Origin of the sequence: Prevotella sp. P5-108 (assembly GCF_002251385.1) — a bacterium.
In the GTDB taxonomy this organism is placed as follows: domain Bacteria; phylum Bacteroidota; class Bacteroidia; order Bacteroidales; family Bacteroidaceae; genus Prevotella.
On the sequence record NZ_NPJJ01000003.1, the window covers coordinates 1 to 115,343 of the forward strand.

Genomic DNA, 115,343 nt, shown 5'->3' on the forward strand with positions numbered 1-115,343 from the left:
CGGGGAGGGGCTCGGTTTTATCCCTATCCCCTTATCACTTCACTCCCATCTCCTTGAGCAGGCGGTCGGCGTGGCCCCAACGATCCATCATGTAGAGGACGAAGCGGATGTCGACGCCGATGCAACGAGCGAGGCGCTTGTCGAACCAGATGTCGCTGGAGAGCGAGTCCCAGTTGCCGTCGAAGGCAAGACCGATGAGGCGGCCCTTACCATCAAACATGGGAGAGCCCGAGTTGCCGCCAGTAATGTCGTTGTTGGTGAGGAAGCACAGCTGCATCTTGCCCGTGGTCTTGTCGGTATAGCTGCCAAAGTCTTTGGCGCCGAGCAGTTGCTTCATCACAGGCTCTACCTGGTAATCGATGGTGCCGCGGTCGCCAGCCTCCATCTTCTTGACGATGCTCTCTGCCTCGGTGTAGTAGCCCGAGGGCTTGCCGCCGAGCATGTAACCACCCACCTGGCCATAGCTGAGACGCATGGTGAAGTTGGCGTCGGAGTAGTGGGGCAGTTCCTGTTCCATGCGCACCTTGGCGTCGCAGAGATACTGCTCCTGCAGGTCGATGGAGTCGGCATTCTGGAGGTACGACTTCAATATCTCGGTGCGGATGTCCATGAGCTGCTTGCCATACTGGTATCCGGGGTCTTTGAGGAGCTGCTTGCTGTTGAGCATAATCTTCTTGCCGCTCTTCATGAGGATGGTATTGTCCCACAGCCAGTCCACATACTTGCGCGTGTCGCCTCCGAAGCGGTCGGCGATAGTCTGGTAGAAGGCGGGCAGCTTGTCGGCAGCCACATACTTGCGGTAGTTGTCTATCAGCGTAGCCATCACGTCGCGGTCGAGCGCTTCATCCCACTCGGCGCTGTTGTCCTTGAATACATAGTACTGCTTCTTCTTGGCAGCGGTGGGGTTGACGGCGGTGGGGTTGCTGGCTATGCGCATGGCGCGGCTGTTGAGCTCGGTGGTGCGGCGGAAGGTCTCGCCCCAGACGGTGAGCATGCGTGCAGCGTCGAAACGCTGGGCGTAGAACTTGGCGAGCTTGTCCATGTCGAGCTTGCCTTTGAGGTATCCCGTCCACTTCTGGTAGTCGACAATGCGGTCTTCAAAGTCGGCTTTCTGGCGGATAATGCCCACAGAGTCGATGCACTTGTTCATGCCGAGAGAGTTCTTCCAGTAGTTGGAGCTCTGCGCGTACTTGGAGTCATACTTGATGCGCACGGCTTCGTCGGCGCGCATGTGGCGAATCATCACCTCCTGCTTCACACCACGTATCTGTGCGCGGGGAGCATTGTCGGCGTCGCGCATCTCACGTATACCGTATGAGGAGAGGTAGCGCTCGGTAGAGCCGGGGTATCCCACGGTCATGGCGAAGTCTCCCTCCTTGTAGCCGTCGAGCGAGACGGGTGCCCAGTGCTTGGGACGGTATGGCACGTTGTCCTTGGAGTAGTCAGCAGGACCGTTGGTCTTCGGGTCGGCATAGATTCGGAACACTGAAAAGTCGCACGTCTGTCGTGGCCACATCCAGTTGTCGGTCTCACCGCCAAATTTACCCATCGATTTGGGGATAGTAAAGACGAGACGCAGGTCTCTGAACTCCTGGTAGGTAGTGGCATAATACTTGTTGCCCTCATAGAAAGGCTTGATCTCAAGCTCCAGGTTGGCATCCTTGGCGTGTACCTCCTTGAGCATCTCGTTCTCGACCTCGTCGAGCAACTTGGCCTGCTCCTTGGCGGTCATGGTGCGTATGCCCCGCTTCTCGAGCAGCGGGGTGATGTCGCGCTGGTCGACCATGAAGCGCACAAACATGCCCTTGTTGGGCAGCTCGTCGGCATAGGTCTTGGCGAAAAATCCGTTGAGCATGTAGTCGTGCTCCACGGTAGAGTGGCTGCGTATGGCCTCAAATCCACAGTGGTGGTTGGTGAACACCAGTCCGTCGGGCGAAACCACTACTCCAGAGCAGTAGCCCGAGAAGTTTACCACTGAGTTCTTGATGGCGTCGTCGCTCTGATACAGGCTGCTGTAGGGCAGAGCAAATCCGTAGCCCTTCATCTGCTCGTACACCGCGTTGGGCAGGTTGTAGAGCGTCCACATTCCCTCGTCGGCCTTGGCCGAGATGGTAGCCGCAAAGGCGGCTAAGATGACAAATAACTTTCTCATATTATCGTTTGTTAAAGTATTTACCGATTACGGGGAGCCCGCTGAGCGGGAAGTCTCTCTTCACGAGATAGGCCACAAAGACCAGGATGAGCAGGGTGTTGACAGCCAGCGACGCACCCATAGGCAGCAGCCTGTTGGCAGCAGTCATTCCGGCGGTGAGCACGGCGGTAAGAGCCACATAGACCATCATCTCCTTGACGGGATAGTCGATGGGATATTTCTTCTGACCCACAAAGTAGGACAGGAGCATCGCCGTGCCGTAGCCTGCCACTCCACCCCACGCACACGCCATGTAGCTGTAGCGCGGCACGAAGACCACGTTGACCACGACCAGCACCAGACAGCCCGCGCCCGAGAACCAGGCGCCATAGATGGTCTTGTCGATGAGCTTGTACCAGAAAGAGAGGTTGAAGTAGATGCCCATCATTATCTCGGCAGCCATCACGATAGGTACAACGCGCAGCCCCGGCCAGTAACTGCGGTCGCGGATGACGTAACGCAGAATGTCCATATATCCAATCACAGCCAAAAACGCCAACAGGGTGAAGATGACGAAGTACTTCATGGCTTTGGCGTAGGTGTCGCGGCTGTCGCGATCTTTGGCTTTGCCGAAAACAAACGGCTCGTAGGCATAGCGGAACGCCTGGGTAATCATGGCCATAATCATGGCTATCTTGGTGGCTGCACCATAGATGCCCAGCTGCGCCTTCTCGTCGGCGCCGGTATAGAGGTAGGGGAAAATAATCTTGTCGAGCGTCTGGTTGAGTATGCCGGCTATGCCCAGGATGAGCAGCGGCCATGCGTAGCGCATCATCTTGCCCCAAAGTGCGCGGTCAAAGCGGTAGCGGAAGCCCGTAAGCTCATGCCAGAAGCACACCACTACCACGGCGGTGCACACCAGGTTGATGTAGAAGACCATGCCCACATTGAGCGTGAACTTGTCGTCGTACAGCCCGAAGGGGTTGAGCCTCAGAGCTGGCAGCACGATGAGGTAGGTGAGGTTGAGGATAATGTTGAGGATGATGTTGACCAGCTGCAGGCAGGCAAACTTGATGGCGCGCTTCTGGTAGCGCAGGTAGGCGAACGGGATGCACTTGAAGGCGTCGATGGCGACACACACAAACATCACCGCCACCCAGTCGGGGTGGTCAGGGTATTTCATGAATCCCGCTATCTGGGGCAGCAGCGCAAAGACGGCGATGACAAACAGCAGCGACGATACTCCCACCGATACCAGCACGGTGGAATAGACCCGCATGGGGTCGTCCTCGGTCTTGTTGATAAACCGGAAGAAGGTGGTCTCCATGCCGTAGGTGAGTATCACCATCAGCAGCGCCGTGTAGGCATAGATGTTGGTCACCACGCCATACTCGCCACCGCCCGCGGCAAAGGCTGCCGTCTGGATGGGTACCAGGAGATAATTGATGAAACGTCCGGCGATGCTGCTGATACCATAGATGGCGGTATCTTTGACCAGATTCCTTAAATTAGCCATTTCTATAGAGTTTTAGAAGAATAAATAAGCGATGCCGATGGCGGCGATGACTCCGGCGAGGTCGGCCAGCAGTCCGCATGGCACGGCATGACGCATATTGCGGATGCCCACGCTGCCGAAATAGACGGCGAGGATGTAGAAGGTGGTGTCGGTCGAGCCCTGGAAGATGCAGCTCAGTCTGCCCACAAACGAGTCGGCGCCGTAGGTGGTCATGGCGTCGACCATCATACCTCGGGCTCCCGAGCCGGAAAGCGGCTTCATCAGCGCAGTAGGCAGCGCGCCCACAAAGTCGCTGTTGCCGCCCAGGGCCTTTACCAGAGTTGCCACGCCGTTGATGAGCATGTCCATGGCGCCCGACGCGCGAAACAGGCCGATGGCCACGAGTATCGCCACGAGATAGGGTATGATGCGCACGGCGGTGGTAAAACCTTCCTTGGCACCCTCGACAAACGCATCGTAGACATTGATGCGGTGCTTCATACCTGCCAGCACAAACGCCACAATGATAGTCATCAGCAGGATATTGGCCACCGATGTGCTCACAATGTTCATCTGGTCCTTGTCCAACTGGCCGAAGCCCCAGATGATGGCACCCACCACCAGAGCCATGCCGCCCAGGGTGAGGAGCATGGTGCGGTTGAGCAGGTTGATGCGCTGGTATATCGAGGTAATGATGATGCCCGCCACGGTCGAGAAGAAGGTGGCAAGCAGGATGGGGATAAACACATCAGTGGGCTGGGCGGCTCCCAACTGCGCCCTATACACCATGATGGATATGGGGATGAGCGTGAGGCCCGACGTGTTGAGCACCAGGAACATAATCATGGGGTTGGTGGCAGTCTCCTTGTTGGGGTTGAGCGTCTGCAGCTGTTCCATCGCCTTCAGCCCGAGCGGCGTGGCGGCATTGTCGAGTCCCAACATATTGGCGGCGATGTTCATGAATATCGCGCCGGTCACAGGGTGCCCCTTGGGAATGTCGGGGAAAAGTCGGGTGAACACCGGGGACAGCGCCCTGGCCAGCACGTTGACCACCCCGCCGCGCTCGCCTATCTTCATGATGCCCAACCAGAGCGAGAGCACGCCCGTGAGGCCCAGTGAGATTTCAAAGGCGGTCTTGGACGAGGCGAAGGTTGAGTCTATGAGCGCCGGAAATACCGTGACATCGCCCAGGAAGACGAGCTTGGCCAGGGCGATGACAAAGGCGATGATGATGAAGCCTATCCAGATATAGTTGAGTACCATTGCGCTTGCGTTATTTGACAGTGGTGCGGCGCTCACGGATGAGCTTGATCTGGCGTTGCAGGTCCTGATAGTGGAGCTTGTCGATGCCCTTGGCGCCAGCCTCCTGGCTGTCTACAAACTGGGCGATGTCGTCGAGGTGCTGGACGAGGTAGAGCACCGCATCAGAGTCCTTGTTGCTGTCGCCACTGCGCGAGGCAAAGAGCAGCTGCATCAGCGACGACTGTGCAGGCTTGTTGTCCTTGGGGTTGAGCAGCGAGTTGACGCGGTTCAGGTAGCTGCGCTCCAGACTGCGTCTGATTTTGTCGCTCATGCCGTTGTCGCCAGCCAGAGGCTTCCACACCGCGCCCTTCAGCGCCGAGAGGTAGGCGTCGAGCTTCAGTGCCGATGGCGAGAGGTAAGAGTCGTTGTATATCTTGACGATGATGTCGGCAGAGAGGGCGCGCGAGAGCACGATGTTCTGCTGGTTGGCGATGTCGGCCGACGGGTCGATGCCAGTCTTCTCGGTGAGAGTGGCGGGGTACAGCCACAGCGGAGCCTCGAAGATGTTGCGCCCCACCCAGTCTATCGCCTCGAGCGGCATGGCTGCCGGAGCTATCTCTACGGGCTTGGTGCCGGGCATATTGTTGAGGTATCGGCCGCCCAGGTGCTTGATGACATGGCCTGTGTATCGGCGCAGCTGGTCGCGCACGCTCTTGTAGACCTCTGTCAGGTCACTATACTGGTCGTTGTCCTGATGAGTCCACTGGGGCAGACCCGCGATGACGCGCTTCAGGTTCTTCACGCCATACTCGTTGGCCTTCATGTTGTCGTCGCCCAAGTCTTCGGTCTGCGAGCGGGGGTCTTCGTCGCGGCCCTCACCCGAGAACCAGCAGCGGGGATGACCAGCCAGGAAGCGCGAGGTCTCGGTCATCATCGCCTCTTTCTCTTCATATTCGTCCTTGAACTCAGGGCGGTAGGAGTAGCCCCACTTGATGGCCCACTTGTCATAGTCGTTGATGCGGGGGAAGAGTCCCTTGGGTCCAATCTTGTCTTCGGGCTGAGCCACGTAGTTGAAGCGGGCATAGTCCATGATGGATGCGGTGTGGCCGTGGGCCTCTACCCACGCCTTGTCGCGCAGTTTCTCTACGGGAGTGGCGTGGCTGGCGCCCATGTTGTGGCGCAGACCCAGGGTGTGGCCCACCTCGTGGGAGGAGACGAAGCGTATGAGCTCGCCCATGAGCTTGTCGTCGAAGGTCATGGTCTGTGCGCGCTTGTCGAGCGGTCCGCACTGCACCATATACCACTTGGTGAGCAGGCTCATCACGTTGTGATACCAGCAGATGTGGCTCTCGATGATTTCTCCGCTGCGCGGGTCGCTCACGTGGGGGCCGTAGGCATTTTCTATCTCAGCCGGGAGATAGCGTATCACGCAGTAGCGGGCGTCGTCGACGCTCATGTTGGAGTCGTTGGGCCACGGCTTGGCCTGGATGGCGTTCTTGAAACCGGCGGCTTCGAACGCCACGTTCCAGTCTTCAACTCCCTTGATGAGATAGGGCACCCACTTCTTGGGCGTAGCCGGGTCTATGTAGTATATGATGGGCTTCACGGGTTCTACCAGCCGTCCCTGACGATAGGCTTTCACATCGCGCGGCACCAGACGGTAACGGGCGATGAACGACTCACGCTGGGTCTTGTGCTGGGTGTCAGAGAAACGGGTGAAATTGTTGACAAAGTAACCCACGCGCTTGTCCCAGAGACGCTTGCGCATAGGCTGGCTGGGCAGCAGCACCATCGAGGTGTTCATGCCCAGGGTCACCGAGCCCGTCAGACTGGCTGGCGCGTTGCGGTTGGCTGTGGCACCATAGGTGCGCACGGTGGCCACCTCGATGTTGATGGGAAACACCTTCATGGTGTCGATATACGAGCGGCTGCTTATCATTCCGCCGAGCTTGACCATGCCCAGCGATGATCTTACGCTGGTGGTGAGCTTGTTGTCGTTCTTGAAGAAATTGGTAATCTCTATCATGCTTCGGCCCTTGGGGCTCTTGCCGATTATCTTGAACGACGCCACGATGGGGTCGATGGTCGATGCCTGGAGAGTCTTGGATATACGGTCGGTCGAGTCGGCCAGCTGGGTGAGCACGTAGGCACGCATGTACATCGTCTTGTAGTCGTGCTTCTCAAAATAGACGGTGGCCTCGTTGACCTCTTCGCCGGCATACTTGCCGAAGTTCTGGGGCACAGCCGTATAGCGCGTCACGCACATGAAGTAGCGGCCCAGGAGCGTGTCGGGTATCTCGAAGTACCACTTGTCCTGGATATGGCGCACGGTGAATAGACCTTCCTTCACGGTGCCACCCTTCTTGATGATGTCGGCATACTCGTCCTTCTTCTTTTTGGCTACGGTGTCGTTGTCATGCTTGGTGGTGTCGGCCTTGATTACGGGTTTGCCCTTGAGGGTGTCGTCGTCCACGGCAGATACTTGTTGATACTTCGCAGCGTTGAGCCCCGTGATGCGCGAGGCATAGATGCCGCCGGCTATCATCATCACGATAGCGCAGATAAACAGCTTGTTACCCATATAGATACTTATTTATTGGTTCGTTGTCACTGCAAATTTAGTAATAATAATCCATACCCGGCTTGGGCAGACCGAAAAAAGCATGACAATCATGAAGAAAAAAGTCAAAATCGCTGTTTCCGCCCGTAGTTCAGCCGTCATTGGAGCGGCGATGCGGCCCTCGGGCCGACTGCGCAGACACGCAAAAGCCCCGAAGACGGCTTCAGGTATAGCAGCGGGCATGGCCGTGGGGCTATATCCTGACGCCACCTTCGGGGCTATGGTTGCTCCCGTGGTGGGGATGATGGGTTGGCGGGTGTTAGAACTCGTCGTTGGCGTAGAGGAAGGGGTGGTAGCACTGCTCCCACTCTATGATTTCCTCGTCGCGGAAGAAACGCTTGAGCTCGATGGCTGCGGTCTCGGCAGAGTCGGATGCGTGGACGATATTCTCCTGGAAACTCATGCAGTAGGAACCGCGGATGGTGCCGGGGGCGGCGTTGCGGCCGTTGGTGGGGCCTGCCAGTGCGCGCACGGCGGCGATGGCGTCGACACCCTTGAGGCACATGGCCACCACGGGGGCTGTCATCATGGCGTCCTTGACGCGCTGGAAGAAGGGCTTCTCGCTGAGATGGCTGTAGTGCTCGGAGAGCAGCTCGTCGGTGAGCATCATCATCTTCATGCCGCATATCTGCAGGCCTTTCTTCTCAAAAATACTGATAATCTCGCCTGCCAGACCGCGCTGCATGGTGCAGGGCTTGAGCAGGACCAATGTCTTTTCTATTGCCATAATCGTTAATGGTTGTAGGGTTAGTAATATATGTTTTGTTCTGATTGTCTGCAAATTTAGGAATAATTTCTGAGATATCCCAAGGATGTGGCTACAAATTGGATGCCCACGTATACAAATCCTTGATGACCATCTTGCGGAAGAGCCAATGGCTCATGCCGCCGGGGATGCGCATGATGGTGTTGTCGGCCAGGTCGAGCACATAGAGAGGGCGTATGCGCCAGCTCTCGTTGTAGCGGTTCTGCCAGTCGTACATGCAGTATTCCCACCATTCGCGGTCGCCGCGCCACCATTCGCCCGTGGTGTAGTCGTTCTTCAGTCCGTAGCGGGTCACGTCGAAAGCATTGGCATAGCCACACTGGCGGTATATGCGATAGGGGGCGAGGCCCAGGTCGAGCACGCTGCCCAGGCTCACGCGGCACATGATGATGCAGCCGCCCGAATAGTGGGTGGCGGTGCTGCGCACGGGGGCGAAGTAGATGCCGTTGCCGGCAAAGTTGCCGGCGCCCACGTTCCAGATGCCCGACATGCGGTTGCCGTGCCAGCAGCGGCCGGGCGCCATCACAATGTTGAGCGCGGCGGTCTCGTCGGTGCCGTGGTAGAGGGTAAGCGCGGGGACGAAGGTATCGAAGACGGTCCAGAACAGACTCTCGATGACGGTGAGCGACATGTGCCATATCGGGTACTTGATGATGCGCCACGGCAGCCACAGCGCCCAGTCTATAGCATCGTCGGTGCCCTCCTTGTCGCTGCTCGGCACAAAGACCTCGAGCACATAGTTGAACATCTCGAAGGTGCAGTGGGCGAAGAGGTTGAAGTAGATGGCGTTGACCAGTCTTATCGGCGTGAGCAGTATGTACAGCGGTATCTTGGCCAGCAACAGATAGCCTTCCAACTCATCGTTGCGACGGTCGTTGCCCGAGTTCTCCTTATAGAGCGCGCGCCAGGGCTTGGAGAGCCAGCGCTGGAGCCAGTTGGTGATGAGGAAGGGGATGCTCGTAATGCGGTATATCCACTGCATGATGAAGTAGTAGAAGGCAAACCCGTAGAAGAGGACCTTGGATATGATGTAGAGGACGAAGAGGATGAGCGCCAACTTGAAGGCCCATCCTATCAGGGTGAACAGCGAGAACGAGCTGCGCCGCTTCTTGGGCTTGGAGGTAGCCACGGGCTCGTCTTTGACATACGACAGATAGCGGCTGGCGGCATAGGCGGTGTCGCCCTCGAAGATGACCTTGGACCAGTCGTCTCCCCATTCGACCACGAGCAGCTCGGTGCCACGCGGTGCCACCCCGCGCTTGTAGGCGTTGGGTGATGGCTGCATACGCATGTTCAGGTCGCTGGTGGTGACATAGATTGCGCGCGGAGAGCCCATCGCCGCCAGGGCGGAGAGCCATAGCAGGCAGAGGGTGAGCCATAACGTCTTCTTGTGCATCATAAACGATGTAGCTATTAGGTGATTATCTCTTGTCAAGTAAGTATAGACATGCAAAAATACGATTATTTTGCCAAACGCCTTGTGCATAACCGCGTTTTTTTGCATCGCGCTGCGGCTTTTTCTGACTTTTGGGATAACAAAGACGATAGAAAGCGCCATCCCCGTCATTGCCGCCATCGGGGAGATGGTGGCGGGAAGGGTGGAAAATAGTGAAAAAAAGTGGGAGCAAATGGCTATAGTTACATCCTTTTGCAGTAATTTTGCACATTATTATATAATATAGCGCGCTTCCATGAACGTAAAAATCAACGACAGTTGGGCTGAGCGGCTCGGCAATGAGTTTGCCCAGCCTTATTTCTCCCAGCTCACCGACTTCGTAAGGCACGAGTATGCCACCACGACCTGCTATCCTCCCGGCAGACTTATCTTCAACGCCTTCAATCTCTGTCCTTTCGACAGCGTCAAGGTGGTTATCATCGGGCAGGACCCCTATCACGAGGCGGGTCAGGCTATGGGGCTCAGCTTCTCGGTGCCCGACGGAGTGGCCATGCCGCCGTCGCTGCAGAACATCTTCAAGGAGATACAGGGTGACCTCGGCATCGGAGTGCCCCAGAGCGGTAACCTGACGCGTTGGGCTGAGCAGGGAGTGCTGCTGCTCAACGCCACGCTCACCGTGAGGGCCCACCAGGCTGGCAGCCACCAGCGCCATGGGTGGGAGAGGTTTACCGACGCTGCCATCAGCAGGCTCAGCGAGGGTCGCGACCATCTGGTCTTCATCCTCTGGGGTGGCTATGCGCGCTCCAAGGCGTCGCTCATCGACCGCAGCCGTCATCTGGTGCTCGAGTCGGTGCATCCCTCACCCCTCTCCGCCAACCGGGGTGGATGGTTTGGCAACCACCACTTCTCGCGCTGCAATGAATATCTCGCCGGGCACGGCATGGGCCCCATCAACTGGTAAGAACATGAATGAACTGCATATTTTACAGATAGGAAACGTATTTGTTTCGCCCGATATTTTCACGGTAAAGTTCTGCTGCGACCTTGACGTGTGCAAGGGCGCATGCTGCATCGAAGGCGACGCCGGCGCACCGGTAACCCTCGATGAAATCGGCGATTTGGAGACTTCTCTCGATGTGGTATGGAATGACCTCTCGGCTTCGGCGCAGGCTGTCTTGGACCGCCAGGGTGTGGCTTATGCCGACCGCGACGGCGACCTGGTCACAAGCATTGTCGGAGGTAAGGACTGTGTGTTTACATGCTATGAGGGCGACACCTGTCTCTGTGCCCTTGAGCGCGCGCATCGTCAGGGCCGCTGCCCCTTTGTCAAGCCCATCTCCTGTGCGCTCTATCCCATTCGCGAAAAGACATTTCCCGATGGTTCGGTGGGGCTCAACTATCATCGTTGGCGCATCTGCCAGTGTGCTGTAGAGAAAGGCCGCGAACTCGACTTGCCTCTCTACCGCTTTCTCGAGGGTCCGCTTGTGCGCCGCTTCGGCAAGGAGTGGTATCAGGAGCTGTGCCAGGTGGCCGACGAGCTTCGGGCTTTAGGCATGATTTGATGCCTCGGCAACGGTAGGTAACGAGGGCGTGACGGCTGTGCCTCCGCTTGCCGTCATGATGCTGGCTCCCGACATCATGTTGCCTCGGGGCTTGCTGCCGACAGACTACGACCTTCTGTATTCGGTCGGCGACATGCCCACGTGCTCCTTGAAGTATTTCCCCATAAAGCTCTGGCTGGGGAAGTTCATGTCCATCGCTATCTGCTTGATGCTCTTGCGCGAGTTCTTGATTTGCACGCGCAGCTCCATAACCACATAGTTGTCTATCCACTCGTTGGGGGTGCGCTGGCTTACCTGCTTGATGCACTCCGACAGATATTTTGGGGTGATACACAGCTGTCGGCCGTACCAACTCACACGGCGTTCGGTGCGAAAGTTCTTCTCGATAAGTGCGATGAAATCGGTAAAAATCGTCTCTGCACGGTTCTTTTTCCTGTTGTCCCTGTTCATGATCTGGTAGATGGTATTGCCCAGGTCATATATCATCGTGGCGATGGTCATGCGGGCCACGTCGCGGCGGAAATGATGCCCCACGCAGTCTATCTTACTCTTGAGCATCTTGTAGTAATCGCAGAAAGTGTCGGCCTCCTTCATGCTCAGCGTCGAGACTGGGTTGCTGCGCGCAAATAGGAAGAGCGATGATATCTCGTGTACATCTTTGGCGATGTCGCTGAAGAAATTGGGCGAGATGATAAATCCTATGCCGCTGAAATCTTCGCTGAACGAACAGTTGTCGACCACCATGCCGTTGGTGATGATGATGACGTCGTTGCGCTCCACGGTGTGTTCTATGGTGTCAAGCCGGTAGGTGGCTCTGCCGTTCAGACAGAGCGCAGCCATCATGCACTGCATGCGGCGCGTACGGTCGGGGAAGGGGATTTTGGCCAGATCGTCAAACAACACGATGTCGTTGTCTATGTGGCTTCCTTTATATTGGCTAAGCGTTGAGGCTATGGTTACCTCGTAGATTTCCTTGTTCTTGTATTTTATCATTGCTTTAGTATGGATATGCATTGTAAGTTGTTGTCGTCATGAGGCTTACGCCGTCGACGCGCTGCACTTGGCTGGCGTCAAACGCACTGTCTCCGCTGACAATCACCCGTCGGTGGTAGGTAGGCTCGAAGGCTGTGGTAATCTGCTCGTCGGTCTCGCCGTTGCAGGTATACTTGCGCCCGCCGATGATAATGGTCTCACCCTTCTTCGCCCCGCGCAGCGTGAGCCTCACAAAGCCGTAGAAGCCAGTGACAAACTCGTAGGCGATACCCTCCGGCGTCCGCTCCGAATATCGCGGCGCAGTGACTCTCGTCACGCGATTTACCTGGACAGGCAGCAGCGTAGCCAAGGGCCACACCCCCATCTCCGTCGATACCCTCCGAAGTGCCGAGTCAGCCGTCCGTCCTTCTATCTCCACCCTCCGTGGTGCTGAAGCAGCCTTCGCTTCTTCTATCTCTACCCTCCGTGGTTCCGATGCAGCCTTCGTTCCTTCTATCTCTAACCTCCCTGGCGCCGAGACTGGTGTCCAGCATGCGGTCGATACCGTCTGCGTGTAGCCGCGGTCAATTCCGTCGCCCGAACCTTCATCTACAGGCCGGCAGAGCCATCCTCCGTCGGCCTTGTGACCAAAGGGGCGACCGTCGCGCCCCACTCCATAATAACAGACGGCTATCTGGTGGTCGTGGGGACCAACCGGGTGATAGAGGATGGCCACCGTGTTGGAGTCGGAACGCAGGTAGCCGCTGACGTCGATATCGATGGTGACGGGGTGATGACAGTTGTCGGTCGGGAGGGGCGGGGTGACATTAGACTCATTGACATACACTCTGTATCTGCCACGGGCGGTGACGCTGAGCGTGGCGCTGATGGGGCGGCGCTGCGTGAGATAGGTGTGGCGGAACCAGATGTCAGAGAGCGAGTCGGCTGTGGTGCAGCTTATCTCTCCAGGGCCAAGGCTGGCGGTCTGGGCGCTGGCGCTCGTCATGCCGATGACGAGCAAGCCCATCAGCACCATAATCATCTCTTGTATTGCAGTTTTGGCCATCAGGTGCAAAATTAGTACTTTTTATTGGCGTTACCAAGTGAAAATGAGGAAAAATCAACGATACCACTATCTTCGTGGCGGATATAGCCATCGTCGTGACCAGCAAAAAAGAAGGCACACCTCTTGTCATAAGAGGCGTGCCTTTTTTAGGTAATTGACATTTTGTTTAAGCGTCGATATTGGCGTAGGTAGCGTTCTCTTCGATGAAGATACGGCGTGGTTCTACGTCATCGCCCATAAGCATAGAGAAAATTTCGTCGGCGTCGGCGGCATTCTCTATAGTCACTTGTTTGAGCAATCGACTTTCAGGATTCATAGTGGTTTCCCACAGCTGCTCGGGGTTCATCTCACCAAGACCCTTGTAACGCTGGGTGTGAAGGGCTTTGTCGGAATCGTTTCCGCCAGCATATTTCTCGATAAACTGTAGGCGTTGTTGTTCGGTATAACAGTATTCGCTCTTGTCCTTGTACGAGCAACGGTACAGGGGAGGCGTGGCGATATACAGGTGGCCGTCTTCGATGACCTTGGGCATGAAGCGGTAGAAGAGCGTCATGATGAGGGTGTCGATGTGAGAACCATCGACATCGGCATCGGTCATGATGATAATCTTGTCGTAGCGCAGCTTGTCGATGTTGGCCTCGCGGTCGTCCTCGCCTTCGACGCCGAAACGCACGCCGATACTCTGGATGATGTTCATTACCGACTCAGCCTCAAAGACACGGTGCCACTGCACTTTCTCTACGTTGAGGATTTTACCTCTCAGCGGCAGGATGGCCTGGCGGAAACGGTCGCGGCCCTGCTTGGCAGAACCACCGGCGGAGTCACCCTCGACGAGGAAAATCTCACACTCCTTGGGGTCCTTGTTGGAGCAGTCGGCCAACTTGCCGGGCAGACCGCCGCCGCTCATCACGTTCTTGCGCTGCACGCTTTCGCGGGCCTTGCGGGCGGCGATACGTGCGGTGGCAGCCAGTACCACCTTCTCGCAGATGCGCTTGGCCTCGACGGGATGCTCTTCGAGATAATCGTTGAGCGCTTCGCCCACAGCCTGCTGCACGGCACCAGCCACCTCAGAGTTGCCCAGCTTGGTCTTGGTCTGACCCTCAAACTGTGGCTCGGCTACCTTGATGGAAATCACTGCGGTAAGTCCCTCGCGGAAGTCTTCGCCGGCAATCTCTATCTTGGCCTTTTCAATCTGCTTGGAGATGGTGGGCTCGTTGTCGGCATAAGCCTTGAGCACACGGGTGAGAGCCGTACGGAAACCGGTGAGGTGGGTACCGCCCTCTATGGTGTTGATATTGTTGACATAAGAGTGGATGTTCTCCGAATAGTCGGTGTTGTACATGATAGCCACCTCGATAGGGATGCCCTGCTTCTCGGTCTTGAGATAGATGACGTCGTCGAAGAGGTGGGCGCGGTGACGGTCTACGTAGCGCACAAACTCCTTCAGACCGTCCTTGGCATGGAAGACCTCCTGACGGGTCTTGCCCTCGGCGTCGGGGCGCGCATCGGTGAGGGTGATGCGGATGCCGGCGTTGAGGAATGCCAGCTCGCGCATACGGCGAGCCACGATGTCCCACTGGAATGTGGTGGTGGTGAAGATGCTGCCATCGGGCCAGAACTGCTGGCGTGTACCGCGCTTGTCGGTCTCGCCCACTACCTTGACGGGGTAGAGAGGCTTGCCCTTCTCATATTCCTGCTGGTAGATTTTGCCGTTGCGGAACACCTGCGACATCATGTGGCTTGACAGGGCGTTGACACAGCTTACACCCACACCGTGGAGACCACCGCTGACCTTATACGAACCCTTGTCAAACTTACCACCGGCATGGAGCACGGTCATAACCACCTCCAGAGCCGATTTGTGCAGTTTCTCATGCATATCCACGGGGATACCGCGGCCGTTGTCTTCCACCGTTACCGAGTTGTCCTCGTTGATGGTCACTTCTATATCTGTGCAGTAGCCTGCCATCGCCTCGTCGATAGAGTTGTCTACCGTCTCGTTAATCAGGTGATGCAGACCCTTTTCGCTAATATCGCCGATGTACATGGCAGGGCGCTTGCGCACTGCCTCCAAGCCTTCGAGTACCTGAATGTTACTCGCCGAATAGTTGCTTTCTATGTTATGATTATCTTCCATTTCAGTATGGTACAAGTTTGATTGCAAAGATAGTAAAATTCATTGACATAGCGAAACATTTGCCCCGTTATTTTGACCTCTGTTTCCATCAGAAACTCCCTTTGCCCCGACGTTATAAAAGTTTAACTGTTTGCGCACCCAGTCTGCCTCCACAGAGGCTGTCGTATGCGGTGTGTGGGGCTTTGTGGTACACGCTTTCGCCTTGTTGAGGGGCAGTCGCATAGGCTCGCGTTCGCCGGCTGTAACAGTGCTGGTGTGGTGCACCAGCGTGGCGACACCCGTGTGCTCCGTCCCGACCATTGTGCGTATGACCGAAACCATTGTGCGTATGACCGAAATCATCACCCTTGCCGTCATAGTCATCTCTGTGGCGGTAAAGTTCTTCTCAAGGTTTGCATCGGTTATTTCAGGGTTTGCCGTGAGTATTTCCAACTTTGCAATAGTCATTTCCGGCTTTGCTCTCAACTTATTGGTCTGCTCCGTCATCATTGTCGCTGCGGGGAGTGCGACTGCTGGTTTACTATCTGTGTCCTGAACTGATGATGACGGTCTGCGCGATTGCAAATCAGTGCGTTGTAGGCGATTTGGCTTTGCTCTGTCACCGGCGACAGCGTGCCGCTCTCTGCCCTCGAGGCATATAACCAAAGAGACCACTACTTGTGGTAGTGGTCTCTTTGGGGTAGGATATATTGTTTTGTGAATTATCCCAGCTTGCTGATGTGGAGAGCGAGGCTTGACTTCAGGTTCGCAGCCTTGTTCTTGTGGATGATGTTGGTCTTTGTGAGCTTGTCCAACATGGCCTGTACTACGGGGTACAGCTTAACAGCCTCTTCCTTGTCTGTCATTGCGCGCAACTTACGTACGGCGTTGCGCATAGTCTTTGCATAATATTTGTTGTGCAAAGTCTTTGTCTTTGTCTGACGAATTCTCTTCAGTGATGATTTGTGATTTGCCATCTTATTATACTTTCTTTTTTATTATTTGTAGTCCCTAGGAGAGTCGAACTCCTCTTTAGAGAATGAAAATCTCTCGTCCTAACCGATAGACGAAGGGACCATCTGTCTATTAGCGGATGCAAAGGTAGATACTTTTAACGAAATGTGCAAATTTTCTTCAAAGAATTTTCTATAAAAGGCTGTTTTTTATTACTTTTGTAGTCTATGATGGTCAAAACAAACGCAATAGTACTCAAAACCAATCCCTATGCTGACCGCAAGATAGTGGTGGAGATGTTCACGGCAGACTACGGCTACCAGTCGTTTGCGGTGACGGTTCCGGCGACCAAGCGCGGCAAGTTGAAGCGGCAGTATTTTATCCCGCTTTCGAGGTTGGAGATAGCCTATGACATGCGACCCAACCGCCGGTTGCAACTCCTGACGGATGTAAGGTTCAGCACGATGGCCACCTACATGTACGAAGATGCGGTCAAGCTGCCCGTAGCGCTCTTTGTGGTCGAACTGCTCACCACCGTAGCCCGCCACGAGCACGAAAACCGGCAACTCTTTGAGTTTGTTGACGCTTCGATAGATGTGTTGGAGCTCGATGGCGAGCATACTGCCAACTTCCACCTCGTGTTTATGACCATGCTCACGCGCCTGGTGGGCATTGCGCCCGACGAGGAAACCTATGCCGCCGGCAGCTGGCTCGACCTGCGCGAGGGATGCTTCACTCTGCTTCGCCCTGCCCATCAGGATGTGGCTCAGCCCGAGGTGGCGCGGCGTATAGCTCTCTTCCTTCGCGGTGGTTTTGAAGGTGTTGCGATGCCGATGAACCGCGACGAGCGCAACTGCTGTCTCGACGCTCTGATGGACTATTACCGTCTGCATCTGCCCTCTTTTCCCGAGCTCAAGTCTGTGGCCATTCTGCGCCAACTGTTCCAATAGAAACATCCCGACACGCTATGGCCAGTTGTCCATAACGTGTCGGGATGCTATATATATAATAAGGTGTAACGGCTGCCTATGCCAGCAGTCGCTTTACAATCTGCGAGACTGCTCCGCCGTCGGCCTTGCCTGCCAACTGCTTGGTGGCGATGCCCATGACGCGCCCCATATCCTTCATCGATGAGGCTCCGGTCTCGGCTATGATGCCCTTGACGATCTCTTCTATCTCTGTGGCGCTGAGCTGCTTGGGCAGATAGCTCTCGATGACGGCGGCCTGGGCCAACTCTTCTTCAGCCAGGTCGGCGCGACCGTTGGCTGTGTAGGTGGCTGCTGTCTCGCGGCCCTGCTTGGCCAGCTTCTGCAGTATCTTGAGCGCGGCGGCATCGTCGAGTGTGTCGTTGGCTCCCGGGGCGGTCTTGGCCTCGAGAAATACTTTCTTGATGTTGCGGAGGGTCATGAGGCGCACCTTGTCGCGGGCCTTCATGGCTTCCTTGATATCGTTGCTTACTTGTTCAAACAAATCCATAATGTTTAGTTTCAATGGTTATACGAATGAAATGATGGAGTTGGCAGTGCCGTCGTTGCCGCCGTCATCGGCAGGTTTGCTCTCGGTGTGTCCCGATGCCTGACGGGTTATCTCGTCTATCATGTTCTTGGAGCGCTTGTAAGTGGGCGTGTTCTCGATGGCGAGTATCACGTCCTCGTTGTCAAGGTATTCGGGCGAAAAGAGGAAAATGTGTGGACGGCGCTTGTACTCCATGGTCTTCTCGCCGCTGCCGTAGTACACGCCCATGCGTGCCTTCTTCTGGGCATCGGCTTCGGCTTTCTTGGCCATATTGTCTGCCTCTTCCTGGGTGTACTTCTTGGTCTGGTGTTCCTGCATGCCGTCGATATTCTTGATGCCGAAACCGGTGGCGAGGATGGTCACCTTGACCTTCTCACCCAGATTGGGGTCGAGGAATATGCCCCACTTGGACTGATAGTCACAGTTGAAGTGCGACATGAACTCATTGACTTCGTTCATCTCCTCCATACGCAGTCCCTCGTTATTGGCTTTGTCTGCGGCGAAGGTGATACTGAGCAGAATCTTCTTGGAATTGTAGATGTCGTTGTTGTTGAGTAGCGGCGAGTGAAGCGCGCTCTCGATGGCTTTGCGCAGTCGGCCCTCGCCCTCGCCGTAACCGGTACTCATGATGGCCACGCCGCCGTCTTCGAGCACGGTGCGCACGTCGTTGAAGTCGAGGTTGACGATGCCTCGGCTGGTAATGATTTCGGCGATGCTCTTGGCAGCCACGCTCAGCGTGTCATCGGCCTTTCCGAAGGCGTTGAGCACCGACAGGTCTGCATATACCTCGCGCAGACGCTCATTGTTGATGACCAGCAGTGCGTCTACGTTCTTTGCCAGTTCCTCTACACCGTCGAGGGCTTTGTTGATTTTCTTTTCGCCTTCCCATAAAAAGGGTATGGTGACAATGCCCACAGTGAGGATGCCCATGTCCTTGCTCGCCTTTGCTATGACGGGCGCTGCTCCGGTGCCGGTACCTCCGCCCATTCCGGCGGTGATGAATGTCATCTTGGTGCCGTCGTCGAGCATGGCCTTGATGTCGTCCAGGGTTTCTTCTGCGGCTTTACGCGCCTTCTCGGGCACGTTGCCCGCGCCGAGTCCTTCCTTGCCCAGCTGGATGTGTACGGGTACGGGCGAAGCGTTGAGCGCCTGTGCGTCGGTGTTGCACAGCACGAAACTCACGTCGTGTATGCCCTCTCTGTACATGTGGTTTACGGCATTGCCGCCACCACCGCCCACGCCGATGACCTTGATGATGTTGACCTTCTCGGGAACTTCAAAGATAGGCAGGGTGCCGTTGGTTGTATTGTTGTCTTTATCCATGATAGTCATGCTTGATTGTGGTGTGAATTACGATTGCTTATTCTTCCTCTGTGATAATCTGTGAGAAGAAGTTCTTGAGCTTAGCCTTGTTGCGGTGCCAGAAACTGTTCTCGCGCTCCTTCTTGCGTTCCTCTTCAGCCTCTCTCTGCCGCTTCAGTTCTTCCTCCTCTTCCTTCTTGCGCTTAGCCTCTTCGGCAGCGGCCTTCTCTTCGGGCGTCTGTATGATGCCCTTGCCTGGCTGGTGGGGTTCCTTGGGCTTCTCTGTAGTGGTGTAACCCTCGTCTTCAGGGGCGAAGAGCGAGTCGTTGATGTCCTTGCCAGCGCAGTTTTCGTTGCCGCGCTCGAGCAGTCCCAGTACTGTGTTCATGCGGCCGTCGTGAGCGGTGATTTCGGGCTGGTTGGCATTGATTACACCGTTGACAAACTTGGCAATTCTGATTTTCTCGATGGGGGTGAAGGTATGGAAAGCCTCGACGATGTTGCGCATGTTGGAACCGCCGCCGGTGAGGATGATGCCGCCCAGCATCTTGTCGGAAAACTCGTTGGGCATCTGGTACCACACGTTGCGGATGATTTCCTCCATGCGCGACTCTACAATCTCTATGAAGCGGCGGCTCTCTATCTTGCGTCCGTCGCCCACGGCGAGTTCGAGCGTGTTGTCGATGTCAGCGTTGTTGGTATAAGCGCAACCATACTCGAGCTTCATCTCTTCGGCCCTTTCCTCGTCTATCTGGAGCGAGGCGATGTCCTTGGTGATGTTGTTGCTGCCCAGTGGTATGACGGCGATATGGCGCAGGATGTTCTTGTAGTATACCGACACGGTGGTGGTCTCGGCGCCCAGGTCTACGAGCATACATCCGCTGCGCTTCTCCGACTCGGTGAGCACGCTGTCGGCGAGCACCAGCGGTGCGAGATACATCTCGACGATGTTGATGCCGGCGCTCTTGAAGCACTCGTTGCAGGCGTAGTAGAACTTCTTGCGCCACAATATGTTAAGGAAATTGCCTTCCAGATGCTTGCACTGTATGCCTGCGGGGTCAAGCTGGAGCTGGTTGTCAACCTTGTATTCCTGAGTGATGGCATCGATAATCTCCTGTTCGGGATAATCCATGCTGCGGTTGGCGTCCATGAGTTCGTCTATCATGTCCTGGCGCACGATGGCTCCCTCTTCCAGGTCTTTGACAATCACATTCTTTACGCTGCGTATCGACTGTCCTCCTCCGCATACATACACGCCTGCTATCTTGGACTTGAGCGAGTGTTCAAGTTTGTTGACGATGTTGGTCAGACACTGTACCGTGCGGTCGTGGTTATAGACTACTCCCTTGCGGATGCATGCCGAAGAGTCTTCTTGCGCTACGGCGAGGATGCTGATGCTGCCATCAAGGTTCTTCTTTCCGGCCACGCCTGTAATCTTGGACGAGCCCAGTTCGATAGCGATTATAAATTCCTTTGCCATACGTTATATTGTTTTATTCTTGTTTACTTTTCTTGCAGATAATCTGGTTGTCAAATTCGAGATTGATGTACGAGTAGCGGTTCCATCCTGCCTGGGAGAGTCCGTACTTGTAGAATTTCTTGAGACGGTCCATCTTGTGACGGGTGAAGTCAGCTATCTGCTTCTGTCGTTCTCGTGGTGTCTTGGCCTCGGGCAGCTGACCTATATATATAATATGGTTGCCCACTCTGGGCACGAGCTCGATGCCGAGGTCGCTGAGGACGTTGATTTGTACTATCTGGTTCTTCCAGAAGTCGCTCGCCATGAGCGTCTGGACAAGATAGGCGATGTAGTTTCGGGCATACCACTGGTTGATGTTGCCCGTGGCGATGATGAGGTCGCTGGTGTAGTGGGAGTTGGGCATGATGCTGCACTTGTCGTCGATGTAGTAGTCGGTGCCGTTGTTGGCCTTGACTCTCACGATAGGCATCAACTGGCTGTAGGCTATGTTGACCTGTCCGTCCTGAGTGATGTAGCACTCGGCGGTCTTGACAAACGGGCTCGCCATGAGGCTTTCCTCTATCTGTCGTGTCCTAATCTGGGTGATGGGCTTTCCCAGCGGAAACAGGCCCTGCTTCTTCAGTCGGGCCTTGATTTCGTCGCTGCCTATGAAGCCGTCGGTCTTGGAGTCGGTAATCTGTATGTTGACCTTGGTACACCTGCGTCCCTTGTCGTCAAACTTGTTGAACGCGGTGAAGGCCATGCACAGATACACGCCCAAGGCGATATCTACCATGATGAGGAGTCCTCTCTTCCAGTTGAATCGTAGTCTTGCCACTCTTTACTTGTTGTCTATGATGTGAGCTATCTCGTCGGTATAGTTGTCCAGGTCGCCGGCGCCCAGGATGATGAGCACGTCGAAGTCGCGGCTCTTGACATAGTCTATCACGTCGTCCTTGCGGATGATGGCCTTCTCCACGCCAGGCTTGAGGTTGTCGTAGATGAGCTGGCTGGTGACGCCGGGAATGGGCTGCTCGCGGGCGGGGTAAATCTCGGTGAGTATTACCTCGTCGAGCTGGCTCAGCGCGTCGGCGAAGTCGCGGTAGAAGTCGCGGGTTCGGGTATAGAGATGGGGCTGGAAGATGGCCGTAATCTTGCGGTCTTTGTACAGCTCGCGCATACTCTTGGCGCTCTGGAATATCTCTTTGGGGTGGTGGGCATAGTCGGAGAGCACCACGTGGCGGCTGTTCTTCAGCCTGAAGTCAAAGCGGCGGTCCACACCTCCGTAGGTAGCCATGCCGTGACGCAGTTCATCGGGGGTACATCCGTTGAGCTGGGCCATAGCCATGGCAGCCACGCCGTTCTCGATATTGATGGGGATGGGCTGGCCCAGCACGATGCCGTCGACGCGCTCTATGGGCGATACGAAGTCGAAGCTGATTTCGCCATTGTCTATCTTGATGTTCTCGGCATGGAAGTCGCCTTCGTTGAGGCTGTAGGTATAGACCTTCACGCCCTCCTGCACGTCGGCCTTCATCTCCAGACCAGTGTGGATGACGAGCGCTCCTCCGGGCTGGATGAGCGTGGTGTAGTGGCGGAAGCTCTCGAGATAGGCTTCCTTGGTGCCGTAGATGTCCAAATGGTCGGGGTCGGTGGCTGTGATGACGCTCATCCAGGGGCGCAGCCAGTGGAAACTGCGGTCAAACTCGTCAGCCTCAATCACGATGTAGTCGCTCTCGCTGAGGATGTAGTTGGTGCCATAGTTCTTGGAGATTCCTCCGAGGAAGGCGTTGCAGTCTACGTGGCTCTCGTGCATGATGTGGGCACACATGGTGGATGTGGTGGTCTTGCCGTGGGTTCCGGCAAAGCACAGGCCCTTGTGGGTGCGGGTGAGGGTACCGAGCACCTGGGCGCGCTTCTCGATGGTGAAGCCGCCCTCACGGAAAAAGACCATCTCCTTGTGCTCGGCAGGGATGGCGGGAGTATAGATGACCAGACAGGTGGCTGTGTCGCGACATGGTTGGGGTATTAGGTCCACGTTCTCTTCATAGTGGATGTCCATACCTTCACGTTCCAGCTGACGGGTCAGCTCTGAGGGGGTGCGGTCGTAACCTGCAACGGTCACGCCCTTGTGCAGGAAGTAGCGGGCGATGGCACTCATGCCTATGCCGCCGGCTCCTACGAAATATACAGACTTGATATCTTTCAGTTCCATAGTTATTGTCTTGTTGCTAATTTGATTACCTCGTCGGCAATGGTGTCGGCAGAGTTTTCTACGCCCAATGTGAGGATGTTGTCGTGGAGCGAGGTGAGCTTGTCCTGGTCCTTGACGGTCTCGATGGCCCGCTGGAGCAGTATCTCGGGAGCCTCGGCGTCCTTGACGAATATGGCGGCGTTGTGGTTTACCAGCGCCATGGCGTTGTGGGTCTGGTGGTCTTCGGCCACGTTGGGGCTGGGCACCAGGATGACAGGCTTGCCAATCAGGCAGAACTCGCTGATGGAGCTGGCGCCGGCTCGGCTTATCACGAGGTCGGCTGCCTTGTAGGCGGCGCCCATGTCGCTGATGAAGTCGGTCACGTGGAGCATCGGCATCGGCTCTTCACCTTTCAGGCGTTGGGCGATGGCGTCGCTGTAGTACTTTCCGGTTTGCCAGATGAACTGCACGCCCGACTCTCTGACCATGTCCAGATGCTGGAGCACGCTCTCGTTGATGGTGCGGGCACCGAGGCTTCCGCCCACGAGCAGTATGGTCTTCTTGGCGGGGTCGAGGCCGAAACGCTCGATAGCCTCTTCGCGGCTGAGCGTGGTCTCGATGAGGTTCTGGCGCACGGGGTTGCCCGTGAGTATGATTTTGTCGGCGGGGAAGAAGCGGTCCATGTGTTCATAGGCCACACATATCTTCTCGGCCTTCTTGGCCAGCAGACGGTTGGTCACTCCGGCATACGAGTTCTGCTCCTGGATGAGGCAGGGTATATGCTTGGCGGCACACATGTTGAGCGTGGGACCGCTGGCATAACCTCCTACGCCCACGGCTGCCATGGGGCGGAAATCGCGGATAATCTTCTTTGCCATGCGCTGGCTCTTCCATATCTTGAAGAGTACGGCAATGTTGCGCAGAGGGTGCTTGCGGTCGAATCCGCAGATAGGCAGGCCCTTTATCTCATAGCCTGCGGCAGGCACGCGCTGCATCTCCATGCGTCCCAGTGCACCCACAAAGAGTATCTTGGCATCGGGGCGCTTGGCCTTGATGCTGTTGGCTATTGAGATGGCGGGAAATATGTGTCCGCCGGTACCTCCTCCACTGATGATGATTCTCAGTTCGTCTTCCATTTTCGTTTCCGTTACTTTATTCAGGCAAAAATAGCTAAAATATTTTGATTTATGCGTGATTTATCCAAATATTTTTGGTTTCATCCATGATTTCTTTGTCTCCCGTGATGAATCCCAGTGTGAGGGTGCCCATCTCGGGGGGTAGCGTGGGGCTCAGACGGCGGCAGGCTGGGCGTTGGCAGCCGGCGTGCGCTTCTTCGCCGAACGGCTGATGCTCAGTATCACTCCGATGTAGACGCAGTTGATGACCGTCGAGGTTCCGCCCTTGCTGATGAGGGGTAGCGGCTGACCCGTGACGGGCGCCAGACCCACAGCCACACACATGTTGAACAGTGCCTGGGTCACCAGCATCAGCGCCAGGCCCATCGCGAGGAATGCGGGGAAGTTGTTCTCGCACTGGTTGGCTATCTTGGCGGTTCTGAAGAGCAGGATGATGTAGAGGAATGCCACACCTCCGGCTCCTATGATGCCCATCTCCTCGATGATGATGGCGTAGATGAAGTCTGAGAACGCCTGCGACAGGAAGTCGCGCTGCTCGGAGTTGCCCGGACCTTTGCCTATCACGTTCGACGAGGCTATGGCGATATTGGCATACGACACCTGCGCGTCCTTGTCCAGGTCTACCGAGTCTGGGGGTATATCCTTGGAGTTCATAAACTTGTCTATACGCGTCTTCCAGGTGTCGGCGCGCTTCAGGAACCACGGGCGCTTCTCAAACAGGCCGTCCTTGTCGTCGCCCACCACCGTCACGTTGTGTGCCGCCAGCAGTTTCTTCTCTTCATTGACGTCCTTGCCGAACGCCATGATGAAGAATATACCCGCCACGCCCAGCAGGGTGACCACTCCCAGCAGCTTGCCCAGCTGGGAGTAGGGCGTGCGGCCTATGAACATCATCATGACGATGACCAGGAACAGCAGTGCTGCCGTCGAGAGGTTCTCGCCACAGATGAGGGCCAATATTGCTATCGAGAGGCCCATCACCCACTTGAAGGCGTTCTTGTCAGCGCCGTTGTCGGTCTGCAATACACTGTATATCTGTGCCGTGGCAAGCACCATGGTGCCCTTGGCAATCTCAGATGGCTGGAAACTCAGTCCGAAGATATTGAGCCAGCGGCTGCCGCCATTGATGTTCTGACCAGCAGCCAGCACGGCGCCGAGCGTGATAATCGACACTATGAGCAGAAACGGCAACGCCACCTTGAAATAGCGGCACTGGATGTTGAGGGTGATAATCATGCAGAATATGCCCAGTATCAGCAGGAATATGTGCTTGAACATAGGGCTCAGATAGCTGCCGCCCTTGTACGCCAACTGCGACGAGGCAGAAAATACCTCGACGATACTGATGATACAGAGGAAGAAGAATACCATCCATATCACCTTGTCGCCTTTGAACAGTTTGCTTAAGGTGTTGTTTATCATCTATCTTGTTGTTATGACTGTCTTACTAACTGCTTGAACTGCTCGCCGCGGTCTTCCATGTTCTTGAACAGGTCGAAGCTGGCGCAGCAGGGACTCAGCAATACGGTGTCGCCCTCAGCGGCAAGTTCGTTGCAGGCAGCCACACAGTCTTTCATGCTGTGGGTGTCGCGTACGGGCAGCCCCAGTGAGTCGAACGCCTGGTGCAGCTTGGTGTTGTCGGCGCCGAGATAGACCAGAGCCTTACACTTCTCCTTCACCAGGTCGGTGAGGGTAGAGTAGTCGTTGCCCTTGTCCTTTCCGCCCACGATGAGTATGGTGGGGGTGGTCATGCTTTCCAGCGCATACCAGCAGGCATCGACGTTGGTGGCCTTGGAGTCGTTGATATACTGCACGCCATGCAGACGGCAGACTTTCTCCAGACGATGCTCCACGCCGGGGAAGTCGCTGAGACCCTGGCGTATCACCTCGGGAGCGACGCCAGCCAGATGGGTGGCAAGTCCGGCTGCCAGAGAGTTGTACATATTGTGTTTGCCAGCCAGACTCAGCTCCTCCTGCTTCATCTCCAGCCGTGTTGGCGCCGTGAGCACATACTCTCCGTCGGCGATATAGCCCTTGAGGGCGTCGCTCTTTTCCAGTCCGAAGGGGTAGAGCGTGGCTCCCACGGCAGTCTTGGTCAGTTCGTGCTGGATTACGGGGTCGTCGTTCCAGTAGATGAAGGCGTCGGCCTTGACCTGGTTCTGCGTGATGCGCATCTTGGCGTCGGCGTAGTTCTCAAACTTGAACTCGTAGCGGTCCAGATGGTCGGGGGTGATGTTGAGCAGTACGGCGATGTCGGCGTGGAAGTCATACATGTTGTCGAGTTGGAAGCTGCTCAGCTCTATCACGTACCAGGCGTGCGGAGTCTCTGCCACCTGCAGGGCCAGGGAGTGGCCTATGTTGCCAGCCAGCCCCACGTCGTAGCCCGCCTTTTCCATGATGTGGTAGATGAGCGATGTGGTGGTGGTCTTGCCGTTGCTTCCGGTGATGCAGATCATGCGGGCGTCGGTATACCTGCCTGCAAACTCTATCTCGCTTATCACGGGAATGTTGCGAGCCATCACCTTCTGTATCATCGGTGCTTCCTTGGGTATGCCGGGGCTCTTTATCACCTCGTCGGCATTGAGTATCTTGTCTTCGCTATGGTGTCCTTCTTCCCATTCTATCCCGTGGCTGTCGAGCATGGCCTTGTAGTGGTCCTTGATGGCCGACATGTCAGACACAAAGACATCGAAGCCCTCTTTCTGAGCCAGGATAGCGGCGCCCACACCACTCTCGGCGGCGCCTAAGACAACAATTCTTTTCATTCTCTTGTTCCTATCTTATTTTTAATGTGATAATGGTAAGCGCGGCCAGTATGATGGTGACAATCCAGAAGCGCAGGGTAATCTTGGATTCATGCACCACGGTGTGCGGGCCCTTGATGACATAGCGGCAGTCGGCGTCGAGCTGGCTGTCCTGTGTGCGGAAGTTGTCGTGGATAGGTGTGCGGCGGAAGATGCGCTGCTTCACGCCATGGCGTTTGCCCATCTTGTAGTACCACACCTGCAGGATGACGCTGAGACTTTCCACAAAGAAGATGCCGCAAAGGATGGGCAGCAGCAGTTCCTTGTGGATGATGATGGCACACACGGCGATGATGCCGCCGATGGTGAGCGAGCCGGTATCACCCATGAAGACCTGGGCGGGATAGGCGTTGTACCAGAGGAAACCGATGAGGGCTCCCACAAAGGCGCACATGAACACCACCAGTTCCTGCGAGTCGGGAATATACATGATGTTCAGGTACGAGGCAAACTCTATATGCGAACTCACATAGGCGAGTATGCCCAACGCCACGCCAATGATGGCCGAGTTGCCGGCACACATGCCGTCCATGCCGTCGTTGAGGTTGGCACCGTTGCTCACTGCCGTCACCACGAGGATGGTCATGATGACAAAGAGTATCCATCCTGCCGCCGTCTTGTACTTGCCGCAGAACGACATGAGGTACGAGTAGTCCAGGTTGTGGCCCTTGACAAACGGGATGGTCGTCTTGAGCGACTTCTTGGCTTTGGTGCGGTGTTTCACCACCATCTCCTGCCCCTGGCGCTGTATCGAGAGGTTCTCATACATCTTCACGTCGGGCGAAGACCATAGCACCAGACCCACAATGAGGCCTATGCCTATCTGGCCCACTATCTTGTATTTGCCCTTGAGGCCCTCCTTGTTGTGGTGGAATATCTTGATAAAGTCGTCCATACCTCCCAGGAAACCCAGCCATACGGTGGTGATAATCATCAGGATGAGGTAGATGTTGCGCAGACGCCCCAGCAGCAATACCGGTATGAGGATAGAGACGATGATGATGATGCCGCCCATCGAGGGCACGCCTATCTTCTTTACGCCAAACGGGTCTATCGAGGCGTCGCGCTGTGTCTCGGTTATCTGCTTGCTCTTGAGATATTTGATGAACTTCTCGCCAAACCAGGCCGAGATTACCAGCGACAGGATGAGCGCCAGCAGCGACCTGAATGAGATGTAGCCCCATATGTGCGACCCGCTGATGCCAAACTGTTCCAAGAATCTGAATAAATAGTACAACATGGCTCTTCTCCTTTTATTGGTTGTTGAAGATGTCGCGCAGCACCTCCTTGTCATCGAAGTGGTGCTTTACGCCCTTGATTTCCTGATAGTTCTCATGACCCTTGCCGGCAACGAGTATCACGTCGCCCTTCTCGGCCATCATGCAGGCGGTGCGTATGGCTTCCTTGCGGTCGGTGATGGCCAGCACGTTCTTGCGCTGCTGTGCGTTGAGGCCCGCCAGCATGTCGTTGATGATGTCCTGTGGGTCTTCAAATCTGGGATTGTCGCTCGTGATGATGACCTTGTCACTCTGGCGCACGGCTTCCTGTGCCATGAGCGGGCGCTTGCCCTTGTCGCGGTTGCCGCCTGCACCACACACGGTGATGACGTGGCCCTTCTTGTTGAGCACTTCGTGGATGGCGTTGAGCACATTGGCGAGGGCGTCGGGGGTGTGGGCATAGTCCACGATGGCGGTATATCCCTCGGGCGAGCGCACCGGGTCCAGACGACCGCTCACGCTGTGCAGCGTGCTCATCGTCACCAGTATGTCTTTGGCGTCCTTGCCCAGCATGCGGGCGGCGCCATAGACGGCGAGCAGGTTGCTCACGTTGAACTTGCCGATAAACTGCACGCCCACTTCCTGTCCGTCTATCTCCAGATACATGCCCTCGAAGTGGCACTCCAGTATGCGGGCTCTGAAGTCTGCCATCTGTCGTATCGAGTAGGTCTTCACCTGGGCCTTGCAGTTTTGCACCATTACCATGCCGTTCTTGTCGTCGGCGTTGGTGATGGCAAATGCCGACTTGGGCAGGCCATCAAAGAAGGCCTTCTTGGCGTTGCGGTAGTTTTCAAAGGTCTTGTGGTAGTCCAGATGGTCGCGGGTGAGGTTGGTGAATATGCCTCCGGCAAACTTGAGTCCGCCGATGCGCTTCTGGGCGATGGCGTGCGACGAGCATTCCATGAACGCATATTCGCAGCCAGCCTCTACCATGCGCGCCAGCAGTGCGTTGAGCTCTATGGGGTCGGGTGTGGTGTGGTCGGCGGCTATTGCCTCGTCCTCGATATAGTTGCAGACGGTAGAGAGCAGACCACAGCGGTGCCCCATCTTACGGAACATATTATATAATAAGGTGGCGATGGTCGTTTTGCCATTGGTGCCGGTCACGCCCACCAGTTTGAGTTTCTTGGACGGCTCTCCGTAGAAGACGGTGGCCACGCGCCCCACGGCGTCTTCGGTCGAGTCTACCTGTATATAGGTCACACCCTCGCAGAGTTGGTCTGGCATTTCTTCGCAGAGTACGGCCACGGCGCCCTGGTCTATGGCTTTGCCGATAAACTTGTGGCCGTCTACCTGAGTGCCACGCATGGCCACAAAGAGGTGGCCTTTGGCTATGCGGCGTGAGTCGATGTTCACTCCGGTAATCTCAACCTCGCTGTCGCCTGCGACTTGCAGAGGCTTGATGTTCTTGAGAAGTTCGTGTAGCTTCATAATATGTATATGTGTATTACGTTTATTCCAATATCAGATGACATCGCTGTCCCTTCACGGCTCTCAGCCCTGGCTGCAGACTCTGCCTGCACACCTTGCCGCGGCCTGTGAGGGTCACCTTGATGCCTCGGCTCTCCATGAGATAGACGGCGTCGCGGGCGCCCATGCCCTTGACATCGGGCACCTTGTTGGCGGGAGTCATCGCCATGCGGTTCAGCGTCACCGAGTGGCGGTTGCGCGGGCCTGTGCCCCCCACGGGCTTCTGGCTGTCATTCCACGGCTGGCCTTGAGTCCTCACTCCCAACGAGTGCAGCACGTTGCCCGCCGAGTTGATGTTGCCTGCCTTCACGTCGGGCACCATGATGCTGTGCTCGTCTTTGGCGTCGCGTACATCCATCTTCAGGTTCTGCGCCATAATGCCCTCCGCAATCTCGCGGAATGCTATTGCGCTGAAACCGCTGGATGCCGGCAGACCCTTTTTCTGTATACATACGATACAACTGTACCGTGGCGCGTCGGCGGGGAAGTATCCCACAAAACTCAGCAGGTATTTCATCGTGCCGTTTCTGTAGCTTCCGCCCTGTGCCACCTGTGCCGTACCGGTCTTTCCGGCTATCTTGAAGGCTTTGGAGCCTGCTTTCTTTGCTGTACCTTTTGACACCACGTGCTCCAGCATGGCCTGCACCTTGCCTAAGGTGCGCTGGCTGCATATCTTCTCATGGCCGGGCACCGCCATTGCAGGGAATGTCATGAGCATCTCGCCGTTCTTGCTGATGCCGGTGACAAAGCGCGGATACATCATGCGGCCGCCGTTGGCTATGGCGTTGTAGAACGCCAGGGTGGATATCGGCGGTATCTGGGTCTCATATCCTATGCTCATCCATGCCAGCGATGTCTTGCTCCAATTGAGCCACTGGCCGCGCGCGTTCTTCTTGGGCATGCGTACTCGGGCAGGAGCGTAACCGTTGAGGGGCAGTTTGAAGTCGGTGGTGATACCTGTGCGGTAGACGCCTTCGACAAACTTCTCAGGGTTTTTGCCGTAGTAGTCTTCCACGATACGGCTGACGCCGATATTCGAGCTCACCTCCAGCGAGCGTGCCATGGTGATGGTGCCATATCCGTTGTGGCGCCAGTTGTGGTCGCGCATGGGTCGTCCGTGCATGTCGTAGATACCGTTGCCGGTCTCCACCACGCGGCTGGTGTCGCACATGCCGTCCTCGAGTACGGTCATCAGCGACACGGTTTTGAACACCGAGCCCGGCTCCATAAGGTCGCTGATGGCGTGGTTCTTCATCTCGTAGAGCTTGCCGTCGGCGCCGCGCTCCATGTTGACGATGGCTTTGATGTCGCCCGTCTTGACTTCCATGACGATAGCCACACCCACCAGTCCGTTTACATCTTTGTCGTTGAGCTGCCCTATGACGGCACGCTCAGCCAGGTCCTGCATGTTCACATCGATGGTGGTCACGATGTCGGCACCATCGGTGGGCGGCGTGTCGGTGATGTCCAGATACTTGTTGAGCACCTTGCGGCGGTGTATGATGCCGTTCTTGCCACGCAGCAGACTGTCGTAGAACTGTTCCAGTCCGTTCTTGGCTTCGTCCTTGCCGGCGTAGAGGGTGCCCAGGGTGCGCTCGGCGAGCGACCCGTAGGGGTGCTGGCGCGAGTCAAAATTCTCGCAGTAGAAACCGCCGGTGTAGCCGCGCAGACGGAACATAGGCAGCTGCTTAGCCTCGCAGTAGGTATTGTAGTCCACGCGCCCGTCATAGATAGACCAGCGGCGGCTCTGCTTTTCCTTGCCCTTCTGCAGATAGCGGCGGTATTCGGCTTTGCTGCGGTTGGGGAACATACGGCTCAGCCCCTCGCTGATGGAGTCGACCTTAGTATCCCAGAGCGAGTCGTTGCCGGCTTCGTGGATGGCCTTGAAGTCGATGAACAGTCTGTATTCGGGCAGCGAACTTGCCATAATCTCGCCATTGCAGCTCAGTATGTTGCCGCGGATGGCCTTTACCGCCACGCTGTCTTTCTTCACGCGGCTTGCCACTTCCATCCAGTATGCGCGCTTGGCGCTCATGATGTAGCCGGCCTTGGCGACGACAATCACCGCCAGCAGGGTCATCATGGTGGCCAGGAAGTAGTATCTCGGCATTACCTTTTTGTTGTCAAACTTGCTCATTTCTCTGGAACATTGATTAAGTAGGGTGGCTGGTTGGACATGTGCAGCGTGCTGTCTTTACATGCCTTGAGCTGTTCGAGCACGCGGCTTTCGCGGCTCATCTCGATAAATCTGTTGTTGGTAGTCTGCGCCTTGTAGCGGGCATCCTTCAGTTCGGTCTGCAACTTGTCGATTTCTATCAGATTGCGCTGACAGCTGTATCTGTTGGAGATATAGATGACGATAAACAGCACGATGAGCAGCAGCAGCCATATCTGGCGGCGTATGGTCGAGGTGTTGAGGATGTCGCCACCCACAATCTTGCTGAAGGTGAGTGCACCCGATAGCGGGGTGTCTTCGTCGGCCACCTGTTTCTTGATGGCTTCGGTCAGCGTAGGCTGGCGCTCGGCCAGTTCCTCTGCGCTGGTGGGCTTGTCTGCCGTGGGCTGCTTTATGTCTTTGTCTTCGTCTGTCATTTCTTTTCTGCTATTCTTAGTTTGGCGCTTCGGCTGCGTGGGTTGCGTTGCTGTTCTTCGTCGGTGGGCACGATGACCTTGTTGTTTACCAGTCTGTAGGGTGTCTCGATGCGTCCGTAGAAGTCCTGTATCATCTTGCCCTCGGCATTGCCCGTCTTCATCACGTTCTTTACGATGCGGTCTTCCAGCGAGTGGTAGGTGATGACCGAGAGTCTGCCGCCGGGAGCCAGCAGTTGGGTGGCAGCGGCGAGCATTTCCTTGAGGGCTTCCATCTCATGGTTCACCTCGATGCGCAGAGCCTGGAAGAGTCGCGCCATGTCCTTCTTCTCGCGCTCGCGTTTGAAGAAAGGCTCCACCACATGCAGGAAGTCCTGCGTGGTGGCTATGGCGTGCTGCTGGCGTGCCTTGACCAGCGCCGAGGCAATGCGGCGCGAGTTCTTGAGTTCGCCGTAGAGGTAGAAGATGTCAGCCAGCGCCTCTTCGTCGTACTCTGCCACGATGTCGGCGGCGGTCTTGTCGGCGCGCTTGTTCATGCGCATGTCCAAAGGGGCGTCGAAGCGGAAGGAGAAGCCGCGGCTCTCGTCGTCGAAGTGGTGCGACGACACGCCGAGATCGGCCAGCAGACCGTCGATGTGGTCTATCTCGTAGTAGCGCATCCAGTTCTTCAGGTATCTGAAGTTGCTGCGTACGAAGGTGAAGCGGTCGTCGTCTACGATGTTGTGTTCGGCATCGGCGTCCTGGTCGAAGCTGAAGAGGCGTGAGCCCTGGGGCAGCCGGCGCAGTATCTCGCGCGAATGGCCGCCACCGCCGAAGGTCACGTCGATGTACACGCCGTCGGGGTGCAGGTTGAGACCGTTTATGCTTTCGTCGAGCAATACGGGTACGTGGTATGTGTCGATTGTTGTCATTGTCGCTGGGTGTTAGCCGTTAGTGTCGGTGTCGCCGGGAGTGGTCATGAGGTCCTCCAACTGTTGCGCAAAGGCGTCGGCGTCCATGAAGGCGCCGTTGGCAGTGTCGGCGTTCCATATCTCGATGGTGTCGTCCATGCCTATAAACCTCACTGCGCTCTCTATATTGGCCATCTTCATATACCGGCGTGGTATCAGGAAGCGGCCGTTGCCGTCGAGCGTGAGCTGCTCTACATCAGAGACAAACTGGCGGAAGAGCTGCTGGTGTTGGGCGTTCCATCGATTGAGGCGCGAGCGCAGCAGGTTGAGCTGCTCGTCCCAGACCGACTGGGGATAGAGCACCAGACAGGGCTGGAAGATGTCTTTGCGCAGCACCAGACCCTCTTCGGCTGCTGTCTGCAGCAGCTTCCTGAAAGCCGAGGGCAGGAACACGCGTCCCTTGGCGTCGGTCTTGGCTTCTATGTTTCCTACAAATCGCATGCGTACCTCTTTTATATATAAATTCGAATTACGTGGTCAAAGATACAACTATTTCCCCACACTGCACCACTTTTCTCCACTTTTTTTTCATTTTTCTTCAAAAACTTGACATGGCGGTTTGCAGGCGCCGTCCTTACCGATGGCGCGGGCGGGGTTAACGGGTGCCGGTTTTTGGGCCACTTTGTCCGTATTTTCCTGCCTTTTCGCGACTATTTGTCAATCATTTTTAGATTTATCACACATTTTATGTCTTTTTTTAGCGTAATTGGAAAAGAAGTATTATTTTTGCACTACCTTAGAAGTTATGAAATAAAACCTCATGGTGGCAAAGACCATAGATATAGACAAGATTCTGGCAGGCAAGATGGGGAAGAGAGCCCGTCTGGTGCCCCGCTTTCTCGTGGCATGGCTCAAGCGGCTGGTACACGAAGACCAGGTCAACCAGTTCCTCGATGACCACAGTCATCTTGAGGGAGTGGAGTGGCTCGAGGCTTGTGTCAAGTACCTCGATATGACCCTCGAGATAGAGGGAATGGAGAACCTGCCCGACAAGAACGACGGCCGGCTCTACACCTTTGTGTCCAACCATCCCCTCGGTGGTCAGGACGGCGTGGCGTTGGGCGCCATCATCGGTCGTCACTACGATGGCAACTTCCGCTATCTCGTCAACGACCTCTTGCTCAATCTGCCAGGACTCAAGCCACTGTGTATAGGTATCAACAAGACCGGCCGACAGAGCCGTAACTTTCCCGCTATGGTCGAGGCAGGCTTCAAGAGCGACAAGCACATGCTCATGTTCCCCGCCGGACTCAACAGCCGCAAGCGCGCCGATGGCTCCATCCACGATTTGCCGTGGAAGAAGACATTTATCACCAAGAGCGTGGAGTGCCACCGCGATGTGGTGCCCATCTTCTTCGGCGGCCGCAATTCCGAGCGGTTCTACCGCATCGCCAAGTTCAGCGACAAGTATCTGCCCTTCAATCTTGCCATGCTCTTCCTCGTCGACGAGATGTATCGCAACGTGGGTAAGAAGTTCAGGGTGGTCATCGGCAAACCCATACCATGGCAGACGTTCGACAAGAGCAAAACTCCGATGGAATGGGCGAATTTTGTAGAAGAAAAGGTTTACGAGCTATAGATAAAGAAGTAATTATGGAACAGGAAATTATCCAACCCGTCAGTAGGGAACTGCTCAAGAGAGAGCTTACGCCCGAACGCCGTATGCGTATGACCAACAAGAGCCATAACGAGATTTATGTCGTTACGGCACAGGAAGCGCCCAACGTGATGCTTGAGATAGGGCGTCTGCGCGAAGAGGCTTTCCGAACCGCCGGAGGGGGTACGGGCAAGTCGGCAGATATCGACGAGTTTGATACCATGGAGAATGGCTGCAGGCAGTTGATAGTATGGAATCCTGAAGAGGAAGAAATCATCGGTGGCTATCGCTATCTGATAGGTACCGATTGGAAGATAGACGACAAGGGACAGCCTGTGCTTGCCACGAGTCACATGTTCCACTTCTCTGAGAAGTTTATGACCCAGTACGCACCCTACACCGTAGAGCTGGGGCGTTCGTTTGTGTCGCTCGGCTACCAGAATGTGCGCAAAAACACCAAGAGCATCTTCGCCCTCGACAACCTCTGGGACGGCCTTGGCGCCCTCACCGTGCTCTATCCCAACCTCAAGTATTTCTTCGGTAAGGTTACGATGTATCCCAGCTATATCCGTCGCGGCAGAGATATGATTCTCTACTTCTTGCGCAAGCATTTTGATGACAAGGAGCACCTCATTGTACCGATGAAACCGCTGGTTATTGAGACTCCCGATGACGAACTGGCCAAGATATTCTGCCATGACGACTTCAAGGAAGACTACCGCGTGCTCAACCGTGAGATACGCAACCTGGGGTACAACATCCCGCCGCTCGTCAATGCCTATATGAACCTCAGTCCCACGATGAAACTCTTCGGAACCGCCATCAACTATGGCTTCGGCGATGTCGAGGAGACGGGCATCCTGATTGCCATCGACGAGATACTCGAGGAGAAGCGCATACGCCACATCGACAGTTTTATCGCCGAGCACCCCGAGGCGCTGCAGCTCACCAGCGGAGCCAACAAGGTGATATACAAGGACGGCTGCAAGTAGGTGCCGCCCCGCATCCTGCCGCCACCCGCCGCCATGCCGATGCTGCTACCAGTGGGCGAGGCAGAGAGCAACCCCATAATGATTGCCGTAATGGACGCTAAGCCCATTACGGCAATTGCCGTTTTGATGCGTATGGGGATGGCTGCGACGCCCGCCGCCACCATCTTCCTGTCCGCCCCCAGACTCACCTCGCCATAGTCCACCGCTGCGCAGCCAAAGGTTGCCGATTCCATCCTCATATCCACCACCAATCCATTGAAAATCATAATTATTACGCAGTTAATTGTTTTTAACTAAAATAATTGTGACCCATTCTGCAATAGTCCTTATCTTTGCCAAAAATAATGTGTGGGCCTGCCTGCCAGACGCAGTGTGCCATAGACTGTTGGCCACGGCTTGCGCCCGTCCCGCCACAAGCGCCCCGCAGATGGCACGGCAGCAGACGACCGACCGATACATCACCGTAATAATACAGATAACTTTAATCATGACCATTATGAAACCGACAAGATTAGCGCTTATGTTGCTCGTAGCAATGGCAACAACCATGTTTGTGGCTTGTAGTAATGATGAAGAGAGAGGCGAAATAGAGCCTATCCGAGTAGAACTTAATCAGGTGACGCAGACCGATTTCGCGGCGTGCAGCAATGGGTTTGCCAACGACTTGCTGGCTGTGCTCGCCGCCCAACCGTCTGCAGCCAAAGGCAATGTGGTGGTGTCGCCCATCAGCATGCAGTATCTGCTGAGCATGATGGCCAACACGGCAAGCGTCGAGGCCCAGGCAGAGGTGTTCGACGCTCTCGGACTCAACAACTACACCCTGGCTGAGACCAACCAGCACAGCAAGGAACTGCTGACGCGCCTGCAGCAGGACGACAAGTATGTCAAGTTGGCGCTTGCCAACAGTATATGGGCCGACGATGACCTGTACATCTTGCCCGAAGTCGTGGCAAACATCGAGGACAACTACAATGCGGATTTCGTAGTCCACGACTTTGGCAACAAGGCCGACGAGGCCAAGCAGCTTATCGACAAGTGGGCAAGCGAGAAGACCCACGGCCTAATCAATAGCCTCAGCCTGAAGCCAAGCTCATCGACAGCCATTGTCCTGGCCAATGCCACCTATTTCAATGGCAAATGGTCGCAGCCTTTTAATGGCAGAAACACTTATCAGGGCGTCTTCCACAACGAGAACGGCACCACATCAAAGGTGGATATGATGCAGGCGTCGGTAGATGCCAAGGTATATGTAGACGGCGATGTCTCGGTAGCCGAACTCACCTATGGTCGCGGCTATTACAGCATGATGATAGTGATGCCCAAGGACATTGGACAGCAGATAACCGACAAGACCGACTGGTGGGGCTTGCACAACAAACTGGTAAGTGCCACGATAGACATACGTCTGCCCAAGTTCAAGGTGCAGAATGAGTTCCAGGATATCGTGAAGGTCTGCCAACAACTGGGCATCAACAAGCTGTTTGAGGTGCAAAGCAATGGAGTGTGCTATGTCAACATGGGGCAGAGCGCGATGATAGATGTCGATGAAAACGGCACCAAGGCTGCGGCAGTAAGCTACGCTGAAGGTTCGTACACGTCGGATAAGCCCACCGAGCCCATCAAGTTCGATCATCCCTTTGTCTATGCCATCCGTGAGAATACCACGGGAACCATCCTCTTTATCGGCAAGGTGGGGCAGCTGTAAGACATCGCGGGCGCAGCCGCATCTCGTACGGATGTCGCTGTCGCGGCTGCTGCAGCGATGATGATTGGGCTGAAAGCCAGTGTCTTCACCCGCTTGCTGACCATGATTGGCGGCTCGTGCCTATTGATACGAGGGCTCGTGCCTTATGGTACGTGGCCGCGTGACGGAAGGCACGAGCCCACGTATCATAAGTTACGAACCCGCCAGGATATGCTCCAGACTCGCCAAGGGGGCTGCGGCGGTGCTGTCGATGGTCGCGGCGCCGCTATAGATAAACAGCAAGGGGGAACCGGTCATTGCCGGTTCCCCCTTGCTGTGCTGTGTGGCGCGTCAGATGATGGGCAGCGAGATGCCGTTAATCTTCTGGTAGATGTCCAAGGCATAGATGTCGGTCATGCCGCTGATATAGTCGATGACAGCCATGAGCCGTGTCTCCAGGTCATCGCTCTGTATGTCGTACTGGCTGCTGAAGCGCTTGATAAGTTGCTTGGAATGAAACTTCTCGGGGCTCACGGCAGCGCTCACGAGGTCGCGCATCAGTGTCTCCATAATCTTGTAACCCGACAACTCCACGTCGAGCACTATCTTGCTTTGATATATTCTCTCTTTAGATACCTGCGTGCATCGCTTGTAGGCGTTGCGGGGCCGCTCGGAGATGGCTTTGATGAGGCTGCCCTCAAATGTGCCAGCCAGTATCTGGCTCTCGTGGTCTACAAAGGCATGCACGCACTCGTTTTCGAGCAGTCCCACGACACACGCCCTCATATACACCACCTTCTCGTTGACATCGGTCACCCCGTCTTCCTCCACCCGCTGCAGGATGCTGGCGCGGGTGTCGCTGTCGAAGAAGCCCAAGAGCAGGTCTTCGGTCTCCTGATAGGTGAGCAGCTTGAGCTTGTGGGCGTCTTCGATGTCCATAATCTCATAGCAGATGTCGTCGGCCGCCTCCATGAGGTAAACCAGCGGGTGGCGGGCATAGCGCAGCGGCTCGCCGTCGGCAGAGAGGCGCGCGATACCCAGCTCGTCGGCAATCTTGCGGTAGGAGTCTTCCTCGGGGGCGAAAAAACCGAACTTGCCATGCCCTCCGGCTTCAGACGAGGCAAAGGGATATTTGACGATGCTCGCCAGGGTGGAGTAGGTCATGACAAACCCGCCCTCGCGCCTGCCGTGGAAGCGGTGGGTAAGGATGCGGAAGGCATTGGCGTTGCCCTCAAAGTGGGTGATGTCGTCCCAGAAGCGGTCGCTCACCCGGGTGCGCAGCTCCTGGCCCTCGCCCTCGGTGAAGAACGCCTGTATGGCTTTCTCGCCACTGTGGCCGAAGGGCGGGTTGCCCAGGTCGTGCGCCAGTCCGGCAGTCTGGACGATGGTGCCAATCTCCTCGAAGAGCGTGCCCCTCAGTTCGGGATGGCGCTCGGTGAGGATGCGTGCCACGTCGTCGCCGAGCGACTTGCCGAGCGACGAGACTTCGAGCGAGTGGGTCAGACGGTTGTGGACGAAGATGCTGCCGGGCAGGGGGAACACCTGCGTCTTGTTCTGCAGACGCCTGAAGGGCGCCGAGTAAATGAGACGGTCGCTGTCGCGCTTGAACTCCGAGCGGTCGTCATGCCGCTCGTGCCGCGTCTCCTGTCCGAGACGCTTGTTGGAGATAAGTTGTTGCCAATTCATAGCCACAAAAGTAGTGGAAAAAACCCTAATTATATTCTTTTATCATAAAAAAGTGAATAATGTGGTCAGAATTAGTTATTTTTGCATGAAAAATCAAATCAGCATGACTATGCTTAACGTCAAAGTAATCAACAAGGGGCACCAGCCCCTGCCCGCGTATGCCACCAGCCAGAGTGCTGGCATGGACCTGCGCGCCAACATCGACGAGTCGATAGTACTTCATCCCATGGAGCGCCGCCTGGTTCCCACCGGGCTCCATATAGCCCTGCCGCAAGGCTTCGAAGCCCAGATACGCCCTCGCAGCGGACTGGCACTGAAGCACGGCATCACCGTGCTCAATACCCCCGGTACCATCGATGCCGACTATCGTGGCGAACTGATGGTGCTGCTCATCAACTTCTCTGATACCGACTTTGTCATCAACGACGGCGAGCGCATCGCCCAGATGGTGGTGGCGCGCCATGAGCAGATAGAGTTCCAGCTCGTCGACGAGCTCGACGATACCGAGCGCGGTGCCGGCGGTTATGGTCATACGGGGGTGAAATAACCTGCAGACGATGATGAAAATCAACTATCGCTATATCCTGATAGCTGCGGTGCTGCTGGTGGCGCTGCTGTCGCTGCCCACCCAGGCCAAGCGCAAGAAGGTGGCCGTGGCGGCTGCTCCCATCCTCTCTGCCCAGGACCAGCGCCGCATGGACAGTCTCTTCCTCGAGTCGGTCTGCGAGCGCCTCAAGGGCAACGATTCCATCGCACGCTGTCTGCTCGAAGAGTGCCGTGACCTCAACCCCTACGCCGCAGAGCCCTACTTCTTTCTCGCCAAATACTATGCCGACGACGGCAATGACTCGCTGGTTCAGGCTTATCTCGAGAAGACCGTCAGTCTGCGCCCCGACAACCAGACTTACCTCGAGACACTCGCCCTGAGTTACTACCGCAACAACGAGCTGGACAAGGCTGCGGCGGTGTATGAGAGTCTGGCGCGCAAGAACCGCGGCCGCACCGACCTGCTGCAGATTCTGCTCGGTATCTATGACAAGCAGAAAGCCTATGACCGCATGATAGACTGCCTGGACCGCCTGGAGCAGATAGAGGGCAGCGGCGAAGACATCACGCTGAGCAAGGTGAGCATCTACGGACTCAAAGGCGAGCGCAAGAAAGCTCTGGCGTCGCTCAAGCAGCTCGTGGCAGAGCATCCCTATGACATCAACTATCAGGTGATGATGGGCAACTGGCTCATGCAGAACGGCGGAGAGAGCGAGGCACTCAAGATATTCACCGAAGCCCTCGCCAAGGAGCCTGGCAACGCCAATGTGCTCAGCTCGATGTATGACTATTACAAGTCGGTGGGTCAGAACGACCTTGCCGACAACTGCCTGAAGAGCATCCTGGACAACCCCAAGACCGAAGACAAGACCCGCCTCACCATGATGAAAGCCTTCATCCAGGACAATGAAGCGCGTGGCGACGACAGTACCCGCGTGATAGCTCTCTTTGACCAGCAGGAGAAGCTGGGTGTCTATGATGCTACCCTGGCAGAACTCCGGCTGGCATACCTCAACCTCAAGAAATTTCCCGAAGCCGAGGTGCGTAAGGCGCGTACCCGCCTGCTCAGCCTCGAGCCCGACAACGGCTCCGTGAGGTTTGAACTCATACAGTCGTATTGGAAAGAACAGAACTGGGAGGAGGTCATAAAACTCAGCAAAGAGGGCACCGAGTACAACCCCGATGAACTCGCGTTCTACTACTTCCTCGGCCTCTCTTGTTACCAGAATGAGCGCAACGACGAAGCACTCAGCGCGCTGCGCCGGGGTGTGGCGCTTGCCGACGACAAGAGCAACAAGGACATCGTCAGTGACTTCTACTCGATGATGGGCAATATCCTGCACGACCAGAACAAGGAGCAGGAAGCCTTTGAGGCCTTCGACAACTGTCTGAAGTGGAAGGACGACAACATAGAGTGTCTCAACAACTATGCCTACTATCTCAGCGAGAAGGACACGGCTCTCAACAAGGCTGCGCAGATGAGCCAGAAGACCATCAAGGCCGAACCCAAGAACCCCACTTTCCTCGATACCTACGCCTGGATACTCTACCGTCAGGACCGTTATGCCGAGGCGCGCATCTATATCGACCAGGCGCTTGCCAACGACAGCGACTCGGTCCAGAGTGGTGTGGTGCTCGAACACGCTGGTGATATCTACTTCCGCAATGGTCTCACCGATGAGGCTGTGGGCTACTGGCAGCGTGCGGTTAAGGCTGGCGGTGGCAGTGAGCTGCTCCCCAAGAAGATAAAGTACAGAAAGATAATTGAAGATGGTGACCGGAAGAAGCAAGATGGCGTCAAGCAGAAGCAGAACGGTGACCGGAAGAATCAGGATAATGACAAGAAGAAACAAGATGGAAACAAGAAGAACAATCCATAACGCCACGCTCTTTGCCGTGGCTCTCGTGCTGGCATCGTGTGGTGCCAAGAAGACAGTGATGACCGGCGGTTCGGCGCAGACTCAGGCTGCCATGAAGAAGAGCGACGCCGTGAGCCCCTCGTTGCATTTCGTGCAGCAGGTGAGCGACCAGCGGCTCTACCAGAAGAACATTGTGGGCGACATGAGCTTCAGCATCAAGGCGGGAAGCATCAACCAGACGCTGCCGGGCCAGTTGCGCATGCGCAAGGACGAGGTAATCCGTCTGCAGGTGATGATACCGCTCATCCAGACCGAGGTGGGCCGCGTGGAGTTTACCCCCGACTACGTGCTCGTCATCGACCGTCTGCACAAAGAGTATATCAAGGCCGAGTACAGCCAGTTGGGCTTCCTCAAGGACAACGGACTCGACTTCTACAGTCTGCAGTCGCTCTTCTGGAACGAACTCCTGTTGCCCGGAACGCAGAAGGTTGGCGAGGGAGACCTTGACAAGTTTACTGCCGAGATTGACGCCCTGGGCGACGAGGTTCCCGTGACGCTCAAGGCGGGCAAGCTCAACTTCAAGTGGAACGCCCGCCGCGCCGACCATCATATCCTCTCGGCGCTGGTGACCTATCTCGGCTCTGCCCACGGCACCTCGAGTCTCGCCTGGAACTACGGCGACTTCAAGGCAGTAGGCGCCAAGATGTTCCCAGCCTCCCAGTCGTTTACCTTCACCACCAATGCTGGCGGCAAGACCCAGCAGGCCACCGTCAGCCTGCGCATGAACAGCGTGCGCACCGACTCAGACTGGCAGGCGCTCACCACGCCGTCTGCCAAGTATAAGAAGGTGGAGGCCCATGATGTGTTTGACAAATTACTCAATATGCGATGAGACGTATTCTGATAGTATTGATGGCAATGGTACTGACCCTCCCTCTGGCCGCGCAGAAGAAGACGACGGCCACGAGGCAGAGCAAGCAGCGCACCACCGCCAAGACCACAACCAAGCGCAAGTCCCAGGCGACGACGACCAGGCGCAAGACCAAGGCCAAAGCCTCTGCATCCAAGAACGCCAAGCCCACCACCATCAAGGGCTTGCGCAATGAGCGCGCCGCCGTGCAGCGCCGCATCAGGCAGCAGGAGCAGGCGCTCAGAGTCAACAAGGCCAACGTGTCCAAGCGCCTCAAGGACCTCATGCTCATCAACAGCGAGATAGGGGAAAAGCAGAAGTCTATCGACGGCATCCAGAAGGACATCACAGCCCTCGACGACAACATCAGCATCCTCAAGTCGCAGCTCGCCACCCTCCAGAGCCAGCTCGATGACCGTCGCCAGCGATATATCAAGTCGATACGCTACATGGCAAGGCATCGCAGCGTGCAGGACAAGATGATGTTTGTCTTCTCGGCACAGAGTTTCGCGCAGATGTATCGTCGTATGCGCTTTGTCAAGGAATACGCCGCGTACCAGAAGGTGCAGGGCGATATGCTCAAGGTTAAGCAGCAGCAGGTCAACGAAAAGCATAAGCAGCTGGAGGACGCCCGCGGACACAAGCACCAGCTCCTCAGTCGCGATGTGCAAGCCCGCACCGAGCTTGAGGGCAAGCAGAGCGAGCAACAGAATATCGTGAAAGGACTGCAGCGCCAGCAGAAGACCATACAGTCTATCATAGACGAGCAGAAGAAGAAAAATCAGGTGCTCAACGCGCAGATTGACCGTCTTGTGGCTATCGAGGTGGCCAAGGCGAAAGCCCGCGCCGAGGCAGAGGCCAAGCGCAAGGCTGCCGCTGCCGCTGCCGCCAAGCGCAAAGCCGAAGAGCTGGCTCGCCGAAAGGCTGCCGCCGAGGCTGAAGCACGTGAAAACCAGCGCCGCATCGAAGAGGCACGCAAGCGCGAACAGCAGTTGCGTGCCGAGGCTGAAGCCCGACGCGGAAAGGGTGAGGCTGAAGAGCGCGCCCGACAAGCTATGCGCGAAGCCACAGCCAATCGCGAGGCTGCCGAACGCAAGGCGCGTGCCGACGAAGCCCGCAGCCGCAAGGAGATAGCTGCCGCCAAGCGCGAGGTGAGCAATGCCGAGTCGATGTCGTCGGTAGACCGCATGATGAGTGGTGGCTTTGAGGCCAACAAGGGTCGCCTGCCTATGCCCATCACCGGCAGCTACAAGGTGGTGAGCCACTTCGGTCAGTACGCCGTCGAAGGCCTCAAGGGCGTGACGCTCGACAACAAGGGCATCAACATCCTGGGCCGTCCCGGAGCCGTAGCCCGCAGCGTCTACGATGGCGAGGTGAGTGCCGTCTTCGGTTGGGAGGGCAGCATGTTTGTCATGGTGCGCCACGGAGCCTACATCTCTGTCTATTGCAACCTGAGTTCGGTGAGCGTGAGCAAAGGACAGAAAGTCTCTACGCGTCAGGCGCTCGGCAATGTGGGCCCCGACCATATCCTCCAGTTCCAGCTGCGTCGCGGAACGACCAAGCTCAACCCTGAAACATGGCTCGGCCGTTAGCGCCGCCATCTATATATCTATCGCAAAGAGCGCGCCCGTGTGAGAGGTTCACATGGGCGCGCTCTTTGCGTTTGTGGCTGTCGTCACGGTCGTGGCGGGACTTCGTGGCTTAACCTTCCCAACCCTCGAGCAGCGAGAGATAGGTGTCGATGGCGTGGGAGATTTCGCTTATGCGTATGTATTCATCGGCAGAGTGGGAGCGGGCGGAGTCGCCGGGGCCCAACTTGAACGAGGGCCATGTCATGAGCGCCTGGTCGCTCAGCGTGGGCGAGCCAAAGGGCGTCATTCCCAATGACAGACACCGTCTTACCAATGGATGCTGGGCATCGATATGCGACGAGCAGAGGTGGAAGGAGCGCGCCTTGACATCGCTCTTGACGTGGCGGCTCACGATGTCATACACCTCGCGGTTGGTATAATGCTCGTTGGTACGTATGTCGACCACCATACGGCACTCGTCGGGTATCACGTTGTGCTGGGTGCCCGCGTTTATCACCGTCACCTTCATCGTGGTGGGTCCTAAGAGACTGCTGTCACGCTCAAACCTGTAGTCGCGCATCCACAGCAGGTCGTCCATCGCCTTGTAGATGGCGTTCACGCCCTCGTTGCGCGCGGCGTGTCCGCTGCGGCCGTGGGCGGTGATGTCGAGCACCATCAGTCCCTTCTCGGCTATGGCGGGCTGCATGGCGGTGGGCTCGCCCACTATCGCTACATCTATCCTGGGCAGCAGAGGCAGCACGCGGCGTATGCCGTCGACGCCCGAGACCTCCTCCTCTGCCGAGGCGAGGTATATCAGATTGTATGGACGTGGTCTGTCTTTGAGCGCGCGATACACTTGCAGCAGCGCAGTGAGTCCTCCGCCGCAGTCGTTGCTGCCCAGACCGTAGAGCGTGTCACCCTCGAGCGTGGGGGAGTAGGGGTTGCGCGTCCAGCTCTCCACGGGCTTGACGGTGTCGATATGGGCGTTGAGCAGCAGGGTGGTGCGCCGCTCGTCATACTGCGGGTCAGTGGTCCAGAGGTTGTTGCCCTCGCGCGTATATTCAATTCCGCATCTCCGCAGTTCCGCCTCCATGACATCTGCCGCCCCGCCCTCGGCGCGGCTCACAGACGGAGTGGCTATCAGGCGCATGAGCAGCGCCACCGCGTCATCAGTATATTCTTTTGTGGTCATCGTAATTGTGCGTTTGTTGGTAGAAACGACCGAATTATGCAAGGATAATTCCGTCTCTATTCACGTTCTCGTAGAAAGGGGTGAACTGGTAGGTTTCCCATTCCTTCTTGGTGTAGAGGATGGGGTTGATTTCGGCGCCGAGGTTGCAGCCCAGCATGACGAAGGGATAACTCACGTTGTCGTAGTCGTTCTGGGTGAGCCTGTCCTTGTTCAACAGGATAAGGATGTCCCAGTCGGAGTCGCTGCGGGCATCGCCACGAGCCCGCGAGCCATACAGTATCGCTTCGCTGCCGTCGGGGACGGTGCTCCGGGCGATATCCTTGATTTTGTCGATTATCAATTCGTCTGCTTTCATAATCTTGGCGTGTTTCGTGGGTGTAGATGGTGCAACTCTGCATCATGAAACTTGCTTCAAATGCCGAGACACCGTCCATCCCGGGCAAAGTTAAGCAAAAAATCATTGATATTGGTGCTGTAACTCATGTTTTTTTGCTTTTCGGCACATATATCTGCGATGGGCTGTGGGTCGCGCTGCCTTCATCGTGGTGCCCGGGAGTGTGTGCGAGGGCTTCGGAAATGGGGTGGGGCGTGGCGCCAACTTGTCAGAGGGCCTCATTTAAGCACATTTCGTGGCTTGAAATGATGAAATCAAAGTCAGAAATGATAAAATCGCGGTTTGCAATCGTCATTTCGTGACTTGAAATGTTTTTGTTTGGCATCTGCATCAACTTAAACATAACGACGGCTCTTCCGTAGAAATCGAAAAAACTCATGTTTTTTCTTTGTATTGTCTTCGGTTTGCACTACTTTACGCCTAAAGGCGTGAAGGTAGGCTGCACCTCAAGATTAAAAATAAATGATTTTATTTTGTAATCTCTTCGGTTTGCACTACCTTTACGGCGAAGCCGTGAAGATAGGCGTCACCTCGGAAATAAAAATAAATAGATTTATTTTGTATTTCGCTCGGTTTGCACTACCTTTGGATAAGGTAGGCTGCACCTCAACAATCCAAAATGAAAAAAACTACGTTTTTTCTTTGTATTGTCTTCGGTTTGCACTCCTTTACGCCTAAGGCGTGAAGGTAGGCTGCACCTCAAGATTAAAAATAAATGAATTTATTTTGTAATCTCTTCGGTTTGCACTACCTTTGCATAAACTAAATATTATTGCTTATGCAAATCAATAGTCATCTTTCGGTGATCATTCACGACCTTGCCAAGAAGTACGGAGAGCGAACGGCACTTACTTTTCAGAGATTTGGAGAAAAGAAATGGCGCTCAGTATCTTGGCAGCATTTCTCTCTTCGTGTAAAGGAGGTAAGTAACGCGCTGCTTAATCTCGGCGTGAAACCTCAGGAAAATATAGGCGTTTTCTCACAGAACTGTGTGCAGTACCTCTATACCGACTTCGGTGCCTATGGCGTGCGCGCCGTTACCGTGCCTTTCTACGCCACCAATAGCGAGCAGCAGATACTCTATGTGCTCAACGATGCCAAGGTGCGCTTCCTCTTCGTAGGCGAGCAGGACCAGTATGACAAGGCGTTGCGCATCTTCCACCTCTGCCCCACGCTCGAGCGCATCATCGTCTATGATGACAGCGTGAATATCGATACCCACGACTCCAATGCCCTTTACTTCAGCGATTTCATCAAGTTGGGCAAGGGGCTGCCCCGCCAGTCTGAACTTGAGACGCGCTGGAAGGAAGCCAACTACACCGACCTCTGCAACATCCTCTACACCAGTGGTACCACCGGCGAGAGCAAGGGCGTGATGCTCACCTACGGGCAGTATCATGCGGCTCTTCACGCCAACTATGAGTTTGTTGATGTCTCTGAAAACGACCGCGTCATCGACTTCCTGCCCTTCACCCACATCTTCGAGAGAGGTTGGGCTTACCTCTGCCTGTCGGTTGGCGCCCAGTTGATTATCAACACCTATCCCCAGCAGATACAGCAGGCTATGCGCGAGACCCACCCCACGTGTATGTCATCGGTTCCGCGCTTCTGGGAGAAGGTCTACATCGCTGTCAAAGACCGTATGGACAATGCTGGCGCCCTGCAGCAGCGTCTTTTCCACCGTGCCCTCCATGTGGGTCACAAGTACAATGTAGACTGTCTGGCCCGCGGCCGTCGCCCGTCGCTTGCCCTCGCTGCCGAATACAAGATTTATGACCGTACCGTGCTTGCCCTCGTGCGCAAGCAGTTGGGTCTCGACCACCCCAATATCTTCCCCACTGCCGGCGCCGCTGTGTCGCCCCAAGTCGAAGAATTTGTCCATTCCATCGGTATCAACATGGTCGTGGGCTACGGTCTCACCGAAAGCCTTGCCACTGTCTCTTGCGACCACAAGGGCAAACCGTTCACCATCGGTTCGGTGGGTCGTCCGCTCTCTGGCATCGAGGTCAAGATTGGCGACAACGACGAGGTGCTGCTCAAGGGCCCGACCATCACGCCGGGTTATTACAAGCGCGACCAGGTCAACGCCGAAGCCTTCACTGCCGACGGTTTCTTCCGCACGGGTGACGCCGGCTACATCAACGACCAGGGCGAGCTCTTCCTCAAGGAGCGTATCAAGGACCTCTTCAAGACATCCAACGGCAAGTATATCGCGCCCCAGATGATAGAGTCCATGCTGCTCGTCGACAAGTATGTAGACCAGGTTGCCATCATCGCCGACCAGCGCAAGTTTGTCGCCGCCCTCATCGTGCCCGACTTCCGTCTGCTCGAAGCCTACGCCCGTGACAACCACATCGAGTTTGGCTCGCGCGAAGAGCTCTGTGCCGACAAGCGCATCCACGACATGATGACCGAGCGCATCGACACCCTCCAGCAGACGCTGGCCCACTATGAGAAAATCAAGCGGTTTACCCTCCTGCCCCATGGCTTCACCATGGAGAATGGAGAGCTGACCAGCACCCTCAAATTGAAACGAGCTGTCGTCTACAAGAACTACAAGGAGACGATAGACAAGATGTACGAAGAATAAATGATAACAAGTGATCAGTTGAAAGACGTTCTGGAGCGCACCGATGCGTTGGCGCGCTACCTGAACATCGACCAAAAGAAGGTGGAGTTTGAAGAAGAACAGCTCCGCACACAGGCGCCTGACTTCTGGGAAGACCCCAAGCGCGCACAGGAACAGATGAAGAAGGTCAAGGGCATTGAGCGTTGGCTCAAGGACTACAAGGCGGCACGCGAATATGCCGACGAGTTGCAGCTGGCCTTCGATTTCTATCACGACGATATGGTGACCGAGGACGAAGTCGACGCCGACTACGCCAAAGCCATCAAAGCCATCGAGGAACTTGAACTCAAGAACATGCTGAGACAGAAGGAAGACCCGATGGACTGCGTCATGAAAATCAATTCGGGCGCTGGCGGTACCGAGAGCCAGGACTGGGCGTCGATGCTTATGCGTATGTATATGCGTTGGGCAGAGTCACACGGCTACAAAGTGCGTGTGGCAGACCTGCAGGAAGGCGATGAAGCCGGTATCAAGAGCGTCACTATGGAGATAGAAGGCGGTGAGTATGCCTATGGCTACCTGAAGAGCGAGAACGGCGTGCATCGCCTCGTGCGCGTATCGCCTTTCAATGCCCAGGGCAAGCGTATGACCAGTTTTGCCAGCGTCTTCGTCTCGCCCCTCGTCGACGATACCATCGAGGTGGTGGTCGAGCCCGCCCGCCTCTCTTGGGATACCTTCCGCTCCAGTGGTGCCGGAGGTCAGAACGTGAACAAGGTAGAGTCGGGAGTGCGCCTCCGCTATCAGTATGAAGACCCCGACACCGGCGAGAAGGAAGAAATTCTCATCGAGAATACCGAGACGCGCGACCAGCCCAAGAACCGCGAGAACGCCCTGCGTCTGCTCAAGTCGCAGCTCTATGACCGCGCCATGAAGAAGCGTCTCGAGGCCAAGGCCAAGATTGAAGCCGGCAAGAAAAAGATAGAGTGGGGAAGCCAGATACGCAGCTATGTCTTCGATGACCGTCGCGTCAAGGACCACCGCACCAACTACCAGACTGGCGATGTCGACGGTGTGATGGACGGCAAAATCGACGACTTCATCAAGGCTTATCTCATGGAGTTCCCTGTCACCGACGATGAAGATTGAGCCCCTAAAAGGAACATCGATATATTAACCTAAAAACATAACAACTATGAGCGAAAAAAGTAAGATGCGCCGCGCCAAGAAGGCAGCCATGCAGGAGAAGGAAGGCAAGAACGTGATGAAGTGGTTGATAGTAACCATGGTAGTATTGACTCTTGCCGTGATAGGTTACGCTATGGTATTGATGCAATGAGCGGTGTAGAAATAGAACGTAAGTTTCTGGTCAGGAAAGGCGATGCGTACAAGCGTGTTGCCTTTTCTTGTACCCACATCCAGCAAGGCTATATCCCTGCCGAGGGTGCCACGGTGCGTGTCCGCGTACGCGACGACCATGCCTACCTCACCATCAAGAGCCGTTCGCAGGACGGCGGACTCAGCCGTTATGAGTTTGAGAAGGAGATAACCCTCGACGAGGCGAGCCACCTCCTGCGTCTGTGCCGGGGTGGAGTCATCGACAAGAACCGTTATCTCGTGCGCAGCGCCGATGGCCGCCACGTGTGGGAAGTGGACGAGTTTTTCGGCGACAATGCCGGGCTTGTTATGGCAGAGATAGAGTTGGCTTCGGTGGACGAACCCTTTGAAAAGCCCGATTTCATCGCTGTCGAGGTTACCGGCGACCGCCGTTTCTACAACTCTAATCTTCTGCGCGCCCCTTACGCCACCTGGCGTGACACGCTGCCAGAAGCATACCGATAGGTTGGCCGATGAGCACGCCCAGGCTGTCGGCAGCCAAGTCCAGCCACTCCCCGCTGCGCGTGCCGCCGGTGCAGTAGGCCTGGACCAGCTCTATCACCCCGCCCATCACGATGGGCAGCAGCAGGGCGTAGACCACCATCCCCCGGCGGTCGGAGGTGAGGCGCAGCCGGGCGCGGTCTGTCCATATCATGGCACACAGTCCGCCATACATCACCAGATGCGTCCACTTGTCTATCATGCTTACCTCAGACAGCGGCGTCTCGGGAATGGGGATGATACACAGTATCCATATCACGATGATACACAGTGTCGAGAAGGGATAGTCTCGACACAATTTCCATATACTTTTCATTTTTCTCTTCGATTTGCTGACAAAAGTAAATAAAATTCATTACTTTTGTATCAACCACGACGATTATTAGTACGTACGACATAAAAATAGTAGTTATTTGAGGGAAAATGATGGAAAAAAGAGGTAATTTCGGAACCGAACTGGGAATGATACTTGCCACCGCCGGCGGTGCCGTCGGACTGGGCAATGTGTGGCGATTTCCCTATATGACGGGCGAGAATGGCGGCGCAGCCTTCATTCTGGTCTATATCTGCTGTGTGCTTATGCTGGGCATCCCCTGTATGCTCTCCGAGTTTATCATCGGCCGTCACGGTGCGTCCAACACCTACCGCGCCTACTCCCTGCTCTCCGGCGGCAGCGCCTGGAAGTATGTGGGTCTCTTGGGTGTCGCCACCGGTTTTCTCATCATGGGCTACTATGCCGTGGTGTCTGGCTGGTGCCTGCAGTATGTCTATGCCTCGTTCTTCGGCGAGCTCACCGGCAATGCCGACTTCGTAAACCGCTATTTTGCCGAGTTCTCCTCCGACCCCTGGCGCCCCGTCATCTGGACGCTCGCCATCCTTGTCATCACCTGTCTGGTGATTGTCAACGGTGTGCGCAGCGGTATTGAGCGTACCTCCAAGATGCTCATGCCCACGCTCTTCATCCTGCTCCTTGTCATCGTCGTGGCATCGTGCCTCCTGCCCGGTGGCGAGCGCGGCATGGAGTTCCTCTTCAAGCCCGACTTCACCAAACTCGACAGCGACGCCTTCCTCGGCGCCCTCGGTCAGTCGTTCTACTCGCTCAGCATCGCCATGGGCTGCATCTGCACCTATGCCTCTTACTTCAAGCGTCAGACCAATCTGTTGAAGTCGGCCCTGCAGGTGTCACTGCTCGATACGCTGATAGCGGTGCTGGCTGGACTGATGATATTCCCTGCCGCCTTCTCCGTGGGAGTGAACCCCGGCAGCGGCCCCTCGCTCGTCTTTGTCACCCTGCCCAACGTGTTCAACCAGGCGTTTGCCGCCGTGCCCTTAGTGGGCATGCTCGTGTCGGTGTTCTTCTACGCCCTCCTGTCGCTGGCAGCCATCACGTCGCTCATGTCGCTCCACGAGGTGAGCACAGCCTTCCTCATCGAGGAACTGCATATCACGCGCCGCACGGCTGCCACCTTCGTCACCGCTGGCAGCCTGTTTATCGGCATCTTCTGTTCGCTCTCGTTCAGCGATATACCATGGCTGAGCTTCGGCGGGCGCACTCTCTTCGACTGGTTCGACTTTGTGACGGGTCAGATATTCCTCCCCGTGGGTGGCTTCCTCACCTGCCTGTTTATCGGGTGGGCAGTGCCGCGCAAGCTGGTGCGCGACGAGTTTACCAACTGGGGCACCGTGTCGTGCAGGGTCTTCGGCGTCTACCTGTTCTTTGTGCGCTATGTCTGTCCCACAGCCATCCTCGCCGTCTTCCTCCATCAGCTCGGCGTCTTCTGATGCCCAGGCTGCTGAAGATAAACCACCTTACACCTTATTATATTATATATAGCGATGAAGTTGTCCCGCCCCTATTACCTCTGCAAGAGCGACCGCGTGGTTGTCCTCTTCCTGTTGGCAGTCCTTGCCTTCGGGGTGATAGGCTATCATCTCTTGTGGCCCAGTGCCGACACCACTCCCATCGCCGCTGCCGACAGCACCCGCAGCAAGCGTAGCGCCGTGGGCACAGACTCTCGGCGTGCTTATACCTATGCCACACCCTCGCGCCAGGTGGTCTATGCCCCCTTCGACCCCAATACCGCCGACAGCACCCAGCTGCTCAGCCTTGGTCTGCAGCCCTATCAGGTGCGCAACATCTATCACTACCGTGCCAAGGGTGGAGTCTACCGCCGTCCGTCCGACTTCGCGCGCCTCTACGGTCTCACCGCCAAGCAGTATCGCGAGCTCGAGCCTTATATACGCATCTCGGCAGACTATCTGCCGGCATCGGAGGTCTATGCCGTCCATGACGAGCGGCCCAAAGCCTCTTCCGACAGCCTGCGCTATCCTGTCAAATTGCGCAACTCCGAGCGCATCGCCCTCAACCTTGCCGATACCACGCTCCTGCGCCGTGTGCCTGGCATCGGTGCCTACTACGCCCGCCGCATTGTCGCTTACCGCCAGCGTCTGGGTGGCTATGCCCATGCCCGTCAGTTGCTCGAGATTGACGACTTCCCCGAGGAGGCTCTTCCTTTCTTCACCGTCGATGCCGGCGACATCCAGCGCCTCGACATCAACCGTCTCTCGCTCTCCCAACTCAAGCGCCATCCTTACATCAACTATCTCCAGGCGCGCGCCATCTGCGACTATCGTCGGCTGAAGGGTCCCCTCGCCAGCCTCGACCAGCTGCGTCTGCTCTCTGCGTTCACCGCCGCCGACATCGAGCGTCTCCGTCCTTACGTGCGCTTCTAATCTCACGCTACCAGCCATCTTTTTTCTTCCCATCAGTAGTCTCTTTCCCACCAAAGCGACACCTAAATGTTAGGAAAGCGACACAAAAGTTACGCAAGGTTACACCCGCTTTGTGGCAAATATCTTATTTTTGCCTATGGATATCAAAGTGATAAACATAAGCAACTTGCATCCACTATGACCGTCTCTTCGCTTCGCCGCATTGCTACTCGTGTGCAGCCCGTGTCAGACATCTCGTCATTCTGTTGGCTCTCGACATTTGTGTCGCAGCCATGGTTGGTGTTATCGTTGCCCTTGGTGACCACTTGAATTTTGACAACATATTTTTGAATTGACTAATCTGCTAATAATATCTCTTTGAAATGTTTGATGATGTGCGGCCCCACAGTCAGGGCCGCACTTTCATTTTCCCCGTTGGCTTCGGTGGGGGGGAAGCCCCATCCCAGCCTTCCCCAAAGGGAAGGAGTCCTATCCCAACACGTTTGCCCGTGGTGGGTTGGTTAATTGTCCCTTTTGTGAAAGAGTAAAATATCAACTGCGAGTAACGCCTTCGGCTAATCGCAACTCTTACAGAGTAGCTATGATTAGTTTGGATGATACCCAGGGTAGCGTGCTTCGCCCGCAACCCTGGGCTGGGGAATCGCAACTCCTACAGAGTTGCCAAGGATAAGCCCCATCCCAACCTTCCCCAAGGGGAAGGAGCTCAGCGTCAACCATTTCAACCTTCTTCGAGGGGTTTGGGTTTAATAGGGGGGCATTCCATCCTTCACCAAGTGGAACAAGTTTAATACGGGCCACATCCCAGCCTTTCCTTAGGGAAAGGAGTTCTATCTTAATGCGTTAACCTGGGGTGCTTTGGCTTTCTCTCCCCTTGGGGAGAGTTAGAGAGGGGCTGCTGTCGTTCATTCCCTTTTGTTGAAAGCAGGAAGTACGCACCCTCGGCAACTCTGACAGAGTTGCGATTTCATAGCCCAGGGTTGAGGGGCGCAGCGCCTCTACCCTGGGTACATATATAATAAGGTATAGCAACTCTGTAGGTGTTGCGCTTAGCCTAAGGCGTTACCTGTAGTAGGTTTTTGTCCCCAGGATATTGGATATAATTTCATCTGCGAGTAATTAATAGGTTGCGGAGATGATACAAAAAGTTTTGCTCCTTTTCAGGGCTTCGCCCTATGCGTCTGCGTGTGGTGGCAGATATTCCCGAGAGCGGGCTCTCGGATATCCGCCACCACCCACCGCCGCGCCTGCCCGATGGCAGGCTGAAAAGGAACAAAATCAAAAAGCCGCCGTTGGCGGTAAAAAAAGCCCGGCTGTTCGCCGGAACAAAAAATGAATACATTATTTGCGCCATCTCATTCCATGGCGCGTATATAATTAGAGGCAGTGACATTTGCAATCCTCCCTCGCTTAGTTGAAATTCACTCTGCAGCGGAATCTAAGACTATGAAACAGATGTCACCAAAGTGCTCTTTGCCGACTTCTTCCCCTTTCAGGATTGCTGGCATTGAGATAATACCCTTTGATTCAAGAATGTCAAGCAAATCCCACATCACTTCGTGATAAAATATCACCTGACTCAACTGTTGTGAAGCAATATTGTGAGCCTTACCCCATGATATGCAATGCTTCTTGACAGCATGACTTAAATCTGTTGTTATATCCCGGCAAAGGAGATCGATTTTGTCATTGTTGTTCCGGTATATCACAGGAATAAGGATATTGCTATTTTCGTCGGTGAGACCCCAGCCTGCGACGGCATCAATGACTTCTTGTTTTTCGATACGCTTGCCGCTATTAGCCGCCACTTCACGTGCAAATGTCATAATCTTGGGCATACTCATCCAATAGCCCAGATTATCGGTCCAGTTCTGTTTTACAGGACCGTAGCCATTAGTCCCGATTTTATCATGGTTGCGGCTTTCAAACATAGCCCAATAGGCTCCCGACCATGTGCCATGATTTTCGCAGCTACGTGGCGATGACAGGAACTCGTCCTCCCAAATGTAATTATCCAGCAGATACGAAAATATAAGACTATAGGTCTGTTGGGAATATCTGGCCTCATCAAAAGCACCCACCAGCCGTCTGATTTTGGGCTCGATTTTCGGGAAAATGCTGTCGGCAAAATCTTTTGACTGTCGGCGGATTTGTTGTGTCTCACTTTTCCCGAAAATGTGCATTTTTGTAGTATAATGCTCGTTATTACACATCAACAAATCGCCAACTTCAAGCAATCTAAGTTGACTTCTGTTTTAAGGAATACCAAGTGAGTCCAATTTTGCGGCAGAACCAGACTGAACAAAGGCACAAAGAATATCCCAATTGTTATCTGTCAGATATTCGCTCGGATGAAAACTGTTGTAAGAGCAGAATGCTGAAAGGTCAAAAGACTTCAACGGTCGACCAATAATTGTATCTTGTGTATTAGCCATTATATGCATTGGCAAAAATGCCATGCACAAAACCAATAAGAAGTTTTTCATAATGTTTGCATTTTTATTTTAACAATTTTCTATCATTGTCGCCGTTTTCCAGTACGCTCATCTGATGAATGGCTATTTGGTTCAGCTTCACAAGCCGCTCGCTCTGAGTCATGCCTTGTTCGATGAAAACCGCATTAAGGTTTTCCATATTTGACAGACAGATAAGTTCGTTGATTGTGGCGTAGTCGCGTATGTTTCCTTTGAGGTCGGGATTTGCCTCGCGCCATTGTTTTGCCGTAACACCGAACATTGCCACATTCAGCACATCGCCCTCATTGGCGTAGATGATGCTTGCCTGTGCCGGAGTAACCTCGGCAGGGATAAGGTTCTGCTTTATGGCATCGGTATGTATGCGGTAGTTGATTTTCGATAACTCACGTTTCGCCGACCAACCTAATAACCGCTGTTCCTCCGTTTTGAGCCGCTGAAATTCCTCGATAAGATAAAGTTTGAACGTCACACTTATTGCCGAACCAAATTCAAAAGCTATATCCTTATGAGCATAGGTACCTCCATAGCGACCTTTCTTTACTATTATTCCGATTGCGTTTGTGCGCTCTATCCATTCAGAAGCACTCAACACAAAGGACGGCAAACCTGCACTCATTCTAAAGTGGTCAAATTCGACCACTTTGAAATCAGGATTATGAATCATCTCCCAAGTACCAAGAAATTCAATAGTGTAGCGGTTTCGCAACCAGTTCTTGATTATATCGGCAGAACGGTTGTCGCCCTCTTTGGCAGTTGCCATATCTGTGAGGGAGATATAATCCTGTTCCTCTAACGAAGAGAACTGTGATAGGTGTATTTTGAACGATAATTTTAGACATTGTTTCAGATATGGCGTATATGCCAATACGCAAAGTTATATATTTTCGCTGATATACATCGCATTCTCTTGATTTTTTCTTTATTTTTAATTCAAAACCGTTCTTTCGTATTGTATGTCCTATATATATAATGAGGGTGTGGAGATGATACAAAAAGTTTTGTTCCTTTTCAGGGCTTCGCCCTATGCGTCTGCGTGTGGTTGCGGATATTCCCGAGAGCGGGCTCTCGGATATCTGCCACCACCCACCGCCGCGCCTGCTCGATGGCAGGCTGAAAAGGAACAAAATCAAAAAGCCGCCGTTGGCGGTAAAAAAAGCCCGGCTGTTCGCCGGAACAAAAAATGAATACATTATTTGCGCCATCTCATTCCATGGCGCGTATATAAATGGAGGCAGCGACATTTGCAATTTAATGGATAAACAATAAATGGCTTGCTGTGGGTAACAATTCGCACTAATAGCATGCGCATTTCCTGCCGCGAGTAACGCCTTCGGCTAATCGCAACTCTTACAGAGTAGCTATGATTAGTTTGGTTGATACCCAGGGTAGCGTTCTTCGCCCGCAACCCTGGGCTGGGGAATCGCAACTCCTACAGAGTTGCCGCTGCTTGTGGCCATCCCAAACACGAGTCCTATCCCAACTTTCTCCGCGTTGAAGGAGCTCTATTCCAATGCGTTAATCGGTGGTGGTTCGGTTAATTATCCTTTTGTGATAGGGCAAAATATCAACTGCGAGTAACGCCTTCGGCTAATCGCAACTCTTACAGAGTAGCTATGATTAGTTTGGTTGATACCCAGGGTAGCGTTCTTCGCCCGCAACCCTGGGCTGGGGAATCGCAACTCCTACAGAGTTGCCAAGGATAAGCCCCATCCCAACCTTCCCCAAGGGGAAGGAGCTCAGCGTCAACCATTTCAACCTTCTTCAAGTGGATTGAGTTTAATAGGGGGGCATTCCAACCTTCACCAAGTGGAACAGGTTTAATACGGGCAACATCCCAGCCTTGCCTTAGGGAAAGGAGTTCTATCTTAATGCGTTAATCTGGGGTGCTTTGGCTTTCTCTCCCCTTGGGGAGAGTTAGAGAGGGGCTTTTGGGAGCAGTCGAGGGGCCTCCTCCCAGATATTGTTTTTTTACCGGCGTAAGCTGGACTTTTTTTTACGGCCGCAGGCCGCTTTTTGTTCCTTGGCGTCTTCTGATGTCATGCTGTGCATGACGGTGGTGATGGCGCTGGCGGCACGAAGGAAAATTGTTTTCCGGCTGACGGCTGCGTCTATCGCCACAAAGGCGGAGCCTTCAGAAGACGCCGAGGCTTTTTGTATTTATTTTTTATGGAGCAGTAAGTCTATATATATAATAAGGTGTAGTGGTAAACATGAAGTAATAAAGTGTCAGCATCATCTGCCTGGTCCTTATTCCTTGTGTAAATAGCCCCTCTCTCATCCCCAAAGTGCTAATTTTGGCTAAAAATATCGGTGAAAATGGTGGAAAATTGATTTTTTTTGAAAAAAATCGCATTTTTGACTACCCCATTTAAGATATTTTTCGTCTTATTGATGTATATCAAATCGACAACGACGTGCAAGACGAACATTTTTACGACTTGATGGTAGGCTATTTCAGTGACAACCTCAGTACTGAGGAGGTCGCTGAACTCCTGTTGTGGCGCGATGCCAACGAAGCCAACTCCCGCCTGTTCAGACAGCTTCACACTATGTGGATGTCCATTCCCAATATGGAGCAGCTGGCTAAATATGACAAAGTGCTTGCCTACAAAAAGTTTATGGAGTGCGTGCATGCTCATCAGTGTCAGCGTCGCCATCGCCGCGTGATGTATATGATGCGCTACGCTGCCATCCTTCTTGTCACCGTGGGTGTCTTCTCCTACCTCTTTTATATAAAGGGACAGGATATGGTAGAGTCTCGCTTCGCCGACATCAGCGTCGAAGCCCCCTTAGGTTCCACAACCCGTATGACCCTCCCCGATGGCACACAGGTTTGGCTCAATGCCGGCTCACGCATCACCTACTCTCAGGGTTTCGGTGTTCGCGAACGCAATGTGAAGCTCGTGGGTGAAGGCTACTTCGAAGTTGCCCATAACGAGAAACTCCCCTTCCATGTCAACTCCAGCGCTCTCAAGCTGCGCGTGCTCGGTACCAAGTTTGACTTCCGCGACTACCCCGACGACCCTAATGCTATGGTCACTCTCGTCGAAGGTCGCGTAGCCTTAGGCAGCCATGCCGACTCTGCCAACCGTGAATACCAGTTGCAACCCAACGAGTGTGCCGTCTTTGAGAAAGGCTCCAAGAACATGACCATCCAGTCTTCCGTCGCCCAAGCGTCACGCCAGTGGACCCAGGGAGTACTGATGTTTCATGACACCACCCTGCGCGAGATAGCCCTTACGCTCTCTCGCAGTTACCACCAGCGCATCGTGATTGCCGACAGGCAGCTCGCCACTCTCAACTTCTATGCTACCTTTAACCGCGACGAGCAGACGCTCACTCAGATTCTCGACGCCCTCTCTGCTACCGGGCGCATCAGATACAAACTGCAAGGAAAGACTTACATAATATACTAAGGGCACTCCCCGACTTTATAACTTACTTTTACAACTTTAACCTCAGACACCCAACAAAAACAAAACAGAAAAGAACCTTATCACGAGCCCCACGGTCATAAAGACTGTGCCTGGGCTCACCCTGATGGCGGCCAGGGAACAAGCCCCACCAACGTAAACAATAACCTACGAATAAGAGTTAATAAATATAATTATCTAATTTAGTACAGTAATGAATATCAGAAAAAAAGGCCTCTTGGTAGGCGCGTTTCTGTTGTGCATGAACCTCAGTGCCCTCGCACAGAGCTTGCAGATGCAGCTCAAGGGAGTCACTGTAGAGAAGGCAATGACAGAATTGAGACAAAAGAGTGGATATTCGTTCGTGTTTGAGTCAGCTGACGTGAATACCGCCAAGGTAGTCAGTGTTAACGCGAAGGATGTCAAGCAGGCTGTGGAGCAGATCCTCCGTGGTCAGAGTGTTTCTTACGAGATTAAGGGTAAGAACATCGTCGTTTCAAAGAAGCAGGGTAAGACCGTGGCTACCGCCAAGGCCAACAATCCCAAGAAAAAGGTAACCGGTACTATCACCGACGAGAACGGTGAGCCCATCATCGGTGCCACCATCAAGGAGAAGGGCACTCAGAATGCTGTAATCTCTGATGTAGACGGTAACTTCGTTCTCAACACCACCGAAGGCGCAGAGCTCGAGATTACCTACATCGGCTATGCCGACCAGACTCTCAAGGTAACTGGCAAGGACAAGTACAGCGTGTCTATGTCTTCAGGTACCAAGGAGCTCAACGAAGTTGTGGTTACCGCCCTCGGTATCAAGCGTGCTGAGAAGGCTCTGAGCTACAACGTACAGCAGGTGAGCGGTGAAGATCTCCTCACCAACAAGGATGCCAACTTCATCAACTCCCTCAACGGTAAGGTTGCCGGTGTGAACATCAACGCCAGCTCTGCCGGTGCAGGTAGTGCCTCTAAGGTTGTGATGCGTGGTACACGTTCAATCGAGCAGTCAAGCAACGTGCTCTATGTGATTGACGGTATTCCAATGTTCAACCTCGGCTCCGACGGTGACTCTGGTTTCGGTTCTAACGGTACTACCGAGGCTATCGCCGACATCAACCCCGAGGATATCGAGTCTATGTCAGTGCTTACCGGTGCTGCCGCTGCCGCTCTTTACGGTAACCGCGCTTCTAACGGTGCCATCGTTATCACCACCAAGAAGGGTAAGGAAGGCAAGACCGAGGTCACTGTAAGCCAGACCACTGAGTTCTCTTCAGTTTTCCGTACTCCCGACTTCCAGAACGCTTACGGTACAGGCAGCACACTGCGCGACGCTGGTGGTGAGTCTTACAGCTGGGGTGCCAAGCTCAACGAGACCAACTATCGTGGCTATGACCCTGTAGACAACTACTTCAAGACAGGTGTCGTTACTACCGAGGCTTTCACCCTCTCTACCGGTACTGAGAAGAACCAGACCTATGTTTCTGCCAGTGCCCTCAACTCAGGTGGTGTAATCCCCAACAACGAGTACAACCGTTACAACTTCACCATCCGCAACACAGCCAAGATGCTCAACGACAAGCTGACTGTTGACGCCGGTGCAAGCTACATTATCCAGGATGACCGCAACATGACCAACCAGGGTGTATATGGTAACCCACTGGTAACCGCATACCTCTACCCCCGCGGCAACTCTATCGATGACCTCAAGATGTTTGAGCGTTGGGATACACAGCGTAACCTCTACGTTCAGAACTGGAACGACCTCGCAAGTGAGTTCGTAGGTCAGAACCCCTACTGGATCAACTACCGCAACGTACGTACCAACCGCAAGTATCGCTATATGCTCAACCTCGGCGCCAGCTATAAGCTCACCGACTATCTGAGCCTTGCTGCACGTATCCGCGTAGACAACGCCACCAATACCTTCGAGAAGAAGTACTATGCTTCTACCAACAAGACTCTCGCTGGTGAGAATGGTCAGTACGCTCTCGTGAAGACCGATGACAAGCAGACTTACGGCGATGTAATGATGACTTTTGACAAGCGTTTCTTCCAGGACCGACTCTCTGTCAATGCCAACCTCGGTGCAATCATCTCTGATGTTAAGCAGGGTGTTACTGGTATCGATGGTCCTATCAATGACAACCTCATTCCTAACGTATTCAACGAGTACCAGATTGACCCCAACCGCGAGAAGCGTCAGCCCGGTGGCTACCACGACCAGACCAAGTCTGTCTTCATGAGCGCTGAAATCGGATGGAACAGTCAGTACTACCTGACTCTTACCGGCCGTAACGACTGGCCCTCTATGCTCGCTGGTCCCAAGTCTAACAAGTCTTCATTCTTCTATCCCTCTATCGGTGCATCATGGATTGTATCACAGACATTCCAGTTGCCCAAGCAGATTGACTTCTTGAAGGTTCGCGGTTCATTCGCTTCTGTAGGTATTCCTTTCCCACGTTGGTACGCCAACCCTGTATATGAGTGGGATGAGGCCAACCGTCAGTGGAAGAGCCAGACCATTTATCCTATGTACAACCTGAAGCCTGAGACCACAGACTCTTGGGAGTTCGGTTTGCAGACCCGTCTGTTCAAGCACTTCAGCCTTGACCTGACACTCTACTGGACCAAGACTTACAACCAGACCTTCAACCCCGACATATCAGTATCTTCTGGTTATAGCACCATGTACATCCAGACCGGTAGCGTAAGCAATAACGGTATCGAGTTGGCTCTGGGCTATGACAACAGCTGGGGCAACTTCAAGTGGTCTTCTAACTACACATTCTCTGCCAACAAGAACAAGATCAACGAGCTCGTAAAGAACTACGTTCACCCTGAGACCGGCGCCATCATCAACAAGGACCGTCTGGACCTCAACGGTATGGGTTCTGCTCACTTCCTGCTCAAGGAAGGTGGTACGCTGGGTGACCTCTACTCTCTCACCGACGTAGTACGCGACAGCGAAGGCCGTGTATATGTTGACGAGAACGGTAAGGTGTACAAGGACACCAACGTAGGTGACATCAAGCTGGGTTCCGTATTCCCCAAGTGTAACATGGCTTGGCGCAACGACTTCAGCTACAAGGGCATCAACTTCGGTTTCATGTTTGCTGCACGCTTTGGCGGTATCGTTTACTCAGCTACACAGGCTGCCCTCGACGCTTACGGTGTGTCTAAGAACACTGCCGACGCCCGCGACCTGGGTTATGTACTCGTAAACGGTGAAGACCGCGTGAATCCTGAGACATGGTACACCACTATCGGTGCTGCCGACGGTATTCCCCAGTACTATACCTACAGCGCTACCAACATTCGTCTGCAGGAGGCAAGCCTTGGTTATACCTTCAAGAAGAACGTATTCTTCGGTATCGGTGACCTGAGCCTCTCTCTCGTTGGTCGCAACCTGCTGATGCTTTACTGCAAGGCACCTTTCGATCCTGAGACCACAGCTACCACCGGTAACTACTATCAGGGTATTGACAAATTCATGACACCAAGCACACGCAACCTTGGTTTCAACATCAAACTCAAATTCTAAGAGTAACTATGAGACAGATTAAAAATATCATAATGAGCGCGGTTGCTGCAGGTCTCTGCCTGAGCTTCTCCAGCTGTACTAACGACTACGAGAGCTTCAACCGCAACCCCAACGGCGTCACCAAAGACGAAACCCAGCGCGACGCCTATGCTATGCGTTCAGCCATGCTGAACCTCGAAGGCTGGGTAATTCCTACCGATGTCAACACCAACCAGTTCACCGAGTGTCTGATGGGTGGTTCTTACGGTGGTTACATTGCTGACTCCAACGCAGGTTTCGCTGGCAAGAACTTCGGTCAGTTCAGCCCTGAGAACGGATGGAGCCGTGTAATGTTCAAGGATGTCATCCCCAAGCTCTTCATCTACTGTGGCGAAGTAGCCCGTGCTACCGACGATCCTATCCCCAACGCCGTAGCTTCTATCATCAAGGTGTCAGGTATCCAGCGCGTTACCGACTGCTACGGTCCTATCCCTTACTCTCAGGTAGGTAAGGACGGTCAGATTACCGCTGCCTATGACTCTCAGGAGCAGGTGTACAACCTGATGTTTGAGCAGCTCAACGCGGCTATCGACGTGCTGACCCAGAACCGTACTGCCGACTTCAGCGACAAGGCTGACCGTGTGTATGGTGGTAATGTGACCAAGTGGATCAAGTATGCCAACTCTCTCAAGCTGCGTATGGCTATGCGTATCTCTAAGGTGGCTCCCGCCAAGGCTCAGCAGATGGCTGAGGAGGCTGTAAACCACGAGGTAGGTACCATGACCTCTAACGACGACAACGCCGAGTTGACTCTCGTTTCTACCAACCCCTTCGAGATTATCATGTACGAATACAATGGTGGTGACTCTCGCGTAAGCGCTGATATCACAACCTATATGAATGGTTACAACGATCCCCGTCGTGAGAAGATGTTCACCAAGACCACTTTCGGCGGTCTCGTTGACAACGGCTACTTTGGTATCCGTAGCGGTATCGCCATCCCTGGCGGTTCTATCGCTCACGCATACAGTAACTATATCGTAGCCACCGACAGCAAGCTCATGTGGATGAACGCTGCCGAAGTAGCTTTCCTCAAGGCTGAGGGTGCTCTGCGCAACTGGAACATGGGCGGTACTGCCAAGGAATTCTACGAGCAGGGTGTAAAGCTGTCATTTGCACAGTGGGGTGCCAATGGTGCCGACGCTTATCTGGCTGACAACACCAGCATGCCCGCTTCTTACAAGGACCCCGCTGGGCTCAACACCTACTCTGGTGCTACCTCACAGATTACCATCAAGTGGGAAGACGGTGACTTCGAGAAGAGCCTCGAGCGCATCATCACCCAGAAGTGGCTTGCCAACTTCCCCCTCGGTCAGGAGGCTTGGGCAGAGTATCGTCGTACCGGCTATCCTATGCTGATGCCCGTTGTTGTCAACAACAGTGCTGGCGTAGTAAACTCAGCCCGTGGTGCCCGTCGTCTGGCTTATCCTCAGGAGGAGCGTCTCAACAACGCCGAAAACTATGTTAACGCTGTAGGTCTCCTCGGTGGTGCCGACAATATGGCTACTGACCTGTGGTGGGCAAAGTAAAACATTCAAAGATAATATAGACAATTATGAAAAGTATCTTAAAATATATCAGATTATCAATGGCATGCATCGCCGCAACAGCCTTCGTGGCAAGCTGCGACACCGATGTAGAGTCTATTGACATCAACAATCCGGGTGTAGACAACCAGAACCCCGGCCTTTATCAGGACTATCTGTCCCACCTGAGAAACTACAAGAAGGGTTCTCATAAGGTGGCTATGGGATGGTTTGACAATAGCGACAAGGCTCCCAACTCTCAGGGCAAGCACATCCACTCTGTACCAGACAGCTTGGACTACATCGTGCTGACCAACCCCGACAACCTGGCTGCTTTCGAGCTCGCCGAGATGAACGAAATACGCGAGAAGAAGGGTACCAAGGTGGTATTCGAAATCAACTACGAGAACATCAAGGTACAGTATGACGAAGAGAAGAAGGACTTTGACGCTGCAAACGAAGACCCCACAAAGGTATTCCCCGCTTTCAACAGTTACCTCGTTGATACTGTAAGCGCCAAGCTCGCTCTCGTAGAGAAGTACAACTATGACGGTGTAATCATGGCCTTCAACGGTAAGATTACCACCTTCATGACTGAAGCCGAGAAGGCAGAGTTCATCGCTCAGCAGAACGTATTCATCGGTATCGCCAACGACTGGGCTGAGCGTCACGCCAACAAGGAGCTCCTCCTGATGGGTAAGCCTCAGAACATCCTCACCAAGGAGGTATTTGACAAGGCCAAGTATCTCATTCTGCCAGCACAGAGCGAGATTTCAGCCTCTGCCCTTACTTACCTGGCTCTGAAAGCCCTCGAAGAGGGTGTGCCTACTGACCGCTTTGTAGCCCTCGTCAACGCACCTTCACTCGACCCCACAGACACCAAGACCGGTTACTGGGGCAAGGAAGTTGCCATCAAGGGTGCCGCCAAGTGGGCTGCCGCCGAGTATCAGGGCTTCGTTCCTGCCGGTATCGCCATCCAGGGTATGAGCAATGATTACTATCACTCATCGTTCACTTATCCCAATGTGCGTTCAGCCATTTCTATCATTAATCCTAATGCTAAAAACTAAACAGCAATGAAGAAGATTTTCAAATATATTCCGATGATGCTGGCTGTGTTTGCTCTGGCTTCTTGTCAGGACAACGACGAAGAGAACTTCGGCAACAAGGCATCAATCAATTCTCAGGAAATGAGAGCGGAGACTATCATCAAGGGCGATGCCGGTGATGTGGTTAAGACACTCAGCATCACCATGCCCCGTCCCGCCGAGAAGACCATTAACGCTACCTTCAATGTAGCTCCCTCTTTGGTAAGCACTTATAACAAGTGCTATGGTGCCAATGCAGTAATCCTGCCCGAAGAGTGCTACAATGTAGTCAACAACAAGGTGACTGTAGACGCAGGTAGTGTAAAGAGTACCGATGCTACATTTGAGTTCACCAACCTGGGTAATCTTGACCGTGAGCTCATCTATGTACTCCCCGTAGAGGTTCAGACTGCTGACATCGACCTTGTAAGCTCTGCTTCCAAGTACTACTTCGTATTCCGTGCAGGTGCCCTCATCAACGTGGTTACCAACATGAGCCGCAACTACCTCACCGTGCAGTGGGCCGACAAGAGCCAGGTAGCCAATATGAGCCAGATTACTATGGAGGCTCTGCTCTATCCCCGCGAGTTCGGCAAACTCATCTCTACCGTAATGGGTATTGAGGGTCGCTTCCTGATGCGTATCGGTGATGCCGGTTTCCCCGACAACCAGATTCAGATTGCTACCGCTCGTGGCAACTTCCCCGATGCCGACTCTAACAAGGGTCTGCAGACCAATATGTGGCAGCACGTAGCCCTCACTGTAGACTGTGCTACTCGCGAGTACAAGATTTACATCAACGGCAGACTGCAGAGTGAAGGCACTATGAGCATGACCGCTATCGACATCCAGGGCAACGGTTCTGACCGTGACTTCCTTATCGGTAAGTCTTACGATGACAACCGCTGGTTTGAGGGTGATATGTCTGAGGTTCGCGTATGGAACGTAGTTCGTACTCAGGAAGAGATTGCTTCTCACATCTACAATGTTGACCCCCAGACTCCCGGCCTCGTAGGTTACTGGAAGATGGATGACAACACAAGCGCTTACAGAGTAGTAGACGCTACCGGTCATGGCAACGACGCCGTAGCCGCTGGCGCTCTCTCTTGGAGAAATGTATCTCTGCCCGAGAAATAATCCACATTCAATCAACAAGAACAATAAAGAAAATTATGAATATCAATAAAATAAAGACATTTGCATTGGCTATCCTCGCCGCTGGAGCTATGGCTTCATGTGAGGATGCTATCAATGTACAGCAGATTGGTGAGGAGCCCTTCGCTCCTTCTCAGAAGAGCCTCGTGTTCCTCTCTGACCAGTTTGGTATGACCAATGCTGACTCGCTGCTGTTCAACGAGCAGGGTACTACTGAGTTCTTTGTCAACCTGACTCAGGTTCAGACCAAGGATGCTGAGTTCACTGTAGTTTACGACGCTGCTGCGCTCAACAAGTATAACATGGCTAATGGTACCGACTACAAGGCAATGCCCGAGGCTCTCGTAACTATCGAGGGTACTGCTGTGGTAGCTGCCGGCCAGGCCAAGTCTTCTGCCGTTAAGGTAGGCTACAAGACCGACGCCGCTCTTGAGGACCTCGGTACTTACGCCATCCCATTGGCTGTTAAGGGCAACTCACTCGCCGAGGCTTCTGTAGAGAAGGGCGAGTTTATCTTCCTCGTAAAGGACATCACCCGTATGCCCAACTGTCATAAGGCGAACAAGAACCAGATTGTCGTAAGCTGTATGGAGGTTAACGACGCTAACCCCCTGCACAACCTCTGCTATACTCTGAAGGAGTCTGGTAAGCTGGTTATCGACCAGGTTATCCTCTTCTCTGGTAACATCAACTACAACGCTGAGACCGGTGAGGTGTACAACTACAACAACGAGAACGTGCAGCATCTGCTCGACAACCGTCAGAAGTATCTCGTACCTCTGCAGCAGAAGGGTATAAAGGTTATCCTGGGTATCCTGTGTAACCACGACCGTGCTTGCTGTACACGCCTTGGTGACGAGGCCGCCCGCAAGTTTGCCCGTGAGCTGAAGGCTAAACTCGAGGCTTATGAACTCGATGGTGTTTTCTTCGATGATGAGTACTGTAACCGTGGCGACTATCCTGGCTTCACTACTTACAACAACTTCTCTCGTCTCTGCTACGAGGTTCGCAAGGCTATGCCTAATGCTCTGATTCAGGCTTACGTTTATAGCGGAACTTCTTCTTGTGGCCCTGTTGATGGTATGCAGCCTGGTGAGTTTGTAACTCAGGCTATCCAAGATTACGGCCGCTATTATGACCTCGAAAGTGATTACCCCGGTCTGCCCAAGAGCGGTATGATTCAGGCTTCTTCTGAGTTTGCTCGTGGTAGCATCATCTCTGAGAGCCGTGCCCGTAAGATTGTAACAGATGGTTACGGTGGTACCATGATTTTCGCGCTCAACCCCAATAATGGTTATGTATATCGTTTCAACAACATCACCATTCCTTTCTATGGTGAGGAGACCGTTCAGACTGGCAGCTATGCTAAAGACTGGTAATGTATAAAACAAACTTATTATTACAACAATGAAAGCAAAATATATTTATACCATCATGATGGCAATGGCCCTTACCTTCGGTATGGCGTCTTGCGACGATGATGACAATAACGGCAATACTGAGCAACAGAAGCCTGCCACCAAGACCGAACTCAAGTGTGACATGGATACTGTGAAGGTCGGTATTGGTGAGACTGCCTCTTTCAACATCCTTGAAGGTGGTGGCGACTACAAGGTAATCTGTGAGAACGAGGACGTGGTTACAGCAACTCTCGAAGGAACAACTGTAACCCTCAACTCTCAGAAGATGGGTCTTACCGGTGTCATAATCTCCGACGCCGAGGGCAATTACAAGCGTGTTATCGTGAAATCTATGTACATGAATCTCAACTTCGACAAGGAAGAGCTCTTCATCGGCATGAAGCTCGGTCATACTGATGGCAAGGCTACTCTTAACGTACTTGAGGGTAACGGCTCTTACAAGATTGATGTTGCTGACGAGACAATCGCTCGAGTAATTGCCAAGACAGAGACTTCTATCACATTCCAGGGTATCAATGCTGGTGAGACAACTTGCGTAGTTACCGACCTTATGGGTCTGCAGAAGACTATCAAAGTGAAGGTTGAAACTACTACAATTCCTTTCACTGAAGATGAAAAGGCTGCTATTCTGGCTATTACCAAGAATGTAGTCAACTGGAATGGACAGGATGGTTACCAGTGGGGTGACTATACCGTGAAAGATCTCGGTGATGGCAAGATGCAGGCTAAGTGGGATTACTATAACTGGTACTATATGACTTGTACTTGGACTGGTGATGCCACTGTAGGCAAGAAGGGTACTGGTACCTTTGTTTACAATATGAACTATAAGAAGAGCTTCGATGTTGATGTTGAAATCATCAAGAACGACGGTTCTCGTGTCTGGGGTATCTGCTCTTGCGTCAAGGATGATTACCTCAATACAGGTTACTTCTGCATAGCGCTTTAAGTAGAATATTAAACAATATAAGATTGCATTTGGGTAACCAAATTTTCTATTAAGTTAGATTTATTTAGTTTTGAGTGGGTCAGGCTGTGAAGTCTGACCCATTCGCTGTTTATGCCCATGGGGAAAGAGAATCGCCATCCCAGCCTTCAAATGTCAGCTCCCGCTGGTAATCTGCAATTCCAGTTGTGTACTAACGCCTGCGGCTAATCGCAACTCTTACAGAGTAGCAAAGTTAGTGGGGGCGCTTACCCAGGGTAGCGTGCTTGGCCCGCAACCCTGGGCTGTGAAATCGCAACTCTGTCAGAGTTGCTGCTGCTTGAGGAAGCCCTCCGCGGCTCTTGGTAGGGGATTGTGGGGTATGATATGCGTCCGATGATGGTTTTGGTTAGTCCATAGTGGATGGTGCGCACCCTTGGCAACTCTGTCAGAGTTGCGTTTCCTCAGCCCAGGGTTGAGGTGCGCAGCGCCTCTACCCTGGGTACAAATAAAAAAAGGTAGCAACGCTGTAAGTGTTGCGCTTAGCCGCAGGCGTTACTCCGGCAGGACTTTGCCCGCAATACAATCCAGTTGTGTACTAACGCCTGCGGCTAATCGCAACTCTTACAGAGTAGCAAAGTTAGTGGGGGGAGCTTACCCAGGGTAGCGGTCTTCGCCCGCAACCCTGGGCTGTGAAATCGCAACTCTGTCAGAGTTGCTGCTGCTTGAGGCCTCCGCGGCTCTTGGTAGGGGGATTGTGGCAGATGGTATGCATCCGATGATGGATTTTGGTTAGTCCATAGTGGATGTTGCGCACCCTTGGCAACTCTGTCAGAGTTGCTGCTGCTTGGCAGTTGGAAAACCATAAGATTGAGAATAACGCCTGCGGCTAATCGCAACTCTTACAGAGTAGCAAGGTTAGTGGGGGAGCTTACCCAGGGTAGCGTGCTTGGCCCGCAACCCTGGGCTGTGAAATCGCAACTCTGTCAGAGTTGCTGCTGCTTGAGGAAGCCCTCCGCGGCTCTTGGTAGGGGATTGTGGGGTATGATATGCGTCCGATGATGGATTTTGGTTAGTCCATAGTGGATGGTGCGCACCCTTGGCAACTCTGTCAGAGTTGCTGCTGCTGGTAGTTGGAAAACCATAAGATTGAGAATAACGCCTACGGCTAATCGCAACTCTTACAGAGTAGCAAGGTTAGTGGGGGCGCTTACCCAGGGTAGCGGTCTTCGCCCGCAACCCTGGGCTGTGAAATCGCAACTCTGTCAGAGTTGCTGCTGCTTGAGGATTGCCTACAATAATTCCCCACGTTGTTTCTGCTTGCGGTTTCCTGCCTACAATAATTCCCCATGCTGCTTCTGCTTGCTGGGGCATGCCCCTTTTTCACTATACCTATTCACAATAAATACATGGATTGGTGGTGAAATCGGTACGGCTATCATAATTATCATGATTTACTATAAAAAAACGGCGCATCATTTCGCGCAAATTGAAATAAAGGCTATATTTGCACATCATCATCTTTATCTATGTCACAATCACTGAGTAAAATATATATCCATCTCGTCTTCCATGTCAAATCGACGAGCCCGAGAATATCCGAGGAGGATACCCAACATCTGCATGCCTATATTGGCACAGCCATCAACAAACTTGGATGTTCCACCATCATCGTGGGTGGTACCGGTGACCACGTACATGCCCTTTTTGTGCTGTCGCGCGAGGTAACCATATCCCAAATGGTTAAGGAGATAAAGCGTAGCAGTAGTATGTATCTGAAAAAGCTACACTCCAGCTACAATCATTTCGCTTGGCAGAATGGCTACGCCGTTTTCTCCATAGGCCAATCGGGTGTTGACAATGCCACAAAATATATCAGCAACCAAGCCGCCCATCATGCGAAGGTCAATTTTGAGGATGAATACCGCCTGCTATTAGAGAAATACAATATCGAGTACAACCGCGACTATGTCCTGCAAGATTAGGTTTGGCGGATGCCGATGTAGATTAAACGCCTTCATCAGTTAATGAGGCGACAGCAAATGGTAATCCCCGCACTCGTTTGAGGTTATGTGGTGTATATGGCACGTGGCCAAGGCATTATGTGAGTAGTATACGGTGTATGGCACGTGGCCAATGGGAAAATGTAATTGGTATACGGTATATGGCACGTAGCTAATGGAGATATGTAGTTAGTACATAGAGGGATGGTACGCACCCCCGGCAACTCTGAAGGAGTTGCGATTTCATAGCCCAGGGTTGAGGCGTGCAGCGCCTCTACCCTGGGTATATGTATAATAAGGGTAGCAACGCTGTAAGTGTTGCGGTTAGCCGAAGGCGTTATACTCAATCTGATAATAATCACCTCCCCATTCCTACCCATTATCCTGCTTCGGGTAACGCCTACGGCTAATCGCAACTCTTACAGAGTAGCAAGGTTAGTGGGGGTGCTTACCCAGGGTAGCGTGCTTCGCCCGCAACCCTGGGCTGGGGAAACGCAACTCCGTCAGAGTTGCTGCAGCTTGAAGCCCCTCCCCATGCCCTCCCCAAGGGGAGGGAGTCCCTTTCTACTGTGTTTGAGGCGGTTGTGTGGCGCTCTCTCCCCTTGGGGAGAGTTGGAGAGGGGCTTCGGAGGGGCTCCAGAGAGGCTTCGAGTCATCCTACACCTTATTATATATATACGCGCGCGAGGTCTCGGTGGTCACAGTGATGACCGCCTTAACTTTTGTTGGCACGAATGGCGGTGGCTGTTAACAGAATTTTGCGGGTTACGGCGTCTGCTTTTTTGGTAACGGCGATGAATGTGACTACCTTTGCATTGTCAAACGTTCCGGAGACGATGACAACAAGAGAACAAACACACAATGTCAAACTAACAAAAACAAATCATTATGTTGAAGTACAAATTGTATAAGGACACCCGCTCCAATTCCCAGTTCAAGGGATGCTGGTATGCCCGTATCGCCAAGAGCGACATCATCACCACCCGCCAGCTTGTGGCACACATGGCCAAGCACGGAACCGCCTACTCCAAGGGTACTATGTGGGCTGTGATAACCGACATGATTACCTGCGTACATGAGCTTATCCTCAGAGGGCAGGCGGTCAAGATAGACGACCTCGCCATCTTCTCGATAGGCATCGTGAGCAAGCCCGCTCCCACTGCCAAGGAGTTTGACGCCCACACGAACATCGCTACCTTCAAGTTGCGTGCGCGTCCCACCGGCGAGTTCACCAAGGCACAGTTGATGCGCGTGGCCAACATCATGGAGGCTACCTACTACAAGCCTGTCGCCAAGACCACTGCAAACGACGGTAAATAGAAGGTGTAATCCCCTCGAGCCCTGCCCAGACAGTGGGCAGGGCGGTGGGGACATCGTCAAGACACACATCATCACTTAACCACTAATCACTAAAGAAAGGACAATCACTATGAAACAGGAAAAATGGAAGACCATTATACAGATAATCCTCTCGATGCTCACCGCACTTGCCACTACGCTCGGCGTCGCATCTTGTCTGTAGAGATAGCGTAAGGCTCAGCCTATAGAGGGCGAGCCAGCTCCTGCCCCGGCACCTCAACCACAGAGGTGCCGGGCTTTGCGGAACGCCAGAACAAACTGCCCATCGGTCGTCAGACCGAAATGAGTTGCAAACAAAACCAACCCCGACATGAACTGAAATCTGACGACCGATATGCGTAGATAGCTATAGACCGTATGGGAAGAAAAAAAAGTTGGGGATGATGACGCTAATTACATCCTTTTGGTGTAATTTTGCATATTGTATCATTTATACCTATTATAATATATGTTGTCACGATTGAAATCACTCCATTTGGAGCGCTCGGTATTTGCGCCATTTATGGCCCTGTCGTTGAACATCCTCCTGGTGTATCTCGCCTATAGCATAGCGCGTGTAGAATATCTTCTGGAGAATTACAGTTACTTTGCCCAAAGTGTGAGTGAAGGCCATCTGCCCCGCCTGCTCTGGGGTGGTGTGGTCTTTGATACTCCCGGTATCATGTACACCAACGCCCTGTATATCCTGCTGCTCATGCTGCCACTGCACTGGAAGGAGACCGCCGTCTACCAGCGCGTATGCCGTTGGGTGTTTGTGGTGGTCAACGGCCTGGCCATCATCGTAAACCTCGCCGACTCGGTGTATTTCCGCTACACCCTGCGCCGTACCTCTACCAGCGTGTTTGCTGAGTTTAAGGGCGAAGACAACATCGGCTCTATACTCGGTGTCGAACTGCTGCACCACTGGTATCTCGTGGTGCTGGGCGGACTGATGATCTATGGTCTGTGGAGGCTGTACAGCACTCCGCGTATAGACCGGAGGCAGACCAATAAGATAAGGTATTATCTGGTGATGACGGTGACCTTCGTCTTTGCCGCCGTGCTCTGCGTGAGCGGTATCAGAGGCGGTCTGCTCAACCACTGGTACAACTATATTCTGGCCATTTATACCGCCTATATAGCCTATATCGCCTGGCGCAAGAGCATGAAGGCGGTGGGCAGGGTAAGTCTGGCGCTGACTCTGGCGCTGCTCATCACTGCCCCCATCGGCGGCTGGCGTCATCGCGACATACGTCCGGTGGCTCTGGGCAATGCCAACGAGTACACCTATCGTCCCACCGAGGTGGCGCTGGTGCTGAACACCCCGTTCTCCATCATCCGCACCTATGGCAAGGCTGTCTTCACCGACCCCGGCTATTACGGAGACAAGCGAGAGCTCGACGCCATCTACTCGCCCCTGCATCTGCCCGACCACAAGGGTATGGTCAAGCGCAAGAACGTGGTGGTGATTATCATAGAGAGCTTCGGGCGAGAGTATATCGGTTCGCTGGCGCGTACCGCCCTCGGCGATGGTTATAAGGGCTATACCCCCTTTGTAGACTCGCTGGTGCAGCACAGTGCCACCTTCCGCTACTCCTACTGCAACGGTCGCAAGAGCATCGACGGCATGCCCTCGATACTCTCAAGCGTACCTATGTTTATCAAGCCCTTCATCCTCACGCCCCAGTCGCTCAACCATCTGAGCGGTCTTGCCGGCTATTTGGGCAAGAAGGGTTACTATTCGGCCTTCTTCCATGGCGCCCGCACCGGAAGTATGGGCTTCAACGGTTTCAGCAATGCCACCGGATTCAAGGGCTACTTCGGCCGAGAGGATTTCAACCAAGACAAGCGCTACGGTGGCGACAACGACTTTGACGGCTACTGGGCTATCTGGGACGAGCCGTTCATGCAGTATTATTCGACCAAGATGAGCGAGTTCAGCGAGCCCTTTGTCACCGCCCTCTTCACTGCGTCGAGCCATCACCCCTATCAGATACCCGACAAGTATAAGGAGAAATATCCCGAGGAAGGCATCGTGATACACAAGTGCATACGCTATACCGACAATGCGCTGCGCCGCTTCTTTGACACGTCGCGCAAGCAGCCTTGGTTCAAGAATACCATCTTTGTAATCACCTCGGACCACACCAATCTGAGCGACCACGCCGAGTTCTCCTCGGATATCGGCGGTTTCTGCTCGCCCATCATCATCTATGACCCCTCGGGCGACATCAAGCCCGGTATGCGCGACGCCATAGCCCAGCAGATAGACATCATGCCTACCATCCTGGGGTATCTGGGTTATGACGAGCCCTATGTGGGATTTGGCTGCGACCTCTTCCATACACCCGCCAACGAGACTTGGGCCATCAACTATCTCAACGGCGTGTACCAGTACTGCAAGTATGGCTATGTGATGCAGTTTGACGGTCAGCGCGTGATAGGCATGTATCGCCTGGAAGACTACCTGATGCGTAACAACGAGGTGGGTCATGTGGCTGTGCAAGACAAGATGGAGCGCGAGTGTAAAGCCATCATCCAATCGTATATGGACCGCATGATAGGTGATAGACTCACTCCCTAACCCCATAAAACAGAAGATAATGCTATTTGTAAGAGACAAGGGCCGTATGTGCAACAATATCCTGCAGTATGGCCACGTATATGCCTGGGCACGAGAGCATCGGCGTCGTTCGGTGTCGATGCGGTTTGCCTACAAGTATCCCTACTTCCACATCTGCCACACCCGTTACCACAACTTCGTGGTATATGTGCTGGCTAAGTTGGCTGCCAAAATCGGTCTGCTGCCTGTGGCCACCTTTGACCATGTGGGCGACAATCCCGAAGCCCAACGCCTGATGGACTCGCGCCACTGGCTGATGGTAGAGGGTTGGGAGGTGAGATACTACGACCTCTTCCTCAAGTACAAGCGGGAAATCAAGCAGCTCTTTGCCTTTGACAGCGCCATAGAATATCATGTAGACCACCTGCTTGCCAACACCCGTGAGGGCGACGTAATGCTGGGTGTACACATACGCCGTGGCGACTACCGCACCTGGCAGGGCGGACGCTACTACTTCGGTGATGACGTGTATATCAACTACATCAAGCGGTTTGCCGAGCAGCAGAAGGGTAGGGTGCGCGTCTTCATCTGCGGCAACGACCCCACGCTCGACCGCGACAAGTTCTGCCGCGAGCTCGAGGGTATGGACGTGTCGTTCCCCGATGGCAATCCCGGCGAAGACCTGTGTCTGCTGTCGCGTTGCCACTATCTCATAGGCGCTCCGAGCACCTTCTCGCTCACCGCGTCGATGTATCACGACACCCCGCTGTGCTGGATGATGGCTCCGCTGGGTGAGGGCGACGATGTGGAGTTTGATGTCTTTGATAACCTGTTCAGGCACATCATCTGAGGCCAAGAAGAAGGTCGCAAATCGGGCATGGAAAATCACGGAAACAGACGGCAGGCGGGCGATTTTAGTTGAAGATTGTTTTACGGATGACCATAATGCCCTCTTTGTAGATGAAATTAGACGAAAAAGCAGTATTTTTGCACGGATAATTAAACCATTGACGCAGAAAGACATCCTATGGTTGTCATAACGTCAATTATCTATAGGAGAAAACTATTAGTTTAGGATGAAGAGAGTAATCACGTTGCTTGTCTTGGCCGTTTGCCTGACACTAAGCGTCAGTGCCCAACGCATCAATCTCAAGACCAATGCCCTGTACTGGGCTGCCGAGACTCCGAATATAGGAATGGAGTTCAGAATGAATCGTCATCTCACCCTCAACATGGAGGCGATGACCAGTTTTATGAACATCAAGGACTACAAGGTCAAGGGCTATGCCTTCACGCCCGAAATGCGCTATTGGCTGAGTGCCCGTCCGCAAGCTGGCCATTTCATCGGTCTGATGGGAGTGGCTGCCGACTATGACCTGACCCACAAGCAGTGTCATCATGACGGCGACGCATTAGGCGTGGGTCTCACCTACGGCTACAGCTTTGTGTTGGGCAAGCGTTGGAGTCTCGAACTCACCGCCGGTGCCGGTTTCCTGCATCGCAAGGAGAAATATTATAATGTGGAGAAGGGTCAGGCCGAGCCTGAAAAAGCGAATAATACCCGCTGGATGGCTGCGCCGCTCAAGGCAGGCGTCTCCTTTGTATACATTCTGAAGTAAGGATAACATCCCCATTATCAACAACAGACATTTCATAACAATTATGACTCGTAATACAAGTTTGCGGACGCTGGCGCAGCGTTGGTTGTCTGCACTCGTTCTGTCGTTGGCCCTCGTGACGGTGGCCTCGGCACAAGAGACCATACGTATCACCGGCAAGGTGGTATCAAAGTCGGACAAAGAGCCCCTGATAGGTGTAAATATCACCGATGCCAACGTGAAGCGCGCCTATGCCGCCACCGATGTAGACGGCCGATTTGCCTTCAACGTACACGTGGGTGCAACCCTCAAATTCAGTATGGTAGGAGCCAAGAGCGTGAAGGTCAAGGTGAAGAACCAGAAGTTTATGGAAGTCGAGATGGAAGAAGAGAACATCTCCCTGGGTGAGGTAGTCGTGGCTGCCAAGATCATCAAGGACAAGATAACCCCCGAGCCCACCGAAATCGAGGTGAAGGGCAACTACTTCCACGTGAGAACCCGCGTGAGAGTGCCTCGCGAGATGTTCTCGCATGACACCCGACTCGTGGTGCAGCCCATCCTCAACGACGTTACCCGCGGTGAGCTGAAGCTGATGCGTCCGCTGGTCTATGACGCCAAGGGATATAACACCACCCAAGACCGCATGTATGGCTTCAATATGAACGACAGTGTAGCCGGCGACCCTCTGGCACGCCATGTCACCGTGAAGAGCAAGGCGATGAGAGAGAAGAACCGCACCAATGACATCATAGGCTATTCGGACTCCATCTATGTGGAGCATGTCAAGGACGAGTTCTCCTGCGATGTCTATATGGCTATCGAGAACTATAACCGCATACTCTACCGCGACACCACCATCATAGCCCGTGTCACGGTGAACCCCCTGCGCTGGCTTGACTATTCGTTTGCCGCCGGAGAGATGAACGACTCTGCCTACATCCCCAAGCCCGAGATGCAGCTGCGTGACAGCCGTGGCGAGGTCAATCTGAGATTCCCCATCGGCAAGAGCGTCTTTGACACCAATGACTCGCAGAACGCGGCAGAGGTGGAGAAGATGCGCCAGCAGATACAGCAGATAGCCGGCACCAAGGACGCCACGCTGCAAGCCCTCTCTATGGAAGGTACATCGTCGCCCGACGGCCGCTACAACTATAACCTCACCCTCGCCCAGCGTCGTATGGACTTTGCGGTCAACTATCTGCGCCAGCTGGTTCCCGAGGAACTGCGCCGCGATATGCAGTTCAAGTCCAAGGCTGCCGTGGCCCCCTGGAGCGATGTGGTCAAGCTGATGCGCGCCGACAGTCTCTATGACGAGGCTGCCCAGGTAGAGCAGATCGTCAAGCGCTATGGTAACATCGACCAGCAAGGTCGCGCCATCCGCAAGCTGCCCTTCTTCGGCCGTCTGCTTGAAGGCAAGTATCTGCCCCAGTTGCGTAAGGTAGGTTACGTGATGAACTACTCCATCTTCCGTCAGCTCACTCTCGAGGAGATAGCCGAGCTGTACGAGAAAGACTACAAGCAGCTGTCGCGTTTCGAGTTCTTCAAGCTCTACCGCAATGAGACCGACCGCAACAAGCGCGAGAAGATACTGCGCCAGTCGCTCGAGATGTATCCCTCGTTTATGGCTGCCGCCAACGACCTCGAAGCCCTGCTCATCAACCGTCAGGCCTCTGACCCCGACATCCTGCGCCGCTTTGTGGGACGCAGTGCACCACAGGTGGTCAATACCAACCAGATGATAGCTCTGCTCAACGCCGGACTCTACAGTCAGGCTGACTCGGTGGCTGACTTCGTGGCCGACAACGAACAGTCGCATCTGCTCCTCGCCGTCAACGCTGTGCTCAACGGTCGCTATGAAGACAACTTCAACACCGTGGCCCAGACCGGCAAGCGCAACGAGCTCATCATGCTGCTTGCCATGAAGCGCAACAAGGAGGCTTCGGAACTCAGCAAGACTCTGCCCGAGGACGAAGCGCTGACCCACTATCTACGCGCCATCTGCCTGAACCGTCTCGATGACCCCGTTGATGCGTATAAGGCACTGAAAAAGGCACTGGAGATGGATCCCTCGCTGGAGAAGATAGCCCATGTCGATGGCGATGTGAACGACCTGCTGTTAGATAAGAAGAACCAACCAAACGAGCAATAATACCACTATGAACAAGATAAAGAGAATCAACATGCTGTGGCTCGCGCTGTGTGCCGTTGCCCTGACGGCCGCAGGTCAGGTGCCCGGCAGCGCACTCGACCATATGCTGCAGCGTCCCCGCGTAAGCAAAACGTATAAGGACAAGACACTCTTCGACCATCTGTTTGTCGATGCCGGTTTGGGCATAAGTGCCATGGGTCCCGGTGGTATCACCACCAACGGCTTGGGCGAACTGAATATTGGCGACTGGTTTACCCCCGAGCATGGAATGCGCCTCCATTTCGATGGCGGTATATTCAAGCCCGATGGCCTCAGAACCAAGTATGTGGGAGGTGGTCTGGACTATCTGCTCAATCTCACCGCCCTGTCGCAGTATGGCAATGACTACCAGCCCCGCACCTTTGAGCTCTATGGTATCGCCGGATTGGGTTACCACTATTCACGCCAGGAGGGTATCAGCGCCCGCGGACTCGATGTCCATATCGGTCTGCGCGGTCAGGCAGCCCTCTCTCCCTTTACCTATTTATATATAGAGCCCCGCGTCGCGATTATGGACGACGACGTGGCTCAGGGTGCAACCTGGCATGGCTACCGCCCCGTGGCTTCGCTCTCGGCAGGTTTGGGCTATCGTCTGCCCCGGCATCGCCTCAGTTATACCGAAGACAAGGGACATGTGGGCTGGGCTGACAATATCTTCATCGGTGTGATGGGCGGTCCTACCGCGCTGCTCAGCTCAGACCCCAGCAACTGGAGCGACTATGGCGGTCTGCGTCTTGCCGGTACTCTTGGCAAGTGGTTTGGCCACACCAATGGTCTGCGCCTCAATGTCAACGGCAGCTACTTCGACCAGAAATACCATAACAAGGTCAAGGCCATCGGCGCCGGACTTGACTATATGCTCAATATGCACAACGCCTTCGGTGGCTACAATCCCGACCGCAGGTTCTGGGTCAACGCCCTTGCTGGTGTGAGCTACAACTACACTTCGGTCTATCCTGGTATCCATGGTCATGCTTTCGGCTATGGCGGTGGTTTGCAGGCCAATGTCCGGTTGAGGCGCGATATCGACTTTGTCGTTGAGCCCCGTGTAGATTTCTATGGCAACAGCTACGCACCCTATGCCAACTCCTTCAATCAGCGCGATGTGATGGGCTCAGTGCTTGCCGGTCTCGTCTATACTTATCACGACCGCCGTGCGCTGCGCGACGATGACACCTTCACTCAACAAGCCTGGCACGACCATATGTTTGTCGAGACTGGTATCGGACTCAATCTCCCCGTCATGGCCTCTTCCCTCAAGCATCCCGGCGATTATCTCCGTCCGTCGCTCTATGTGGCTGTGGGCAAGTGGTTCAGTCCGCTCCATGGTATGCGTCTGTGGGGTCAGCTGGCTCAGACCCAGTACGATGTCAACGACCGCAACCGTTACAAGCATGTCTCTGCGGGAGCCGACTATCTGCTCAACCTCACCAATGCGCTCTATGGCTATCGTGCCGACCGCAAGTTTGATGTCGTCGGCGGCTTGGGTGCCAATGTCCTTCGTCGTGAGGGCAAGACCAGTCTCTTCATGGGTCTCAATGCTTCGCTCCGCGCCACCTGGCGTCCCAACCGCTTGATGGGTTTCTTCATCGAGCCTCGTCTGCAGGGCTATGGCGACAACCTCCTGCCCAGTACACTCAGCTTTGCCAAACTCGACCTCATCGCCGGCATCCAGGCTGGCGTGCAGTTCAATCTCGATATGCCCGACAGCTACAAGAAGGCTGATGGCGACAACCGCCGCACCTCTATCATGATAGCTGGCGGCGTGACCAATCATCTCGGCGACCTGCGCACCGCCCGTGCCTACAGCCCCATCGGCCGACTGAGCTATACCCACTGGTATTCCAATACCTCGGCATGGCGTGCCAATCTCCAGGGCTACATCCAGCGCGCCATCCACAATAGCCGACAGGGTCAGGTGGGTTTCGGACTCGACTGGATGACCGACTTCACTGCCCAGACCTATGGCTACGACCCCGACCGTGTGCTCAGTTTCAATGGATTTGTGGGAGCCAATGCTGGAGTTGATTTCGGCGATGGACGTACCTGCTTCGCTCCTGATGTGCATGTGGGTACACAGATGTCGCTGCGCGTCTCCGACGCCGTGAGAGTGGTTGTCGAGCCCCAGTTGTCTTACCAGATGTCCAGCCGATGGAACAGCCAGAGTCAGCGCGTGATGCCTCAGCTGCTGCTGGGTCTCGACTACAGCATGAACCGGCATCAGAGCAAACGCGACAACCACGGCGCTCCCGCCCATAGCAATGTCGTGATGGCCGGACTGGGTGTCGGTACCTATTCGGGCTCGTTCCGCGAGGTGAGTCCTTACCGCAACAAGTTCACCTTCAATGCCGACTTGGGTTATGGTCGCTGGCTCGACCAGACCAATGGTGCCTATGTGCGCCTGAGCAACCTCACCGCCCAGCGCCGTGGCGAGCACAACCAGAGCATCCACTCTCTGCAGGCTGGATATATGCTCAACGTCAAGAGCGCCATCACTGGCGAGTCGACCGAGAACGATGTGTTCCAGCTTACCACCCTCCTCGGTGCTTCGATGAATGTCGCCACCCGTTCGGGTCATGGTCCCACCTACGCCCCCGGTCTCCAGGCAGCCGTCCAGGCTGGTGTGCGTGTCGCCCCACAGGTTGAGATATATCTCGAGCCATCGGTGGCAGCCTTCGGCAAGACCATCGAGCGCTCCCACAACTCCTATCCCGTCGAGGCGATGGCCAAGTTGAGCCTCGGCACCAAGATTAGCTTCTGATAGATTATCATCGCCTATATAGACTCCGCAATACATCATCGTGTGTATTGCGGAGTTTGTGTTTATATCGATGAAAATTATTTCCCCGAAGGAGTTGTTTTGTCGGAATTAATTTGTCAATTTGCTGCGTCAGTGGTAGAATTGCTCTTGTTCGTCTTCGCAACACAGGCATAAGAGGTTTCTTCGACTGGACACTAACTCCCGATTACAGGTAGTTGCTCAATCATTCTAAAGATATCATTAACCAAAGTGTTGCACATTAACTGATTTTCTAACCAAATGTACAAAGCGAACATGAAACACTTCCTGACCCTACTTATCGCTGTGCTTTCGCTGCTTCCTTCGACCATGAAGGCTGCCGGCAACAAGGTGATAACCTCTCTCGACCTCACCATCCCGGTGCCCCAAGCCTGAATGACTTTGCAGGAGGGCGAAGAACTCAAACTCACCGCCGCCAAGACCTCTTATGGCGACCTGGTCCAGCAGGGCATCGCCTCAATCATGAACATTATTTGGGAAGGCGAGTTTGACACCAAAGACCCTTCCCACCCCAAGTTTAAGGCCGGCTACTCCTACAGGGCATCAATCAAGGTGATGCTCGACACCAAGGGCCCTTACACCCTCAAGTACCAGATGCGCGACGGCGACTATTATGTAGACGACACCATGATTAAGATTACCGTCAACGGCGCCCCCGCCCGCGTGAATATCAGTGGCCCTTATTACCCCAGTTTCAGCGTTGTGTTCACCGTGCCTGGCGGCAAAGGCGGAAACCTGGAGAAGGAAAACCTGTTTGGAGATTACATCGCCAACAAGAAGAAAAGTCGTGCCAGCCATAACATTTATTCCACAGCGACGGCCGACGCCTGCTGTGGCTCCTTCCATCCCCACGATGTGGTCACCATTACCGAGACCCACGACCCTCTGCCTGAGTTTGAGGGCCCCAACCGTGTCTTCCTTACCAAGGTCATTGTAGACACTGGCGACGAGGCTGTCTACAAGGAGTTCGCCAGTGCACTGAGCCTGTATCAGTCTGGTTATTACAATCTCAAGGAGGTGTGGCTCAGCGACAAAGTCAATGCCGTGACGTTTATGCGCGTCCTCAACGAGGGTATGAAGAACCCTATTTGGCCCGATAGCTATTATTACCAAAGCCACAGCACCATGTTCCTTGCGGGCGATGCCACGCTGTGTGTGCCTGCCAAGCAGGCAGAAGCTGTAAAGGTGCTCATGGCGAAGCATGCCAAGTTTCCGCCCTACACTGTGAGAACCTATACGGGCAATGTGGCCGACGCCCAGAAGGCCGGACTCAAGGCTACCAAGAATCCATGCACCAAGCACAACTTTGTATCGAGGTTATTCACCGCCGACCGTATAATGCAGCATTACACCTGTACGCAAGCCCCTAAGGTGTATTATTCCTGCAGCATCTGCGGCCAGTGCGAGCGTAATCCCAATCACACCTTCATGTTCCTTAAGCCAGAAGACGAAAAGACTTACATTCCTGGCGTCCATTACTTCAAGGCCAACCTTGCCACCGACCAAGCCTATGTGGGCACCAATGCCGCTGGCGAGCATATCTACTGGCAGAGCTGTATATGGTGCGGCATGTCGTCCAACTATGAGCAGCGCCATCTTACCGAGAAGCATCGCCGTGCAGCAGGCTTTGGAGGCACGCTGCCCCTGTTCCGTAAGCACATGGAGGCCCAGCTGAATATGCGCGAAGACAATGCCAAACTGGCTACTACCCCTCAGCCCGATATGTTCACGCTGCCCGTCCGCAGCACCGTGAAAAAGAGCGTATGGGCAGAGGACGAGGTGAACCGTGCCCTCTGCGACAACCTCATTGACGAGCAGCTCTTGGGCAACGACTATACCGTAACCGCCACCCGCCAGCAGGTGGCATCGATAGCCCTGAGGCTTATCAAGGAGATGACCGAGAAGAACGCCGATGAAGGCAAGTTGAACCTCTTTGCCGACATCGCCGATGGCACTCCCGATATGTCGGCTCCCATGACACGTCAGGAGATGGCAACACTCATCTATCGTGCCATGCGCTATATTGAGCAGAACTCCAAGTATACCTATACCGACTACAACTCCAACCTCGCTGCCTATACCGACAGCCCTCAGCTCAAGGAGTGGGCCAGGGAGCCCATGGCGTTTATGGAGGCGCTGGAGCTTGTCGACCCAGTGACCAAGACCACCCTGGCGCCCAACGCCCCTTGCTCTATCGAGCTGGCGCTGGCTACTGCCGAACGTGCCACCCTGGCGCAGCATACTGGTTGGGCGCAGACGGTGTCGGATAGCGACAATGTAGCTTACATTACCACCTATACGAGTCACGATGCCCTCTCCACGATGCCCCACAACACCGGTGTCACCAATTCTTCATTAGGTTTCTACGAGCGTGTGTGGGTATATCGCATGAAGGGCAACAACGGCTCTACCGCGGTGAAGGATAAGTATACCGGTCAGCACCTCTATTTCGAGTCTGGATATCTGCACCCCGTGCGTAGAAACGCCCCCAGTTTATCTAACACCAGACAAAAGGTGAAGAACGCTCGTGCCAAATCTCAGAAGAAGAGCGGTGGCTTGAAGAAAGGGTTGGGTGTGTTGAAGAGCATCCTGATGTAACCGCGTCACCGCCAATACTCACTAAAGATACAGCCGCCTTTGTCACAATGACAGAGGCGGCTGTTCTTTTGTCAACTGCCCATCAGCAGTCGTTGCTGGAAGGCAGTAATGTCATCTCTCAGGCCATCGTCTTGCAGGAGGATGGAGCCAGGTTTGAGATACGTTTTCTTGTTTACCTCCAGCATCAGTGAGTGATAGCCGAAGTCGCAATCGGGAGTCTCCGAGTTGCTGTATGGGTAGTTTACGCCCACCTTGTACCCCCTGTCCATAAAATGGTTGACAGCCATATCTATAACTTCATGAGATGGCTTCGACCAGTCTTCGTTGTAGCCGATACAGATTTCTACATCGCTCAAGTCATCAGGGAATGAATGACAATCGAGAAGCAGCGCGCCTTCTTGCAGCGCGCGGCTGAGGCGCTCTTGATGCCAGTGCCACAGATTCAGGAGATGCTGTTCCTGGTCAGAGGGGATGGCGCGCCTATAATCCTCAAACTCTTTGTAGACGATACCTTGCCCGATGCTTTCCATGGGGTCGTTCCAGAGTCTCTCAGCGTCAACGATAAATCGGGAGTAGGGAAAGCGCACCGTCGTAATGCGGCTATCCTGCAATCCGTGGAAGAGATAGTCCGTATGACAGTCGGTCCACTTGATTACTACATTGTTCAGGAAATCGGCATCGAGATTCCAGAAACTCTTTTCCGCGTCATACAGACCCTCCATAGAGGCGTGCGGCTCATTCAGTACAATGTGTTCGTACATCTTTGTCAGTTTTAATTGTCCTACAATTCGCATCCAAACTGGACCACCGTGGCTGACAGCTCGGTTGGCGTACCCAAAGGGTAACTCTGCAGATGCTATATCGGTTGCAAAGTTACATAATAATATCCATTGCCCAGCAAATAAATCGAAGAATTTGATGAAGCGGCTTGCTTTCGTATCGTGAGCAATCCATTGACCAGCCGCCCGCAGGCATTTCGCACCTGCATCGTCTACCCATAAACTCATTATCGTAGAACGCATATTTCTGAGGCATACATATACCTGCTCCTGATGCGTCTATTTCTGATAATCAAACCATGAATTATGTGAATACATATCTGCAACCATGGTTTCAGCCTTTTAATCGGCTATTTCACGTCGCCATTTGCGTCCAGAATGGCCCGTTCTGAAGAAATTTGTCATGTGCGTGTCAATTTCTTTGCCGATTTCAGCCGCAATATAGAAAATATCACTATCTTTGTCGTCGGCGTTTGCCGACCGTAGGCTGCTGACAGTAAGCATATATGCCTTACGGTGGTTTCCGCCGACATCATAATCGTCTACCATCTATATTTACATTGACTAAACAGGAATTGACACATGAAGACTATTACCGTTTTTCTTGCCTCAAGCAATGAGTTGAATTACGACCGCAACAGTTTCCATGCTTTGATAGCCAAACTTGACGACATATACGAGCCACGGGGTATCCGCATCAAATGCCGCAGATGGGAGGACTTCCCCGCTTATTGCACAGGTGAAAGAACGCAGGATGTCTACAATAAGACCGTACGCTCCTGCGATATGTGCATCTGTATGTTCCATAAAGAGGCTGGACAGTATACTATTGAGGAGTTTGAACAGGCTCTGGATGAATACAGAACCAATCACAGTCATCCCAAGACCTTCGTTTATATACGCGCTCTTGTAGAAGGTGAGGTCGAAACCGACGAACTCAAGGCGTTCAAGGACCAACTCTTCAAGAGCATTGGCCATTATTGGTGCAACTATGCCTGTGATGACAGCATGAATCTCCATTTTGTCATGCAACTTGAGCGACTCATACCTGACATGGGGCTGTCTGCAGGCGACAGCAGCCAGTTGAAGGTGGAAGAGGGTAATGTCACGCTGCAGGGCATCAAGATAGCCGACTATACCAATCTGCCTTTTGCGGCAGCCAATCCCGAATACTGCAATCTGAAGGAGAAATATGCCCAGCTCGACAAGGACATCACCCAACTGCGCGCATTGGGAATAGACGACACCCACGACCTGCTCAGAGAAAAGGTCATAGACCGACAGAAATGTCATGAGCAAATCATCAATATGGAGAAGCAGTTGCTTGACATGGCCTTCCAGGTAAACAAGTCAATCAGCAGCAATAGCCCCATGAGCGAACGCAAGCGTCTTGCCATCGAGATGTTTGAGCAGGGCAACATCAAGGGTGTCATCAATGTCCTCAACGAGGAAGACATGGCTTCTGAAGCCAAGCAGGCAGAGCTGGAGATAGCCCGAGGCCGTCAACTGGTGGAGAGCGGCAATGAGCTGATAGCCAAAGGCATACAGGTCATCCAAGCCCAGGTCGAAGACTACATCCTGCGAGCCAAAGCCTTGATGCTGGACATTGACAATAGCGACAGATTCTCACTCGCCTGCAATGCCTACGAACGGGCGATAGAACTGACGCGTAAACATTTGCCCAAGGCAGAGCTTGCTGGCCAGTTGAATGATTATTACTGTTTTTTGTCTGCTAATAACCAATTCTCCAAGTGCGAAGCATATATCGAAGAGAGTGTGTCTATCAGGGCAGAGTTGTGTCGCGACCACCCCGAGATGTATGAGTCAGACTTGGCTGGTTCATATAACAACTTGGCAATTCTATATAGTGATACCCAGCGGCTCCAGGAAAGCGAAGCGATGTACAAGTCGGCATTGGCGATATATGAACGCTTGGCAAAGGCAAATCCGCAGGCATACGAGCCGGACCTGGCTCGTTCATATAACAACTTGGCAGCTCTTTACAAAGATACCCAGCGGTTCCAGGAAAGCGAAGAGATGTACAAGTTGGCATTGGCTATACGTGAACGCTTGGCAAAGGCAAATCCGCAGGCATACGAGCCGGACTTGGCACAATCATATAACAACTTGGCAATTCTTTACAAAAATACCCAGCGGTTCCAAGAAAGCGAAGAGATGTACAAGTTGGCAATAGCTATACGTGAACGCTTAACAAAGGCAAATCCGCAGGCATACGAGCCAGCCTTGGCTGGTTCATATTACAACTTGGGTAATTTATATCATGCTACCCAGCGGTTCCAGGAAAGCGAATCTATGCACAAATCGGCATTGGCTATATATGAGCGCTTGGCAAAGGCAAATCCGCTGGCATACGAGCCGGACTTGGCTGATTCATATTACAACTTGGGTTATCTATATGGCGATACCCAGCGGTTTCAGGAAAGCGAGGCGATGTACAAATCGGCATTGGCTATACGTGAACGCTTGGCAAAGGCAAATCCGCAGGCATACGAGCCGGACTTGGCTGTTTCATATAACAACTTTGGTAATTTATATTATGCTACCCAGCGGTTCCAGGAAAGCGAAGCGATGTACAAGTCTGCCTTGGCTATATATGAACGCTTGGCAAAGGCGAATCCGCAGGCATACGAGCCGGACTTGGCTGATTCATATTACAACTTGGCTAATCTATATAGCGATACCCAACGGTTTCAGGAAAGCGAAGCGATGTACAAGTCTGCCTTGGCTATACGTGAACGCTTGGCAAAGGCAAATCCGCAGGCATACGAGCCAGCCTTGGCTGATTCATATAACAACTTGGCAATTCTTTACAAAAATACCCAGTGGTTCCAAGAAAGCGAAGAGATGCACAAGTCGGCAATAGCTATACGTGAACGCTTGGCAAAGGCAAATCCGCAGGCATACGAGCCGGACTTGGCTGATTCATATTACAACTTGGGTATCCTGTATAGCGATACCCAACGGTTCCAGGAAAGCGAAGAGACGTACAAGTCTGCATTGGCTATATGTGAACGCTTGGCAAAGGCGAATCCGCTGGCATACGAGCCGGACTTGGCTGATTCATATAACAACTTGGCTATCCTGTATAGCGGTACCCAGCGGCTCCAAGAAAGCGAAGAGATGCACAAGTCGGCATTGGCTATACGTGAACGCTTGGCAGAGGATAATCCACAGTTATATGGGTCGGATTTGGCAAAATCGTATAGCTACTTGGCTATTTTGTACAAACATACCCATCGATTTGCGGAAAGCGAAGAGATGGCTAACGCTGCAGCAGCTATACGTGAACGCTTAGGCATAGAATAGCCACGAGGCATCACTACTCTGGAAACAAGTGTCTGCAAGCCATTAAGAGGCTATTGTCCGTTTTGCGTCACGCTGTATAGGGTGGCGCAAATGGTATATAGCCTGCGGCAGTCACCAAGGATAGCCAAAGCCAAAGCCCGAAGTCCGGTCTTGCCGGTCTTCGGGCTGTTTGTATCTTCGCGTTGTAGTTTACTGACGGCAACGATACTGCCGCTCTCTGTTCAATCAGTCGGTCGGGGCACCTCACTCCAACTCGTAGAACTTCACCCAGTCTACCTCCATTTCCACGGGCAGCTGCTTGGGGTCGGCCTTGCCTACCCACGAGCCCTCTATCTGCATGTCTATGAGCAGGTAATAGGGCGTACCGAATGGGAACTGGCCCTTGTCGGTGGTCTCTATCCTGGGGTAGACCAGCGATGTCTTGCCATTGATAGACAGGATGATGGAGTCGGGCAGTATCTCCACCGCATAGGTGTTGAAGCCGTCGCGGTCTATGGGCAGCGTCGAGCCGTGGGGCGGATTCTGGTCTTTCTTGAGCACGTGGGTGTAGTATGTGTGTATGGTCTGATAGGCGATGGTGTCGTGGTTGAGATGCTCCATGATGTCTATCTCTCCGCCTTCGGGCCATTTTATCTCAGCATCGGGCAGCATCCATATTGCGGGCCAGGCTCCCTGTGCGCTGCCAAACTTTGCGCGTACTTCTACCTTGCCGTGCCTGATGGTGCGCTTGTTCTTGGTGTAGAGTCCGCCGGTGACATAGCGGGCGGTGTCGGCGTCGCGATGGGTGTTGACGGCGCCACGCAGCACCAGTCTGCCGTCACGCACGGCGTAGAGCGAGTCGGCGTCAGACATGTGGCGTTTCCAGTCGGCATTGCCACGTGTAATCTTCGACCACGAGAGGTTGTCATAGGTGTTTCCGTCAAAATTGTCTTGCCATACGAGCCGGTACTTGTGTGGCGATGATGCGAGTGCGGCAGTGCAGAACAGCAGTGCGGCGATGGTTGTAGTAATCTTCATAAGAGGTTTTGTTTAGACAGCTACAAAGTTAGTATTTTTAATTCTTCTACCGTCCTTTGCCGCCATTTATTTGTTCCCCGATGGCCCACAACAATGAAAGGGCCTGGAGCTCCACGCCTGGAGTCAAGCCCTTTCTAACCTAATTAACGCTTATTTATAAAAGAATGTGTCTTGTTACATTTCCTCCCCGCCCGAATACTGTTCTGAGGGATTCATGCCGTCCATACCCTGCTGGCGCTGCGGCTTCTTCTTGGTGTTGCCGAAGTTGTAGGTCACCGTGAGGTTGACCTTGCGACCGCCCCACTTGTTGATCTGATGGCGGGTGAACGACTCGCTCGATGTGAATGTCTCCCACTTGCGTGTGTTGAACACATCGCGACAGTTGAGCGACACGGTAAACTTGCGGTTCATGAAGTTCTTGCGCACTCCGAAGTCTACATTGTAGTTGCCCTTGCGGTAACCCTGGGTGATGACCTGGCGCGAACGATAGCGTCCGCCGAGCTGTACCGAGATGTCGTAGGGCAGGATGAGGCTTGCCTGCATACGCGCGTTCCATGTGAAGCTGGAATTGCCCTCGCCGGTGATGGTCTGGTCGTCTATCACGTAGCTGAATCCGTTGAGCTTGTAGTAGTAGGCGTTGATGTTGGTGGTGAGGTCCAGTATGCGGAACAGCTTGTTCTTCAGTGTCGCCTCGATACCCTCGCTCTGGCTCTTAGCCACGTTCTTGGTGGTCTGGTACATGATGCCTGTGGCGGCGTCGTGCCAGTTGACGCGCTGCATCACGTCGGTCGTCGGACGGTAGTAGGCGCTTACCAGCAGCGAGTGCTCGGTCCAGGTGCGCAGATAGTTGAACGAGAACGAGTTGGAGAACTCAGGCGTAAGCTCGGGGTTACCGAACGAGATGGAGGTGGCGTCGCGCGTGTCGCGGAACGAGTTGAGCTGTCCGCCCCAAGGACGACGCAGACGACGCGTGTAGTTGAGCTGCAGCTGGTCGTTGTCTGTCAGCTGATAGCTCATGAAGATGCTGGGGAAGAGCTGGAAGTAGTCCTTGTCAAAGGCCTTGTCGCGCTTCGACGGGTCGCGCTCCTGCTCCCAGGTATAGCTCTCTGTGTTCACGTGCCAGTATTCGCCGCGCAGACCACCCATCACGCCCAGCTTGCCCAGCTGGTATTGTGCGGTGAGGTATACGGCGTGCAGGTCCATGTCGTAGATGAAACGGTTGTAGAAGGCGCGGTCTTCGCTGGCGTTGAGTCCGTTCCAGCTCTGGTCGGTCCACGACTCCTGCGGCGTGTTCTCTTCAGAGAAGTTGCCCTCATATCCCGCCTGGATTTTGGCGTGCTCGCTGATGGGGTTCTCATAGTCGAGCTTCACTGTCCAGCGGCGGTTGTTGATGTGCATGGGGCGATACTGGTAGTTATACACGGTAGGCATATCGCCTGTGATATAGTCGGTAGAGTCCTGATACACATTGTCGTCATCGCTCTTCCACTTGCTCAGTCCCACCACAAAGTCCAGATAGTGCTTGTCGGTGAAGTTGTGGCGGTAGTTGAACTCTCCGTAGAGCATATCCATATTGCCTATACCCGATGTGCGTCGGGTCATGATGCGGTCGGGGGTACTGCTGCCTGTAGTGCCATACTGGTAGGGCGTGAGCGACCAGTTCTTGTGGCGTCCGTCCATAATCATACCACTCAGAGAGATGTCGTCTTTCTTGGTGGCGTGCCACGTGATGCCAGCCCGCGAGAAGATGCCGTTGCCCATGCGGTCGTTGTCGGCGGCATAGCGCTGATACTGCGAGGTCTGGGGGAAATACTGCTCGCTCTGGCTGTGTCCGCGGTTCTTGCGGTGGCGGTAGCCCACGTTGAGATAAGCGTCCAGCTTGCCGCTGTTCATATTGATGTTGAAGCTCGTCGTAGCGCCGCCGCGGGTGTCGGCACCCGCCTCTACCGAACCGTAGTAGCCTGCCTTGCGGTCTTTCTTCAGCACGATGTTGATGATACCCGCCGAACCTTCAGCCGAGAATTTGGCCGAGGGGTTGTCGATGATTTCTATGCGCTCGATGCTCTCTGCGGGCAACTGCTGCAATATCTGCGCGCGGTTGTCGCTGGTCAGACCGCTGGCCTTGCCGTTTATCCACACCTCTACGCTCTCATTGCCGCGCAGCGAGATATTGCCGTCGTTGTCTACTTCGACCGAGGGGATGTTGTCCAGCACGTCTGAGGCAGCCTGGCCCGAATTGGATACCAGCTGGCTCACGTCAAACGACTTGCGGTCTACCTCCAGTTTCATCGTGGCGCGCTGCCCCGTCACCTTTACTTCCTTGAGCATGTGGGCGTCTTCAGCCATGTAGAGCACGGCATACGACACGGTGGGCGCGGCAGCCGTGATGGCAAATGTGCGTCTTATCGACTTGTAGCCCAGGTATGACAGCTGTGCCACGTACTTGCCTTCCTTCAGGTTGCGCACGGCAAACTTGCCGTCGGCGTCGGATATGGCGCTGCCGATGATTTTGGTAGTGTCGCTCTGGGCTACCACCAGAATGTTGACAAATTCGAGTGGGATGCTGTGGGCCTTGTCCAGTATGCGGCCCTTCATCACTCCCTGCGCCATGATGGTCATCGTGGCGAGGGCGAACAATAATAATATGTATAGTCGTTTCATACAATCTATTTGATGCATTTGGCGTACCAATGGTTTAACGCGTCAAAAGAAAAATCGATATTTTTTCTTATATTTTGATTAATATGCTTACCTTTGCAGTTGCGTTGGTCCCGTAGTTAAATGGATAGAACGGAGGTTTCCTAAACCTTTGATCCGAGTTCGATTCTCGGCGGGACTACTACACATGAAAGAGGATGAACCTTCATGATGGAGGGGTTCATCCTCTTCTTGTTTTATCCCTTCCGGGCCGTGGGGCTACAGCTCGCGCGAACCCTTGAGGTGCTCTTCGGGCCAGAGATGCTTGGCATAGGTGTAGCCCTTGAGCTCATAGATGGCGCGCAGACACTCCACACGCTTCACAAAGTCCTTGAAGTCCTTCTGTGCGGGGGCCATCCACTGCACCTCGCTCAGCGCACCCATTCTGGGCAGCACCTGATACTCAGCCAGAGACTCGGACACGATGTACTCGCTCCACAGGTTGGCCTGCACGCCCAGGATATGCTTGCCGGCTTCTGCCGGAGTGCCTTCGGGGATGGGTTCAAAGCTGTAGGTCTTCTCTATAGGCAGGTCGCCGCCGATGAGCAGAGGCTCGTTGTGGTTGTTGGCGGTCTGGTAGTAGTCGAAGTAGGCGTGGCTGTTGGGCGTCATGATGACGTCGTGGCCCAGAGCGGCTGCCTGGGCGCCGGGCTCGGCTCCGCGCCATGACATGATGGTGGCCGACTGGTCTACGTTGCACTCCAACAGCTCGTCCCAACCTATGATCTTGCGGCCTTTAGCAGCCAGATACTTCTGCACTTCAGTAGCGAAATATCCCTGCAGACGGTCTTCCTTGCTCTGCTTGTTGCCAGCCACGATACCCTTGTCGCTGATCATCTGCTGGCACTTGGGACATTTCTCCCAACGCATCTTGGGAGCCTCGTCGCCGCCGATGTGTATGTACTCGGAGGGGAAGAGGTCGCAGATTTCGTCGAGCACGTCTTTGATAAACTGATAGGTCTTGGGATTGCCGCCACAGAGGATGTCGCGGTACACGCCCCAGTAGTGGCCCACCTCGTAGGGACCGCCGGTGCAGCCCAGTTCGGGATAGGCGGCAAGCGCTGCCAGCATGTGGCCGGGCATGTCTATCTCGGGGATGATGGTGATATAGCGGTCGGCAGCATACTTTACGATGTCGCGCACCTGCTCCTGGGTGTAGAAGCCACCATAGCGCACGTGGTCGTCTACATCGGAGTTGCGGCCCACGGTGGTACCGCTGCGCCAAGCGCCCACCTCGGTCAGACGGGGATACTTCTTGATTTCGATGTTCCATCCTTGGTCTTCGGTCAGATGCCAGTGGAAGCGGTTCATGTTGTGTAGCGCCAGCATGTCGATATACTGCTTGACAAAGTCGGCAGAGAAGAAGTGGCGCGAGCAGTCGAGGTGCATGCCGCGATAGGCGAAGCGGGGTGCGTCGTTGATGACCACGGCAGGTAGAGTCACCTCTTCGGCCTGGGTGAGCACGGGCAGACTCTTGCGCAGGGTCTGTATGCCGTAGAAGACGCCCTGGGCTGTGGCGCCGCTGATGGTGATGCCACGGGCTGATACCTCGATGTGGTAGCCTTCGGCCTCCTTCATCTTGGCGTCGGTGCGCAGCACGATGTTGCCGCGCTGGTTTTTCTTGTCGGCCACGGCGGTGGTGAGTTTCATTCCTGTCTTCTCAGCGATATACTCTGCCAGGAATGTGGCGTTGCGCGCCATGTCGGCGTCGCCCTGATACACTATACGGGTCACGCCGTTCAGCCTGTACGCGTCGCCCTTGGCTGCGGCAATCTCTCTTGGCAGCGGTACTACCCTATAGTCGGCATTGGCGGCTGCGGCAGTGAGGCCCAGCGCCAAGGCCAGTGTCATCATTACTTTTCTCATTATACTGTAGTTTGGTTATTTTACGATTTTGTCTTCCATCTTCCAGTCCATGATACGGCTTATCTGCGGTATCAGCTTCATGGCTATCTTGCGATGGCCCTGGTAGTTGGGGTGGCCGTCGGCGCCATAGTCGCGTCCGTCGCGCAGCACCTCGAGCATGGGTTCGGCAAAGTAGACCTGCTTGTCGTCATAGCAGCGCTCGCGCAGGATGGGGAAGCAAGCCTGCAGATATTTGCGGGCAGAGTGGGGCATGATGCAGAGTATGGGCACGTTGCCGTAGTGGCTGCGCAGACTCTTGATCATCTTGACATAGTTGCCCACATACTGGTCGGGAGTGGGAGTGACCTCACGCGAGAAGTCGTTGGTGCCGAGATTGATGAGCACGATGTCGGGGCGGTATGCCTTGAAGTCATATTCCACCGTTTTGTCGTTGTCATACACCTTGGTGTGGCGGTCCAGCATGCTGTAGTCAGAGCGCTGCTTCTTGTCGCCGTAGTTGCGCACCATGCCCTGGCCCGAGTGTGCCTGGATGGCATAGTCGGTGTCGAAGTAGCGGGCTATGAGGCAGCCGTAGGCGTGGTCCACGTTCTCGGTCTCTATCTTGAAGTGCTCGTTCTGCGTGGGCGAGTCAGAGCCGTAACCGCAGGTGTAGCTGTCGCCGAAGATTTCTATCATGCGGCTCTTGCGCTCCACGGCCTTGAGCCGCGCACCCTTGGCACCGTAGAAACCGTGGATGGTGGTGATGCCGTTGCCCTCGCAGGCACGCTGCAGACGCAGACGGTGGGTACCCTTGCCCAACTTCTCTGCCAGCACGATGCGCTGGTGGCTCAGACTGTCGGCAAATATCTTCTGGGTCCACTCTCCGTCGATGAATACGTTGAAGTAGCAGGGACGGGTGCTGCTCATGTCTACGGCGATGGTGCCGCCGGTGAAGTCGGTCTGCGCATATACGCCTATCCAGTCGAAGCTGACGCTGCCGTCAGCATGGGCGAGGGTGCGTCCGGTATAGGTCACGCCCTGGGTGATGAGTCGGGTGTAGTCTGTCTTCTGTGCCATGGCCTGGAGCATCAGCACCAGCAGGCACAATAATAGTCCATGTCTTTTCATGTGGTTTCTTGCTTTATGTTGTGATTGATTACTGTATGCTCAGGAGCGAGAGTGCCATCACGATGTAGCGCCCCAGCCGCTCGTTGAGCATCTGCAGGGCGTGCTTGATGTGATACTTCACCGTGTTGACCGATATGCCCAGTTCGAGGGCTATCTCGGCATGCTTCTTGCCGGCAAAGCGGCTCAGCTCAAACACCGTGCGACATTCCAGAGGCAGGGCGGCTATGGCTTCGTCCAGCTTCTCTGCCAGCTCCTTGTCCAGCAGCTGGCCCAGCGGCTGTTCGCCGTTGCCCGTCACCATGGTTTTGTCTGAAGAAGGGGGGATGGCCTCGGTGGCGATTTCGTATTTCTCGCGGTTCTTGCGCAGATGGTCGAGACAACTGTTGCGCACGCAGCGGATAAGATAACTGCGCAGCGACACTTCGACCTCTATGCGCTCGTGGTTTTCCCAGAGATGGAACATCACGTCGCCCACCACCGACTCGGCGAGATAGTCGTCGCGCAGATAGCGGCTGGCAAAGTGGCAAAGCACCTGATAGTGGGTATCATAGAGATACTTGAAAGCCTTTGTATCTCCTTTGCGCAAACCGTTTACTACCAATTTCTCCGAATAGTCCATCGTGTATACAAAATAACCGCCGAAGCAGCATGCAAATATACAACAATAATTTTGTATATCAGCCACTGTCGGCGGTTATTTTATGTTGGGTGCTATAGTTTTTACTCTACGACAACCTCGTCGATAAAGAACCATGCCGGGTAGCCCACTCCGTAGTGCCAGGGAGGACATACGCCGATGGTCTCAATCTTGACGCGCACATAGCGGGCGGTTACGGGCTGGGCGACAGTCACGGTGCCGGGGATAAACTTGACCTGTATGTCTTTGTCTTCGGCAAAGTCGATGCGGCCCATGTCGGTAAAGGTCTTGTTGTCCATCGAGTACGAGTAACTGATGCTCTTGGGCAGCAATACCCATGCGCCCAGCTGCTGCAGGAAGTCGGTGGTGACGGTGCTGAAGGTCTTGGCCTCGCCCATGTCGAGCACGAAGTCGGCGTCGCGGCCTTCCCATCCTACCCAGCTTTCCACAAAGGTGGTGCCGCCATAGAGTCCGTCGGTCAGGGCCTTGTCGGCTATGGGCTGGTAGGCCTTGTCGGGAGCGCTGTGCCATATCACCTTGGCGCCGGAAGCCTTGTTGGTGTCTGGGTGGGGCAGGAAGCGCTTCTTGTAGAGGTCGCAGTAGTCGTCGTAGCGGTTGTTGCGCTCGTTGAGGCTGGTGATGCCGTACTTGGCACACTGCTCACGGAATATCTCGAGCTTGCGGCTGGTGGCTTCGGCGTCCTGGCCGTTCTTGGTGCGGGTTATTTCCAGCTCGCTGTAGCGCAGAGGCAGACGGGCGGTCTGGACACGGGCAAGCAGGGTGCTGTCGCCGGCCACGGCAGCCTCGGCCTGGTCGAATATCTCGGCATAGACCTTCATCAGACGGTCGTTGAGCATACCGTTCTTGTGGGATATGGGTGAGTCGTATATCCACAGCGGTGTCGACGATGACAGCAGCGCTCCGGTGAGCATCATCTGGTACTTATATATATAAGGTGCAGCTGCGCCATAGTATCCCTTCATGAATGTGCGCATCAGCGAGTCGGCGTTCTGATAGGGGTCCCACATGAGTTTGGCTATCATGTAGGCACGCATCTCGCCGAAGTCGGTACCGCGCTGGCGGCCGCCGTTGATTTGCTCGAATATCATGGTAGCGTGGTGTTCCTTGAAGAGCTGTATGTTCTTCTGGATGATGTGGAAGTTGGGGAAGGGAGCCACCATGTTGTCAAAGTTGATGCCGTAGTCCCACACGAAGATGTTGTTGCTGATCTTGCTCCAGCCCTCGAGCGCCCGCATGAAGTCGCGGCCCGACTCGTTGTCGGTCAGAGGCACCTCGCGCTTGCAGTCTATGTCGCAGAGCATGATGTTGACGTTGGGCAGCGGTTTTACATGCTTGGGTGGGTGCATGCTGTACAGGTAGGCGAGGGTAGAGAACTGCTTGTCGGGGAAGCGCTTGGCGAGCTTGTTGACAAAGCGGATAAGATTGCCCGAGGGGGCACCCTCGTACTCCTCTATCTTGGCGCAGGCCTCGCAGTGGCATTGGGTGTTGTTGCCGTCGTTCTGGCTTACGCTAATCATCTTCATGCCGGGATTGGCCTTGAAGATAGAGTCTATCTTCTGCACGGTCAGCTCGTAGACCTCAGGATTGGAGAGACACCACTGGCTGTGGCTTCCAGGGCGGCGCTTGCCGTTGATGAACGAATAGTATTCGGGGTGCTTCTCGCCGTAGACCGACGAGGGGAGGATGCGGTTGAAGGTATGCACCCACAGATTGCCTGCAAACTCGTCCTGACTGTTCTCCAGGCGGAACCAGCGCTCAAAGTCGGGGTCCTGGCAGCCGTAGCTGTGGGTCTGGCGGAAACGGAAGGCGGGCTTGTCGCTCATCTCGATTTCGGGCAACTCGATGTTGGCTGAAGGGGTGAGCGTGTAGGCCTTGTAGGCATAGTAGCTTACGCCCATATAGCGCTCCAGCAGAGTTACCACGCCATAGACGGCACCCTTGCCGCCACCGGTCTTGATGTGCAGCGCGCCGTTTTTGCAGACGAGCTCAAAGCCGTCCTCGGCGGGAGTGGCTGCGGCTTCGCCTATCACGATGGCGCCACCTTTGGCCTTGGCGGGAGCTATCTCCAGCTGTGCTCCTGAAATCTTGTTGACAAACCGCGCCAGCATGTCGGCTGCTTCGCGGTTAACACTGTTGTCTTCGGCCAGCACGATATACGCCTTGGCCTTACCCTTGCTCACCATGGTCATCTGTGCAAAGGCTGCCGACGTCATCATTACCAGTGCCGCCAGCAGACCCAGTCTGCGATACATTTTCATTGTCTGTTGTTTAGATTGTTAATAGCTATACCTTTGTATTGGTTTACAAAGGTACTCATTTTGAGTGGCACAGGCAATTTTTTCATGGTTTTTTGCTCGATTGTCGGTTTTTTCATTTACCTTTGCATCCGCATTCGGGATGTAGCGCAGTTGGTAGCGCACTACGTTCGGGACGTAGGGGTCGGGCGTTCGAGTCGCCTCATCCCGACCAATGCCAGTCAGGCGGAGAGTCAGTAGAGACCCTCCGCTTTTTTGTTCTGCCTGGTTGCCGTCATCTGCCTCCGCCGCCTCGGAGCCGCCTCGGCTTTCTCTCAGCCAGCCGCCAGCCTCACGCCACCAGTATTCCCTTCTCTTCTGCTTTCCGCCATTCCCGTGCCCGAAACCATCAGTGCTATAACAGACCGAGTTCTTCCCGAAATAACAGCATGGAAGTCGCGTATGCTTGACCCCGTGTATGCCATTTGCTGGCTTGATGCCATTCACTACAAGGTGAAGGACGATAAGGGTCGTGCAGTCACTCGTGCAATATACGATATCTTAGGTATAAACAAGTCTGGCTACAAGGATCTTCTTGGTATGTATATATCTGAGAGTGAGGTTGCTAACTTCTGGCTTGATGTAATGACCGACCTTCAGAACCGTGGTGTACGTGATATTCTGATTTGTTGCGTAGACGGTCTTAAGGGATTCCCTGACGCAATCCAAAGTGTATTCCCAGAAACCTCCGTTCTGCTATGTGTAGTCCACCAAATCCGCAACTCAATCAAGTATGTAGGAAGCAAGCATCAGAAAGAGTTTCTGAAGAATCTCAAGACCGTATACGGTGCCGTAAGCAAGGATTCCGCATTGGCACAGCTTGACATGGTTGATGAAAAATGGGGTGAGATGTACCCTATAGTTATCAAATCCTGGCGCGACAACTGGGAGCGTCTTACGGAAAATTTTAGTATACTCCTGCAATCCGCAAGATTATCTACACAACCAATACGGTTGAGGGCTATCATCGTCAGGTGCGCAAAGTAACGAAGAACAAGGGTATATTCCCGTCAGACACCGCACTTGAAAAGTTTGTGTATCTTGCCTATCGATACATTAGTGGGAAATGGACTATGCCCCTGTCTAATTGGGCACTGATATCACAACAACTTGCTATAAAAATTGGAGATAGGTTCAAGATTATGTAACTTTGTCTGTGAAAGGCTCCTCTTATTTGTGTGCAGATATGAAATCTGCACACAAATAAGAGGGAAAGAATAAAAAATCAGAGCCGTGACACAGTTCTGTTTACATTACCGCGTTCAAGGCACCTAATGTTGGGATATCGATGACTCCTTGTATTGCTCGGGTACGGGTGCGGTGTTGATTGAACATCGTACACTACCTAATTTATTGTGTAATAATTAGTTAAGTGCTGCTTAGTGAGGTGTGCGGTAAAATCAAAACTATGTTTCTACAACCTTGTAGTCGGAGACTCTTAATCCCGATTATTGTTTACTGGAAGCTGCTTTCCATTCATCATAGATATGGCTAAAGATAGCTACGCCATCATTCAGTTGCTTCCTAGCTAAAGACTTATCTTTGTTCCACCATTCAAGAATGTAATTCTTCAGTCCCTCATATTCCTTTTGATCCTTGAATTGTCGATCCAGGCTTCCCATTTTGCCAAGCGTTGCATTGTAAAGAATAAATGCCCGTTTCTGTCCATTAGGCTTCAGTGCATACCAAGTAGCCCAAGAGTTTCCTGTGTTTATGCCATTGCCAGGCAGAAATACGTGAACTTGATAGACAGATGCATTCTTGCCGCGGTAAAGGAGTTCCATAAGGCGATCCTCTTTTACAGCCCTAATCGAATTACGTGCTATCGTTTGGCAATGTTCCCACACTTCGCCTTCAGGGTGTTCCTCTGTGAGTGCAAGCCATTCCATCTTGGCTATTTTCTCAGCATCGTACTTCTTGGCTTTTTTGCCATCTGGATTCTCGGCAAGTCTTACTTGATATTCTAACGCCCACCCCATGTACTTCTTAGGAATGTAGCCCTCTATCTGTTTGCCATCCATCATAGTGAGGCGAACATGACGCATTTCTGGGTCGTCATTCTTGCGAGCGTGTACAGCTATCGCTACCATCATTACTGCTATGAGCAGCCAAAACTTCATTGCTTTCATAATGCTTCCTTTTAGTTGTTATTTATTGTTTGCCATCTAATACTTCTATCACTCGTTGTATCATAGAACTTCGGTTGTGTTCACCTGGTCCAATGAGTTTCTTTTCCCATTCCTGCGAAAGTCCTACACAGTGGCAAAGTTCTCGGATAAAGGATTTGTCGCATTTCTTATAGGTATCTCCCAAACATATAAGTTTGCCATCAGTCTGTCTGATATAGAAGTCGCAAGCCGTCTTGCTTGGGATGAAAAACATTGCTGCTGCTGTGTTACATTGCCAAGCTTTCATTCCTCCCATGTCCGTCACGGAATAACCTTGGGAGGCATAAATATAGACTTGCAATCGTGGGTGGTTAACATATAGCCAGCTCCATCCCACATTTTCCAAGGGAACAAGTGTGCGTACGTTTTGCTTGGAGGTGGCATTCCACACCACTACAGAATCAATGTTGGCGAAAGGTATCACATCGCTAGTGCATTGGCGAGAAAAAAAGTTTCTATAAACTTGAACATCCTTTTTCTTGCGTGGCAAGTCTATTCGGTCATTACTTTCATAGAGTTGCTGGATACCATTCTTTAGGTACACTCGTCCCTCGCATGATTGAGCTTGCATGCTAATAGTTCCCATATAAGCAAGCAAAATGCTAATGATGAGATATATTCGCCTCAAATATACCTCCTCATGCACGGCATTTTTGATCTCTCGGATGGTCTTGTCATTGGAAAAACGCCAACCTTCTATTTCTTCAAATTTGCACATAAGCAATTCCTCTTGATAATTATACAAATATACGAGGAAACTTTCTGATTACCAAATGAATTAACCATTTTAATAAAAGCACGCTTCCTTTCGGGGGTGTGCCCACTACCTCCACAAGATTTATGATTATCACTGGTGGCTCGTGTCGTCCGATATGGGTTTGCGTGCCTTTGTTGCGTGGTCGTGGTAATGGTGGTCAGGTAGATAGCAGGGGAGGTAGGAGTGATGGCGCTGGCGGAGAGGATGCGAGCAGCGAGAGATGCGTGTGCCGGAGTGATAGGGGTATAAACAAAAAGGAGCAAAGATGTGGTAATCTTCGCTCCTTTTTGTTTCGGATTAACGTCAACGACATTATTTGCCGTGGTGCTCGTCAGAAACGGTTAACTTTTTGCGACCATGAGCACGGCGAGAAGCCAATACGCGGCGGCCGTTCTTTGTTGCCATTCTCTCACGGAAGCCGTGCTTGTTTACACGACGACGGTTGTGTGGCTGAAATGTTCTTTTCATCTTATGCTTATCTTTTATTTGTTATTATTTCTGTCTCTGAAACGGCTGCCGTCTCCCTGGCCATGATGCCGGTGGAAGCATAGACGCCTTTTTGGGTTGCAAAAGTACGCATAATTTTTGAAATAACAAAGAACTCAGACATTTTTCGGTCAGAATTAGATGTTTTTTTATAAAAAAGTAGTAACTTTGCACCGCTTTTAGCAGACAACAACATTATAATAACAATATGATTAACTCACAGGAAATCAAAATCGGTACTTGCATCCGCATGGATGGCAAGATTTGGACTTGCATCGACTTCCAGCACAGAAAGCCGGGTAAGGGTAACACAGTAATGATAACCAAGCTGAAGAATGTTGCTGACGGCCGTGTGCTTGAGCGTACATTCCAGATTGGTTTCAAGCTCGAGGATGTTCGCGTGGAGCGCCGTCCTTACCAGTATCTTTATGAGGATGCCACAGGCCGTATCTTCATGAATCAGGAGACTTTCGAGCAGATTCCAATCCCTGCACACCAGATTACCGGTGTGGAGTATATGAAGGAAGGTGATGTGGTAGAGGTTGTAACCGATACAACTGACGGCACTATCCTGCTCGCCGAGATGCCTGTAAAGACTACTCTGAAGATTACTCACAGCGAGCCCGGCGTAAAGGGTAACACCGCTACCAACGCCACCAAGCCCGCTACTCTCGAGTCGGGTGCCACCGTACGCGTGCCTCTGTTTATCAACGAGGGCGAGACCATCCTGGTCGATACCCGTGATGGCAGCTATCTGGGTCGTGTAAGCGAGTAATCGCGCAGCACCCTATACTTTTGTGACAACCTATATCTCCGGGGCCACCATGGTGGGTGTTCTGAGATATAGGTTGTCTGCGTTTCAATACCATCAATCCTATCTGTACTACTGACATGAAATATAGTTTTATCATACCCGTCTACAACCGTCCCGATGAGGTCGACGAGCTGCTCGACAGCCTTACGCGCCAGGAGTGTCGTGACTTTGAGGTGGTGGTGGTCGAAGACGGGTCGGCAGTGCCTTGCCGCGACGTGTGCGACCGATATGCCGACAGGTTAGACCTGCACTATTATAATAAGGAGAACTCGGGCCCTGGTCAGAGCCGCAACTATGGTGCGGAGCGGGCGCAGGGAGAGTATCTCATCGTGCTCGACTCCGACGTGGTGTTGCCTCCGGGCTATCTCTCGGCGGTAGATGCCGAACTGGCAGAGCGCGAGTGCGATGCTTTTGGTGGTCCCGACAGTGCCCATCCGTCGTTTACTCCGGTGCAGAAAGCCATCTCCTACTCGATGACGAGCTTCTTTACCACCGGCGGAATACGTGGCGGCAAGAAGAAACTGGACAAATTCTATCCCCGCTCGTTCAATATGGGCATCCGTCGTGATGTCTATGAGCGTCTGGGTGGTTTCTCGCGTATGCGCTTTGGTGAAGACATCGACTTCTCTATCCGTATCTTCAAGGCAGGATGCCGCTGCCGCCTTTTCCCCGCAGCCTGGGTGTGGCACAAGCGCCGTACAGACTTCCGCAAGTTCTGGCGGCAGGTCTACAATAGCGGTATCGCGCGCATCAACCTCTACAAGAAATATCCCGAGAGCCTCAAGCTCGTCCATCTGCTGCCTATGGTCTTCACCGTGGGTGTGGCGCTGTTGGCGGTGATGGCTCTGGTGGGAGCAGGGGTATGGGCGGCTTGCCCGCAGACCACTCTCGGACCATGGCTCATGGCGTTGGCACTGGCTCCGCTGGTGCTCTATTCGCTCATCATCTGCATCGACGCCACCCGCTCGGCGCGCAGTCTGCGCGTGGGTGTGCTCAGCATCGCCTCGGCTTTCATCCAGCTTACGGGCTATGGCTGTGGCTTCCTCTCGGCGTGGTGGAAGCGCTGTGTGTGTGGCAAGAGTGAGTTCAGTGCTTACGAAAAAACCTTCTATAAATGACCTCCGGCAGTCTGAGCATCAACCAGTGGGCAGAGGAAGACCGTCCGCGTGAGAAGCTGGCCCGCCTGGGAGCGTCGGCGCTGAGCAATGCCGAGCTGCTGGCCATCCTCATCGGGTCGGGCACTCCCGAGAAGAGCGCTGTAGACCTGATGAAGGAGATACTGGCCGACTGTGGCAACAATCTCAACCAGCTGGGCAAACTCTCGCTTGCCGAGCTGCAGCGATACAAGGGCGTGGGATTGGCCAAGGCGGTGACCATTCAGGCCGCCTGTGAAATGGGCCGTCGCCGACAGGTGTCGCGGCCCGAGGAACGCCCGCGCATGGACAGCGCCGACGCCATCTATCGCGAGATGCATCCCCGTATGCAGGACCTCGATGTCGAAGAGGCGTGGGTGGTGCTGGCCAACCAGTCGTTCAGGCTCATCAAGGTGCTGCGGCTGAGCCATGGCGGCATCAGCGAGACGGCGGTCGATGTGAGGGTGGCACTCCGCGAGGCTCTGCTCTGCAATGCCACCGTGATGGCGCTCTGCCACAACCATCCCAGTGGCAACTGCCATCCCAGCCGCGATGACGACCGCATTACCGACCTCATGCGTAAAGCCTGTGAGACCATGCGCATCAGACTGGTAGACCATGTCATCGTCACCGATGGCGCCTACTACAGTTATCGCGAGGAAGGCAAACTGTGAGGAAACACTTGCCGCGGGGCGGACGAATATCAGTGGGGCTGGCTGAGCCATCGGCTTGGCCGTAGTCCATATAAAGAAGATGCACAACATGCTGCTGGCAGCGCGTTGTGCATCTTTTTCGTATGGGTCGGTTGTCGCCGTGGCGACCAGGGCGACAGCGTCAGTTAATCTGCTTGTAGAACTCCTGCTGGGCGGCAAGCAGAATATCGAGCACTCTGGGGATAATGTCGTCAAAGACGGGCGTGCTGTCTATCAGCAGCTCGGCAGAGAGCCACACATTGTCGTTGACGATAGTGGCTTTGACCACCTTCATCGAGACGCTCACCGCGTTGGTGGCTTCGAGGACGCCGGCGCGGTTGTCTTCGGTCACGTCAAAGACGCCCGGCATGACCAGACGCAGGAATGTCTCGTCGTTGTCGCTGCCCATGAATATGAAGTTGCGCATCTGGTACTTGAAGAAGATGTCGTTGTCTTCGTCCTGCTCGTATTTGAAACCTTGTGAGCTGAGGAACTCTTTCATTAAATCTACATTTGTCATAATTTTTGGGTTTTGGTTGTTAGGATGTATATGGTTTATTGTTCTCTTGCTTCTGTCAGGCGTTGAAACCTATGCGCGGGCGTTCCATGTTGCGGCGCTCCACTCCCTGCATCTTCTCTTCTATCTCCTTGTACATATTGACCATCTCGGGGCGTATCGAGGGCCGCGTGTTGCGGATGGAGGTCTCGAGCAGCTCCTGGCTGATGAGCTGGTTGGTGAAGGCTGCCGTCATGGCTGCGTCGTTCACGATGTAGGCGATGTCGCTGGCTATGTATCCGTCGGACAGCTCAGCCAGATGCTGGGCGTCGATGGCTGTCTCGTCGTAGGGGCGGTCCTTGAGGTGGAGCATGAACATCTCCTTGCGCGCGTCGAGGTCGGGCAGCGGCACGTAGATCTGCTTGTCTATGCGGCCGGTACGCAGCACAGCCGGGTCTATTTTGTCGGGGCGGTTGGAAGTGGCGATGACAAAGATGCCCTTCTTGGAGCAGTTGTTGAGCTGGCTCAGAAACTCGTTGACTTCGCCCGACATGCTCGTGTTGTCGATGTTGGAGCGGTTGGGGACCAGCGCGTCAAACTCGTCGAAGCACAGCACAGACGGTGCTTTTTCCTGTGCCTGCTTGAAGAGACTGCCTATCTTCTCCTGCGAACCGTGGATGTAGATGCTCGCCAGGTCTGAAGTCTTGACCATGAGGAAGTTGAAGCCCGTCTCTTCGGCGAATTTTTCTGCGAAGAACGTCTTGCCGCATCCGGGAGGACCATAGAGCAGCATGCCATTGGGTGGCGTGAGCTTGTAGCGCTCTGCCAGTTCCTTGTTCTTGATGACAAAGATTACGCGTTGGTAGAGCATGTCCTTGAGTTCCTTCATGCCGGCGATGTCGGCAAATCCGTTGCCCTTCTGCTGCTCCACGCTGAACGTTACGGCGTTGGGGTTGTCTTCCGCCTGCTGGGTGGTGGGGCCGGAGGATTGTCCCGGTGCATTGGCACCAGTGGTCTCCTGACAGGGTTTGCCGTCGATGAGGCTGATGATTTCCTCGACCGACTTGAAGCGGTCTTCGTATTTCACCGCCAGACCCTTCTGCAGGATGCGGGTGGTCTTGTCGTCGAGGTCTACACCCTCGAGCGAGAGCTGTTCTGACTTGCGCTTCTCCTTGATGAGCGTGAAGCGGCGCGCTCTGGTCATGCCCTCGGTAAAGGTCATCTCCCACGGAGCCGCGCCGAAGAGCATGGTGTAGAGGACGGCCGTGGCAGAGAAGATGTCGCTCTGCTCGTCGTAGAGGCCCATGAAGGTCTCGTTGGCGCAGTACTCCACCTCCAGGTCTGCCACCTCAAAGGGTGTCTTTCCATTGCATCGCGGCGCTGTGTGCCCCATATCGATGATTTCGGGAATGCCTCCAGCCACCTTGGAAAGCATGATGTTGCGGGGAGTGATGTCGTTGTGGCACAGGCCTTGACGGTGCAGGTAGCCGAGGCCGTTGAGAATACCTCTATATATATTCAGGGCGGTGTCGGCATCCATCCTGCCTTCGCGGGCGAGCTTGTCCATCAGCACGTCGCCGGTGAAATAATTGGTGACGAAGTAGTGGCACTCTCCGCAGTCCAGGTGGACCTTGCCCGAATCGATGAAGGAGACGATGTTTTCATTGACAAGTTTCTTGCAGCGCTCGATGGTGTAGACCTCGTGCGTGGCAGTGTCCATGAGGCGCTCTGGAGTCTTCTTGAGGATATACAGCTTGAGAAAATAGATGTTGTCGTTGTCATCTATCACACGGTAGGTCTCGGTATATTCGTTCTCCTTGATGAGGCTTTGGGCAAGGTACTTGCCAAGTCTTGCGTTCTCTTTCAGTACACTCATAGTTCAGTCGTTAGGTTTGGTGTATAGTATTTCAGATGACAGCCATAGCCGATGGCCGATGGCTATGGTTACAAAATTAAGACAATTTCCGTTAATGCCAAACTTATCTTCCGCTTTTTTTGACTATAGACAGGGAAAATGGCGTCTTTTCCGCCCGTCTCGCGGCTGGACACAAAAACGCCGCAGGCGTTCCTCATCACTGAGAATGTGCCTGCGGCTATAATCTTGAAAACGAAATCGGGTTTATTTGAGCACGCCAAGTTCCTTGCCCACCTTGATGAAGGCGGCGATACACTTGTCGAGCTGCTCGCGGGTGTGGGCGGCAGAGAGCTGCACACGGATGCGGGCCTCGCCCTTGGGCACTACTGGATAGTAGAAGCCTGTGACGTAGATACCTTCCTCGAGCAGACGGTTGGCATAGCGCTGAGAGAGCGGCGCGTCGTAGAGCATCACGGCGCAGATGGCGCTCTGGGTGGGCTTGATGTCAAAGCCGGCAGCCTGCATCTTGTCGCGGAAGTAGTTGACATTCTCTACCAGATGGTCATGGATGGAGTTGTCTTCCTTGAGCATCTTGAACACCTCGAGACTGGCGCCGATAATGGCGGGAGCCAGCGAGTTGGAGAAGAGGTAAGGACGGCTGCTCTGGCGCAGCATGTCGATGATTTCCTTGCGGCCGGTGGTGAAACCGCCGAGGGCGCCACCAAACGACTTGCCCAGTGTGCCGGTATAGATGTCTACGCGGCCATAGGTATTGCACAGTTCGCTCACGCCGTGACCGGTAGCACCTACCACGCCAGCCGAGTGAGACTCGTCGACCATGACGAGGGCGTCGTATTTTTCAGCGAGGTCGCAGATCTTGTCCATCGGAGCCACGTTGCCGTCCATCGAGAATACACCGTCGGTACAGATGATGCGGAAGCGCTGGGCCTGAGCTTCCTGCAGACACTTCTCGAGCTCAGCCATGTCGGCGTTGGCATAGCGGTAACGCTTGGCCTTGCACAGGCGCACACCGTCGATGATAGAGGCGTGGTTGAGGGCGTCGGAGATGATGGCGTCTTCCTCGGTGAGGAAAGAGCCGAAGAGACCGCCGTTGGCGTCGAAGCAGGCGGCATAGAGTATGGTGTCCTCGGTATGGAAGTAGTCGCTGATGGCAGCCTCAAGTTCCTTGTGGATGTCCTGAGTACCACAGATGAAGCGAACCGAAGACATACCGAAACCGCGACGGTCCATCATCTGCTTGGCACCCTCGATAAGGCGGGGATGGTTGGACAGACCGAGATAGTTGTTGGCACAAAAGTTAAGCACTTCTTCGCCCTTGACCTGGATGGCAGCACCCTGGGGGCTCTCGATGATGCGTTCTTCTTTGTAAAGGCCTGCGCTCTTGAGATTTTCCAAAGTAGCGCAGAGCTGTTCTTTGATTTTACCGTACATGTTTGTTCACGTTTTAGTTCTTGTTAGACTACAAAATAACGCATTATTTTCGACAAATAAAAGCGTTTGCCTGTTTTTTTTGTTAATCTGCGGGTAAAAAGGTTTTTTTATGGCTTTTTTGTCCTTAGTCTCAAAAAAAATTAGTTAATTTGCACCCATAATTTTAAGTACTTGACACATGAAAAATATCTTGGTCATCGGCTCTACAGGCCAGATTGGTTCTGAGCTGACGCGTGAATTGAGAAAAATCTATGGCAACGACCATGTAGTAGCTGGCTATATCAAGGGCGCAGAGCCCAAGGGAGAGTTGCTGGAGAGTGGTCCGTCGGCCGAGGCTGATGTCACCAACGGCGAGATGATAGCCAGCGTGGTAAAGCAGTATAATATCGACACCATCTACAATCTGGCTGCGCTCCTGTCGGTAGTGGCCGAGTCCAAGCCTCGTCTGGCATGGAAGATAGGTATCGATGGACTCTGGAACATACTCGAAGTGGCTCGCGAACATGGCTGCGCCGTATTCACACCCAGCTCGATAGGTTCTTTCGGACCATCTACACCCAAGATGATGACTCCCCAGGACACCATCCAGCGTCCCCGCACCATGTATGGCGTCACCAAGGTTACCACCGAGTTGCTCAGCGACTATTATTTCAACAAGTATGGCGTCGATACCCGTGCCGTGCGCTTCCCTGGAGTCATCTCCTATGTCACTCCTCCTGGTGGCGGCACCACCGACTATGCTGTCGACATCTATTACTCGGCAGTTCGCGGCGAGCGCTTCGTATGTCCTATCAAGGAGGGTACACTGATGGATATGATTTACATGCCCGACGCGCTCAAGGGAGCCATCGACGTGATGGAGGCCGACCCCTCGCGCCTCGTTCACCGCAATGCGTTCAACATCGCATCGCTCAGCTTCGGTCCCGAGACCGTATACCAGGCCATCAAGAAGTACAAGCCCGACTTTGAGATGGTCTATGATGTAGACCCACTCAAGCAGAGCATAGCCGAGAGCTGGCCCGACCGTCTCGACGATACCTGTGCGCGCGAGGAGTGGGACTGGTGTCCACGCTACGACCTCGACGCCATGACCCGCGATATGCTTGAGAAGCTCGCCATCAAGCTCGGAGTATAACGACTATACATTATATAATATATAAGATGCACAACGCGCAGCCAGCAGCATGTTGTGCATCTTTTTTTTGTTTGGGGTAAGGGTTTCGGTCTAATATCGGCGCTCCATGAGTCCGCCGTAGGTGTTGACGCGCACCACGATGTCGGCTTCCTGTGCCCTCTCGTCGAGCGGGATGCTCACAAACGCCACCTGGGTGTAGTATTCGGGCACCCCGTTCTGGTTGTGCAGCAGCGTGAAGGTAAACTGCTCGCGGCTTCCCATGCGTAGGGTGTCACACTTCACGCCCACGGTCTGGCGCCCCATCTCTCCGTTGTCCTTGGCACCTGCCTTGAGCGCCAGTCTCATGTTGATATAGCGCCCGGTAGTGCTGCGCCATGCGCTTTCGAGTCCGAGCGGGTCGGTGCGCAGCGTGTCGGGGCGTGTGGTCTCAATAGGCCGCAACACCGGCACCGCACCGATAGAGCGTGGCTTGACGGTGGTGGCTGCGTCGTGATAGTCGTAGTAGAACAGGGCACGATACAGCGTGTCGGCCTTTGCCGCCCATTTTGCCGTAATCGTGGGCTGCAGCTGCAGCGCCTTTCCCTCGTCGGTCACCACGCGGCTTATCACGCCCTTGTCTGTCGTATATGCGTCGACCATTTCGGCCTGCATATACGAGTAGTGTCCGTCGCCCGAGTCGTAGCTGCTGCTCTCGCAAGCCGCCATCACCACTGCCATCACGCCCAGTAGCCAGTATCTCATATCACAGCCCCATTTGGTTGATAGCCGGGTTGGCATACATCTTGAGCATCTGTTCGCGCAGATAGGCATCGTCCTTGCCCTCCATCTCTATCTTGTCCAGCTGGTCCTTGAGGTAAGCCTCAAAATGCGCTTTATCTTCAGCCGTGTAGTGGTCGGCGTGGGCAGAGTCGCCTTGCAGCAGGTCGAGCGCCACGTAGTTGTTGGGATAGAGGCGGTAGCCTGCAAATATCTGCCGGTCTATGTGGTCGGCGATGAGGCGGAATAGCTCGGTCTTGGGCGTGTCTGCCGGGATGGTGTCGAGGTAGCTGTCTATGCAGTCAGCACACTGGTAGTGTATGTATCCCTTGTAGCCCATGATGCCGGTCTGCATGCTTGTCACGTCGTCCATCGGGCCTTTCTGCCAACTGGGGTTGTCGCGGCGCGCCTGCAGTTCGGCAGCCTTGAGATAGTCGCAAGGGTCGTACTCATAGCTTATGGCGAGGGGCACGAGGTGCAGCTGCTTCAGGCGGTCTATGATAGAGCCATCGCCGCCCATCACCATCATCTTGAGTATGGCTTCCTGGGTGCGGTCGTTGCTGTCCTTGGCGCGGCCTTCGCGCTGGGCTATCCATATGTTGTCGTTCTTCTCGGCGATGACGAAGTGCATGTACTCGCTCAGCCGCTTGCTCGCCATCAGCATCTCGCGCATGGAGAGGGCACGCTCTACGATAAACGACTTGTTGACGCGCACCAGGTCCTTGACCCAGGGCAGCTTGAGCAGATTGTCGCCGATGGCGATTTCACATGTCGTGTTGAAGCCCGCGTCTATCAGCAGCTTGTCGAGCAGTGCCGAATCGAGCACTATGTCGCGGTGGTTGCTGATGAAGGTGTAGCGGCTGTCGGTGTCGAGCGATGCGATGTCGATGTCGCATCCCTTGCTGAGCCGCGCCAGCAGCTGTACAAGAAAACCGTAGCAGAAGGTCTTCTGGAAATCGAGGTTGTCCTTGCAGGCGTGCATCTTGGCAGCCAGCGCCTCTTTGGGTACGTCGGGGTAGAAATAGGCCAGCACGCTGCAGAACTGCTCGTTCTGGAGCAGGCGGTCAAAGACGTCCGGTAACTCGTCGGGTTCAAACGGACGGATGGGGTCAAACTGTTCAGGAATTTTCATAAGCGGAAGTTCTGTAGGTTAGAACTGGTTCTCCACAATCTCGCTCAGTACCTGGGTGATGTCGAGGCCGGCGGCGCGCACCTGCTGTGGGATGAAGCTGGTGGCGGTCATGCCGGGTGTGGTGTTGATTTCGAGCATGTTGATGCAGTCGTTGCCCTCGGCATCCTTGGTGATGATATAGTCGATGCGGATGATGCCGTTGCAGTGCAGGATGTCATAGATGCGGCTGGTCTCCTCGGCCACGGCTTTGGCGGTGGCGTCGGCTATGCGGGCAGGCGTAATCTCCTGCACCTGACCGTTGTACTTGGCGGCGTAGTCGAAGAACTCGTTGCTCGTCACCACCTCGGTAGCGGGGAATACCACCGATTTCTCCTTGGTCTTGTAGCAGCCTATGCTTATCTCTGTGCCCTGCATATAGCGCTCTATCATCACCTCGTTGCTCTCCATGAATGCCACGCGCAGTGCGGCAGCCAGCTGGTCGGGCTCTTTCACCTTCGACACGCCGAAGCTCGAACCGTCGGCAGCGGGTTTGACAAAGCAGGGCATACCCAGACGGCGTGCCACCTCGTTCTCGTCGATCTCATCGCCACGGCGCACCAGGATACTGTCGGCCACGTTGACGCCGAAGCCTCTCAGATAGTTGTTGAGCACATACTTGTCGAAGGTCATAGCCTCGACCAGCACGCCGCTGGTGGAGTAGGGCACATGGAGCAGGTCAAAGTAGCCCTGCATCAGTCCGTTCTCGCCGGGGGTGCCGTGGATGGTGATGTAGGCGTAGTCAAATTCGACGACCTTGCCGTCGCATACGAAGGTGAAGTCGTTCTTGTCTATCTGTGCAGTGGTGTCATTGGCGAGCTGCACGTGCCAGTCCTGTCCTTTGACATCCACGATATATACATTGTAACGTTCTTTGTCGAAAAACGAATAGATGCCCTGTGCCGAGCGCATAGAGACATCGTGCTCTGATGAGTCGCCGCCGCAAACGATGGCGATGTTTCTTTTCAGTTCTTTCATCTTTATCCTTGTTTAGTTCTCTGCAAAAGTATTTTTGGTTGTTCCTGCGATAAACGTACGCCACTTCTCGATGAGCTGGCGCATGTCTTCAGGCCATTCAGACGTGAAGTCCATCTGCTTGCCCGTGGTGGGATGCACAAAGCCCAGTGTGCGGGCGTGGAGTGCCTGCCGCGGACAGAGTGAGAAGCAGTTCTGCACAAAGGCGCGGTAGGAGGCGCTGCGCTCGCCGCGCAGGATTTCCATGCCACCGTAGCGCTCGTCGGCAAAGAGGGGATGGCCTATCGACCGCATGTGGGCGCGTATCTGGTGGGTGCGACCGGTCTCGAGTATGCACTCGATGAGGGTGACGTAGCCAAACCGCTCGATGACGCGGTAGTGGGTCACGGCGGGCTTGCCTATGCCCGAGTCTGGCGCAAATACAGCCATGCGCAGACGGTCTTTAGGGTCGCGCCCGATGTTGCCTTCGATGCGTCCTTCGTCGTCCTTGACGTTTCCCCATACCAGGGCATTGTAACTGCGATGTGTAGTCTTGTTGAAGAACTGCAGTCCCAGCTTGGTCTTGGCGTCGGGAGTCTTGGCTACCACCAGCAGACCGCTCGTATCCTTGTCTATGCGATGCACCAGACCCACCTCGGGGTCGTTGGGGTCGTAGCCCTCGACATCGCGCAGATGCCAGGCGAGGGCGTTGACCAGCGTACCAGTGAAGTTGCCCACGCCGGGGTGAACCACGAGACCGGCGGGCTTGTTGACCACCATCAGCTGGCTGTCTTCATAGACCACATCGAGTGGTATGTCCTCGGCCTCGATAGAGGTGTCGTGGCGCGGACGGTCGAGCATGAGCGTGACCACATCGCCCGGGCGCACGCGATAGTTGCGCTTCACGGGGCGGTCGTTGACATGCACAAAACCGGCATCGGCGGCACGCTGTATGCGGTTGCGGCTCGAGTGCTGCAGCTTTTCGAGCATATACTTGTCTATGCGCAGCGGCTCCTGACCGCTGTCCACGACAAATCTGAAGTGCTCGTAGAGCTGGGGTTCGCCTTCGAGTTCGTCTATATCTTGCAGGTTGATGTCTTCGTCTGTCATGATGCTTTATATATATAATAAGGTGTAGCCCCCGAGCCTATTCGGCTGCCGTCGGCGGAGCTTTGACCTCTTCAAATTCGTCCACCTCGCCCGCCGACTCGTTCTCGTCAAACGGGTCGATAAAGTTGATGGAGTCGGCTTCGTCTACCATGCCGCTGCCAGCCTGTACCACTATCGGGTCGTCGACAGCCACGCGGTCGCCCGCCGACACATGGCGTCCGTGTACGGTGATGCCATAGACCCAGTCCTTCTCGCCGGGCACGCGTTGGGGTGTGCCGAGCCTGAAGCCCATGGCAGAGAGTCGCGCCATAGCTTCGCGCAGCGAACTGTTGTCTATCACGTCGGGAATGGTGAGGGTTGGGGTATGCAGCGAGTTGATGGTGACATAGATTACGTGTCCCGACTTCACCTTGTCGCCCGCTGCAGGCGACTGGCTCAGGATGCAGTCGGGAGGGAGAGTCTTGACATAGCCGGTATCATTGACCACCATCACCAGATTGAGGTCGGCCATGATACGGTCGGCGTCAGCAAAGCGCTTATCCTTCAGGTTGGGCACGGTTATGGCTTCGCCATGATGGGTATAGGCGTCGAGGGCGAACTTCACCCCTATCACCAATGCCAGCACCACCAGTGCCATAGCGCAAAGGTTGCCCCACAGATAACGGCTTTTCAATTTGCCAATAATATCGGATGAATTCATCTGTCGTAATTTTCTGCACAAAGTTAGTGCAAACCGAAGACAATACAAAGAAAAAACGTATGTATTTTCATTTTGTATTGTTGAGGTGCCGCCGTAACTTATGTAAAGTTAGTGCAAACCGAAGATATTACAAAATAAATCTCCTTTATTTTTAATATTGGTGAGTTCGAGAAGGCCGCCATGGCGTTTAGCATCATCCGAAGACGCCGATAGTAATGCCAAAAGCCACTTCGCTGGCTCGTATCGTATGGCGCGGATGCGCGTTTCGGAAGGCACGGACACGCGTTTCGGAAGGCACGTACACACGTTTCGGACGATACGAGCCGGCGGAGTTGGTCAGGATATTTGTAGAGGTGGTCTCCAGCGTCGCAGAGAGGGTCAGGAGATTTGTGGAGGTCATCAGAAATTTTGTGGAGATAGTCATAATTTTCGTAGAGGTCATCAGAAAAATTGTGGCGATGGTCACGGGGTGCACAGAGTTGGTTGGTAGGGGCGCGTGGTTATCCGTGGGGTGCGATGGGTTGGTCGGTCGGGGTGTGTGGGTGTCCTTGGGGGCTGCGATGGGTTGGTTGGTAGGGTTGTGTGGGTGTCCGTGGGGTGTGATGGGTTGGTTGGTCGGGGTGTGTGGGTGTCCGTGGGGTGCGATGGGTTGGTTGTTCGGGGTGTGTGGGTGCCCGTGGTGTGCGGTGAGAGGATGGTGCGCACCCTTGGCAACTCTGTAGGAGTTGCGATTTCATAGCCCAGGGTTGAGGTGCGCAGCGCCTCTACCCTGGGTACAATGATAAAAGATAAAGCTACTCTGAAGGAGTTGCGATTAGCCGTAGGCGTTACCCGCAGCGAGGTTTTCCCGGTTTATATTTTATGATAATTTTCCCATGAGGGAACGTTCTCGGGTTTGGAACATTTGATAATTTTCCCCTGAGGGTAACGCCTACGGCTAATCGCAACACTTACAGCGTTGCATGGCTGGTGGGGTGGATACCCAGGGTAGCGTGCTTCGCCCGCAACCCTGGGCTGGGGAATCGCAACACTTACAGCGTTGCTGTTGCTTGTGTAAGCCCCTCCCCGAACTCTCCCCAAGGGGCAGGAGTTCCACATCAAGCCCCATTCCAACCCTCCTAATGCCTTCTTCAAGGTGAAGGAGTTCCAACGGAAGCCCCATCCCAGCCTTCCCCAAGTGGAAGGAGCACCAACTGCTGGCCTATCCCAGCTTTCTTCAAGGTGAAGGAGTACCAACAGAAGCCCCTCCCGACCTTTCACATGGGGAAGGAGCGCCATCCAAGTGCCTTAAACACAGCGGGATAGGACTCCCGCCCCTTGGGGAGGGTTGGGGAGGGGCTTCAGTTGGGGGCGATTCTGGGGCTATTGCCCCTGGCTATGACTCTGGAAGACTACTTGCCCATGACAAACTCGAGGGTGCCACCTGCCATGATGTCTGCGTAGGTGATGTAGTTCTTCTTATACTTCTTGCCGTTGAGCTTGACCGCCTTGATGTAGCAGTCGTCGGCGCCGCGGCGGTTGGTCTTTACGGTGAAGGTCTTGCCGTTGGCGAGGGTGATGTCTGCGCGGCGCAGCTGGGGCGAGCCGAAGCTGTATACGCCCGACGCGGGGTCTACGGGGTAGAAGCCCATGCTCGACCAGATGTACCATGACGACATCTGTCCGCAGTCCTCGTTGCCCGAGTAGCCGTCGATGCGGTTGAAGTACTGCTCGGTCATCACCTTGTTGGTGTAGTACTGTGCCTTGCGGTCTGCGCCGACCCAGTTGTAAAGGTATGCGCAGTGGTGGCTGGGCTCGTTACCGTGGGCGTACTGTCCTATAAATCCGCTGGCATTGCCGCCGCCGTCGAGGTCCACTCGGGTGGTGTCGGCGAAGAGGTGGTCGAGTTCCTTCTCAAACTTTTTGTTGCCACCCATGAGTGCTATCATGTCGGGCACATCGTGGGGCACGAAGAAGTTGTACTGCCAGGCGTTGCCTTCGGCATAGGGGTGCATGCCCTTGGGTCGGTAGGTGTATGGATTGAATGGCTCCATCCACTTGCCGTTCTCGTCTTTGGCGCGGAAGAAACCAGTCTTCTCGTCGTAGAGGTTGCGGTAGAGGTGGGCACGGCGGTTGAAGTATTCATAGTCGTCCATCTTGCCCAGGTGCTTGGCGAGTCGCGCCACGCAGGCATCGTCGAAGGCGTTCTCGAGCGTGATGGAGACTGACTCTATCTGTCGTGTCTCGGGCAGATAGCCATACTGCTCGAGCAACTTCCATGGCGACTGGCGGTGCTCGCGCATCGAGGTGCCACGCACAGCCTCGTAGACGCGCTCGGCGTCGACTCCGGGCAGGCCCTTGAGGGCTGCGTCGACCATCACGGGTATGGCGTGGTTGCCTATCATGCAGTAGTTTTCAGATCCCCACAGCTGCCAGATGGGCAGATAGCCATAGACGTCGTACTGGCGCAGCATGCTCTTGACCATATCGCCCACTCGCTCGGGCTTGAGCAGTGCATAAAGCGGGTTGCAGGCACGGAAGGTGTCCCAGAGGGAGAAGGTGCTGTAGTGGGTCTCGCCCTCGGGCAGACGCGCGTCGGTGAAGTCGGAGCGGGTGTAGGCGCCGTTGACATCGGAGACGGTGTTGGGCTGGATA

General features: G+C 54.2%; 95 protein-coding genes, 3 tRNA genes, 2 pseudogenes and 1 riboswitch (1 of these 101 running past the window's edge). Of the genes and pseudogenes, 43 read left to right on the top strand and 57 right to left on the bottom strand.

The genetic code is table 11. The annotated features are described in order from the left end of the window. Positions 1 to 34: 34 nt before the first annotated feature. The 7 genes from CIK95_RS00350 to CIK95_RS12635 form a co-directional block, all read right to left on the bottom strand. Complete coding sequence (locus CIK95_RS00350) at positions 35 to 2,152, bottom strand: S46 family peptidase (RefSeq protein WP_094465960.1); 2,118 nt, start codon at positions 2,150 to 2,152, stop codon at positions 35 to 37. A 1-nt stretch (position 2,153) separates the two neighbouring features. Next, the gene (locus CIK95_RS00355; RefSeq protein ID WP_094465961.1) at positions 2,154 to 3,647 is read right to left on the bottom strand and encodes a lipopolysaccharide biosynthesis protein; all 1,494 of its coding nucleotides are present in this window, start codon (positions 3,645 to 3,647) and stop codon (positions 2,154 to 2,156) included. Positions 3,648 to 3,659: 12 nt separating this feature from the next. Beyond that, complete coding sequence (locus CIK95_RS00360; protein ID WP_094465962.1) at positions 3,660 to 4,889, bottom strand: nucleoside recognition domain-containing protein; 1,230 nt, start codon at positions 4,887 to 4,889, stop codon at positions 3,660 to 3,662. A gap of 10 nt (positions 4,890 to 4,899) precedes the next feature. Beyond that, complete coding sequence (locus tag CIK95_RS00365; protein WP_254046375.1) at positions 4,900 to 7,449, bottom strand: zinc-dependent metalloprotease; 2,550 nt, start codon at positions 7,447 to 7,449, stop codon at positions 4,900 to 4,902. A 298-nt stretch (positions 7,450 to 7,747) separates the two neighbouring features. After that, the gene (gene ndk / locus CIK95_RS00375; RefSeq protein WP_022310651.1) at positions 7,748 to 8,215 is read right to left on the bottom strand and encodes a nucleoside-diphosphate kinase; all 468 of its coding nucleotides are present in this window, start codon (positions 8,213 to 8,215) and stop codon (positions 7,748 to 7,750) included. Between the two features lie 91 nt (positions 8,216 to 8,306). After that, positions 8,307 to 9,653: an SH3 domain-containing protein gene (locus tag CIK95_RS00380; protein WP_094387921.1), complete on the bottom strand. Its 1,347-nt coding sequence runs from the start codon at positions 9,651 to 9,653 to the stop codon at positions 8,307 to 8,309. Positions 9,654 to 9,675: 22 nt separating this feature from the next. Further along, the gene (locus tag CIK95_RS12635) at positions 9,676 to 9,921 is read right to left on the bottom strand and encodes a hypothetical protein (protein WP_144007661.1); all 246 of its coding nucleotides are present in this window, start codon (positions 9,919 to 9,921) and stop codon (positions 9,676 to 9,678) included. Between the two features lie 24 nt (positions 9,922 to 9,945). Between CIK95_RS12635 and ung the strand changes: the two genes are divergently transcribed. Continuing rightward, a complete protein-coding gene (gene ung, locus CIK95_RS00390; RefSeq protein WP_022310653.1) occupies positions 9,946 to 10,611 on the top strand; it encodes a uracil-DNA glycosylase in 666 nt (221 codons plus the stop codon). Positions 10,612 to 10,615: 4 nt separating this feature from the next. Further along, positions 10,616 to 11,212: a DUF3109 family protein gene (locus CIK95_RS00395; protein WP_094423112.1), complete on the top strand. Its 597-nt coding sequence runs from the start codon at positions 10,616 to 10,618 to the stop codon at positions 11,210 to 11,212. Positions 11,213 to 11,317: 105 nt separating this feature from the next. Here CIK95_RS00395 and CIK95_RS00400 read toward each other — a convergent pair whose 3' ends face one another. From CIK95_RS00400 to CIK95_RS13005, 6 genes are all read right to left on the bottom strand, one after another. Beyond that, a complete protein-coding gene (locus tag CIK95_RS00400; RefSeq protein ID WP_022310655.1) occupies positions 11,318 to 12,205 on the bottom strand; it encodes a helix-turn-helix domain-containing protein in 888 nt (295 codons plus the stop codon). A gap of 4 nt (positions 12,206 to 12,209) precedes the next feature. Further along, positions 12,210 to 13,250 carry a hypothetical protein gene (locus tag CIK95_RS00405; protein ID WP_094465964.1) on the bottom strand — a complete coding sequence of 347 codons (1,041 nt, stop codon included), beginning with the start codon at positions 13,248 to 13,250 and terminating at the stop codon, positions 12,210 to 12,212. 166 nt (positions 13,251 to 13,416) lie between these two features. Continuing rightward, a complete protein-coding gene (gene gyrB / locus CIK95_RS00410) occupies positions 13,417 to 15,387 on the bottom strand; it encodes a DNA topoisomerase (ATP-hydrolyzing) subunit B (RefSeq protein WP_094387287.1) in 1,971 nt (656 codons plus the stop codon). Between the two features lie 39 nt (positions 15,388 to 15,426). Next, the gene (locus tag CIK95_RS00415; protein ID WP_094465965.1) at positions 15,427 to 15,876 is read right to left on the bottom strand and encodes a hypothetical protein; all 450 of its coding nucleotides are present in this window, start codon (positions 15,874 to 15,876) and stop codon (positions 15,427 to 15,429) included. A gap of 212 nt (positions 15,877 to 16,088) precedes the next feature. Further along, positions 16,089 to 16,343 carry a 30S ribosomal protein S20 gene (gene rpsT, locus CIK95_RS00420; RefSeq protein ID WP_022310659.1) on the bottom strand — a complete coding sequence of 85 codons (255 nt, stop codon included), beginning with the start codon at positions 16,341 to 16,343 and terminating at the stop codon, positions 16,089 to 16,091. A gap of 28 nt (positions 16,344 to 16,371) precedes the next feature. Then, positions 16,372 to 16,443 (bottom strand) — tRNA-Glu (locus CIK95_RS13005). A 104-nt stretch (positions 16,444 to 16,547) separates the two neighbouring features. Between CIK95_RS13005 and CIK95_RS00425 the strand changes: the two genes are divergently transcribed. Then, positions 16,548 to 17,270, top strand: coding sequence for a DNA repair protein RecO (locus CIK95_RS00425; RefSeq protein ID WP_094465966.1), 723 nt, complete (start codon positions 16,548 to 16,550; stop codon positions 17,268 to 17,270). 76 nt (positions 17,271 to 17,346) lie between these two features. Here the strand turns inward: CIK95_RS00425 and CIK95_RS00430 are convergent, their stop codons facing one another. The 14 genes from CIK95_RS00430 to mraZ all read right to left on the bottom strand — a co-directional run bounded on the left by CIK95_RS00430 (position 17,347) and on the right by mraZ (position 33,457). After that, positions 17,347 to 17,796 (bottom strand): GatB/YqeY domain-containing protein, encoded by a 450-nt coding sequence (locus CIK95_RS00430; RefSeq protein WP_094387916.1) that lies wholly within the window; start codon positions 17,794 to 17,796, stop codon positions 17,347 to 17,349. An 18-nt stretch (positions 17,797 to 17,814) separates the two neighbouring features. Then, the gene (ftsZ, locus tag CIK95_RS00435) at positions 17,815 to 19,158 is read right to left on the bottom strand and encodes a cell division protein FtsZ (RefSeq protein WP_254045973.1); all 1,344 of its coding nucleotides are present in this window, start codon (positions 19,156 to 19,158) and stop codon (positions 17,815 to 17,817) included. Between the two features lie 37 nt (positions 19,159 to 19,195). Further along, positions 19,196 to 20,617 (bottom strand): cell division protein FtsA, encoded by a 1,422-nt coding sequence (gene ftsA / locus CIK95_RS00440; RefSeq protein WP_094465967.1) that lies wholly within the window; start codon positions 20,615 to 20,617, stop codon positions 19,196 to 19,198. 13 nt (positions 20,618 to 20,630) lie between these two features. Further along, the gene (locus CIK95_RS00445) at positions 20,631 to 21,434 is read right to left on the bottom strand and encodes a cell division protein FtsQ (RefSeq protein ID WP_371591338.1); all 804 of its coding nucleotides are present in this window, start codon (positions 21,432 to 21,434) and stop codon (positions 20,631 to 20,633) included. Positions 21,435 to 21,437: 3 nt separating this feature from the next. Continuing rightward, the gene (gene murC, locus CIK95_RS00450; RefSeq protein ID WP_094387281.1) at positions 21,438 to 22,811 is read right to left on the bottom strand and encodes a UDP-N-acetylmuramate--L-alanine ligase; all 1,374 of its coding nucleotides are present in this window, start codon (positions 22,809 to 22,811) and stop codon (positions 21,438 to 21,440) included. A 2-nt stretch (positions 22,812 to 22,813) separates the two neighbouring features. Beyond that, entirely contained in the window at positions 22,814 to 23,926 is a 1,113-nt protein-coding gene (gene murG, locus CIK95_RS00455) for an undecaprenyldiphospho-muramoylpentapeptide beta-N-acetylglucosaminyltransferase (RefSeq protein ID WP_094465969.1), read from the bottom strand. 153 nt (positions 23,927 to 24,079) lie between these two features. Continuing rightward, complete coding sequence (locus CIK95_RS00460; RefSeq protein WP_094387911.1) at positions 24,080 to 25,348, bottom strand: FtsW/RodA/SpoVE family cell cycle protein; 1,269 nt, start codon at positions 25,346 to 25,348, stop codon at positions 24,080 to 24,082. Between the two features lie 11 nt (positions 25,349 to 25,359). Continuing rightward, positions 25,360 to 26,691, bottom strand: a complete 1,332-nt coding sequence (gene murD, locus CIK95_RS00465; RefSeq protein ID WP_094465970.1) for a UDP-N-acetylmuramoyl-L-alanine--D-glutamate ligase — start codon at positions 26,689 to 26,691, stop codon at positions 25,360 to 25,362. A 10-nt stretch (positions 26,692 to 26,701) separates the two neighbouring features. Next, on the bottom strand, positions 26,702 to 27,970 hold the full coding sequence (mraY, locus tag CIK95_RS00470; RefSeq protein WP_094465971.1) for a phospho-N-acetylmuramoyl-pentapeptide-transferase: 1,269 nt from the start codon (positions 27,968 to 27,970) through the stop codon (positions 26,702 to 26,704). A 13-nt stretch (positions 27,971 to 27,983) separates the two neighbouring features. Next, on the bottom strand, positions 27,984 to 29,438 hold the full coding sequence (locus CIK95_RS00475; protein WP_094465972.1) for a UDP-N-acetylmuramoyl-L-alanyl-D-glutamate--2,6-diaminopimelate ligase: 1,455 nt from the start codon (positions 29,436 to 29,438) through the stop codon (positions 27,984 to 27,986). Positions 29,439 to 29,460: 22 nt separating this feature from the next. Further along, entirely contained in the window at positions 29,461 to 31,614 is a 2,154-nt protein-coding gene (locus CIK95_RS00480) for a penicillin-binding protein (RefSeq protein ID WP_094465973.1), read from the bottom strand. Then, positions 31,611 to 32,069: an FtsL-like putative cell division protein gene (locus CIK95_RS00485; protein WP_254046376.1), complete on the bottom strand. Its 459-nt coding sequence runs from the start codon at positions 32,067 to 32,069 to the stop codon at positions 31,611 to 31,613. Before CIK95_RS00485 ends, CIK95_RS00480 begins: the two co-directional genes overlap by 4 nt. After that, positions 32,066 to 32,977 (bottom strand): 16S rRNA (cytosine(1402)-N(4))-methyltransferase RsmH, encoded by a 912-nt coding sequence (gene rsmH, locus CIK95_RS00490; protein ID WP_022310673.1) that lies wholly within the window; start codon positions 32,975 to 32,977, stop codon positions 32,066 to 32,068. The genes CIK95_RS00485 and rsmH overlap by 4 nt, the downstream gene beginning before the upstream one ends. A 12-nt stretch (positions 32,978 to 32,989) precedes the next feature. Then, positions 32,990 to 33,457: a division/cell wall cluster transcriptional repressor MraZ gene (gene mraZ, locus CIK95_RS00495; protein ID WP_094387274.1), complete on the bottom strand. Its 468-nt coding sequence runs from the start codon at positions 33,455 to 33,457 to the stop codon at positions 32,990 to 32,992. 319 nt (positions 33,458 to 33,776) lie between these two features. Between mraZ and CIK95_RS00500 the strand changes: the two genes are divergently transcribed. The 3 genes from CIK95_RS00500 to CIK95_RS13010 are packed head-to-tail and all read left to right on the top strand — an operon-like array spanning position 33,777 to position 35,803. Beyond that, the gene (locus CIK95_RS00500; protein WP_094387273.1) at positions 33,777 to 34,595 is read left to right on the top strand and encodes a glycerol acyltransferase; all 819 of its coding nucleotides are present in this window, start codon (positions 33,777 to 33,779) and stop codon (positions 34,593 to 34,595) included. A 14-nt stretch (positions 34,596 to 34,609) separates the two neighbouring features. Next, positions 34,610 to 35,605, top strand: coding sequence for a GNAT family N-acetyltransferase (locus CIK95_RS00505; protein ID WP_094387272.1), 996 nt, complete (start codon positions 34,610 to 34,612; stop codon positions 35,603 to 35,605). A gap of 33 nt (positions 35,606 to 35,638) precedes the next feature. After that, positions 35,639 to 35,803 carry a hypothetical protein gene (locus CIK95_RS13010; protein WP_158215043.1) on the top strand — a complete coding sequence of 55 codons (165 nt, stop codon included), beginning with the start codon at positions 35,639 to 35,641 and terminating at the stop codon, positions 35,801 to 35,803. An 81-nt stretch (positions 35,804 to 35,884) separates the two neighbouring features. Here the strand turns inward: CIK95_RS13010 and CIK95_RS13015 are convergent, their stop codons facing one another. Then, positions 35,885 to 36,094, bottom strand: a complete 210-nt coding sequence (locus CIK95_RS13015; RefSeq protein ID WP_158215044.1) for a hypothetical protein — start codon at positions 36,092 to 36,094, stop codon at positions 35,885 to 35,887. A 7-nt stretch (positions 36,095 to 36,101) separates the two neighbouring features. On the opposite strand from CIK95_RS13015, the gene CIK95_RS00515 reads away from it, so the two are divergent. Continuing rightward, positions 36,102 to 37,310: a serpin family protein gene (locus CIK95_RS00515; protein ID WP_158215045.1), complete on the top strand. Its 1,209-nt coding sequence runs from the start codon at positions 36,102 to 36,104 to the stop codon at positions 37,308 to 37,310. Between the two features lie 330 nt (positions 37,311 to 37,640). Here CIK95_RS00515 and dgt read toward each other — a convergent pair whose 3' ends face one another. Beyond that, positions 37,641 to 38,975, bottom strand: coding sequence for a dGTP triphosphohydrolase (dgt, locus tag CIK95_RS00520; RefSeq protein ID WP_022310679.1), 1,335 nt, complete (start codon positions 38,973 to 38,975; stop codon positions 37,641 to 37,643). A 109-nt stretch (positions 38,976 to 39,084) separates the two neighbouring features. Here dgt and dut point away from each other — a divergent pair, with 109 nt between their 5' ends. From dut to CIK95_RS00540, 4 genes are read left to right on the top strand one after another with little or no spacing between them, the layout of a single operon-like run. Further along, positions 39,085 to 39,522, top strand: a complete 438-nt coding sequence (gene dut / locus CIK95_RS00525) for a dUTP diphosphatase (RefSeq protein WP_022310680.1) — start codon at positions 39,085 to 39,087, stop codon at positions 39,520 to 39,522. Positions 39,523 to 39,532: 10 nt separating this feature from the next. Further along, on the top strand, positions 39,533 to 41,401 hold the full coding sequence (locus CIK95_RS00530) for a tetratricopeptide repeat protein (protein WP_094465976.1): 1,869 nt from the start codon (positions 39,533 to 39,535) through the stop codon (positions 41,399 to 41,401). Then, positions 41,376 to 42,272, top strand: coding sequence for a DUF4292 domain-containing protein (locus CIK95_RS00535; protein WP_094387899.1), 897 nt, complete (start codon positions 41,376 to 41,378; stop codon positions 42,270 to 42,272). The genes CIK95_RS00530 and CIK95_RS00535 overlap by 26 nt, the downstream gene beginning before the upstream one ends. Beyond that, a complete protein-coding gene (locus tag CIK95_RS00540; protein WP_094465977.1) occupies positions 42,269 to 43,882 on the top strand; it encodes a peptidoglycan DD-metalloendopeptidase family protein in 1,614 nt (537 codons plus the stop codon). Before CIK95_RS00535 ends, CIK95_RS00540 begins: the two co-directional genes overlap by 4 nt. A 109-nt stretch (positions 43,883 to 43,991) precedes the next feature. On the opposite strand, the gene CIK95_RS00545 is transcribed toward CIK95_RS00540, so the two are convergent. Beyond that, positions 43,992 to 45,053 carry a M20 family metallo-hydrolase gene (locus CIK95_RS00545; RefSeq protein WP_094465978.1) on the bottom strand — a complete coding sequence of 354 codons (1,062 nt, stop codon included), beginning with the start codon at positions 45,051 to 45,053 and terminating at the stop codon, positions 43,992 to 43,994. Between the two features lie 34 nt (positions 45,054 to 45,087). Continuing rightward, positions 45,088 to 45,408, bottom strand: coding sequence for a nucleotidyltransferase domain-containing protein (locus CIK95_RS00550; RefSeq protein ID WP_094465979.1), 321 nt, complete (start codon positions 45,406 to 45,408; stop codon positions 45,088 to 45,090). 817 nt (positions 45,409 to 46,225) lie between these two features. On the opposite strand from CIK95_RS00550, the gene CIK95_RS00560 reads away from it, so the two are divergent. Genes CIK95_RS00560 through CIK95_RS00570 form a run of 4 tightly spaced genes read left to right on the top strand, consistent with a single transcriptional unit; the run spans position 46,226 to position 49,855 of the window. After that, positions 46,226 to 48,037, top strand: a complete 1,812-nt coding sequence (locus CIK95_RS00560) for a long-chain fatty acid--CoA ligase (protein ID WP_094387896.1) — start codon at positions 46,226 to 46,228, stop codon at positions 48,035 to 48,037. Continuing rightward, the gene (prfB, locus tag CIK95_RS00565; RefSeq protein WP_094387264.1) at positions 48,038 to 49,162 is read left to right on the top strand and encodes a peptide chain release factor 2; all 1,125 of its coding nucleotides are present in this window, start codon (positions 48,038 to 48,040) and stop codon (positions 49,160 to 49,162) included. It abuts the gene before it with no gap. 46 nt (positions 49,163 to 49,208) lie between these two features. Next, on the top strand, positions 49,209 to 49,352 hold the full coding sequence (locus tag CIK95_RS13265; protein WP_022310688.1) for a hypothetical protein: 144 nt from the start codon (positions 49,209 to 49,211) through the stop codon (positions 49,350 to 49,352). After that, positions 49,349 to 49,855, top strand: a complete 507-nt coding sequence (locus tag CIK95_RS00570) for a CYTH domain-containing protein (protein ID WP_094387263.1) — start codon at positions 49,349 to 49,351, stop codon at positions 49,853 to 49,855. The genes CIK95_RS13265 and CIK95_RS00570 overlap by 4 nt, the downstream gene beginning before the upstream one ends. Here the strand turns inward: CIK95_RS00570 and CIK95_RS00575 are convergent. Further along, on the bottom strand, positions 49,794 to 50,207 hold the full coding sequence (locus CIK95_RS00575; RefSeq protein ID WP_022310690.1) for a VanZ family protein: 414 nt from the start codon (positions 50,205 to 50,207) through the stop codon (positions 49,794 to 49,796). The genes CIK95_RS00570 and CIK95_RS00575 overlap by 62 nt on opposite strands. A 107-nt stretch (positions 50,208 to 50,314) precedes the next feature. Between CIK95_RS00575 and CIK95_RS00580 the strand changes: the two genes are divergently transcribed. Further along, entirely contained in the window at positions 50,315 to 51,673 is a 1,359-nt protein-coding gene (locus CIK95_RS00580) for a sodium-dependent transporter (protein ID WP_094423129.1), read from the top strand. Between the two features lie 54 nt (positions 51,674 to 51,727). Further along, a complete protein-coding gene (locus CIK95_RS00585; protein ID WP_094465981.1) occupies positions 51,728 to 52,624 on the top strand; it encodes a helix-hairpin-helix domain-containing protein in 897 nt (298 codons plus the stop codon). Between the two features lie 1,418 nt (positions 52,625 to 54,042). Here CIK95_RS00585 and CIK95_RS00595 read toward each other — a convergent pair. From CIK95_RS00595 to CIK95_RS00600, 3 genes and pseudogenes are all read right to left on the bottom strand, one after another. Then, positions 54,043 to 54,858 (bottom strand): hypothetical protein, encoded by an 816-nt coding sequence (locus CIK95_RS00595; protein ID WP_094465982.1) that lies wholly within the window; start codon positions 54,856 to 54,858, stop codon positions 54,043 to 54,045. 18 nt (positions 54,859 to 54,876) lie between these two features. Then, positions 54,877 to 55,107 carry a hypothetical protein gene (locus tag CIK95_RS12640; RefSeq protein WP_144007663.1) on the bottom strand — a complete coding sequence of 77 codons (231 nt, stop codon included), beginning with the start codon at positions 55,105 to 55,107 and terminating at the stop codon, positions 54,877 to 54,879. A 13-nt stretch (positions 55,108 to 55,120) separates the two neighbouring features. Continuing rightward, positions 55,121 to 55,937: pseudogene (locus tag CIK95_RS00600) on the bottom strand (KilA-N domain-containing protein). Between the two features lie 184 nt (positions 55,938 to 56,121). On the opposite strand from CIK95_RS00600, the gene CIK95_RS13020 reads away from it, so the two are divergent. From CIK95_RS13020 to CIK95_RS00675, 18 genes are all read left to right on the top strand, one after another. Then, positions 56,122 to 56,364, top strand: coding sequence for a hypothetical protein (locus CIK95_RS13020; RefSeq protein WP_158215046.1), 243 nt, complete (start codon positions 56,122 to 56,124; stop codon positions 56,362 to 56,364). Positions 56,365 to 57,512: 1,148 nt separating this feature from the next. Next, positions 57,513 to 58,514, top strand: coding sequence for a FecR family protein (locus CIK95_RS00605; protein ID WP_144007664.1), 1,002 nt, complete (start codon positions 57,513 to 57,515; stop codon positions 58,512 to 58,514). A 211-nt stretch (positions 58,515 to 58,725) separates the two neighbouring features. Continuing rightward, a complete protein-coding gene (locus CIK95_RS00610) occupies positions 58,726 to 62,046 on the top strand; it encodes a SusC/RagA family TonB-linked outer membrane protein (RefSeq protein WP_022309604.1) in 3,321 nt (1,106 codons plus the stop codon). A gap of 8 nt (positions 62,047 to 62,054) precedes the next feature. Then, positions 62,055 to 63,614, top strand: a complete 1,560-nt coding sequence (locus CIK95_RS00615; protein WP_094387258.1) for a RagB/SusD family nutrient uptake outer membrane protein — start codon at positions 62,055 to 62,057, stop codon at positions 63,612 to 63,614. A gap of 26 nt (positions 63,615 to 63,640) precedes the next feature. Next, complete coding sequence (locus CIK95_RS00620; RefSeq protein WP_094465983.1) at positions 63,641 to 64,681, top strand: glycoside hydrolase family 18; 1,041 nt, start codon at positions 63,641 to 63,643, stop codon at positions 64,679 to 64,681. Positions 64,682 to 64,687: 6 nt separating this feature from the next. Next, complete coding sequence (locus tag CIK95_RS00625) at positions 64,688 to 65,836, top strand: DUF1735 and LamG domain-containing protein (protein ID WP_094465984.1); 1,149 nt, start codon at positions 64,688 to 64,690, stop codon at positions 65,834 to 65,836. 35 nt (positions 65,837 to 65,871) lie between these two features. Continuing rightward, entirely contained in the window at positions 65,872 to 67,233 is a 1,362-nt protein-coding gene (locus CIK95_RS00630; RefSeq protein ID WP_094465985.1) for a BT_3987 domain-containing protein, read from the top strand. Positions 67,234 to 67,261: 28 nt separating this feature from the next. Beyond that, a complete protein-coding gene (locus CIK95_RS00635; protein ID WP_094465986.1) occupies positions 67,262 to 68,224 on the top strand; it encodes a hypothetical protein in 963 nt (320 codons plus the stop codon). A gap of 1,505 nt (positions 68,225 to 69,729) precedes the next feature. Beyond that, the gene (tnpA, locus tag CIK95_RS00640; RefSeq protein WP_022309611.1) at positions 69,730 to 70,185 is read left to right on the top strand and encodes an IS200/IS605 family transposase; all 456 of its coding nucleotides are present in this window, start codon (positions 69,730 to 69,732) and stop codon (positions 70,183 to 70,185) included. A 906-nt stretch (positions 70,186 to 71,091) separates the two neighbouring features. Then, on the top strand, positions 71,092 to 71,523 hold the full coding sequence (locus CIK95_RS00645) for a hypothetical protein (RefSeq protein WP_022310372.1): 432 nt from the start codon (positions 71,092 to 71,094) through the stop codon (positions 71,521 to 71,523). A gap of 109 nt (positions 71,524 to 71,632) precedes the next feature. Next, positions 71,633 to 71,725 carry a smalltalk protein gene (locus CIK95_RS13025; RefSeq protein WP_022310371.1) on the top strand — a complete coding sequence of 31 codons (93 nt, stop codon included), beginning with the start codon at positions 71,633 to 71,635 and terminating at the stop codon, positions 71,723 to 71,725. 297 nt (positions 71,726 to 72,022) lie between these two features. Beyond that, positions 72,023 to 74,125: an LTA synthase family protein gene (locus CIK95_RS00650; protein WP_254046377.1), complete on the top strand. Its 2,103-nt coding sequence runs from the start codon at positions 72,023 to 72,025 to the stop codon at positions 74,123 to 74,125. A gap of 19 nt (positions 74,126 to 74,144) precedes the next feature. Continuing rightward, positions 74,145 to 74,954 carry an alpha-1,2-fucosyltransferase gene (locus tag CIK95_RS00655; protein WP_022310369.1) on the top strand — a complete coding sequence of 270 codons (810 nt, stop codon included), beginning with the start codon at positions 74,145 to 74,147 and terminating at the stop codon, positions 74,952 to 74,954. Between the two features lie 226 nt (positions 74,955 to 75,180). After that, entirely contained in the window at positions 75,181 to 75,723 is a 543-nt protein-coding gene (locus CIK95_RS00660; protein WP_022310368.1) for a DUF3575 domain-containing protein, read from the top strand. Between the two features lie 43 nt (positions 75,724 to 75,766). Further along, complete coding sequence (locus tag CIK95_RS00665) at positions 75,767 to 77,851, top strand: tetratricopeptide repeat protein (RefSeq protein WP_094465987.1); 2,085 nt, start codon at positions 75,767 to 75,769, stop codon at positions 77,849 to 77,851. Between the two features lie 7 nt (positions 77,852 to 77,858). Continuing rightward, entirely contained in the window at positions 77,859 to 80,651 is a 2,793-nt protein-coding gene (locus CIK95_RS00670) for a hypothetical protein (protein WP_094465988.1), read from the top strand. A 279-nt stretch (positions 80,652 to 80,930) separates the two neighbouring features. Beyond that, entirely contained in the window at positions 80,931 to 81,065 is a 135-nt protein-coding gene (locus tag CIK95_RS13525) for a hypothetical protein (RefSeq protein WP_256387323.1), read from the top strand. Then, the gene (locus CIK95_RS00675; RefSeq protein ID WP_094465989.1) at positions 81,066 to 83,288 is read left to right on the top strand and encodes a hypothetical protein; all 2,223 of its coding nucleotides are present in this window, start codon (positions 81,066 to 81,068) and stop codon (positions 83,286 to 83,288) included. 71 nt (positions 83,289 to 83,359) lie between these two features. On the opposite strand, the gene CIK95_RS00680 is transcribed toward CIK95_RS00675, so the two are convergent. Further along, positions 83,360 to 84,049: an N-formylglutamate amidohydrolase gene (locus CIK95_RS00680; RefSeq protein WP_158215047.1), complete on the bottom strand. Its 690-nt coding sequence runs from the start codon at positions 84,047 to 84,049 to the stop codon at positions 83,360 to 83,362. Then, a riboswitch (SAM-I-IV-variant riboswitch) is annotated at positions 84,049 to 84,150 on the bottom strand. It overlaps the preceding gene by 1 nt. Positions 84,151 to 84,409: 259 nt before the next feature. Continuing rightward, the gene (locus tag CIK95_RS00685; protein WP_094465991.1) at positions 84,410 to 84,616 is read right to left on the bottom strand and encodes a hypothetical protein; all 207 of its coding nucleotides are present in this window, start codon (positions 84,614 to 84,616) and stop codon (positions 84,410 to 84,412) included. Positions 84,617 to 84,649: 33 nt separating this feature from the next. Here CIK95_RS00685 and CIK95_RS00690 point away from each other — a divergent pair, with 33 nt between their 5' ends. Continuing rightward, complete coding sequence (locus CIK95_RS00690) at positions 84,650 to 87,394, top strand: tetratricopeptide repeat protein (protein ID WP_094465992.1); 2,745 nt, start codon at positions 84,650 to 84,652, stop codon at positions 87,392 to 87,394. Positions 87,395 to 87,637: 243 nt separating this feature from the next. Here CIK95_RS00690 and CIK95_RS00695 read toward each other — a convergent pair whose 3' ends face one another. Together CIK95_RS00695 and CIK95_RS00700 are read right to left on the bottom strand one after the other, a co-directional pair. Continuing rightward, entirely contained in the window at positions 87,638 to 88,411 is a 774-nt protein-coding gene (locus tag CIK95_RS00695; protein ID WP_094465993.1) for a glycoside hydrolase family 16 protein, read from the bottom strand. A 174-nt stretch (positions 88,412 to 88,585) separates the two neighbouring features. Continuing rightward, positions 88,586 to 91,072 (bottom strand): TonB-dependent receptor domain-containing protein, encoded by a 2,487-nt coding sequence (locus CIK95_RS00700; protein ID WP_094465994.1) that lies wholly within the window; start codon positions 91,070 to 91,072, stop codon positions 88,586 to 88,588. A 106-nt stretch (positions 91,073 to 91,178) separates the two neighbouring features. Between CIK95_RS00700 and CIK95_RS00705 the strand changes: the two genes are divergently transcribed. Further along, positions 91,179 to 91,250, top strand: a tRNA-Arg gene (locus tag CIK95_RS00705). 77 nt (positions 91,251 to 91,327) lie between these two features. On the opposite strand, the gene CIK95_RS00710 is transcribed toward CIK95_RS00705, so the two are convergent. The 4 genes from CIK95_RS00710 to CIK95_RS00725 all read right to left on the bottom strand — a co-directional run bounded on the left by CIK95_RS00710 (position 91,328) and on the right by CIK95_RS00725 (position 96,997). Then, on the bottom strand, positions 91,328 to 92,974 hold the full coding sequence (locus tag CIK95_RS00710) for a beta-N-acetylhexosaminidase (protein ID WP_094465995.1): 1,647 nt from the start codon (positions 92,972 to 92,974) through the stop codon (positions 91,328 to 91,330). Between the two features lie 15 nt (positions 92,975 to 92,989). Next, positions 92,990 to 94,081 (bottom strand): SGNH/GDSL hydrolase family protein, encoded by a 1,092-nt coding sequence (locus tag CIK95_RS00715; protein WP_022310358.1) that lies wholly within the window; start codon positions 94,079 to 94,081, stop codon positions 92,990 to 92,992. 28 nt (positions 94,082 to 94,109) lie between these two features. Continuing rightward, a complete protein-coding gene (locus CIK95_RS00720; RefSeq protein ID WP_254045971.1) occupies positions 94,110 to 94,667 on the bottom strand; it encodes an RNA polymerase sigma-70 factor in 558 nt (185 codons plus the stop codon). A gap of 134 nt (positions 94,668 to 94,801) precedes the next feature. Continuing rightward, on the bottom strand, positions 94,802 to 96,997 hold the full coding sequence (locus CIK95_RS00725) for a DUF4838 domain-containing protein (protein ID WP_094465996.1): 2,196 nt from the start codon (positions 96,995 to 96,997) through the stop codon (positions 94,802 to 94,804). 135 nt (positions 96,998 to 97,132) lie between these two features. Between CIK95_RS00725 and CIK95_RS00730 the strand changes: the two genes are divergently transcribed. Together CIK95_RS00730 and CIK95_RS00735 are read left to right on the top strand one after the other, a co-directional pair. After that, positions 97,133 to 97,208 (top strand) — tRNA-Pro (locus tag CIK95_RS00730). Positions 97,209 to 97,375: 167 nt separating this feature from the next. Then, positions 97,376 to 98,181, top strand: a pseudogene (locus tag CIK95_RS00735) (IS256 family transposase); the annotation flags it as partial. Between the two features lie 300 nt (positions 98,182 to 98,481). Here CIK95_RS00735 and CIK95_RS00740 read toward each other — a convergent pair. The 4 genes from CIK95_RS00740 to CIK95_RS00755 all read right to left on the bottom strand — a co-directional run bounded on the left by CIK95_RS00740 (position 98,482) and on the right by CIK95_RS00755 (position 100,640). After that, positions 98,482 to 99,162 carry a hypothetical protein gene (locus tag CIK95_RS00740; protein WP_094387241.1) on the bottom strand — a complete coding sequence of 227 codons (681 nt, stop codon included), beginning with the start codon at positions 99,160 to 99,162 and terminating at the stop codon, positions 98,482 to 98,484. 22 nt (positions 99,163 to 99,184) lie between these two features. Beyond that, positions 99,185 to 99,919, bottom strand: coding sequence for a hypothetical protein (locus CIK95_RS13325; RefSeq protein WP_216820566.1), 735 nt, complete (start codon positions 99,917 to 99,919; stop codon positions 99,185 to 99,187). 351 nt (positions 99,920 to 100,270) lie between these two features. Beyond that, positions 100,271 to 100,426, bottom strand: coding sequence for a 50S ribosomal protein L34 (gene rpmH / locus CIK95_RS00750; protein ID WP_004351099.1), 156 nt, complete (start codon positions 100,424 to 100,426; stop codon positions 100,271 to 100,273). Between the two features lie 7 nt (positions 100,427 to 100,433). After that, positions 100,434 to 100,640 (bottom strand): hypothetical protein, encoded by a 207-nt coding sequence (locus CIK95_RS00755; RefSeq protein ID WP_094387871.1) that lies wholly within the window; start codon positions 100,638 to 100,640, stop codon positions 100,434 to 100,436. 12 nt (positions 100,641 to 100,652) lie between these two features. Here CIK95_RS00755 and efp point away from each other — a divergent pair, with 12 nt between their 5' ends. The 3 genes from efp (at position 100,653) to radC (ending at position 103,065) form a co-directional block, all read left to right on the top strand. Further along, positions 100,653 to 101,219, top strand: a complete 567-nt coding sequence (efp, locus tag CIK95_RS00760) for an elongation factor P (protein WP_022310351.1) — start codon at positions 100,653 to 100,655, stop codon at positions 101,217 to 101,219. A 116-nt stretch (positions 101,220 to 101,335) separates the two neighbouring features. Continuing rightward, positions 101,336 to 102,376, top strand: coding sequence for a glycosyltransferase family 2 protein (locus CIK95_RS00765; RefSeq protein WP_094465997.1), 1,041 nt, complete (start codon positions 101,336 to 101,338; stop codon positions 102,374 to 102,376). Then, positions 102,373 to 103,065, top strand: coding sequence for a DNA repair protein RadC (radC, locus tag CIK95_RS00770; protein WP_094465998.1), 693 nt, complete (start codon positions 102,373 to 102,375; stop codon positions 103,063 to 103,065). The genes CIK95_RS00765 and radC overlap by 4 nt, the downstream gene beginning before the upstream one ends. 160 nt (positions 103,066 to 103,225) lie before the next feature. Here the strand turns inward: radC and CIK95_RS00775 are convergent, their stop codons facing one another. From CIK95_RS00775 to kbl, 3 genes are all read right to left on the bottom strand, one after another. Further along, positions 103,226 to 103,603, bottom strand: coding sequence for a YbjN domain-containing protein (locus tag CIK95_RS00775; RefSeq protein WP_022310348.1), 378 nt, complete (start codon positions 103,601 to 103,603; stop codon positions 103,226 to 103,228). 55 nt (positions 103,604 to 103,658) lie between these two features. Continuing rightward, positions 103,659 to 105,455: an AAA family ATPase gene (locus CIK95_RS00780; protein WP_094465999.1), complete on the bottom strand. Its 1,797-nt coding sequence runs from the start codon at positions 105,453 to 105,455 to the stop codon at positions 103,659 to 103,661. Between the two features lie 243 nt (positions 105,456 to 105,698). Further along, the gene (kbl, locus tag CIK95_RS00785) at positions 105,699 to 106,886 is read right to left on the bottom strand and encodes a glycine C-acetyltransferase (protein WP_094387236.1); all 1,188 of its coding nucleotides are present in this window, start codon (positions 106,884 to 106,886) and stop codon (positions 105,699 to 105,701) included. 178 nt (positions 106,887 to 107,064) lie between these two features. Between kbl and CIK95_RS00790 the strand changes: the two genes are divergently transcribed. Further along, complete coding sequence (locus CIK95_RS00790; protein WP_022310345.1) at positions 107,065 to 108,021, top strand: NAD-dependent epimerase/dehydratase family protein; 957 nt, start codon at positions 107,065 to 107,067, stop codon at positions 108,019 to 108,021. Positions 108,022 to 108,111: 90 nt separating this feature from the next. On the opposite strand, the gene CIK95_RS00795 is transcribed toward CIK95_RS00790, so the two are convergent. The 7 genes from CIK95_RS00795 to CIK95_RS00825 form a co-directional block, all read right to left on the bottom strand. Then, a complete protein-coding gene (locus CIK95_RS00795) occupies positions 108,112 to 108,762 on the bottom strand; it encodes a NigD-like C-terminal domain-containing protein (protein WP_158215048.1) in 651 nt (216 codons plus the stop codon). A 1-nt stretch (position 108,763) separates the two neighbouring features. Next, entirely contained in the window at positions 108,764 to 109,909 is a 1,146-nt protein-coding gene (locus CIK95_RS00800; protein ID WP_094466001.1) for a 1-acyl-sn-glycerol-3-phosphate acyltransferase, read from the bottom strand. Between the two features lie 18 nt (positions 109,910 to 109,927). Further along, positions 109,928 to 110,923, bottom strand: a complete 996-nt coding sequence (locus CIK95_RS00805) for a D-alanine--D-alanine ligase (RefSeq protein ID WP_094466002.1) — start codon at positions 110,921 to 110,923, stop codon at positions 109,928 to 109,930. A 12-nt stretch (positions 110,924 to 110,935) separates the two neighbouring features. Next, a complete protein-coding gene (locus CIK95_RS00810; RefSeq protein WP_022310341.1) occupies positions 110,936 to 112,009 on the bottom strand; it encodes an RluA family pseudouridine synthase in 1,074 nt (357 codons plus the stop codon). Positions 112,010 to 112,046: 37 nt separating this feature from the next. After that, on the bottom strand, positions 112,047 to 112,709 hold the full coding sequence (locus CIK95_RS00815; protein ID WP_094387866.1) for a PASTA domain-containing protein: 663 nt from the start codon (positions 112,707 to 112,709) through the stop codon (positions 112,047 to 112,049). Positions 112,710 to 112,902: 193 nt separating this feature from the next. Further along, positions 112,903 to 113,133: a hypothetical protein gene (locus CIK95_RS13030; protein ID WP_144008201.1), complete on the bottom strand. Its 231-nt coding sequence runs from the start codon at positions 113,131 to 113,133 to the stop codon at positions 112,903 to 112,905. Between the two features lie 967 nt (positions 113,134 to 114,100). Further along, positions 114,101 to 115,343 carry the 3' portion of a GH92 family glycosyl hydrolase gene (locus CIK95_RS00825; protein WP_094466004.1) on the bottom strand. The gene runs 989 nt beyond the window's last position, so 1,243 of the gene's 2,232 nt are visible here — the last part of the coding sequence; its start codon lies beyond the right edge, outside the window; it ends in the stop codon at positions 114,101 to 114,103.

Excerpts from the sequence above, each read along its gene's own strand:
- CIK95_RS00655 (WP_022310369.1), top strand. The coding sequence starts at position 74,145 with ATGCTATTTGTAAGAGACAAGGGCCGTATGTGCAACAATATCCTGCAG.
- kbl (WP_094387236.1), bottom strand. The coding sequence starts at position 106,886 with ATGTACGGTAAAATCAAAGAACAGCTCTGCGCTACTTTGGAAAATCTC.
- CIK95_RS13525 (WP_256387323.1), top strand. The coding sequence starts at position 80,931 with ATGTACAAAGCGAACATGAAACACTTCCTGACCCTACTTATCGCTGTG.
- CIK95_RS13010 (WP_158215043.1), top strand. The coding sequence starts at position 35,639 with ATGCCGATGCTGCTACCAGTGGGCGAGGCAGAGAGCAACCCCATAATG.
- ftsZ (WP_254045973.1), bottom strand. The coding sequence starts at position 19,158 with ATGGATAAAGACAACAATACAACCAACGGCACCCTGCCTATCTTTGAA.
- radC (WP_094465998.1), top strand. The coding sequence starts at position 102,373 with ATGACCTCCGGCAGTCTGAGCATCAACCAGTGGGCAGAGGAAGACCGT.
- CIK95_RS00675 (WP_094465989.1), top strand. The coding sequence starts at position 81,066 with ATGACTTTGCAGGAGGGCGAAGAACTCAAACTCACCGCCGCCAAGACC.
- CIK95_RS00350 (WP_094465960.1), bottom strand. The coding sequence starts at position 2,152 with ATGAGAAAGTTATTTGTCATCTTAGCCGCCTTTGCGGCTACCATCTCG.
- CIK95_RS00620 (WP_094465983.1), top strand. The coding sequence starts at position 63,641 with ATGAAAAGTATCTTAAAATATATCAGATTATCAATGGCATGCATCGCC.
- CIK95_RS00360 (WP_094465962.1), bottom strand. The coding sequence starts at position 4,889 with ATGGTACTCAACTATATCTGGATAGGCTTCATCATCATCGCCTTTGTC.
- CIK95_RS00805 (WP_094466002.1), bottom strand. The coding sequence starts at position 110,923 with ATGAAAGAACTGAAAAGAAACATCGCCATCGTTTGCGGCGGCGACTCA.
- CIK95_RS00665 (WP_094465987.1), top strand. The coding sequence starts at position 75,767 with ATGACTCGTAATACAAGTTTGCGGACGCTGGCGCAGCGTTGGTTGTCT.
- CIK95_RS00740 (WP_094387241.1), bottom strand. The coding sequence starts at position 99,162 with ATGAAAGCAATGAAGTTTTGGCTGCTCATAGCAGTAATGATGGTAGCG.
- CIK95_RS00690 (WP_094465992.1), top strand. The coding sequence starts at position 84,650 with ATGAAGACTATTACCGTTTTTCTTGCCTCAAGCAATGAGTTGAATTAC.
- CIK95_RS00725 (WP_094465996.1), bottom strand. The coding sequence starts at position 96,997 with ATGAAAATGTATCGCAGACTGGGTCTGCTGGCGGCACTGGTAATGATG.
- CIK95_RS00415 (WP_094465965.1), bottom strand. The coding sequence starts at position 15,876 with ATGATGACGGAGCAGACCAATAAGTTGAGAGCAAAGCCGGAAATGACT.
- CIK95_RS13265 (WP_022310688.1), top strand. The coding sequence starts at position 49,209 with ATGAGCGAAAAAAGTAAGATGCGCCGCGCCAAGAAGGCAGCCATGCAG.
- murC (WP_094387281.1), bottom strand. The coding sequence starts at position 22,811 with ATGGAACTGAAAGATATCAAGTCTGTATATTTCGTAGGAGCCGGCGGC.
- gyrB (WP_094387287.1), bottom strand. The coding sequence starts at position 15,387 with ATGGAAGATAATCATAACATAGAAAGCAACTATTCGGCGAGTAACATT.
- murD (WP_094465970.1), bottom strand. The coding sequence starts at position 26,691 with ATGAAAAGAATTGTTGTCTTAGGCGCCGCCGAGAGTGGTGTGGGCGCC.
- mraZ (WP_094387274.1), bottom strand. The coding sequence starts at position 33,457 with ATGCGATTTGTAGGAAACATAGAAGCCAAGACCGACGCCAAGGGACGC.
- CIK95_RS00475 (WP_094465972.1), bottom strand. The coding sequence starts at position 29,438 with ATGAAGCTACACGAACTTCTCAAGAACATCAAGCCTCTGCAAGTCGCA.
- CIK95_RS13030 (WP_144008201.1), bottom strand. The coding sequence starts at position 113,133 with ATGACTATCTCCACAAAATTTCTGATGACCTCCACAAATCTCCTGACC.
- CIK95_RS00560 (WP_094387896.1), top strand. The coding sequence starts at position 46,226 with ATGCAAATCAATAGTCATCTTTCGGTGATCATTCACGACCTTGCCAAG.
- tnpA (WP_022309611.1), top strand. The coding sequence starts at position 69,730 with ATGTCACAATCACTGAGTAAAATATATATCCATCTCGTCTTCCATGTC.
- CIK95_RS00500 (WP_094387273.1), top strand. The coding sequence starts at position 33,777 with ATGGTGGCAAAGACCATAGATATAGACAAGATTCTGGCAGGCAAGATG.
- CIK95_RS00615 (WP_094387258.1), top strand. The coding sequence starts at position 62,055 with ATGAGACAGATTAAAAATATCATAATGAGCGCGGTTGCTGCAGGTCTC.
- dut (WP_022310680.1), top strand. The coding sequence starts at position 39,085 with ATGCTTAACGTCAAAGTAATCAACAAGGGGCACCAGCCCCTGCCCGCG.
- ftsA (WP_094465967.1), bottom strand. The coding sequence starts at position 20,617 with ATGGCAAAGGAATTTATAATCGCTATCGAACTGGGCTCGTCCAAGATT.
- CIK95_RS00540 (WP_094465977.1), top strand. The coding sequence starts at position 42,269 with ATGAGACGTATTCTGATAGTATTGATGGCAATGGTACTGACCCTCCCT.
- ung (WP_022310653.1), top strand. The coding sequence starts at position 9,946 with ATGAACGTAAAAATCAACGACAGTTGGGCTGAGCGGCTCGGCAATGAG.
- CIK95_RS00630 (WP_094465985.1), top strand. The coding sequence starts at position 65,872 with ATGAATATCAATAAAATAAAGACATTTGCATTGGCTATCCTCGCCGCT.
- CIK95_RS00670 (WP_094465988.1), top strand. The coding sequence starts at position 77,859 with ATGAACAAGATAAAGAGAATCAACATGCTGTGGCTCGCGCTGTGTGCC.
- CIK95_RS00355 (WP_094465961.1), bottom strand. The coding sequence starts at position 3,647 with ATGGCTAATTTAAGGAATCTGGTCAAAGATACCGCCATCTATGGTATC.
- CIK95_RS00780 (WP_094465999.1), bottom strand. The coding sequence starts at position 105,455 with ATGAGTGTACTGAAAGAGAACGCAAGACTTGGCAAGTACCTTGCCCAA.
- rsmH (WP_022310673.1), bottom strand. The coding sequence starts at position 32,977 with ATGACAACAATCGACACATACCACGTACCCGTATTGCTCGACGAAAGC.
- CIK95_RS00460 (WP_094387911.1), bottom strand. The coding sequence starts at position 25,348 with ATGATAAACAACACCTTAAGCAAACTGTTCAAAGGCGACAAGGTGATA.
- CIK95_RS12635 (WP_144007661.1), bottom strand. The coding sequence starts at position 9,921 with ATGTGCAAAATTACTGCAAAAGGATGTAACTATAGCCATTTGCTCCCA.
- rpsT (WP_022310659.1), bottom strand. The coding sequence starts at position 16,343 with ATGGCAAATCACAAATCATCACTGAAGAGAATTCGTCAGACAAAGACA.
- CIK95_RS00575 (WP_022310690.1), bottom strand. The coding sequence starts at position 50,207 with ATGAAAAGTATATGGAAATTGTGTCGAGACTATCCCTTCTCGACACTG.
- CIK95_RS00680 (WP_158215047.1), bottom strand. The coding sequence starts at position 84,049 with ATGTACGAACACATTGTACTGAATGAGCCGCACGCCTCTATGGAGGGT.
- CIK95_RS00405 (WP_094465964.1), bottom strand. The coding sequence starts at position 13,250 with ATGGCCAAAACTGCAATACAAGAGATGATTATGGTGCTGATGGGCTTG.
- CIK95_RS00660 (WP_022310368.1), top strand. The coding sequence starts at position 75,181 with ATGAAGAGAGTAATCACGTTGCTTGTCTTGGCCGTTTGCCTGACACTA.
- CIK95_RS00635 (WP_094465986.1), top strand. The coding sequence starts at position 67,262 with ATGAAAGCAAAATATATTTATACCATCATGATGGCAATGGCCCTTACC.
- CIK95_RS13025 (WP_022310371.1), top strand. The coding sequence starts at position 71,633 with ATGAAACAGGAAAAATGGAAGACCATTATACAGATAATCCTCTCGATG.
- mraY (WP_094465971.1), bottom strand. The coding sequence starts at position 27,970 with ATGTTGTACTATTTATTCAGATTCTTGGAACAGTTTGGCATCAGCGGG.
- CIK95_RS00485 (WP_254046376.1), bottom strand. The coding sequence starts at position 32,069 with ATGACAGACGAAGACAAAGACATAAAGCAGCCCACGGCAGACAAGCCC.
- CIK95_RS00550 (WP_094465979.1), bottom strand. The coding sequence starts at position 45,408 with ATGAAAGCAGACGAATTGATAATCGACAAAATCAAGGATATCGCCCGG.
- CIK95_RS00430 (WP_094387916.1), bottom strand. The coding sequence starts at position 17,796 with ATGGATTTGTTTGAACAAGTAAGCAACGATATCAAGGAAGCCATGAAG.
- CIK95_RS00625 (WP_094465984.1), top strand. The coding sequence starts at position 64,688 with ATGAAGAAGATTTTCAAATATATTCCGATGATGCTGGCTGTGTTTGCT.
- CIK95_RS00715 (WP_022310358.1), bottom strand. The coding sequence starts at position 94,081 with ATGAAAAGACATGGACTATTATTGTGCCTGCTGGTGCTGATGCTCCAG.
- CIK95_RS00380 (WP_094387921.1), bottom strand. The coding sequence starts at position 9,653 with ATGATGCACAAGAAGACGTTATGGCTCACCCTCTGCCTGCTATGGCTC.
- CIK95_RS00365 (WP_254046375.1), bottom strand. The coding sequence starts at position 7,449 with ATGGGTAACAAGCTGTTTATCTGCGCTATCGTGATGATGATAGCCGGC.
- rpmH (WP_004351099.1), bottom strand. The coding sequence starts at position 100,426 with ATGAAAAGAACATTTCAGCCACACAACCGTCGTCGTGTAAACAAGCAC.
- CIK95_RS00535 (WP_094387899.1), top strand. The coding sequence starts at position 41,376 with ATGGAAACAAGAAGAACAATCCATAACGCCACGCTCTTTGCCGTGGCT.
- CIK95_RS00710 (WP_094465995.1), bottom strand. The coding sequence starts at position 92,974 with ATGAGAAAAGTAATGATGACACTGGCCTTGGCGCTGGGCCTCACTGCC.
- CIK95_RS00645 (WP_022310372.1), top strand. The coding sequence starts at position 71,092 with ATGTTGAAGTACAAATTGTATAAGGACACCCGCTCCAATTCCCAGTTC.
- CIK95_RS00585 (WP_094465981.1), top strand. The coding sequence starts at position 51,728 with ATGAAGTTGTCCCGCCCCTATTACCTCTGCAAGAGCGACCGCGTGGTT.
- CIK95_RS00580 (WP_094423129.1), top strand. The coding sequence starts at position 50,315 with ATGATGGAAAAAAGAGGTAATTTCGGAACCGAACTGGGAATGATACTT.
- prfB (WP_094387264.1), top strand. The coding sequence starts at position 48,038 with ATGATAACAAGTGATCAGTTGAAAGACGTTCTGGAGCGCACCGATGCG.
- CIK95_RS00545 (WP_094465978.1), bottom strand. The coding sequence starts at position 45,053 with ATGACCACAAAAGAATATACTGATGACGCGGTGGCGCTGCTCATGCGC.
- CIK95_RS00610 (WP_022309604.1), top strand. The coding sequence starts at position 58,726 with ATGAATATCAGAAAAAAAGGCCTCTTGGTAGGCGCGTTTCTGTTGTGC.
- CIK95_RS13020 (WP_158215046.1), top strand. The coding sequence starts at position 56,122 with ATGCGTCTGCGTGTGGTTGCGGATATTCCCGAGAGCGGGCTCTCGGAT.
- CIK95_RS00810 (WP_022310341.1), bottom strand. The coding sequence starts at position 112,009 with ATGACAGACGAAGACATCAACCTGCAAGATATAGACGAACTCGAAGGC.
- CIK95_RS00800 (WP_094466001.1), bottom strand. The coding sequence starts at position 109,909 with ATGAAAATTCCTGAACAGTTTGACCCCATCCGTCCGTTTGAACCCGAC.
- CIK95_RS13325 (WP_216820566.1), bottom strand. The coding sequence starts at position 99,919 with ATGTGCAAATTTGAAGAAATAGAAGGTTGGCGTTTTTCCAATGACAAG.
- CIK95_RS00790 (WP_022310345.1), top strand. The coding sequence starts at position 107,065 with ATGAAAAATATCTTGGTCATCGGCTCTACAGGCCAGATTGGTTCTGAG.
- CIK95_RS00480 (WP_094465973.1), bottom strand. The coding sequence starts at position 31,614 with ATGAGCAAGTTTGACAACAAAAAGGTAATGCCGAGATACTACTTCCTG.
- CIK95_RS00755 (WP_094387871.1), bottom strand. The coding sequence starts at position 100,640 with ATGTTGTTGTCTGCTAAAAGCGGTGCAAAGTTACTACTTTTTTATAAA.
- CIK95_RS00775 (WP_022310348.1), bottom strand. The coding sequence starts at position 103,603 with ATGACAAATGTAGATTTAATGAAAGAGTTCCTCAGCTCACAAGGTTTC.
- dgt (WP_022310679.1), bottom strand. The coding sequence starts at position 38,975 with ATGAATTGGCAACAACTTATCTCCAACAAGCGTCTCGGACAGGAGACG.
- CIK95_RS00570 (WP_094387263.1), top strand. The coding sequence starts at position 49,349 with ATGAGCGGTGTAGAAATAGAACGTAAGTTTCTGGTCAGGAAAGGCGAT.
- CIK95_RS00695 (WP_094465993.1), bottom strand. The coding sequence starts at position 88,411 with ATGAAGATTACTACAACCATCGCCGCACTGCTGTTCTGCACTGCCGCA.
- CIK95_RS00795 (WP_158215048.1), bottom strand. The coding sequence starts at position 108,762 with ATGAGATACTGGCTACTGGGCGTGATGGCAGTGGTGATGGCGGCTTGC.
- CIK95_RS00515 (WP_158215045.1), top strand. The coding sequence starts at position 36,102 with ATGAAACCGACAAGATTAGCGCTTATGTTGCTCGTAGCAATGGCAACA.
- CIK95_RS12640 (WP_144007663.1), bottom strand. The coding sequence starts at position 55,107 with ATGAAAAACTTCTTATTGGTTTTGTGCATGGCATTTTTGCCAATGCAT.
- murG (WP_094465969.1), bottom strand. The coding sequence starts at position 23,926 with ATGGAAGACGAACTGAGAATCATCATCAGTGGAGGAGGTACCGGCGGA.
- CIK95_RS00700 (WP_094465994.1), bottom strand. The coding sequence starts at position 91,072 with ATGAAACGACTATACATATTATTATTGTTCGCCCTCGCCACGATGACC.
- efp (WP_022310351.1), top strand. The coding sequence starts at position 100,653 with ATGATTAACTCACAGGAAATCAAAATCGGTACTTGCATCCGCATGGAT.
- CIK95_RS00505 (WP_094387272.1), top strand. The coding sequence starts at position 34,610 with ATGGAACAGGAAATTATCCAACCCGTCAGTAGGGAACTGCTCAAGAGA.
- CIK95_RS00765 (WP_094465997.1), top strand. The coding sequence starts at position 101,336 with ATGAAATATAGTTTTATCATACCCGTCTACAACCGTCCCGATGAGGTC.
- CIK95_RS00425 (WP_094465966.1), top strand. The coding sequence starts at position 16,548 with ATGATGGTCAAAACAAACGCAATAGTACTCAAAACCAATCCCTATGCT.
- CIK95_RS00400 (WP_022310655.1), bottom strand. The coding sequence starts at position 12,205 with ATGATAAAATACAAGAACAAGGAAATCTACGAGGTAACCATAGCCTCA.
- CIK95_RS00530 (WP_094465976.1), top strand. The coding sequence starts at position 39,533 with ATGATGAAAATCAACTATCGCTATATCCTGATAGCTGCGGTGCTGCTG.
- CIK95_RS00685 (WP_094465991.1), bottom strand. The coding sequence starts at position 84,616 with ATGGTAGACGATTATGATGTCGGCGGAAACCACCGTAAGGCATATATG.
- ndk (WP_022310651.1), bottom strand. The coding sequence starts at position 8,215 with ATGGCAATAGAAAAGACATTGGTCCTGCTCAAGCCCTGCACCATGCAG.
- CIK95_RS00815 (WP_094387866.1), bottom strand. The coding sequence starts at position 112,709 with ATGAATTCATCCGATATTATTGGCAAATTGAAAAGCCGTTATCTGTGG.
- CIK95_RS13015 (WP_158215044.1), bottom strand. The coding sequence starts at position 36,094 with ATGATTAAAGTTATCTGTATTATTACGGTGATGTATCGGTCGGTCGTC.
- CIK95_RS00395 (WP_094423112.1), top strand. The coding sequence starts at position 10,616 with ATGAATGAACTGCATATTTTACAGATAGGAAACGTATTTGTTTCGCCC.